Annotated in this window: 105 protein-coding genes and 5 pseudogenes (2 of these 110 cut by a window edge); 35 read left to right on the forward strand and 75 right to left on the reverse strand. The window is 60.5% G+C overall.

Annotated elements, in window-relative coordinates; translation table 11 throughout:
• The 15 genes from TZ53_RS24355 to TZ53_RS24415 all read right to left on the reverse strand — a co-directional run.
• Positions 1-526, reverse strand: the 5' portion of a protein-coding gene (locus tag TZ53_RS24355; protein ID WP_044663597.1) for a polysaccharide biosynthesis/export family protein. 185 nt of this gene lie to the left of the window's left edge; 526 of the gene's 711 nt are visible here — the first part of the coding sequence; the start codon lies at positions 524-526; its stop codon lies off the left edge, out of view.
• A gap of 50 nt (positions 527-576) precedes the next feature.
• Positions 577-1,818 carry an O-antigen ligase family protein gene (locus tag TZ53_RS24360; protein ID WP_044663462.1) on the reverse strand — a complete coding sequence of 414 codons (1,242 nt, stop codon included), beginning with the start codon at positions 1,816-1,818 and terminating at the stop codon, positions 577-579.
• A gap of 172 nt (positions 1,819-1,990) precedes the next feature.
• The gene (locus tag TZ53_RS24365; RefSeq protein WP_044663463.1) at positions 1,991-3,223 is read right to left on the reverse strand and encodes a DegT/DnrJ/EryC1/StrS family aminotransferase; all 1,233 of its coding nucleotides are present in this window, start codon (positions 3,221-3,223) and stop codon (positions 1,991-1,993) included.
• Positions 3,217-3,864 carry an acetyltransferase gene (locus TZ53_RS24370; protein ID WP_044663464.1) on the reverse strand — a complete coding sequence of 216 codons (648 nt, stop codon included), beginning with the start codon at positions 3,862-3,864 and terminating at the stop codon, positions 3,217-3,219. Before TZ53_RS24370 ends, TZ53_RS24365 begins: the two co-directional genes overlap by 7 nt.
• Positions 3,861-4,457 (reverse strand): sugar transferase, encoded by a 597-nt coding sequence (locus tag TZ53_RS24375; RefSeq protein WP_044663465.1) that lies wholly within the window; start codon positions 4,455-4,457, stop codon positions 3,861-3,863. Before TZ53_RS24375 ends, TZ53_RS24370 begins: the two co-directional genes overlap by 4 nt.
• On the reverse strand, positions 4,454-5,764 hold the full coding sequence (locus tag TZ53_RS24380; protein ID WP_044663466.1) for a glycosyltransferase family 4 protein: 1,311 nt from the start codon (positions 5,762-5,764) through the stop codon (positions 4,454-4,456). The genes TZ53_RS24375 and TZ53_RS24380 overlap by 4 nt, the downstream gene beginning before the upstream one ends.
• Before the next feature lie 355 nt (positions 5,765-6,119).
• Entirely contained in the window at positions 6,120-7,406 is a 1,287-nt protein-coding gene (locus tag TZ53_RS24385) for an O-antigen polymerase (RefSeq protein WP_044663467.1), read from the reverse strand.
• 956 nt (positions 7,407-8,362) lie between these two features.
• The gene (locus tag TZ53_RS26475) at positions 8,363-9,091 is read right to left on the reverse strand and encodes a lipid II flippase family protein (RefSeq protein WP_084694439.1); all 729 of its coding nucleotides are present in this window, start codon (positions 9,089-9,091) and stop codon (positions 8,363-8,365) included.
• 14 nt (positions 9,092-9,105) lie between these two features.
• Positions 9,106-10,188 carry a glycosyltransferase gene (locus TZ53_RS26480; RefSeq protein ID WP_172668349.1) on the reverse strand — a complete coding sequence of 361 codons (1,083 nt, stop codon included), beginning with the start codon at positions 10,186-10,188 and terminating at the stop codon, positions 9,106-9,108.
• Position 10,189: 1 nt separating this feature from the next.
• Positions 10,190-11,458 (reverse strand): UDP-N-acetyl-D-mannosamine dehydrogenase, encoded by a 1,269-nt coding sequence (gene wecC, locus TZ53_RS24390; RefSeq protein ID WP_044663468.1) that lies wholly within the window; start codon positions 11,456-11,458, stop codon positions 10,190-10,192.
• Positions 11,455-12,618, reverse strand: a complete 1,164-nt coding sequence (wecB, locus tag TZ53_RS24395; RefSeq protein ID WP_044663469.1) for a non-hydrolyzing UDP-N-acetylglucosamine 2-epimerase — start codon at positions 12,616-12,618, stop codon at positions 11,455-11,457. The genes wecC and wecB overlap by 4 nt, the downstream gene beginning before the upstream one ends.
• A 103-nt stretch (positions 12,619-12,721) precedes the next feature.
• On the reverse strand, positions 12,722-14,734 hold the full coding sequence (locus tag TZ53_RS24400) for a polysaccharide biosynthesis protein (protein ID WP_238320191.1): 2,013 nt from the start codon (positions 14,732-14,734) through the stop codon (positions 12,722-12,724).
• 12 nt (positions 14,735-14,746) lie between these two features.
• Positions 14,747-16,570, reverse strand: a complete 1,824-nt coding sequence (gene glmS, locus TZ53_RS24405) for a glutamine--fructose-6-phosphate transaminase (isomerizing) (protein WP_044663471.1) — start codon at positions 16,568-16,570, stop codon at positions 14,747-14,749.
• 1,081 nt (positions 16,571-17,651) lie between these two features.
• Positions 17,652-17,978 (reverse strand): hypothetical protein, encoded by a 327-nt coding sequence (locus TZ53_RS24410; protein WP_238320192.1) that lies wholly within the window; start codon positions 17,976-17,978, stop codon positions 17,652-17,654.
• 34 nt (positions 17,979-18,012) lie between these two features.
• Entirely contained in the window at positions 18,013-18,783 is a 771-nt protein-coding gene (locus TZ53_RS24415) for a metallophosphoesterase family protein (protein WP_044663473.1), read from the reverse strand.
• Positions 18,784-18,941: 158 nt separating this feature from the next.
• On the opposite strand from TZ53_RS24415, the gene TZ53_RS24420 reads away from it, so the two are divergent.
• Positions 18,942-19,880, forward strand: coding sequence for a M48 family metallopeptidase (locus TZ53_RS24420; RefSeq protein WP_157009881.1), 939 nt, complete (start codon positions 18,942-18,944; stop codon positions 19,878-19,880).
• 206 nt (positions 19,881-20,086) lie between these two features.
• Positions 20,087-20,170: pseudogene (locus TZ53_RS27030) on the forward strand (IS5/IS1182 family transposase); the annotation flags it as partial.
• A 202-nt stretch (positions 20,171-20,372) separates the two neighbouring features.
• Here the strand turns inward: TZ53_RS27030 and TZ53_RS24425 are convergent.
• The 5 genes and pseudogenes from TZ53_RS24425 to TZ53_RS27875 form a co-directional block, all read right to left on the reverse strand.
• Positions 20,373-20,669: a type II toxin-antitoxin system RelE/ParE family toxin gene (locus TZ53_RS24425; RefSeq protein WP_044663475.1), complete on the reverse strand. Its 297-nt coding sequence runs from the start codon at positions 20,667-20,669 to the stop codon at positions 20,373-20,375.
• On the reverse strand, positions 20,666-20,938 hold the full coding sequence (locus tag TZ53_RS24430; RefSeq protein WP_052628311.1) for a type II toxin-antitoxin system ParD family antitoxin: 273 nt from the start codon (positions 20,936-20,938) through the stop codon (positions 20,666-20,668). The genes TZ53_RS24425 and TZ53_RS24430 overlap by 4 nt, the downstream gene beginning before the upstream one ends.
• Positions 20,939-21,643: 705 nt before the next feature.
• Positions 21,644-21,984, reverse strand: a pseudogene (locus TZ53_RS24435) (type II toxin-antitoxin system HicB family antitoxin).
• A 74-nt stretch (positions 21,985-22,058) separates the two neighbouring features.
• A complete protein-coding gene (locus TZ53_RS26490) occupies positions 22,059-22,226 on the reverse strand; it encodes a type II toxin-antitoxin system HicA family toxin (RefSeq protein WP_084694462.1) in 168 nt (55 codons plus the stop codon).
• A 333-nt stretch (positions 22,227-22,559) separates the two neighbouring features.
• On the reverse strand, positions 22,560-23,045 hold the full coding sequence (locus tag TZ53_RS27875) for a type II toxin-antitoxin system CcdA family antitoxin (RefSeq protein WP_337589260.1): 486 nt from the start codon (positions 23,043-23,045) through the stop codon (positions 22,560-22,562).
• Positions 23,046-23,223: 178 nt separating this feature from the next.
• Here TZ53_RS27875 and TZ53_RS24440 point away from each other — a divergent pair, with 178 nt between their 5' ends.
• Positions 23,224-23,490: a hypothetical protein gene (locus TZ53_RS24440; protein WP_044663477.1), complete on the forward strand. Its 267-nt coding sequence runs from the start codon at positions 23,224-23,226 to the stop codon at positions 23,488-23,490.
• Between the two features lie 477 nt (positions 23,491-23,967).
• Positions 23,968-24,204, forward strand: a complete 237-nt coding sequence (locus tag TZ53_RS28000) for a hypothetical protein (protein WP_044663478.1) — start codon at positions 23,968-23,970, stop codon at positions 24,202-24,204.
• A 300-nt stretch (positions 24,205-24,504) separates the two neighbouring features.
• Here the strand turns inward: TZ53_RS28000 and TZ53_RS24450 are convergent, their stop codons facing one another.
• The 15 genes and pseudogenes from TZ53_RS24450 to TZ53_RS26510 all read right to left on the reverse strand — a co-directional run bounded on the left by TZ53_RS24450 (position 24,505) and on the right by TZ53_RS26510 (position 39,746).
• Positions 24,505-24,939 carry a DUF934 domain-containing protein gene (locus tag TZ53_RS24450; protein ID WP_044663479.1) on the reverse strand — a complete coding sequence of 145 codons (435 nt, stop codon included), beginning with the start codon at positions 24,937-24,939 and terminating at the stop codon, positions 24,505-24,507.
• The gene (locus tag TZ53_RS24455; RefSeq protein ID WP_044663480.1) at positions 24,932-26,566 is read right to left on the reverse strand and encodes a nitrite/sulfite reductase; all 1,635 of its coding nucleotides are present in this window, start codon (positions 26,564-26,566) and stop codon (positions 24,932-24,934) included. Before TZ53_RS24455 ends, TZ53_RS24450 begins: the two co-directional genes overlap by 8 nt.
• A 781-nt stretch (positions 26,567-27,347) precedes the next feature.
• A complete protein-coding gene (locus TZ53_RS24460) occupies positions 27,348-28,262 on the reverse strand; it encodes a DUF1311 domain-containing protein (RefSeq protein WP_157009882.1) in 915 nt (304 codons plus the stop codon).
• Positions 28,263-28,478: 216 nt separating this feature from the next.
• Positions 28,479-29,330, reverse strand: coding sequence for a metallophosphoesterase (locus TZ53_RS24465; protein WP_443020088.1), 852 nt, complete (start codon positions 29,328-29,330; stop codon positions 28,479-28,481).
• Positions 29,330-30,622, reverse strand: coding sequence for a bifunctional UDP-N-acetylglucosamine diphosphorylase/glucosamine-1-phosphate N-acetyltransferase GlmU (gene glmU / locus TZ53_RS24470; protein ID WP_044663599.1), 1,293 nt, complete (start codon positions 30,620-30,622; stop codon positions 29,330-29,332). The genes TZ53_RS24465 and glmU overlap by 1 nt, the downstream gene beginning before the upstream one ends.
• Before the next feature lie 738 nt (positions 30,623-31,360).
• The gene (locus TZ53_RS27040; protein WP_157009883.1) at positions 31,361-31,693 is read right to left on the reverse strand and encodes a hypothetical protein; all 333 of its coding nucleotides are present in this window, start codon (positions 31,691-31,693) and stop codon (positions 31,361-31,363) included.
• Positions 31,694-32,725: 1,032 nt separating this feature from the next.
• Positions 32,726-32,914 (reverse strand): DUF6961 family protein, encoded by a 189-nt coding sequence (locus TZ53_RS24475; RefSeq protein ID WP_044663482.1) that lies wholly within the window; start codon positions 32,912-32,914, stop codon positions 32,726-32,728.
• Complete coding sequence (locus tag TZ53_RS24480; protein ID WP_238320195.1) at positions 32,911-33,099, reverse strand: DUF5818 domain-containing protein; 189 nt, start codon at positions 33,097-33,099, stop codon at positions 32,911-32,913. The genes TZ53_RS24475 and TZ53_RS24480 overlap by 4 nt, the downstream gene beginning before the upstream one ends.
• Before the next feature lie 11 nt (positions 33,100-33,110).
• Entirely contained in the window at positions 33,111-33,398 is a 288-nt protein-coding gene (locus tag TZ53_RS26500; RefSeq protein ID WP_148564630.1) for an excalibur calcium-binding domain-containing protein, read from the reverse strand.
• Positions 33,399-33,403: 5 nt separating this feature from the next.
• Positions 33,404-33,715 carry a hypothetical protein gene (locus tag TZ53_RS24485; protein WP_157009884.1) on the reverse strand — a complete coding sequence of 104 codons (312 nt, stop codon included), beginning with the start codon at positions 33,713-33,715 and terminating at the stop codon, positions 33,404-33,406.
• Between the two features lie 375 nt (positions 33,716-34,090).
• Entirely contained in the window at positions 34,091-36,364 is a 2,274-nt protein-coding gene (locus TZ53_RS25805; RefSeq protein WP_052628297.1) for a putative bifunctional diguanylate cyclase/phosphodiesterase, read from the reverse strand.
• Between the two features lie 393 nt (positions 36,365-36,757).
• A pseudogene (locus TZ53_RS26505) lies at positions 36,758-37,050 on the reverse strand (type II toxin-antitoxin system RelE/ParE family toxin).
• A complete protein-coding gene (locus TZ53_RS24495; protein WP_044663484.1) occupies positions 37,047-37,334 on the reverse strand; it encodes a CopG family ribbon-helix-helix protein in 288 nt (95 codons plus the stop codon). The pseudogene TZ53_RS26505 and the gene TZ53_RS24495 overlap by 4 nt, the downstream one beginning before the upstream one ends.
• Before the next feature lie 272 nt (positions 37,335-37,606).
• Positions 37,607-38,932 carry an ATP-binding protein gene (locus TZ53_RS24500; RefSeq protein ID WP_084694443.1) on the reverse strand — a complete coding sequence of 442 codons (1,326 nt, stop codon included), beginning with the start codon at positions 38,930-38,932 and terminating at the stop codon, positions 37,607-37,609.
• Positions 38,933-38,979: 47 nt separating this feature from the next.
• Positions 38,980-39,746 (reverse strand): IS5 family transposase gene (locus TZ53_RS26510; protein WP_157009864.1). Its coding sequence is split into 2 segments (ribosomal slippage): positions 38,980-39,434 and positions 39,434-39,746, totalling 768 coding nucleotides; the frame shifts between segments, so codons are not numbered across the junction.
• A gap of 97 nt (positions 39,747-39,843) precedes the next feature.
• Here TZ53_RS26510 and TZ53_RS24515 point away from each other — a divergent pair.
• Positions 39,844-40,068 (forward strand): DUF6980 family protein, encoded by a 225-nt coding sequence (locus tag TZ53_RS24515; protein ID WP_238320196.1) that lies wholly within the window; start codon positions 39,844-39,846, stop codon positions 40,066-40,068.
• A gap of 1 nt (position 40,069) precedes the next feature.
• Here the strand turns inward: TZ53_RS24515 and TZ53_RS24520 are convergent, their stop codons facing one another.
• The 3 genes from TZ53_RS24520 to TZ53_RS25810 all read right to left on the reverse strand — a co-directional run bounded on the left by TZ53_RS24520 (position 40,070) and on the right by TZ53_RS25810 (position 44,228).
• Complete coding sequence (locus TZ53_RS24520) at positions 40,070-40,639, reverse strand: PAS domain-containing protein (protein ID WP_044663485.1); 570 nt, start codon at positions 40,637-40,639, stop codon at positions 40,070-40,072.
• 165 nt (positions 40,640-40,804) lie between these two features.
• The gene (locus TZ53_RS24525; RefSeq protein ID WP_238320197.1) at positions 40,805-42,478 is read right to left on the reverse strand and encodes an ATP-binding protein; all 1,674 of its coding nucleotides are present in this window, start codon (positions 42,476-42,478) and stop codon (positions 40,805-40,807) included.
• Positions 42,479-42,929: 451 nt separating this feature from the next.
• A complete protein-coding gene (locus TZ53_RS25810) occupies positions 42,930-44,228 on the reverse strand; it encodes an EAL domain-containing protein (protein WP_052628299.1) in 1,299 nt (432 codons plus the stop codon).
• A gap of 256 nt (positions 44,229-44,484) precedes the next feature.
• Here TZ53_RS25810 and TZ53_RS24535 point away from each other — a divergent pair, with 256 nt between their 5' ends.
• The gene (locus TZ53_RS24535) at positions 44,485-44,805 is read left to right on the forward strand and encodes a hypothetical protein (RefSeq protein ID WP_044663487.1); all 321 of its coding nucleotides are present in this window, start codon (positions 44,485-44,487) and stop codon (positions 44,803-44,805) included.
• Between the two features lie 520 nt (positions 44,806-45,325).
• Here the strand turns inward: TZ53_RS24535 and TZ53_RS24540 are convergent.
• The 4 genes from TZ53_RS24540 to TZ53_RS25815 all read right to left on the reverse strand — a co-directional run bounded on the left by TZ53_RS24540 (position 45,326) and on the right by TZ53_RS25815 (position 49,967).
• Complete coding sequence (locus tag TZ53_RS24540) at positions 45,326-46,003, reverse strand: Fe2+-dependent dioxygenase (RefSeq protein WP_044663488.1); 678 nt, start codon at positions 46,001-46,003, stop codon at positions 45,326-45,328.
• A 67-nt stretch (positions 46,004-46,070) separates the two neighbouring features.
• Positions 46,071-48,395 (reverse strand): catecholate siderophore receptor Fiu, encoded by a 2,325-nt coding sequence (locus tag TZ53_RS24545; RefSeq protein ID WP_443216151.1) that lies wholly within the window; start codon positions 48,393-48,395, stop codon positions 46,071-46,073.
• 266 nt (positions 48,396-48,661) lie between these two features.
• Positions 48,662-49,012 carry a thermonuclease family protein gene (locus TZ53_RS27300; protein WP_172668350.1) on the reverse strand — a complete coding sequence of 117 codons (351 nt, stop codon included), beginning with the start codon at positions 49,010-49,012 and terminating at the stop codon, positions 48,662-48,664.
• Positions 49,013-49,580: 568 nt separating this feature from the next.
• A complete protein-coding gene (locus TZ53_RS25815) occupies positions 49,581-49,967 on the reverse strand; it encodes a hypothetical protein (RefSeq protein WP_172668351.1) in 387 nt (128 codons plus the stop codon).
• Between the two features lie 727 nt (positions 49,968-50,694).
• Between TZ53_RS25815 and TZ53_RS24555 the strand changes: the two genes are divergently transcribed.
• On the forward strand, positions 50,695-51,231 hold the full coding sequence (locus TZ53_RS24555; RefSeq protein WP_443216152.1) for a MucR family transcriptional regulator: 537 nt from the start codon (positions 50,695-50,697) through the stop codon (positions 51,229-51,231).
• Between the two features lie 238 nt (positions 51,232-51,469).
• On the opposite strand, the gene TZ53_RS24560 is transcribed toward TZ53_RS24555, so the two are convergent.
• On the reverse strand, positions 51,470-52,105 hold the full coding sequence (locus TZ53_RS24560; protein WP_052628301.1) for an acyl-homoserine-lactone synthase: 636 nt from the start codon (positions 52,103-52,105) through the stop codon (positions 51,470-51,472).
• Between the two features lie 772 nt (positions 52,106-52,877).
• Between TZ53_RS24560 and TZ53_RS24565 the strand changes: the two genes are divergently transcribed.
• Both TZ53_RS24565 and TZ53_RS24570 read left to right on the forward strand, forming a co-directional pair.
• Positions 52,878-53,285: a response regulator gene (locus TZ53_RS24565; RefSeq protein ID WP_044663489.1), complete on the forward strand. Its 408-nt coding sequence runs from the start codon at positions 52,878-52,880 to the stop codon at positions 53,283-53,285.
• Positions 53,278-55,155, forward strand: a complete 1,878-nt coding sequence (locus TZ53_RS24570) for a sensor histidine kinase (protein ID WP_044663490.1) — start codon at positions 53,278-53,280, stop codon at positions 55,153-55,155. Before TZ53_RS24565 ends, TZ53_RS24570 begins: the two co-directional genes overlap by 8 nt.
• On the opposite strand, the gene TZ53_RS24575 is transcribed toward TZ53_RS24570, so the two are convergent.
• Together TZ53_RS24575 and TZ53_RS27305 are read right to left on the reverse strand one after the other, a co-directional pair.
• Positions 55,119-56,099, reverse strand: a complete 981-nt coding sequence (locus tag TZ53_RS24575; protein WP_157009886.1) for a hypothetical protein — start codon at positions 56,097-56,099, stop codon at positions 55,119-55,121. The two genes, TZ53_RS24570 and TZ53_RS24575, sit on opposite strands and share 37 nt — an antisense overlap.
• A 194-nt stretch (positions 56,100-56,293) precedes the next feature.
• Positions 56,294-56,764, reverse strand: a complete 471-nt coding sequence (locus TZ53_RS27305; protein WP_238320198.1) for an EAL domain-containing protein — start codon at positions 56,762-56,764, stop codon at positions 56,294-56,296.
• Positions 56,765-56,917: 153 nt separating this feature from the next.
• Between TZ53_RS27305 and TZ53_RS27310 the strand changes: the two genes are divergently transcribed.
• The 14 genes from TZ53_RS27310 to TZ53_RS24645 all read left to right on the forward strand — a co-directional run bounded on the left by TZ53_RS27310 (position 56,918) and on the right by TZ53_RS24645 (position 69,023).
• Complete coding sequence (locus TZ53_RS27310) at positions 56,918-57,385, forward strand: hypothetical protein (protein ID WP_172668353.1); 468 nt, start codon at positions 56,918-56,920, stop codon at positions 57,383-57,385.
• 334 nt (positions 57,386-57,719) lie between these two features.
• On the forward strand, positions 57,720-58,610 hold the full coding sequence (cpaB, locus tag TZ53_RS24585) for a Flp pilus assembly protein CpaB (RefSeq protein ID WP_337589261.1): 891 nt from the start codon (positions 57,720-57,722) through the stop codon (positions 58,608-58,610).
• On the forward strand, positions 58,607-59,824 hold the full coding sequence (locus TZ53_RS24590; protein WP_044663493.1) for a type II and III secretion system protein family protein: 1,218 nt from the start codon (positions 58,607-58,609) through the stop codon (positions 59,822-59,824). The genes cpaB and TZ53_RS24590 overlap by 4 nt, the downstream gene beginning before the upstream one ends.
• A 1-nt stretch (position 59,825) precedes the next feature.
• The gene (locus tag TZ53_RS24595; protein ID WP_044663494.1) at positions 59,826-60,995 is read left to right on the forward strand and encodes an AAA family ATPase; all 1,170 of its coding nucleotides are present in this window, start codon (positions 59,826-59,828) and stop codon (positions 60,993-60,995) included.
• Positions 60,992-62,338 (forward strand): CpaF family protein, encoded by a 1,347-nt coding sequence (locus TZ53_RS24600; RefSeq protein ID WP_044663495.1) that lies wholly within the window; start codon positions 60,992-60,994, stop codon positions 62,336-62,338. The genes TZ53_RS24595 and TZ53_RS24600 overlap by 4 nt, the downstream gene beginning before the upstream one ends.
• Complete coding sequence (locus tag TZ53_RS24605; RefSeq protein WP_044663496.1) at positions 62,332-63,234, forward strand: type II secretion system F family protein; 903 nt, start codon at positions 62,332-62,334, stop codon at positions 63,232-63,234. The genes TZ53_RS24600 and TZ53_RS24605 overlap by 7 nt, the downstream gene beginning before the upstream one ends.
• Positions 63,235-63,254: 20 nt before the next feature.
• Entirely contained in the window at positions 63,255-64,118 is an 864-nt protein-coding gene (locus tag TZ53_RS24610) for a type II secretion system F family protein (protein WP_238320199.1), read from the forward strand.
• Positions 64,115-64,786, forward strand: coding sequence for a tetratricopeptide repeat protein (locus tag TZ53_RS24615; protein WP_238320200.1), 672 nt, complete (start codon positions 64,115-64,117; stop codon positions 64,784-64,786). Before TZ53_RS24610 ends, TZ53_RS24615 begins: the two co-directional genes overlap by 4 nt.
• Positions 64,787-64,789: 3 nt before the next feature.
• Positions 64,790-65,029, forward strand: a complete 240-nt coding sequence (locus tag TZ53_RS24620; protein ID WP_044663498.1) for a hypothetical protein — start codon at positions 64,790-64,792, stop codon at positions 65,027-65,029.
• 53 nt (positions 65,030-65,082) lie between these two features.
• Positions 65,083-66,882 (forward strand): TadG family pilus assembly protein, encoded by a 1,800-nt coding sequence (locus tag TZ53_RS24625; RefSeq protein WP_172668354.1) that lies wholly within the window; start codon positions 65,083-65,085, stop codon positions 66,880-66,882.
• Between the two features lie 79 nt (positions 66,883-66,961).
• Positions 66,962-67,150 (forward strand): Flp family type IVb pilin, encoded by a 189-nt coding sequence (locus tag TZ53_RS24630; protein ID WP_044663500.1) that lies wholly within the window; start codon positions 66,962-66,964, stop codon positions 67,148-67,150.
• Positions 67,151-67,217: 67 nt separating this feature from the next.
• Complete coding sequence (locus TZ53_RS24635; RefSeq protein ID WP_238320201.1) at positions 67,218-67,613, forward strand: TadE/TadG family type IV pilus assembly protein; 396 nt, start codon at positions 67,218-67,220, stop codon at positions 67,611-67,613.
• Entirely contained in the window at positions 67,614-68,075 is a 462-nt protein-coding gene (locus TZ53_RS24640) for a prepilin peptidase (RefSeq protein ID WP_044663502.1), read from the forward strand.
• A 144-nt stretch (positions 68,076-68,219) separates the two neighbouring features.
• On the forward strand, positions 68,220-69,023 hold the full coding sequence (locus TZ53_RS24645) for a response regulator (RefSeq protein WP_044663610.1): 804 nt from the start codon (positions 68,220-68,222) through the stop codon (positions 69,021-69,023).
• Between the two features lie 124 nt (positions 69,024-69,147).
• On the opposite strand, the gene TZ53_RS24650 is transcribed toward TZ53_RS24645, so the two are convergent.
• The 8 genes and pseudogenes from TZ53_RS24650 to TZ53_RS27725 form a co-directional block, all read right to left on the reverse strand.
• Positions 69,148-70,185 (reverse strand): ParB/RepB/Spo0J family partition protein, encoded by a 1,038-nt coding sequence (locus TZ53_RS24650; protein WP_044663503.1) that lies wholly within the window; start codon positions 70,183-70,185, stop codon positions 69,148-69,150.
• Between the two features lie 102 nt (positions 70,186-70,287).
• A complete protein-coding gene (locus TZ53_RS24655) occupies positions 70,288-71,517 on the reverse strand; it encodes an autotransporter outer membrane beta-barrel domain-containing protein (RefSeq protein ID WP_044663504.1) in 1,230 nt (409 codons plus the stop codon).
• A gap of 112 nt (positions 71,518-71,629) precedes the next feature.
• Positions 71,630-72,934, reverse strand: coding sequence for an EAL domain-containing protein (locus TZ53_RS24660; RefSeq protein ID WP_084694449.1), 1,305 nt, complete (start codon positions 72,932-72,934; stop codon positions 71,630-71,632).
• Positions 72,935-73,115: 181 nt separating this feature from the next.
• Positions 73,116-75,364, reverse strand: a pseudogene (locus TZ53_RS27720) (beta strand repeat-containing protein).
• A 985-nt stretch (positions 75,365-76,349) separates the two neighbouring features.
• Positions 76,350-76,865 carry an A24 family peptidase gene (locus TZ53_RS24680; protein ID WP_044663507.1) on the reverse strand — a complete coding sequence of 172 codons (516 nt, stop codon included), beginning with the start codon at positions 76,863-76,865 and terminating at the stop codon, positions 76,350-76,352.
• A 157-nt stretch (positions 76,866-77,022) separates the two neighbouring features.
• Positions 77,023-77,583 (reverse strand): 2OG-Fe(II) oxygenase, encoded by a 561-nt coding sequence (locus TZ53_RS24685; protein ID WP_044663508.1) that lies wholly within the window; start codon positions 77,581-77,583, stop codon positions 77,023-77,025.
• An 88-nt stretch (positions 77,584-77,671) separates the two neighbouring features.
• Positions 77,672-79,318 (reverse strand): ShlB/FhaC/HecB family hemolysin secretion/activation protein, encoded by a 1,647-nt coding sequence (locus TZ53_RS24690; protein ID WP_044663509.1) that lies wholly within the window; start codon positions 79,316-79,318, stop codon positions 77,672-77,674.
• Between the two features lie 1,393 nt (positions 79,319-80,711).
• Positions 80,712-81,042: pseudogene (locus TZ53_RS27725) on the reverse strand (transposase); the annotation flags it as partial.
• A gap of 391 nt (positions 81,043-81,433) precedes the next feature.
• On the opposite strand from TZ53_RS27725, the gene TZ53_RS24695 reads away from it, so the two are divergent.
• Complete coding sequence (locus TZ53_RS24695; protein ID WP_238320202.1) at positions 81,434-82,456, forward strand: hypothetical protein; 1,023 nt, start codon at positions 81,434-81,436, stop codon at positions 82,454-82,456.
• Positions 82,457-84,093: 1,637 nt separating this feature from the next.
• On the opposite strand, the gene TZ53_RS24700 is transcribed toward TZ53_RS24695, so the two are convergent.
• The 8 genes from TZ53_RS24700 to TZ53_RS24730 all read right to left on the reverse strand — a co-directional run bounded on the left by TZ53_RS24700 (position 84,094) and on the right by TZ53_RS24730 (position 91,425).
• Positions 84,094-85,218: a replication initiator protein A gene (locus TZ53_RS24700; RefSeq protein WP_044663510.1), complete on the reverse strand. Its 1,125-nt coding sequence runs from the start codon at positions 85,216-85,218 to the stop codon at positions 84,094-84,096.
• Between the two features lie 72 nt (positions 85,219-85,290).
• On the reverse strand, positions 85,291-86,349 hold the full coding sequence (locus TZ53_RS24705; protein WP_044663511.1) for a ParB/RepB/Spo0J family partition protein: 1,059 nt from the start codon (positions 86,347-86,349) through the stop codon (positions 85,291-85,293).
• Positions 86,346-87,542 (reverse strand): AAA family ATPase, encoded by a 1,197-nt coding sequence (locus tag TZ53_RS24710; protein ID WP_044663512.1) that lies wholly within the window; start codon positions 87,540-87,542, stop codon positions 86,346-86,348. Before TZ53_RS24710 ends, TZ53_RS24705 begins: the two co-directional genes overlap by 4 nt.
• A 430-nt stretch (positions 87,543-87,972) precedes the next feature.
• Positions 87,973-88,665, reverse strand: coding sequence for a hypothetical protein (locus TZ53_RS24715; protein WP_044663513.1), 693 nt, complete (start codon positions 88,663-88,665; stop codon positions 87,973-87,975).
• A gap of 377 nt (positions 88,666-89,042) precedes the next feature.
• Positions 89,043-89,237 carry a hypothetical protein gene (locus TZ53_RS27315; protein ID WP_172668355.1) on the reverse strand — a complete coding sequence of 65 codons (195 nt, stop codon included), beginning with the start codon at positions 89,235-89,237 and terminating at the stop codon, positions 89,043-89,045.
• A 100-nt stretch (positions 89,238-89,337) separates the two neighbouring features.
• The gene (locus TZ53_RS24720) at positions 89,338-89,835 is read right to left on the reverse strand and encodes a hypothetical protein (RefSeq protein ID WP_157009887.1); all 498 of its coding nucleotides are present in this window, start codon (positions 89,833-89,835) and stop codon (positions 89,338-89,340) included.
• A 50-nt stretch (positions 89,836-89,885) separates the two neighbouring features.
• Positions 89,886-90,332, reverse strand: coding sequence for a hypothetical protein (locus tag TZ53_RS24725; RefSeq protein ID WP_044663515.1), 447 nt, complete (start codon positions 90,330-90,332; stop codon positions 89,886-89,888).
• A gap of 97 nt (positions 90,333-90,429) precedes the next feature.
• Positions 90,430-91,425 (reverse strand): helix-turn-helix domain-containing protein, encoded by a 996-nt coding sequence (locus tag TZ53_RS24730; protein WP_157009888.1) that lies wholly within the window; start codon positions 91,423-91,425, stop codon positions 90,430-90,432.
• A gap of 231 nt (positions 91,426-91,656) precedes the next feature.
• On the opposite strand from TZ53_RS24730, the gene TZ53_RS24735 reads away from it, so the two are divergent.
• Positions 91,657-93,120 (forward strand): catalase, encoded by a 1,464-nt coding sequence (locus TZ53_RS24735; protein WP_044663517.1) that lies wholly within the window; start codon positions 91,657-91,659, stop codon positions 93,118-93,120.
• Between the two features lie 132 nt (positions 93,121-93,252).
• Here TZ53_RS24735 and TZ53_RS24740 read toward each other — a convergent pair whose 3' ends face one another.
• On the reverse strand, positions 93,253-93,993 hold the full coding sequence (locus TZ53_RS24740; protein ID WP_044663518.1) for an SDR family oxidoreductase: 741 nt from the start codon (positions 93,991-93,993) through the stop codon (positions 93,253-93,255).
• Positions 93,994-94,115: 122 nt separating this feature from the next.
• On the opposite strand from TZ53_RS24740, the gene TZ53_RS24745 reads away from it, so the two are divergent.
• Both TZ53_RS24745 and TZ53_RS24750 read left to right on the forward strand, forming a co-directional pair.
• Complete coding sequence (locus TZ53_RS24745) at positions 94,116-95,015, forward strand: LysR family transcriptional regulator (RefSeq protein WP_044663519.1); 900 nt, start codon at positions 94,116-94,118, stop codon at positions 95,013-95,015.
• A gap of 112 nt (positions 95,016-95,127) precedes the next feature.
• Positions 95,128-96,081: a DMT family transporter gene (locus tag TZ53_RS24750; RefSeq protein WP_044663614.1), complete on the forward strand. Its 954-nt coding sequence runs from the start codon at positions 95,128-95,130 to the stop codon at positions 96,079-96,081.
• Between the two features lie 192 nt (positions 96,082-96,273).
• Here the strand turns inward: TZ53_RS24750 and TZ53_RS24755 are convergent, their stop codons facing one another.
• Complete coding sequence (locus tag TZ53_RS24755) at positions 96,274-96,858, reverse strand: response regulator transcription factor (RefSeq protein ID WP_044663520.1); 585 nt, start codon at positions 96,856-96,858, stop codon at positions 96,274-96,276.
• Positions 96,855-98,186 carry a sensor histidine kinase gene (locus TZ53_RS24760; protein WP_238320203.1) on the reverse strand — a complete coding sequence of 444 codons (1,332 nt, stop codon included), beginning with the start codon at positions 98,184-98,186 and terminating at the stop codon, positions 96,855-96,857. The genes TZ53_RS24755 and TZ53_RS24760 overlap by 4 nt, the downstream gene beginning before the upstream one ends.
• An 879-nt stretch (positions 98,187-99,065) precedes the next feature.
• Between TZ53_RS24760 and TZ53_RS24765 the strand changes: the two genes are divergently transcribed.
• On the forward strand, positions 99,066-99,257 hold the full coding sequence (locus TZ53_RS24765; RefSeq protein ID WP_157009890.1) for a hypothetical protein: 192 nt from the start codon (positions 99,066-99,068) through the stop codon (positions 99,255-99,257).
• 267 nt (positions 99,258-99,524) lie between these two features.
• On the opposite strand, the gene TZ53_RS24770 is transcribed toward TZ53_RS24765, so the two are convergent.
• Entirely contained in the window at positions 99,525-99,710 is a 186-nt protein-coding gene (locus tag TZ53_RS24770) for a hypothetical protein (RefSeq protein WP_044663522.1), read from the reverse strand.
• Positions 99,711-100,169: 459 nt separating this feature from the next.
• Here TZ53_RS24770 and TZ53_RS24775 point away from each other — a divergent pair, with 459 nt between their 5' ends.
• Entirely contained in the window at positions 100,170-100,532 is a 363-nt protein-coding gene (locus TZ53_RS24775) for a hypothetical protein (RefSeq protein ID WP_044663523.1), read from the forward strand.
• A gap of 40 nt (positions 100,533-100,572) precedes the next feature.
• Here the strand turns inward: TZ53_RS24775 and TZ53_RS24780 are convergent, their stop codons facing one another.
• Complete coding sequence (locus TZ53_RS24780; RefSeq protein WP_044663524.1) at positions 100,573-101,163, reverse strand: septal ring lytic transglycosylase RlpA family protein; 591 nt, start codon at positions 101,161-101,163, stop codon at positions 100,573-100,575.
• A gap of 312 nt (positions 101,164-101,475) precedes the next feature.
• Between TZ53_RS24780 and TZ53_RS24785 the strand changes: the two genes are divergently transcribed.
• The gene (locus TZ53_RS24785; protein ID WP_238320204.1) at positions 101,476-103,431 is read left to right on the forward strand and encodes a lytic transglycosylase domain-containing protein; all 1,956 of its coding nucleotides are present in this window, start codon (positions 101,476-101,478) and stop codon (positions 103,429-103,431) included.
• Between the two features lie 37 nt (positions 103,432-103,468).
• Here the strand turns inward: TZ53_RS24785 and TZ53_RS24790 are convergent, their stop codons facing one another.
• From TZ53_RS24790 to TZ53_RS24800, 3 genes are all read right to left on the reverse strand, one after another.
• Positions 103,469-103,927 carry a hypothetical protein gene (locus TZ53_RS24790; RefSeq protein WP_044663526.1) on the reverse strand — a complete coding sequence of 153 codons (459 nt, stop codon included), beginning with the start codon at positions 103,925-103,927 and terminating at the stop codon, positions 103,469-103,471.
• A gap of 75 nt (positions 103,928-104,002) precedes the next feature.
• Positions 104,003-104,380 (reverse strand): Rap1a/Tai family immunity protein, encoded by a 378-nt coding sequence (locus TZ53_RS24795; protein WP_044663527.1) that lies wholly within the window; start codon positions 104,378-104,380, stop codon positions 104,003-104,005.
• 159 nt (positions 104,381-104,539) lie between these two features.
• Entirely contained in the window at positions 104,540-104,920 is a 381-nt protein-coding gene (locus TZ53_RS24800; RefSeq protein WP_044663528.1) for a DUF4168 domain-containing protein, read from the reverse strand.
• Positions 104,921-105,246: 326 nt separating this feature from the next.
• Between TZ53_RS24800 and TZ53_RS24805 the strand changes: the two genes are divergently transcribed.
• Positions 105,247-106,197, forward strand: a complete 951-nt coding sequence (locus TZ53_RS24805; RefSeq protein WP_044663616.1) for a serine hydrolase — start codon at positions 105,247-105,249, stop codon at positions 106,195-106,197.
• 80 nt (positions 106,198-106,277) lie between these two features.
• Here TZ53_RS24805 and TZ53_RS24810 read toward each other — a convergent pair whose 3' ends face one another.
• Together TZ53_RS24810 and TZ53_RS24815 are read right to left on the reverse strand one after the other, a co-directional pair.
• Entirely contained in the window at positions 106,278-106,778 is a 501-nt protein-coding gene (locus TZ53_RS24810) for an RES family NAD+ phosphorylase (protein WP_044663529.1), read from the reverse strand.
• Between the two features lie 8 nt (positions 106,779-106,786).
• On the reverse strand, positions 106,787-107,137 hold the full coding sequence (locus TZ53_RS24815; RefSeq protein ID WP_044663530.1) for an MbcA/ParS/Xre antitoxin family protein: 351 nt from the start codon (positions 107,135-107,137) through the stop codon (positions 106,787-106,789).
• 250 nt (positions 107,138-107,387) lie between these two features.
• On the opposite strand from TZ53_RS24815, the gene TZ53_RS27045 reads away from it, so the two are divergent.
• Positions 107,388-107,636: a hypothetical protein gene (locus TZ53_RS27045; RefSeq protein WP_157009891.1), complete on the forward strand. Its 249-nt coding sequence runs from the start codon at positions 107,388-107,390 to the stop codon at positions 107,634-107,636.
• Between the two features lie 37 nt (positions 107,637-107,673).
• On the opposite strand, the gene TZ53_RS24820 is transcribed toward TZ53_RS27045, so the two are convergent.
• Both TZ53_RS24820 and TZ53_RS24825 read right to left on the reverse strand, forming a co-directional pair.
• Positions 107,674-108,360: a response regulator transcription factor gene (locus TZ53_RS24820; protein WP_044663531.1), complete on the reverse strand. Its 687-nt coding sequence runs from the start codon at positions 108,358-108,360 to the stop codon at positions 107,674-107,676.
• Positions 108,357-109,802, reverse strand: coding sequence for an ATP-binding protein (locus tag TZ53_RS24825; protein WP_044663532.1), 1,446 nt, complete (start codon positions 109,800-109,802; stop codon positions 108,357-108,359). Before TZ53_RS24825 ends, TZ53_RS24820 begins: the two co-directional genes overlap by 4 nt.
• Positions 109,803-110,136: 334 nt before the next feature.
• Between TZ53_RS24825 and TZ53_RS24830 the strand changes: the two genes are divergently transcribed.
• Positions 110,137-110,592 carry a response regulator gene (locus TZ53_RS24830; protein ID WP_230463522.1) on the forward strand — a complete coding sequence of 152 codons (456 nt, stop codon included), beginning with the start codon at positions 110,137-110,139 and terminating at the stop codon, positions 110,590-110,592.
• Between the two features lie 75 nt (positions 110,593-110,667).
• Entirely contained in the window at positions 110,668-111,414 is a 747-nt protein-coding gene (locus TZ53_RS24835) for a hypothetical protein (protein WP_044663533.1), read from the forward strand.
• 52 nt (positions 111,415-111,466) lie between these two features.
• On the opposite strand, the gene TZ53_RS24840 is transcribed toward TZ53_RS24835, so the two are convergent.
• A complete protein-coding gene (locus TZ53_RS24840; protein ID WP_044663534.1) occupies positions 111,467-112,324 on the reverse strand; it encodes a hypothetical protein in 858 nt (285 codons plus the stop codon).
• A 112-nt stretch (positions 112,325-112,436) separates the two neighbouring features.
• On the opposite strand from TZ53_RS24840, the gene TZ53_RS24845 reads away from it, so the two are divergent.
• Positions 112,437-113,756: an SLC13 family permease gene (locus TZ53_RS24845; RefSeq protein WP_044663535.1), complete on the forward strand. Its 1,320-nt coding sequence runs from the start codon at positions 112,437-112,439 to the stop codon at positions 113,754-113,756.
• Positions 113,757-114,259: 503 nt separating this feature from the next.
• On the opposite strand, the gene TZ53_RS24850 is transcribed toward TZ53_RS24845, so the two are convergent.
• A protein-coding gene (locus TZ53_RS24850; protein ID WP_238320205.1) for a membrane-bound PQQ-dependent dehydrogenase, glucose/quinate/shikimate family crosses the window boundary here: on the reverse strand, positions 114,260-115,343 show its end. The gene runs 1,247 nt beyond the window's last position; the window shows 1,084 of its 2,331 coding nt (coding positions 1,248-2,331); its start codon lies off the right edge, out of view; its stop codon occupies positions 114,260-114,262.

The following is a 115,343-nucleotide window of genomic DNA, read 5'->3' on the forward strand; positions in this document are numbered from 1 at the left end:
CCGTGCGCAGGATAACAACCTGTTCCTGCTTGGCGAACTCGTTGAGCCCTTTGGCCGAGGCTATGACCCGCATCAGCGTCATCTGGTTGGTGACAGGATAGAGACCCGGTTCGGTCACCTCACCATCGACCGTGACCACCTGGCTAACCGAACTCTTGATATTAACCGTCACCTGCGGATTGCGAACATAGCGCCCTTTGAGTGCATTCTCGATGGTCCGCGCCAGTTCGTCGGCGGTCTTGTTGCGGGCATCGACCGTGCCGATAAGCGGCATGGAAATGCGCCCGCTTGCATCGACCTGCATTTCCCGGCTGAGCTCGGGAACATTGAAAATGTCCACGCCAATCGTGTCGAGCGGACCGATGAGGGCCGGCCGGTCGGCCGCGCCCAGATCGCTGCGATGGGGGGCTGGAAGCCCCTGGCTGTCCGGCACGACCGTCAGTTGCGCGCTCGGCTGGGGCGGCGGCATTCCTGCACATCCAGCGACACTCGTCGCAATAATCAGTGAAACAAGAATTTTCCGCATGTATCTGAAATCCGCGACCAAAAGAATTGAATCTGCATTAGATGCTGATCCTATCGACGTAAAGCGATGCGTGACGCACCCTGACCTAGCCAAATCGCAGCAATCACAATAATCGCCATAAAAATGGGTGTTCGGGCCGGGTAATCGAAAACACTGGCGACAAGAATCAGGAGCAGTATCCCCGACCCAAGCCGGGCCAATCCATAATAGGCCGGATCAGCCCGCCATGCTCGCGTGCTCGCCCGGATATACCATCCCAGCGCAACGAGAAGCAGCACCAACGCGGGCAATCCGCCATCAAGCAGGATTTCCAGAAAATCATTATGCGCATGATTGAAATAGGTTCGCTTCAACAGCCCAAGCGGTTCATATATGCGAAACATCGGGTCGAAGCTGCCAAAGCCCGTTCCTGCCGGGAAATAGGCGCCGATCATGGCCAGTACGGTGGGAAGCCCGCGACGGCGCATGTCCTCCCCGGGATCCAGTTCGAAGGCGCGATTGATCGATTCAGCCCGGTCAGCAGCAATACTGATCAGGACAAGAAGCGCTATGATGCCGATGATCGCGGCGACCAGCACCGGGAATGCCCAACGTGGTGCACGGCGAAACGCATGCCGAATGTCGCGCCAGCTGAACATCAGCCCCATCCCGATGGCCAGCAGACCCGTCAGGATGCCGGATCGTGATCCCGTCGCAAGAATGGTCAGCGCAAATAGGGTGACGAGAGCGAATGCGACAGGTGCCCGCCAATGACGCCCCTGCAAGCCCGAAAAGGCCCAGACCGGTGCAACAAGGCATCCTATCGCCAGGAAAAGTGCAAAATGGTTGCGATTGGCAAAGATGCTGCTGACGCTTCCATCCGTGTCGTTGACCAAAGGATGGTTGAATGAAAATCCGCAAAATTGCCACAATCCGAGCAGCGTCGACAGAAAGACCATGCCGAGCAGAATACCCGGGAGACGCTCCCTTTCATCATCGTCAAGAACGCTCAGAAGATAGAGCGTGACCACAGGAACAATGAGCGAGGATGCCGCATTCATCGTGGCCCATGGCACGATCGCCCAGGGACGCCAGGGCGGAGCGCCAAGAGCACTTTCGAGAAACGGTCCGCGGCCCGGTAACAGCGTCCAGACAGCGGGTGGTAGCGGCACCAGCTGTAGCAGAACGAGCAGGAGCGCCGCCAGGAGCAGCCATGCCACCGCTCCGGTTTTAATAATGTCCGGCTTCAGGCCGCACAGAATCGCGATGACCAGCGTCAGCCATGCGGCCGAGCGAGTCACGACCTGACCCATGACGTCCGCATGAGACGCTCCTCCCGCCATCCACAAGACGCTCAGCAACAGCAGCAAAAGCGTCGGGGCAGCACTCCACCTGCGCGGAGAGGCTGGGCGAATGACCATATTCACGGCTTTACCTCGCCAAAGGCTATGGCAATCAAGCAGGGCAAGCGCCGGTTATCATCATTCATGCAAAAGCGTGCCTGTCCGCACCGGCCACTTCGTGCAGCACCTCCCCAATGACCCGTGTCATGCGCTGCATGTCATCAGGCGTCAGAGTCGGGTGGACGAGGAACATGAGGCTTTGTTCCCCCAGTTCCCGTGCGTTTGGCAGCGGATCACGCGGCCGCCATCCTGTGCCTTCGAACGCCTTCTCCAGATAGACCTCGGAACAGGATCCCTGGAAGCAGGGAATCCCGCGAGCGGTCATTTCATTGACGATCCGATCCCGGGACCAGTCGGCGGGCAGGTTGTCAGGCCGGATATAGGCATAATATTTATAATAGGCGTGGATCGATCCATCCGCCCAGCCGCCGTGATCCCTGGCGAGTGGTCCGCTCAACCTTACGATACCCTGATCGCCCGAAAAGGGCGCCAGCGCGTTATGAAGGAGCGTTGCATTCTTCGTGCGCGCCCCTGTCCACTCCGCCATCTGCCGCAGCTGAATACGACCGATGACCGCTTGCATCTCAAGCATCCGCCAATTGGTGCCGATGCTTTCATGCAGCCAACGAAAACCGGGAGGATGTGCCCGCTCATAGACGGCTTCCCAGCTCTTGCCATGGTCCTTGAAGGACCACATGCGTGACCAGAGGCCGCGATCGTTGCAGGTCACCATGCCCCCTTCGCCACCGGTGGTCATGATCTTGTCCTGGCAGAAAGACCAGGCTCCCACATGGCCGATCGAACCGACGCTGCGGCCCTTATACCGTGCACCATGCGCCTGCGCGCAATCCTCGATCACCTTAAGGCCATGGGTCTCAGCCAGTTCCATGATCGGGTCCATGTCGCAAGGCCAACCCGCCAGATGCACCGCGATGACCGCCTTCGTACGAGGACTCAAGACGGCGGCGATCGTCTTGGCGGACAGATTGCCGCTGATCGGATCAACATCCGCGAACACGGGCGTGGCGCCTGCGTTGGCGACACAGGAAATCGAGGCGATAAACGTGCGCGGCGTCACAATCACCTCATCCCCCGGCCCGATGCCCAGGCCGTGCAACGCAAGGTCGAGCGCCACGGTCCCGTTCGCTACGGCGATGGCATGGTCCGCTTCCGCCCAGCTTGCGAACTCGCGCTCGAAGGCACGGCATTCCTCGCCCGTCCAATAGTTGACGCGGCCGCTCGACAGCACCGTCGCGACCGCTTCTATCTCCTCGCGGGAAAAGGCGGGCCAAGGGGCGACGCCCTGATTCAGCATACAAGTTCCTTCTCAAGCTGTCGCGCAGGGACGCCAACGACAGTCGTGTTGGGGGGGACATCCTTGGTGACCACGGCGCCCGCACCGACTGTGGCCCCTCTTCCGATCGTCAAAGGATGACCTGGGCGACCCTGTTTGATGACGGCGCCCGAGCCGATATAGGCGTGGTCCTCGATCACGATATTGCCGTTGCATTTGACGCCCGGCGCGAAGGTGACAAAATCCCCTATGACGCAATCATGCTCGACATAGGAATAGAGATTTGCATGAAAGCATCGGCCGATGCGGATATTTGAAGTCAGCGTCACGAAGGGCGAAAGAATCGCTCCCTCACCTATGACGACATCATGCATCTCCACGACATTTTGCGCCCGTGCTTCGAACAGGGGAATCCCTGCATTCGCGCATTTATCGGCAAGTTTCGCGCGTATCTCGGAATCCGCAATCGCGAGGCAAACCCTCTTTTGTGCCGGATTCGCGCGGAAAGCATCCCACGACAGGATTGGATAACCGTTGGCCTCCTTCATTGGCGCGTCGTCAATGAACACGAGGTCCGCCTCATGACCATAGCGCGCGCGAACGATGGGCATCACGCCGCGTCCGCAGCCGCTCGCTCCATAAACGCCCAGCAAGGGTTTCATATCTCATTTCCCTGGAATTTCGGCATTGTTGCTTCACCCGCGGCACTGATGCCGTCGCGCGCGACCACCTTGAACACCGTCAGCATGAGGATCTTGAGATCGAGCCAGAAAGTCTGGTGATCGACATACCAGATATCCAGCGCCAGCTTCTCCGGCCAGCCAAGAGCGTTGCGGCCATTGACCTGGGCCCATCCGGTAATGCCTGGCCGCAATTCGTGCCGGCGCAGTTGCTCCATCGAATAGCGCGGGAGATACTCCATGAGCAGGGGGCGGGGTCCGACCAGGCTCATATCCCCCTTCAAGACATTCCACAGTTCCGGCAGTTCATCCAGGCTGGTCGCACGCAAAAAGCGGCCGAAACGCGTCAAGCGCTCTGCATCGCTCAGCGGCTGCCCCGAGGCATCCTGCGCGTCACGCATCGTGCGGAATTTGACCATGCGGAACGCCTTTGTGTCCCGGCCAGGACGGTGCTGGCAAAAGAGGATTGGAGAGCCGAGATCAAAACGCACCAGGACCCCAATCAAGATCATGAGCGGAGAAAGGAGAAGCAACGCCGCAGCCGCGACGATGATGTCCAGGAGACGCTTCCTCATTTCTGCTCTGCCGCCAAAACCGGGGGCCGTGCTGACATTATGGCGGCATAAGGCGCATCGCCATCCAGGCTGACGCGCCCGACACCGGCAGTCACCCAGTCAACCCACTGCTTTGAGAGATGATCGCGATTCATGGCGCCGCGTGCAAATGCCGCTGCATTATGCCCCATTTCCACAAGAGCGGCGCGATCTTCGGCCGCCTGCTCGAGCGCGTCGGCAAACGCCGTCGGGGAATCAGGCCTGACGGCAAAGCCCAGTTCATGTTCCCCGATCATATCCGCCAACCAGCCCGGATAATTGTTCAGCACGGGCAGGCCAACCGACAGATAGTCGAAGAATTTGTTAGGCGAGGTACCATAGGCAAATTCGGGAATATTCCGCAGAATCTGCAGGCCAATGTCAGCCTCACCGAGCAAGGAGGTGAGACGCCGCTTTGAGACAGGGTCAAAGAACCGGACGTTGGAGAGCTTTTCAGCCTTCACCCGTTCCTTTAGACGCGCCTTCTCCTGCCCCTTGCCCACAAGCGCGAGGACAATGTCAGTCCGGCCCCGATTGCGCAGCTCAATACCAGCATCAACGACTGCGTCCAGACCGTTAGCCAGGCCATGCGTTCCGCAATAAACAGCCAGGAGCTGCTTGTCCGAGATATTATTCGCCTTGCGGAAACTGGCGTCAGCAGCGGCCCGGCTGTCGGAAAACAGCTCCACATCGCAGCCATTCGGTATCATGCTGACGCGGGACCGCGGGACTCCGCGGCGCGCAATCCCATCAACGATTCCAGGCGACAAACCTATGCACCGCGTTGCCGAGCGGTATGAGACCCATTCCAGAACGGACATTGCGCCCAGGATAACCGGATTGGTGATCACACCCATGGCACGCGGCAATTCAGGCCAGAGATCCCTGACCTCGAACACGAAAGGCTTGCCCCGCAGCCATCGGGCAAAAATGCCCGGAATGCCCGCCGTCAAGGGCGTCGTTGTCGCAAAAGCGAGATCGTATTTCTCGCGCAACGCCAGCTTTATGGATGCCAGTGCGAACTTGACGAAAACGCCTGATCGCCGGATGAAACCATCCTCGTTGGCATAGCGCATGTCGAATTCCACGACATCGATGCCATCAATTGTGCCGCGTCTGCAGCCCTTGTGAAATGGGCCGGTAAGTCCGGTAGCCCCCTGGGAATAGGAGCCGCAGACCATCGTCACGCTATGCCCTTCACGCAGCAACCGACGCGCCATCTCATAGGAGCGCGTGCCCGCAGCCCCGTCAGGCGTGGAATAATGCTGGTGGAAATAGAGGATATGCACGTTTGAAGTCGCCCGCTGCCATCGCCATCCGAAAAGGCATAATCGCCCTTTCTACCGTCTCGTTCGAGGAATCATCATGCATTCGAAATCTTACGTAAATTATACAACACGATTCAACGAAGCGATTCCTTGTAGCATTGGATAGCATCAACTCCGCATCTGACAACCCGTTCCCTATGTCAGCGTTATGGAATGTATCGAAACACGTTGAGGGCCTGTCAGCCGATTTAGGGGGCTACTTCACCGATCGAAACGACGCCTCTCCAATGATGTCGAGCACACTATCTCTCCGGCAGAGAACCGCGTGCCATCATAGTGGCCCGACGCCCAGCAAGTACGAGCCTTGGAGGCTGGCTCATCGCGTAGCCAAAGAACGTTGTATTGGCATGACAACATCGAAAAGTTTGCAAACGATTGCGACCAAAGAAATTGGAATAACGGTAAACATGAATGCATTATATACCGCACCCCTCGCAAACACTAGAAGTGTCACTGACAGAGTTCCGTACGCGGTGAACATTACTGCAGGACTTTTTGTTGTCTTTACCAAATTCTCAATTGCGCCCACGATTAACGCCAGCAATATCGAATATATTGCCATACCCCAAAGTCCCGCATTGGCATATGCATCTCCAAATACAGTGGGATGCATCGAAAGACCATCATTTTTCATATAGCCGAAATAGGCGTCATGCATCGTATACGAGAATTCAGGCGGCTTAATCGGAGGATACCAGAAGAATAATATCCTTCTCAGCGTAGCATTCTCTTCAAATCCAGGAAAATAGTTATTTATCGAAATGAAGTGTAGAAATGCATCGAATAGGTCCTGCTCGGCTCCGTCAGTCGCCCCCTCGAACAGAAACCACATATCTCCGGCAAGGAACGCCTCCAAGCCACCAGAATGACGCACAGCCCGCGCCACAATAAAAAGAATGACGGAGAAAACGAGTATTATGATAGATATCGATTTAGTCTTTTTGCCATCGGACGTTAGAAGATATATCATTGCCGGCATGAGGAATATTAGCAAATAGCTTCTGGTCTGTAGAACAAAAACTGCAAATAATATCCATAAGAGAGATAGAATAAATGGAAATGCTTGCTGGACGCCGATCTTGCGTAGAGCTATTGCGAGCGGCAATATGCCAGCCGAAGCATACGCAATGTAGGTTGATACCAGGGGTAAAGGGCTATCAGACTGCACCAATTCCCACCAGTCGAGGTTAATAATTGCATCTAAACTATATAGTTTTAGGCCAATTACAAAACCAGCAATAGACAAACAAGCCAGCGCGATAGGTATTCTCTGCTCCCTAATCGAGCGATCTACAATAGATGACGTAGATCTCTGAATATGGAAATACGTTATATTATCCCAAACTCGCGACGTTCCGAGATAGGATCTTATAAAACCAATAGAAAGGCAGAATATCATTAAATATCCCGACGCAAAAACGTTAGCAACAAGATATACGTAATCAGGGTATTTCGGATTCATTGCATATTGCATCGTAACTGGAAGGTAGAACACCATCATCACACTGCAATAGAATATGATAAGTGGTGATTTCTTTCGATATTCGGCACAGACCAGGATAGCCAACATAATGTAGCTGAGAAAAATGATGGCGTTGACCATTTTTGCCGATTACCTCCGTTTATCCCTCCCTACCTGTCGAAGGAGCCAATGGAAAGGCCTGGAGGCTATAATCATTCAGCGGGCAATCGAGACGTTTCCGTTCCTGTCACCTAGGATCCGAAGGGCTTCTGAAAGATGTGACGTTCACCCCTTCTCTCATACAAGCTTTCTACGATCTCGTAGACCCAAATTCCGGCCGCCCGGGCTCTGCGATCATTAAGTGAGACGATGAGAACCGCGCCGATTGCTTAACGGCTGTGCCCTCGCTCTCCTGGGCAATCTGTAATTTGCAGAGCCAGGCAGTGTTCATCCCTTGAGAGTTAATCGATTTATCCGCACTGGCCGCGCCCGAGCCCGGTCGTGCTGTATCGGGCCTCACAGCGGCGAACGTGTGTTGACTCGATGGGCTCCTATTGGCGCATCTCGATACCTTTGCAGATCGTCCGTCCCTCCGCTCTCCCGCAGCACACCACCCCAGATCAATTGCCCGGCCACCCGGCTCTCGCAAGCAAACCTTTGCCCTGCGTCACGGCGCAAACGATGTGCCGTCGCGCAGCGTGGCGAGATAATGACGGGAAGTCCGTAAGTGAGCGTCACACCCGCATTTCCGAGGCCGCAACTCGTGGCGAGCTTATGCCGGGCGAAAGTCTCCTGACTTTCGGGAAATGATAAAGTGGCTGCGTCGTCGAGCAGTTTGCGGGTTGAACCATCACCTGGCTTCGTGATCCGCCTAGTCCAGTCGCGCTCGACCGATTGATATCGTCCGGAGGCAGAAACGGGCGCCAGCATTGTGCAATTGTCGAAGGCGGCCAGAAATGAGGCCTCAATCAAGGATGGAGGGAAGCAGCCACAATGCGCGATTGCTCATACGCGCGGAGCCACGGGGCACTGACGCGCGCCAGAGCAAACACCGTTCTACTCAGATGCAAATCACCGCGCGAAAATACGGGCAGGTATTATGAATATATGAATAGCTGCAATGAAAAAAAAGCGCTTGAGATCACCGATATCCCGAAAATTCTCCCCAGCAGAACTGCCTTGATTAATCGAGCACCATCTGCGCCACCGTCAACACCTTGATCAACGGCGTACGATATTTTTGGTTCAATCCAGAAGGTAAGCAATACAGCACCAAAAGCATTGATAAAGCCAGAGAGGTGACTCAAGCTCGTTCGGTATTCCGGGATTGCAAGGGCCAAGGAAAACATGAATAAAATTGAGGACGAATATATAAAATGTACAAATGCAGATACCCAGAAAATTTTCATCCTAATCGCTGAACTAGGATTTAATACCGGTATATTGGCGTCACTTACACCAAAGCTGAAAATAGAACCGATTATCTGGTAGATCAACCTGACTCCGCTGTATTGCGAATTCAGAATACGTGAAAATCTCGATGCATAGATATCTAGGCGAAGGTAAATGAAGCACGACGACGCGGTAGCGAGTGCAATCGATATAATGCATCCAATATAGTAGGATCTCAACGTCATACCTGTATCGACGATCATTCCCAGCGATGGCAACATCGTCATTGTGAAGAGACGTGTTAATATAAAGACCGTGTTATAAAGAGCGTATGCGGACGCGGGCCGTCCCACGCTGTAACCCGACATTCGCGCCACATAAGCCAGCACTTCAAAGAAATGGATCGCGGAGAATAATATCCCGACAAACATCATTATGTAAATGGGATTCAGAATGTTGGCCTCCCCGACAATCCAAAGCGCAGTTCCTTAGAGGATAGATTTTCTCCATCGAATAGGCCATTGTCTTTGATTTCAGGCCCAGGATAGAAGAAATGAGGTGAAATATCTATTAGGCCGAAATGGCGATTATCCACGAGCGTAACGTTATTAAAACTTGAAAACATCTCCCTACATATCGGAATATTGGATGTGACCACCGGCATTCCGAATGTCGCCATTTCGCACACAGAAACACCCTGGGCATCATAGCGCGTCGGCATTAAAGCCAATTTATATTGATTAAGAAGTTCGGGTAAGGAGGACTGCGGCACGAATCGATCAAACCATCGCAAATTTTTGGGAGACGCATTATGGTTGAAAAATACTCCCTTGCCATACACGTCGAAATTAATTTTTGGATTTGCCCGCGCACACTCAAGAACAAGGTCTATCGCATATTTAGACTGATCGAGAGGGCGAATTGTTATTACATCTTCCGATTTTTCCGATCTGGCGTAGGTTCTTTTTCGAAATATCGGATGGACGCTATTTGCGATAATTGCGCATTCGAAATCGTGAAGATCGATATTAATCCTGCGTTCAAATTGTTCCTTCATCCATGAACTGACAAACACAAATTTTATGGTGTTATTTTTCGCTAGTAATTTAATTATATAAGGAAATGTGACTAGTTTTACGTGATCGTACGTCGACGCCAATAGATCCTTCCAGCTCTTTCTCCATTCATATGGAGTTGGATAGTCGCTGTTATGGAGCACTTCATGTCCGTGGATAAACAGTACAATGGTTTTTCTGCATAACGACCTTAGCAATCGAAAATGGTTTTTGAGATTTGGGGCGTGGCAAAAAATGATATCGAATTGACTGGCAATTCGTCGTGAAGGGTAAACGACTTTGACACCGTCAATATCGTATGATTCTTTGCAGCGGAAGCTGCCAACAACGGGGGTAACTCCGGCGCCTAAATAGCTTACCGAGCGCGAATGTACATAAGCCATTGCGTATGGCTTCTCGCGGCTTGGATAGTCTTCCGTAAGAATAAGAATCCGGTCACGCCCGTCATATCGCATATCAGGCAACCCCTCGAGAAGGCCATGCGGCTTTAAAATCGAGGACGATCCCATGCGGCCTGTTACTTTTCTTGAACTCTCTATGATCCACGAGCAGGACGTGAATGTCGGCGCGGATGTCGGCACTTGACTTCGACAGTTCCCGCTTCTCCAGTCCGACCGGTAATTTAGAGATATTAGGCTCAGCTATGATAATGCGTCCTGCATGACTACGCGAGAGCTCCATCGCTATGCTCTCAGCAGGACTCTCTCGTAGATCGTCTATGTCAGGCTTAAAAGATAATCCATAACAAGCGATCGTGACATCAGTTTCTGTCTGCCTGGGATTAACTGAAAGATGATCTAAGACCGCTTCCTTCACCTTTTGCAGCACCCACTTGGGCTTCGCATCGTTTACCTCTCGCGCCGTGCGGATGAGCCGAGCTTCCTCTGGCGTCTTGGAAACGATGAACCAGGGATCCACCGCAATACAATGACCGCCAACACCAGGGCCTGGTTGCAAGATGTTCACCCTTGGATGGCGGTTAGCAAGCCTGATGAGTTCCCACACGTCGATTTCCAGCTTGTCGCAAATGATCGACAGTTCGTTGGCAAAGGCTATGTTCACGTCGCGGAAGCTGTTTTCGGTAAGCTTTGCCATCTCCGCCGTTCGCGCATTGGTGATCACGCACTCGCCATCGACGAAGATCTTGTAGAGCGCGACAGCTGCGTCGGAGCATTTATCCGTCATGCCACCGATTACCCGATCGTTATGGATGAGTTCCTGCATGACCTTGCCCGGCAAAACCCGTTCAGGGCAGTGCGCTACGCGGATGTCGGAGTTTTCGCCATCGGCCTGTGGGAAGGTCAAATCAGGCCGGGCCTCGGCCAGCCATGCCGCAAGTTGCTCCGTCGCCCCCACCGGCGAGGTAGATTCCAGAACAACGAGATTTCCCTTGCTCAGCACAGGAGCGATCGCCCGTGCGGCCGCCTGGATATAGCTTAGATCCGGAGTATGATCATCTCCCTTGAACGGGGTGGGTACCGCGATCAAAAAGGCGTCAGCAGGTTCGGGCTTGGCAGTTGCGCGGAGAAAGCCCTCCGTTACTGCGGAATGGACAGCGATATCAAGGTCCGGCTCCACAATGTGAATCTCACCCCGGTTGATCGTCTCAACCGTCTGCGCGTTGACGTCGACGCCAATCACCTTGACCTTGCGTGATGCGAACATCGCCGCGGTCGGCAAACCGATATAACCCAGGCCAATGACGGAGATGGTGGGACTGGTCATGCTGCTTCGCTGTCCTTGTTCTGAAAATGCTGTTCCGCCCAGTGGACCAGGGCATCTGCGATGCGCCGGCATGCAGCGCCGTCCCCGTAGGGATTGTGGGCAAAGCTCATCCGCGCATATTCCTCGTCATCGGAGAGAAGCCGCGTGACTTCCTTCACGATCAGCTGCGTATCGGTCCCGACCAGCTTTACGGTTCCGGCTTTCACGGCTTCGGGACGTTCCGTCGTATCGCGCATGACCAGCACCGGCTTGCCGAGAGACGGCGCCTCTTCCTGCACGCCTCCGGAGTCCGTCAGAACGAGGTGCGCCCTGTCCATCAGATAAACGAAGGGCAGATATTCCTGCGGTTCGATCAGATGAATATTCTGTATGGCAGCAAGCAATCGATTGACCGGTTCCTGCACCTGGGGGTTGAGATGGACCGGATAGACGATATCGACTTCCGGAAAATCGGAGGCGATCGTGGCCAGCGCCTTGCACATGCGCTCAAACCCGCCCCCGAAGCTCTCCCGTCGATGTCCAGTGACGAGGATCATTCTACGGTCGCCGGCAAGTTGCGGGAGTTGCCGCTGCACATCCTGCACGAGCGCGTCGTCTCCCTTCAGCCGCTCCACGACCTGCAGGAGCGCATCGATCACAGTGTTGCCGGTGACGAGAATGTCGCCCGCATCCACGCCTTCCCGACGGAGATTTTCCTGCGCAGACTGCGTGGGCGCAAAATGCAGTGCCGTCAGCGCCCCGGTAAGTTTGCGGTTGGCCTCCTCAGGCCATGGCGAGTAAAGATTATGTGTTCTCAGCCCGGCCTCGACATGGCCAATCGGTATCTGGTGATAATAAGCGGCAAGGCTGGCTGACAGCGTGGTCGCCGTATCGCCGTGGACGAGCACCATGTCAGGTCGGAACTGCTGAAAAACCTCGCGCATGCCGAGCAAAACCGCGCTGGTGACATCGCTCAGGTCCTGCCCGGGACGCATGATCTTGAGGTCATAGGCGGCCTCCAGACGAAAGATTTTCAGGACTTGATCCAGCATCTCCCGGTGCTGGCCGGTCACGCAGATGCGGCAGTCAAATCGGCTGTCCTTGCTCAGCATCAGCGCAAGAGGCGCCATTTTGATGGCTTCAGGCCGTGTCCCGAACACAAGCATCACTTTGATCGACATGGGTGGATTTCCCTTTGTTTCATGGCCCCCTTCACCAGGTGACCGAAGAGACTGGAATGAATGTGATCGGCCCGCAGGCCGGCCGTCGGCTAAGAGGTCACCATCAGGACGCGACATCCTTCATGACCGTTGGCGAGTGATATTCCGGGACAAGCTCACGGAGGACCGCCAGAGCGCCACTGGACCCCCCGTGGCTCAAAAAGCCGCCAAGCCGGTCGAGATCCGCAGACAAGCTGGTCCAGGCGAGCATATTCTCCCGCGCCTGCATGATCCGCGAATGAGCGGTGGGGGCGGGATCATCGCCGATCAGAAGCTCCTCATAGAGTTTCTCGCCGGGACGCAGGCCAACCTCGACAATCTCGATGTCGCCGTCGGGCGTCATCTTATCCCTCACGGACAGCCCGGAAAGCCTGACCATTGTCTCGGCAAGGTCCAGAATGCGGACAGGCTGCCCCATGTCGAGCACGAACACCTCGCCGCCCAGGGCCATGCCACCCGCCTGAATGACCAGCAAAGCCGCTTCGGGAATTGTCATGAAATAACGAGTGACATCCCGGTGCGTGATCGTCACCGGACCGCCCGAAGCAATCTGCGCCTTGAAAAGGGGCACGACCGACCCACTCGACCCCAACACATTGCCGAAGCGCACCATGGTGAAGAGCGTATTCTTCTGCTCTTGCGCCCGCGCCTGGAGAATGAGCTCGCAAACCCGCTTGGACGCGCCCATGACATTGGTCGGCCGCACTGCCTTGTCGGTGCTTACCAGGATGAAACGCTTGACCCCCACCGCTTCGGCGGCAAGCGCGCAATGCAGCGTGCTGAAGATATTGTTCCGCAGACCCGCGATCGGATTGCTCTCCACCAGCGGCACATGCTTATAGGCAGCAGCGTGATAGACGCTCTCGGGCTGCCAGCGGCGAAAGATGCGGAAAACAGAGTCCCGATCGGCGACATCGGCCAGCTCGGGTACGATTTCGACATCATGCCCCTCCTGCGAGGCCAATTGCCGCAGTTCGCGCTCGATCGCGTACAGAAAATATTCCGACTGCTCGACGAGGATCAGGCGCCGGGGATGCGAGCGGATGATCTGACGGCAAAGTTCGCTGCCGATGGATCCACCCGCCCCCGTCACCAGCACATTCTTACTCAGCAAGGAGCGCCCCATCAGCATCTCATTTGGCGCAACCGGATCGCGGCCCAGCAGATCCTCGACCTGCACATCGCGAAGATCGCTTACCGTCACATGGCCGTCGATCAGCTGACCGATGCCGGGTAGCATCCTGACGCGGATCTTGCGCATCTGCAGCGCCGTCACGATCTCACGGCGGCGGCCCCGCAAGGCGCTTGGAATCGCGAGCAGGACTTCATCCACCTGCCGCTCCTCCAGGATGCGGTCGAGCAACGAGGAGTGCCAGACGGTAAAACCATCAAGCTGCTGCTCGCTCAACCGGGGATCATCGTCGACATAGCCGACCAGCACCAGATGCGGCTCCTGCCGCAAGCTGTTGGCGAGCTGTTGGCCGCCTCGCCCTGCCCCGTAGATGAGCAGCCTTCGCCGCTCTTCTCCATTTCCGCGCGCCAGATGCAGAAGATCGCTGACGACAAAACGCATGCTCAAACGAAGGAACAGCATGAGCAGGAAGAAGATCATGGGATGGAGAAGCGATGTCGTGCGCGGAACGCCCGATACCTGCACCCATCCGAAAATGATCGTGAGCGGCGCCGACAATAGAGCGCAGGCATAGAATAACCTGCCTGATGCCCGTGCGCCGGAAAAGCGGATCAGATTACGATAGATACCCATCCGCCACGCCAGCGGCGCCCAGAAAAGCAGCGCCGTGCCCGCCAGGGTCAGCAGTGAGCTTATATCATCGGGCCATTCACCCAATCGCAGGGCGAGCGCGATCCAGGCCGCGCCGAAACAAAGCACCCCATCAAGACAGAAGACCAGCCATCGCCGAGCCGAGCGCGGCAGCGACGTAAACGCCTCCAGAGCGTCAAGGATTGGATTAGCGATTTCTTTCGTCATTGCTTGGGCACCTCTACCGATGTGCTTTCCCTGCGAAATGGATCGATGGTCAGCTGCAAGCCAGTGGCGCGGCTGAACGAAGGGCACAGATGACGCCCGTCATTCGACAGTGACCGATTTTGCGAGATTGCGCGGCTGATCCACGTCCGTGCCCTTGGTGACCGCCACATGGTAGGCAAGGAGCTGGATCGGTACGCTGTACACCAGCGGCGCGATCAGCGGGTGAACCTTGGGCATGGTGATCGTCGCCAGGCAGCCGGCGCCTGCAGCCTCAATCCCGTCATAGTCGCTGATCAGCACAACCTTGCCGCCGCGCGCCTGGACTTCCTGCATATTGCTGACGGTCTTCTCGAAGAGAGGACCCGAAGGCGCGATCACAATGACCGGCACCTTTTCATCGATGAGCGCGATCGGGCCGTGCTTCATCTCGCCGGCCGCATAGCCCTCGGCATGGATGTAGCTGATTTCCTTGAGTTTGAGCGCGCCTTCGAGGGCGAGCGGATAATCGGTCCCGCGTCCCAGATAGAGAATGTCCCGCGCCGCCGCGATATCGGCCGCAACGGTCTGGATGGTTTCCTCATAGGCGAGGGCAGCATTCAGTGCCGCCGGCGCTTCAGCAAGATGCCTGACGACCCCTTGCTCATCCTCCTGCGTCATGCGCCCCTTGGCGCGGGCCAGATTGGCCGCGAGCGCCGCCAGTACGGCAAGCTGGCAGGTGAAGGCCTTGGTCGAAGCAACGCCTATTTCAGGACCCGCATGGGTCGGCAGCACCAGATCCGCCTCGCGCGCCATACTGCTCGTAGGGACGTTGACGACGACGGCGATCTTCTGCCCTTCTTCCCGGGCATGGCGCAATGCCGCCAGCGTATCGGCGGTTTCGCCCGACTGGCTGATGAAAAGCGCCAGCCCGTCGGGCTCGATCACCGGCGCGCGGTAGCGGAATTCCGATGCTACATCGAGATCCACCGGAACATGCGCGAACTGCTCGAACCAGTATTTGGCGATCATTCCTGCGTAAAAGCTCGTGCCGCACGCCACGATCGTGACACGCTTGATCCCCGACAAATCAAAGTCAGGAATCGGCAATGTGAGCGTCTCGTCAATGCGGCGCAGATAGGATCGCAAGGTTTGCGCGACGACGATCGGCTGCTCGTAAATTTCCTTGATCATGAAATGGCGGTGGTTCCCCTTGGACACCAGTTCGCCATCGACACCCGACAGGGTTACCGCCCGTTCGACAGGCTCATTATCCTGGTCGAAGATCCGCACCTCTTCGCGCGTACAGACGACCCAGTCGCCCTCCTCCAGATAGACGACATGCTGCGTCAGTGAAGCGAGCGCGAGCGCGTCGGAGCCAAGATAAGTCTCTCCCTCGCCAATGCCCACCACCAGCGGAGAGCCCAGCCGGGCGCCGATCAGGAGATCGGGATGGCTGCGAAACAGGATCGCCAGCGCGAAAGCGCCCCGCAATTCGGGAAGAACTTCCCGGACCGCGTCGATGGGACTGAGGCCGGCCTCGACCTGTTCGCTGATCAGATGCGCGACGACTTCCGTATCCGTTTCGCTCGTGAACACCCGTCCGCGCGCGACAAGCATATCGCGAAGCGGCTTGAAATTCTCGATAATGCCATTGTGAACGACCGCGACCTCGGCGGTGGCATGCGGATGCGCGTTATTCGTCGTCGGACCGCCATGCGTGGCCCAGCGCGTATGCGCAATACCGATCGCGCCCTGGAGCGGAGCCACTTCAAGCTCCCCCGACAGATTGTTGAGCTTCCCCGATGCGCGGCGCCGCTCGATCCTGCCATTGCTCAAGGTGGCAATTCCTGCGGAATCATATCCCCGATATTCCAGCCGCTTGAGGCCGTCCAGCAGTCGGGGCGCCACATCATCATGGCCTATGATACCAACGATTCCACACATGAATATTCAGCCCCAATTTGCGAGTGCTTCTTATGCACAGCATCCAATGTGATGCAAGTTGCGATTCCTTTACGGTTACTTATGGAATCCAGGCCCAAACCGCCTGTACGCAGCTCGCGAGCGCAAGCGCCCGCTCCCTCGCCGAGGCAAGGCAGGCAAGCCAATCCCCAGAGCAGGTCCAGCGGCTCGAGTTTCGCCTAATTGTAGACCTCTCTCCCAAGGCCTCGGTCACAAAGGAAACGGGAATCTCAATGACCACCAGTCGAGTATCCGCACACGCAGAAACGCGGCAGCTCGGCATGACATGCAGAGCCGGATGGGGGTGTCCTGTTGCTTCAGCAGCTCAAATGCCGAACGACTAATGGGTCGTCGCAACATGTATTCGACCAGCGCCATTTCTGACTGTCAGGCCGAGCGAGATTTCCACAATTCCTTTCAGTTTCGGCCGTCCTCGTGACGGCTTATGCAGACCGATTGTTACAATGATAGGTAATCACGGAGGAATCGCAGCATTCATCCGATCCCTTTGGAACATATGTTGCGAATGCTTGTCAATTCTTTGGTTCCATGCCGAACCGCTTCATAGTAGGAGGGCTCCATCCAATGACAGGGAGGTTCTCATGATTTTTCGGGATGGAGAATTTCGCCGGGCCGCCAGCAACAAGCCGATGCTCTTCGACGGATGGGGATATATCCCTGTCGAATCGACCTCTGGCGACCGAGCATGTGCGGAGCGGGCAGCGCCATCGGGCTCGGACGACCCGACAAACGAGAAGCTCGTTGCGCCTGAACGAATAAAGCTCCACCAGGTCATGCGCTAGGAAAGCCCCGGCCGGTTCTGAGCAAGATCGGCCGGAACGGGACAGACCAGCACGGCCGATTTCTGCTTACTGGTCGCAATGAGATTGAGACACGAGTTGCTGTCTCGAAATCTTTCGCGGCCCGGGCATTTCCCTGCCCGGGTCGACCTGCTCGGATCTGCGCCACGAGCATGATTCGGAAAATTTGGCGGCAACCACCCGCAATGCAGGCAAAAAAATGGCGGCTCGCGGCCGCCACTCTTCTTACGATTGCTTAAAGGTCAGTTGCTGTCCGAGTCGTCATCATCGGCAACCACCACGACCGCGGCGACCGCCACGGCAGCAAGACCCGCCAGGGCAATCACAGGAACGCCCTGCAGCTTGCTCGCCTTCTTGGCGGGTGTCGCGGCCTTGATCTGCGCCGCCTTGGCGACAGAAAGCGCGGAAGCAGAGTTAGCCATGGCCGGTGCCGCCACCAGAGACGACGCCACCAGGCCAGCAAGAAGAATGCGGATACGCATGTCGGTTGTCCCTTTGGAAGTTGAAATTTGTGCTTTGGTATCACTGGATTCGGCATTGTGCAAGTGCGTTAGTCCGATGAATGCCATTCAATCGCGGCGAATGCTCGATCATTGCAAGCAATCACGAATGCTGTTGTAGGATCCATCGGTCTCCACCCTCAAACCCCATGGCGCTCAGCACGCCCGAGCGATAGGCGCCTGTGTCGAGCCCGATCCGGCCCGGCCGCTCGATAATTTCCTCAAAGATCGTGTGACCATGAACGATCACTATTCCCGGTATCAGAGGCCTGGCTTCGCGGAGAAAATCATCACGGATCCAGCGCAGGTCACCTGGTTGCTGCTCTTCAAGCGGCACCCCTGGGCGAACGCCGGCATGGACGAACACATAGTCGCCCTCGACAAACATATCCTCAAAACTCGCGAGGAAAGCGCGATGCGCGGGTGGAACCACCTCCTCGAGCAGTGCGGCCAGTTCGTCATAGTCCGCCGCCTCATAGGCATTCCTCCTTATGCCATAGCTCAGGATCGTTTGCGCGCCACCCATCCGATCGAAGAACCGCAGCGCACCGCGGTCGCCACTCAGGGCTTTGAGAAAGACCTCCTCATGGTTCCCCAGCAGGAATCGCGTCTCGGGCCGCTCTGCCTGTAACGCAATCAGATGATCGATAACGTGCGCTGACTGCGGTCCACGATTGATAAGATCGCCCAGGAAGATCAGTTCGCCCCTGGGACCGCCACGCGCCGCCTCGTCGGCACATATTCGTGCAAGCAGGCCTTCAAGCAGATCAAGATGGCCATGGATGTCGCCGATGGCGTAAAGCCTGCGTCCTTCCGGAGCGCGCACGGCAGCAGGCGGCGTCTTTGCAAATCGGGAAAGCAGTCTTTCGAGCATCAGCGGATGCTGTACCTTGATGGTTCTTAAAGGATGAGATCACAGCAATGGGTAAAGTTGGCGGGGTTGCAAGCGCAAAATGGTGGAGACGGGAAGCATTCCGCCCAATGGCCATGGCAATCGCGCTTGCCGTTCCTGCTCCACTTGCCTCGGCGGACGTGTCTCCACCATTCAAAGCCATTCGCGCGGTCGACGCGGAAATGGCGCGGCTTGGCCAACGGCTCGCCGTCGCCAACGCCAGCCTGTGCGACCGGCAGCAGCCCGGCCTGGGATTGATGCTCCATACGCCTGCACAATATGCCCGCGATGTCCGCGCAGCCGCCATCCGTCATTTCCGTTTCGATGGTCCCATCGGAATAGAGGCGGTCGTGGCGGGTTCGCCGGCGGCAGCGGCAGGCATTCGCGCTGATGACACGTTGATGGCCGTGGGACCGGTGCGGTTCCTGCCTGCCGATCCTCAAGCCAAGGCGAACACCGCCGCACTGGCCGACGCTACGCGTCGGATCATGGCGCTCCCTGTCGATCGCCCCCTCACGCTTCACTTGCGGCGCGGCGGGCACGATCAGGAGCGTGTCGTCGTGCCGGTGCCGGCTTGCCGAACGCGCTTCGAGGTGGTGCTCGGCCCCGATTTCCTCGCCCAGGCAGATGGCGAAGTCGTGCAAATCGGCAGCCGCTTCTTTGCAGATTATTCTGATTGGGTCGCTGCGCCGATCGCGCATGAACTTGCGCATAATATATTGCGGCACCGCGAACGGCTGGAGGCAAGAGGCGTGGATTATGGCCTGTTAGCGGGCGTGGGCCGCAATCTTGGCTATTTCCGGCAAACCGAGCTGGAGGCTGACATCCTCTCGGTCTCGCTCCTCGCGAATGCCGGATTCGATCCTGCCATCGCCGTCATCTTCTGGCGTGCATTTGGGCCCGCCCATGACGGGGGTATCCGCAGCCGCTCTCACCCGGCCTGGAAGGATCGCGTCAAGGTGATCGAACGCGCCATCGCAGATCTGGGGCCAGAGCGTCCGCATCGGCCCTCAATCCTGGCCGCGCGCAACGAGCCGCTCGACGGCAACTGGCAGACCCTGCTGGACCATGGTCATTGATCCTCGATCGCGCGTTCGTACAATCCCGGCTACCTCGCAGGCACGATCCCAACGCACTATAGGGTGGATTCACGAAGAATCCGGTAAAATCGGCCGAAGCCTCCCGAAGGCTGTCATGGGCTTGCGAGCCTTTTCGATTCAATGTCTTGCATGGATTTTCATCGCAAGCGTCGATCGTTGATCATACCGGATCTTACGCGCAGCATGAGAGTACGGGGCAACGGGAACACAGCCTTCGCGAAGTGTTTGACGGCCTGCGGTATATCGTGAAGACCGGCGCACCGTGGCGATGAATGCTGAACGATTTTCCGCCCTGAGCGGGCGGTCTACAGCACATGCAACGCTCACTGTGGCGGGTAGCTTCAAGGCACTGGTGGACGATCAGCGACGAGGCTTCGGCCCGCTGCCTCAGCGCGATCGACTCTTTATCCGCGCTCGCAAGCCCGCCGCGCCTTCCCATGCCCGATGAATATGGCCCCCGCCGGCCCGCCTTCAGTTCAGCCGCAAGGCCCGGTCATGATCCTGGCCGGGCCCGATGATGCGATGCACGAACAGACGATCAGGCTGCACAGAATAGAGGATGCCATAGCCGTTGTAGGAGCGTCGCCTGATGCCATGCTGTTCGTAGCGCGGGACCAGCGGAAAGGCGCGGGGCAGGTCGCCTAGGCGCCTTGCGGCATCGCGCAGTTCTTCAACGAACGAAATTGCGCGGGCGGGATTGTCCTTCTCGATATGCATTCGAATGCCTTCGAGGTCGCGCCTGGCCCGCGTGGACAGCGTGACCTTCATTGACGCGCTTCACCGCTCGCACTTTTCTGAATGTCGGCAACGATCGCATCGCAAACATCATCGAGATCATGGCCGCCCCCGGCTTCCATCTCTTTCAGGCTTTCCTCAATAGAGGCGTCGAGTTCCTTCAGCCAACGCTCTTCGTCCACGATCGCGCTTTGATCGCGTCGGATCAGATCGCGCACATAGTCGCTGACACTGGCATATTGGCCGCTGTCGATACGATTCTGCACATAATCCCGCAGGGGATCAGGCAGGGAAATATTCATGGTCGCCATCGGCTGACACCTCCAATCTCCCTATATGGCAAAATTTGCCAACGCATTCAACCGCGCCGCTTTGTCCGTTCGGATGACTATCAAAAGCACATCACAGAAGTATCGTTATCCCCATGGTCCAACATCGAAGAGAAAATGCGATGTGTCCGTTGGGTAGGCTCTATCTCCGCGTGGCAACTCCGACCGAGCCCGCAAATGGTCTTGGCGCATATGCGTAACAATCCTCGCGTGAGGCCGGGAACTAGTCCCCTGCCCTGTCGTGCCGGCATGCACCGGCGTGGATCTTTGCCCGATTGGGAAAGACAGTCCCGGCCGCCTCTCCCCTGCAACCGATAATCAGCGGTCCTGAGGCTTGGTCGCTTCGTTCCCTGAGCCCGCACCACGCCTGCAGATCCTCGCTGGCCTCTCCTGCCGGCATTCCTGGGTGTCCGTGTCGGCAGATGGCTTGACCATCGCCGGTCAAGCGACTCGAAGGGAGTAGAAGGCATGGAACAAGCCGGGGGCGGTCCCTGCCCGCGCGCAACGAACCTCTCAACGGACACTGGAAGAACCTGCCGGGCAATGGCCACGATCCTCTCGCGCGCGTTTGTCCAATCCCGGCTGCCCCGCAGGCGCAATCCCAACGCACCATGGGGTGAATTCACGAAAGCGACACGCCCGCAAAAGAGTTCGATGCGCTGATGCGTGCCGTCTGCCTTAATGGCGCCCTTCAATCTCGTTCCGGGCGGCCTCGGCGACGAACGCGCTGCGGGTCAGATTGCGCAACGCCGCGGCCTGATCGATCGCGTCAAGCATGCCACGGCCATGGACACATTGACGCGAGCCAGCCTGTTCGCCGCACTGATGCGAGGAACGGCCAGGATAAAGGCCCCCTGCGCCAGATCATCCTTGGCATCATCGCGGATCGTCTCGACCGAACGCGGCTCTGTCTCGTCAGCATCCTCGAACCACAGGTCCAATGCCTCTACCGCGTTGGGCAGAAGATCGTTCATTGTGTCCGCAGCGGAAAAGCAGCCGGGGAGATCGGGAAACGTCACACCGTAAGTGCTATCGCCGTCCTAGTGAACGATTGCATAAAAATATTTCATCGCCTTGCCTTCCTTGGGGAGTCTCAGAGCCACCCTGCCGCCCTCGCTATGTTCCGGGCCGTTCCTGTCGGAAGATCTTTCTTCGGATGAGAAACAATGATCGTTCGATCGCCCTTGCGGAACTTATGGTGGGATCCTGCCGCGACGCTCGACCACTTTTCACTGAACGCGTACTGCGACCGACGCCTGATCGGTTAAAGGAGCAACAGCTCTCGGTTGCAAGGGTACCGGCATTTTCATGCGATAAACAAGGCCGCATGGGCGTTGGTAGGACATCCTCGTCCCACGCGAAACAGTGAGGCCCCCGCAACAATCAGATCGATTTATCGCAGGACGTGTCTGCGCTTTCCAAGCATTGGAAGACTGAATGCTTGGACCAAGCGACAAATCCTTCGACATGTCCGGGACTCGCGTCTAGAATAGGTTGACCCGATCCGCCTACCCCATAGGTCCCCTTCGTGATTGGGTTCCGTGCCGGCTCCGGTCCCCCCCGACGGCACGGGGAATCCCGGCGCCGGCTGCTTTCAGCGGCACTTGGCGCCGGGATTGCGACCGGGTGCCGCGGCGAAACACGGCTCATAACAGGCACTGACCGACTTCAACCGCGGGTCGAGAGGGTCGCGGCGAACTGCGTAACCATCACAAGCCGCGCTCCACCGACCTCCAATATCGGGGCAACCGCGCTGCAAGCCCGGGGCTTGGTCCATCGGCAGCAAAGGGGTGACGAGACGACCGTTGAGAGCGCCGAGCAAATTCCCCTGACAATCGAGAACGAAAGGACCGGCGTTCATTCGACGGTACACGTCGAATTTCGCCGTCGGAATTGAGGGCTCCTGGCTTAGCTGCAGCCCATGCTGTTCGACGTAACTGTTGGAGCTTTCCAGCGCAGAGGCATTTTCCGTCTTCCATATGCGCCCCCGCTCCCTGGCTATCAGCACGGCCTCACACGAACGCGAGATATTGGCACCCAGCCGCTTCGCTTCGGCTACCAGCGATCTATCGAGCAACACATTGGATGGCTTGCGAGTCTGCCCTGCAGATTTACGTTCCTACCTACCCATCGCAGTCCCCTTCACGCGCATGTCTATGCCCGTGAAGGGCCATCAGCCTGCGGCCTGGCATCGAACATCCGGGATCGAATCTTTTCAGAACCTTGACGAATGGGACATGAAGTCCTGAAATAGCGCGATGGGCAAATATGACAGCTTGGGCGCTTTCCTCAAACGCTGGAATATCCGGTACGACGCGGAAGGCGTCGAACTGACCTTCGCGCAGATCGAAGGTATCATCAACGCGCTGCTGCCGAACGCTGCGGCAAAGCCGGGCTGGTGGCTGGTCGACGGCGCCTCCGGCCGTCTGGCTCCGCATCAGCGGGCGTGGGTCGATGCGGGGTTCGACGTCATCGCCGAACCGCATGCGGAGCGCGTCTATTTCAAGAAGCGACCAAGGTCTTGAGGGACTTTCGCTTGATACTGTATCATCCGTCGGCATCGCGGCGCGACGTTTCAAGGACAACAATGGTTCCAAGAAGGGTGCTGAATTGAAGAGATCGGGAATTGGCGATATCATGGGCGTGCCCGACGATCCCTCTTCTTTTCCAGCAGCGGCTATCGCACTCTCCTGTCAAATCCCTGGCGCGACGGACAACATGTTTTCAATAAGGCAGGCTAAATGATGTTTGCGTCTCTTCTTCTCATGGCCGCAGTAGCCTCATCTGAAGCGGTAGGCGCGTGGAAGGTCTCAGAGAATGCGGCCGTCATGACTGACAAACGCAAATCGGAAGGGACCGTCTATTCAAAGGACGGGAACGCGATCCTGTCTTTCGCTTGTTCAGATTCAAACCGTAGCAATGCGCCAGTCCGGTTCAGGCTTATAACCGACAAATTCCTCAGCGCTCCCAGCAGCCTTCAAGGACGGGGAAAGGGGGAGATCATGTTCCAGATCGATGGAGAGCCGGCGGAAACGCTTCGGTGGTATTATGGCAAGCATTCCGCCTTCACCTTGGGCATGTCCGCCGTCAACGAGTTTGAAACCCTCCTGACCGGTGGCAAGGACCTCGTTGCAACAGTCATGACCTATCGCGGTCAACCAGTTCATTCGGCATTTGACGTTTCCGGAGCGTCCGACATGATTGATCGCGTCAAGCTGCTGTGCCGACAGGATGCGTGATCGCGCCGATGACCCTCCTCAGCCTGCGGTGCCGTTACAGGCGGCGTCGGGAGCGGCTGTCCATCGGAGTGCCTGTGCAGCAGGTTCCGGATATGAGTCTTTGGTCGGAACACCCGCATCCAGCGCCATGACCGGCCCAAAACGAATGGCGCCTGCATATCGATCAGCCGTAGCAGTGGTCACTCGGTGATGTTTTTCCGTCCGCCACCTCTCTTATGATGCGAGCGCGCTGATGCCTCCTGGATCCGGGTACCGAAAACGGGCAAATGGCGATCGCCGCCGTTTCCTAGGGACCGCCGGCTAAGCGCTTGCAGACTGCCGCAATGCCCAAATCGGCGTCAGATCGTCGGTCGCGGACTGATAAGCCCCGGGATAGCGGCTCAGCGCCGCCTCGACAGCAACCGGATCGAAGGGAATGTCAGGCTCGAAACTGTCGAACCCGCAGCGACGCATGAAAAACAGCAGATCGACCAATACGTCGCCGACCGCCCTGATCTCGCCGGTATAGCCCGCCTCCCGCAGGATGCTTGCGCTCGAGAATCCGCGACCATCGCGGAAGCGTGGGAAATCGATCTCCACAAGACGCACCCGTTCCAGCACAGGCAACAGCGCCCGGACGTCGTCGCCTGCCTCGAGAAGAACCGAGGTCGCATCCTTCTGATCGAGAAACGCATCCAGGGTGACGCCGGGCTTGTCTGGAGCCGGATCGTCGCGAAAACGCAAGGGATCACCCATAGATCGCCTCCTTGAACGGATCCATTCCTACCCGGCGGTAGCAATCAAGGAAGCGTTCGCCCGGCTCCCGGATCTGACGGTAGCGCTCAATGGTACGCTCGACCGCATCGACAATGCCGGTCTCGTCGAAACCCGGACCTGTAATCCTGGCCTGCGAGGCGTCTTGCGCCCCCGACCCGCCCAGGAGCAGCTGATAATGTTCGGTCCCTTTGCGATCGACGCCCAATATGCCGATATGCGCCGCATGGTGATGGCCGCAGGCGTTGATGCAGCCTGAGATCTTGATCTTGAGCTCGCCCAGATCGAGCTGCCGGTCCAGCTCGGCAAAGCGTTCGGCGATCTGCTGCGCGACGGGGATCGATCGCGCATTGGCCAAAGTGCAATAATCAAGGCCAGGACAAGCGATGATGTCCGTGACTAGGTCGAGATTGATGCCCGCCAATCCTGCCGCGTCGAGCGCTCGCCAGACGGCGTGGAGATCCTGCCTGCGCACATGCGGCAGCACGAGATTCTGGACATGGGTCGAGCGCAGGTCATCGAAGCTGTAGCGCTCGGCAAGATCGGCCACCACCTCCATCTGCTCCGCCGAGATGTCGCCGGCGATCCCGCCGACAGGCTTCAGGCTGATATTGACGATTGCATAGCCGGGCGCCTTATGGGCCTCCACCTGCCGATCGACCCACAAAGCGAAATCCGGATCGGAGCGATCGATCGCTTCGGTGAGACCCGTCTCGAAGGGCGGCGGTTCGAAATGTGCAGCGATACGGTCATATTCGGCCTGCGGGAAATCCCGGCCCAGCGTCAGGAAATGTTCGAACTCGGCCTCAACCTGGCGGCGAAACTCATCCTCGCCGAGTTCATGCACGAGAATCTTCATGCGCTGCTTGTGGATATTGTCGCGCCGCGCATGGCGATTCCACACACGCAGGATCGACTGGATATAGGAAAAGATCTGGCCAGCCGGGCAAAAGGGGCGAATGAGAAAGGCAATAAAGGGTGTGCGGCCCATGCCGCCGCCGGCATAGACCTCGAAGCCTCGCTCGCCCTTCTCATTCTCGACGATGCGCAAGGCGCAGTCGTGCCAGCGCAAGGCGGCGCGATCCTCCTTCGCTGCGATCACCGCGATCTTGAACTTGCGCGGCAAATAGCTGAATTCCGGATGAAAGGTGGTCGCCTGGCGGATCAGTTCAGCCCATGGGCGCGGATCGCAGATTTCGTCGGGAGCAGCGCCAGCATAATGGTCGGCCGACAGGTTGCGAATGCTCTCGCCGCTGGTCTGGATCGCGTGCATTTCGACCGTCGCCAGTTCCGCGAGAATGTCGGGCGCCTCTGCGAGCTTTATCCAGTTATACTGGATGTTCTGCCGCGTTGTGAAATGCCCATATCCTCGGTCATAAGTACGCGCGATGTGCGCAAGCTTGCGCATCTGCCTGGAATTGAGCGTGCCGTACGGGACCGCGACCCGCAGCATGTAAGCGTGGAGCTGGAGGTACAGGCCGTTCTTGAGCCGGAGCGGTTTGAACTGGTCCTCGCTGAGCTGGCCTGCGATCCGGCGGCGGGTCTGGTCGCGAAACTCCTCGACACGAGCATCAACCATGGCCTGGTCATAGTCGTCATATTTGTACATCAGATCGGCCTTGCGTCTGTAGTAGACAGCAACATGACCTTATCAATGCCCAATAAGAAAATGAATATTAATGCGGTTACCCATAACTTTCTTTGTTGTGGCGGCATTTGCCGCCGACGGACCAACGATCAACGTGCTGCTGCAGCATGATGGGGCTACCCCAGCGGTGCGAGGCGATGGCGCAAGAAGCCCCAATAACGCAGAGCCAAGATCGATGAGGTGGGGAAGAAGGCAGGCGGGCGCCAACTTATACGCAGCCCAACCAGCGTTATGAAGTTGCCGACGCGAAGCACCCCAGGAATGCGACCGGGTCAGCAGCCGAGCGCCAGCCCGGCCCAACCGCGTCGCTCCCGAGCGACCGGCCAGTCCCGCACATCAAAATATCGGCAGGTTCACCTGCGTCTCGGAAAGAAGGCGGGCAGGGAATGCGAGCAGCTTCCCGGCGCAATTTTCCGCCCTGGCGTCGCAATCACGGTGCCTTCGTGGATCCTCCGCAGAGCTGCCGCAGGGTGCTCTGCATGTAACCCAGCGTTGAAGGCGCGGCGTGTCTACGCTCCAGCTTCGAACGACCCTGAGGGGCGCAACACCTGGAACCCCTCCGGCGATGGACGCCAGTCCTCGACCATTTGGGCGGACGCCTTTCCACTCAATGGATTAGATCCGACGACCGTTGGCCAGGCACTGCCTGGGCGGCGGCGCCTGGCCTCGAGGCGCCCTATTGTCTGCGGATTACCCGGTTCGTTGGCCTGGCTCGAGAAATCAAGGGCGCGGAGCCCCTTTCTTAATAGCCAGTGTCGTTACCGTAGGTGAAACGCCGAAGCTGGCCCGAACGTTCGTTGTTCATCCGCGCCTCGCAGCGGAGACGAGTGGACTCCCGCTCAGCTGGATCGAGTGATGCCTGCGCTGCCTCAACCTTGCAATCGGCCGTTTTCTTCTTGATCCACGCGCGCTGGAGAGAGAGGATCTGGTCACGCTGGTCGGACGGGATGGAGCCCCAGATGGCGTTGATCGTCTGGGTCGAGAGGTCGAACTCTGCCTTCGCCTCGCCCAAAGTGGCCTGCTTCTGCTCGGTAAGCGCCGCCTGTTCCTGCTGCTCGGCCAGTTGCGTCTGCTGTTGCTCTTGCTGGTGCGATTGCTGCACCATCTTGTAGCCAAGGTGGCCGCCCAGGATTGCGCTCACGAACGTCGGCGCCGCATCGGCATTCTCCAGTTCGGAATAGACTTTCTCGCCATCGTCCGTCGGCTGGACATTGAAATCGATGTCCATCGTGAATGCATTGGCCTCGCGCTCGGCGCCGCTGTTGTCCGCAAGCTCGGACACCTTGTTGACCCCCTGCAATTCGCGGGTTTTGTCGGCGTCCGTGATCATCGCGTCGGGGAAGACGATCTTCAGCTTCCCCGTGCAGAATTTCTTCGTGCTGTTCGGATCTTCCTTCGAGGTCCGTACATCCTCGATCAGGAATTTGATCTGGTCGAGCGCCGCGCGGATTTTCGACTTCGAGATAACCGCACCATAGGCTTCCTGGCTACCAGCAAAGATGGTCTTCTCGACCTCGTCCTTGATGATCGAGATGGTAGTGTCCTGCCCTGCTGCCGATGAACAGCTCAGTTTTTCGCCGAATGGGCTTCCCACATTACCGCAGCCGGCCAAGCATGCGCTGGCAAGCAAAAGCCCAACAACCGAACGAACCATCATTACCCCCGTTTTTTTGAAGACGCCCCTGCCTAATCTCGTGACGGTTATGAAATTATGTAGATCGGTTCGATGCTCAGTCCCGTGCTGGATTTGACGGTCCAGCGATAGCCGGCGCAGAAGGGATCCGTACCCCCCCCAGCGGCCTGTCCTCCGATGTGGCGTCTGAGGGGATCGATCAGCCTGTCGGGCATGGTGCGGGATGGCCCCGGCCAGCGCTCACTGCGGATGAATGGTGATCAGCCAAAGGTCCGGCGGCGCCAGCATCCTGATGGGCAAACGGCTGGTGCCAACCCCGCCCGACACCACCATGGTCCGGGCGCCCTCACGATAGATGCCGCAGGCATAGCGCGTACCGTACCGGGACGGCACGTTGACGATGCCGAGGAATGGGAAGGCGACCTGCCCGCAATGCGTGTGTCCAACCAGGGCAAGCATGGGCTGATCCGGCAGCTGGGGAAAAACATCTGGCCCGTGCGACAAAACGACGCGAACCCCGCCCAGGGCCTGCATCTGCTCGAGCGTGCCGGGGATATCCGGTCTGCCGGTATAAATATCGCGCAGCCCTCCTAGTGCGAGCGGACCGCGGCGCACGGCCTGATTGTCAAGCAGACGGATGCCGATCGCGGCGAACAGGTCATGCCATTGACGCCGGTCAATGCGCGAATGGCTCGGGCTGTCGTGATTGCCCAATACCGCCACCACCCCCAGCCTTGCCCGCAAACGGGCAAATGGCGCGATGCTTGCAGCGGGCCCATAGGCGCCGCCGCCCTTCGCGTCCGCTATATAATCACCACCAAGCACGACGAGATCGGGCTTGAGCGCATTCACCTGATCCACGATGCGCGCCATGCGCTCGGGACTGTTTTCAGGCCCCACATGCGTATCGGTCATGAGCGCGAGCGTTATCGGCTGACGATGCGCGTCCTTCGGAAAGGGCAGGGCGATCTCCAGATGACGGACGACCGGCATCGCCCGGGCGTTGCCGACCAGCCGAAGGATCACCCCTCCCATCATGGCGAAGAGCAGCAACAGCGCCCCCATCAAGCGCCAGCTGAAGGGCTGTGCCATTATCCGGCCGCTTTTCGCGCCTGCGACTTTTCCCGGAATTGTTCAGCCCAGCCCGGCTTTTCTTCCTGAAGTGGACGGACGAGGCAAAGGGCATCGGCGGCCACATCCTGCGTCACGACGCTCCCCGCCGCGACGATGGCTCCATTTCCGATACGCACCGGCGCCACCAGGGCGCTGTTAGACCCGATGAAGGCGCCCGCGCCAATTTCGGTCCGGTGTTTGCGGAAGCCATCATAATTGCAGGTTATGGTGCCTGCACCGACATTGGCGCCCTCGCCTATCTGCGTGTCCCCGATATAGGACAGGTGGTTTACCTTGGCGCCTTCGCCGAGCCCAGCCTGCTTGATCTCGACGAAATTGCCGACCTTGGCCTTGCTGCCGATCGCCGCGCCGGGTCTTAGCCGGGCATAGGGGCCGACCTGTGCGCCCTTGCCGATGGTGGCGCCTTCGATGTGCGAGAAAGCATGGATGGTCACGTCCTCCGCAATCGTGACCCCAGGTCCGAAAACCACGTTCGGTTCCACCACGACATCCCGGCCGAGCACTGTGTCGTAGCTGAAGAATATTGTTTCGGGCGCGATCAGCGTAGCCCCGTCCCGCATGGCTTCAGCACGGCGGCGGTCCTGCCACAAAGCCTCGACCCCGGCCAGTTCCACCCGGCTGTTAACGCCAGCGACTTCCCAGGCCTCCGCCTCGATCACGGCACTTGGCGCGCCAGGCAGCATGACGATGTCGGGGAGATAATATTCGCCCGCAGCATTATCATTACCGATCCTGTCGAGCAGCCCAAACAGGTCGGCCGACCGAACGGCCATCAACCCCGAATTGCAAAGCGTCACCGCGCGTTCGGCAGCATCGGCGTCCTTATATTCCACCATTTTTTCAATGACGCCATCACCATCGGCTATGATCCGTCCATAGGCCGCAGCATCCGCTGGCCGGAAACCGAGCACAACCGCTCGCGGCTGGTCCTCCCGGTTGAGGCGCTCGAGCATGGCCGCCAGCGTCTCCGGCCGAACCAGCGGAACATCACCATAGAGAATGAGAATGTCGCCCGCAAAGCCGCCAAGCGCATCCCGCGCCTGCGCTACCGCGTGACCGGTCCCAAACTGCTCTTCCTGAACCACGATTCTCGCGTCCGTCTCGGCTATCGCTCTTTGGACCTGCTCGCGTCCCGCGCCGACCACGACGATCCGCCGCTCAGGCTGGAGCTCCCCGACGCTGGCAAGCAGATGCAGCAGCATGGGACGGCCGGCGACAGGGTGCAGCACCTTGTGCCGGGCCGACTTCATGCGCGTGCCCTGCCCTGCGGCAAGAATGATGACGGCAAGTGGGCGAATGAGGGTCACGATTGATCGCATCCTTTTGGAAAGGGACCAGGAATCGGAGCGTCTGTGCCATGTTTGACTTGCCATTGCCACCGCAGACGCGGCGGAAATCTCCTACGGGGGTACGAGCTCAGGATTCCAATTTTGCGATGAAGCGCGATTGCCCAGCGAATGTTTGAACAGACTGCAGGCACGCAAGGTTCGGCAAAGCCGGAACTCACCGCATCGAACGCGCCTCCATGGTCACTCACCGTCAGGAGCGACCGCCACCGCTCCCCACTGGAGGGTAGGCCGTCACCATCAGGAGTCAGCATAGGCCATGGCGCATAGACCGATTGCCGGGGCGCGGGCATCGGCCCGGCAGATCTCCCCGCTGGCCCACGAGCCACAGGATCAGCAATGCACTCGCTCCCTCGGGGCAAGCCGGCCGCGAGCGATGAGAGAAGGCAATCACGTTCCGCAAATTTGCGGGGCGTCAGGCTCATTTCCAATGAGAAGGAAAGCAGCAGAAGATCAGAATGGCTTTTGGCCAGGCCATTTTTTTGCGCTCTCGGCGGACGAGCCGTCAATTGCCCAAATGGGCCGTTGTGCTTGGGACAGCCGCAACAAAGGGGGACAGTGATCGATTCACCAATGACGGCCGCAAGGTCCAACGACGGTCAAATCGACTGTTCAAAAAGCCTCAGCGCCGCAGCCCATCTCTCATTCAGCTGCAACCATATAATTTCGCCGCGGGCCCCTCATGCTTACACGATGACGGGAGGTCCAACCCAGCTTCAGGCGCGATGGGCGCCATCGGCGTTCCCAGCTGCGATACTGATCCACGGCATCGGCGGCCTTCATCAATCGGCGGCCGACCAACCTGGCCAGATCAGATGTCACGAAAAACTGATGCGCGCGGCCAGAGCCTCCTTCAGTATCTGAAATCTCGATCCTTATGGCGACCAGCGATGATGCGGGGGCGACAAATGAGCGGCTCACAGCCTCCGCCACAATCGATCCGCTTTCTGTGACTTCCCAATCGACGTCAGCCATCCGCGCCTCTTTTCCGATTCGTATATGAATGCTATGAAATAGAGGATAGGATCATCTTTCAATCCTTTACAACAGGATATGATTGCTCCGACTGCTTATGGTTCTTCACCATTTATCAGCCAAGGCGTCTCATGTTGAATGCACAAGAGCTGGTCAGACAATATGGAGCGCACGCTCCGCCCTATGTGGAGCAGCTGATCGCCCTCGCCTTGTCCCGGCACGATGACGTGGGAGCGCTTGAATTACTCTCGATTCTGGAGGAGGTGGAAGAGACGCTGAGACCTGGCTGGCACCCTGCTGCCCGCTGAAAATGGGAACCATCCCGCTATCCCTGGTCACAAGAACCACGGCTTGTCCTCATGAACCGCACAAGGCGGAAGCATGAAGTCAGCGCAAATATGCGCTCGCATCGCGGCTCAAGTTCAAGGCCGGCATCTTGCTGATCAAATCTGCCGGCTTTGCCCGCCCCTGGTGCCTGGAGCAGGGATGGGTTGCGATCCGATCGCGTCGGATTAGCTTTTGCCCCGGCGCATCGCGCGCAGAAGTGGGAACCCGCTTTTGCGCACGATGCGACAACCAAGAATTAGAGCGAGCGTCCTGCGCCTGATCCAACGCATGCTCTACGCGGTACCGCAGACGGATGTCCGATCAGGAATATATTTGCTTCATTTGAGCGCTTCCCTTGTCCGCCGTCCGAGACGAAAATTGCTTCGGGCCCGCTCCGATGAATGGAGAGGAAGATCTGCGCCGACAAATCCGGCGATGAAAGCCCTTCGCTGTCCATCATTATGCTCGATCACGCCTATAAGCGCACGAATTATCGCTTTTAGATCGCTGTTATTCATGACTGCCGCGTAGGAAAATTATCATATGATGACAAGGGAACGGACATTCTCTCTTCCCGGTCTTTATTCCTGCGCAATCGGCAGAGACTGAGATGATGGCGACCAATTGCCATGCCTGTTTCGGCCTGCGCATGAACGCAGCAGGACATGCATCATGCACAAGCCGGGCCAGCGCGACGAACGAGCCTCAAGCCTTGCCGGCCTCGCCTGTCAAGGCGAGCATCCGGCGGGCGACTTCGCGCCAAAGTTCCACGCCGCCCATCTCCCCCCGCATCGCCAGGGCGCCGATACGCTCAGCGACCCGCAATGGGGCCTTGTCGCCATGGTGACGAAGCAGCGTGGCCGCCATCCCCCAGAGCTCCTGATCGCGTGTCATGCCCGTTCGATACGGTCGACCGCCAGAATGTCGAATCCGTTTCTCGTGCCCGTCACTTTCACTCGCATACCCAGCAGATGCCTGTATCGCCTCAGGATTTCCAGCCGCCACTCGCCACCATCGGGCATGCGCAAAATGGGAAAGGTTCCATTTTCCAGCAAAATGCCAACAAGGTCATATCGCATGGGCCGATGCATCATTCACATCCTATGCCGTCACCGTCGCGGTCCAGGTGGCGTCCATAACCCGGTTCGCCAACCCTGACAGGGGCCGCGCCAGCAGCGCGCGCTGAGGCACAGTTGGGAAATGCCCCGCCACCACCGGCCACCTGGCGGCGGGTCGCTACGGATTCTCCGCGATGGCAGTGATAGCCGCCGCTTCTGCGGTCATTATGGCAACCCTGCGCGTTCAATCCACCCGGATGGGCCGAGACCAACGATGCAGGCAAGGCAATCAGGTTCGCGAGGATGAGGCTGGTCCGCATGACGATCAGAATGCCCGCTGGACCGTGGCGGGATCAAAAGGCTGGCAGATCCCTGCGTAATCGCCGGATTTTCCGCTGAGGCTGAGATGGCCGCGAATGCGGTCGATCCGCAGCTTGGGGGAGTTGAAAACATTGACCTGCACGGTGCCGGTTATTTCATCCTGGCCCTTGACGACATCCCTGATCTCGAACCAGCCGTCTTTTCCCCCGCGGATTTTCGGCAACATGGCGCGAGGCATCCTTATCTGACCTGTCCCGTCGTCCGCCAGCTCGATATTGACCTGATCGTCAAAGGGAACGTCGCGGGTGCCGATCACCTGCCCCCAGGCCGATGCGCCGTTGCTGGCCCAAGCGGAACCGGAGCTGCTGGTGATCCTGTTGGCCGAGCCATTGCCGAGGCAAACGAGATGGAGCGGAGCGGCAGCGGCGCCTGTCGCAACCGTCAACCCAAGCGTGAACGCGGCAAGCTTCAAAATCATCCTCCATGTCCCTCGCGAATGATATCGATGAATGAGGTAAATGCGAACCGTAACAAAATATTGAAGATGGGACCCCTGTTTGCGAAAGGAGCAGGATGGCTCAAGCGATCGGAGCGGAGCAGTCCGTCGACAGAGCAGCATTCCCCTGCCGCGCGCCGCCTTCCTGCCTGCTTTTGGATCCGGTCACGACAGGCCGTAAAGTGCCCCGCCCACCTATGCTCGCAGCGCCTGCCGCAGACCCTGGCCCTGATGCGCAAGGATGGCGGGCACGTCGTCAGCGGGGATGGCCGGCGAATAGAGAAACCCTTGTCCCAGGTCGCATCCTGCATTCATCAGATAGGCTTCCTGGGCAGCGGTTTCGATGCCTTCGGCAACGATTTCGAGGCCGAGCGAGCGGCCCATGCCGATGATCGCCGAGGCAATGACCTCCGCATCCCTCCCGCGACCGATCTGCCGGACGAACGAGCGATCGACCTTGAGGGCGTCGACAGGAAAGCGATTGAGGCAGGACAGCGAGCCATAGCCAGTCCCGAAGTCATCGAGCGCAATCCGTATCCCGCAGTCGCTCAGTCGCTGCAGCGCCTCTTGCACCCGGTCCGAACCACGGCCCAGAAAGACCTGCTCGGTGACCTCAATCTGCAGACATTGCGGCGGGAGGCTTCTAGACACCAAATGAGCGCGTATCGTCTCTGCAAAGGCCGGTCGGCGCAGGTCAATGCCGCTCACGTTGAACGCCACATGGCCAAAGGGCACACCTGCCCCCGCCCACCGTTCGATATCGTCGAGAATTCGCGCCAGCATGCGATCGCTCAACATGGCGCCCAGGGTCGGATCCTCAAATGCGGCCACAAGCGCCTCGGCGCTTCGTATCGTTCCTGCCTTGTCCCGCCAGCGGAGCAAGGCTTCAAAGCCCACGGTCCTGCCGTCGCACAGCGACACCTTGGGTTGATAATAGGGAAGGACCGCGTCGCGCTGCAGCGCGTCCCGGGCAGATGCGATCATCGCCTTGGGCTTTTCCGCTTCAATCAGCATCGCAGGCGAAAAGATCTTGATCTGGCCGCGGCCGTCCGTCTTGGCCGCGTACAGGGCGACGTCCGCAGCCTTCAATATGTCGGAACGTTTCCGTCCATCGCGCGGGACAAGGCTCGCCCCGATGCTTACACCGCATTCGACCAGCAGTCCTCGATGGCGCATCGGCGCCTCCAGCTGCCCGTAAATCCGCCGGGCAGTCTCCATCACATCCGCTTCGCAGGCGGCGGCAATGACAAGCGTGAATTCGTCGCCGCCCGTTCTTGCCACCAGATCGTCTGCGCGGAGGGTCGCGCGCAATCTCTGCGCTACCGTGCACAGCAACGCGTCGCCGCAATCATGTCCGAAGCTGTCGTTGATGGTCTTGAAATTATCGACATCGACGATCAGCAACGCTGCGCCGGCCGATGCCTCGCCGCGATCGAGAATTTTGTCCAGCCGGTCCTGCAATATGGTGCGATTTGGCAGTCCCGTCAGCGCGTCATGCCGGGCCATCCAGATCGCCCGTTCCTCCGACGCCTTCTGGTCGCTGATATCGCGCGCGACGACGACAAAGCCTTTCAATGCGACTGCGGTCCGGTTGATGACAATATCAAACCAGGCGCTCGAACCGGAAGGACGGGTCAACTCGACAACCAGATTGGCAGGATCGGACCGGGCCCGCTCAAGCACCGCCTCAGCCCGCGCCCGGTCGCCTGCGGGAAGCATGAACAACCATGGCTCGCCATAGGCCACGTCCTCTCCAAACAACTCCCGGCCCGGCGGGTTGGAAAAGATCAGTCGATGCGCCTCATCAAGGAGAAAGGTAGGATCGGGACTCGATTGCAGAATGGTGCGATTGAGCGACTGGCTGCGCTCGAGTTCGCTCAAGGCGACCATCCGGGACACGAGCATCTTGTGAAGGCCGAACGACGCGATAAAGATGGTCCATGTAAAGACCGGAAGCTGAAGGCTGATGACCGTCAGGACCGGTTCGGACACGAGCAACCCCGCGATCGCGCAGGGGGCTACCGTCGCGCAGACCATCAAGACAGCCAGCCTGGGCGTGCCGAAGTTCCTCAGGCATATCCCGCAGATCATCGCCGCCGCGGACAGGCACGCAATCGTTACAAGTATCCAGTCGCCATTCAGGAGGCAAAGGAAGGTGCCAACGCCCACGGATGCGGACCAGGCGCTGGAAAGCAGCGCCGCAGCATGACGCGGCGGCTTCCGTCCCGCCTGAATCGCCTTCCGGCCCCGCACCAGACAGGTCAGGCGCATCACGCCCAGAACGGCTTCGAAAAGAACCCAGCCCGTGAAGACCGGGGTGGGATGGCGCCAGGCTGCGATGGCCGCGACCAACAGCGTGTTGAATACCCCGCCCATGAATATGGGCACGGAGGTGAACAGGCCGTTCTTCAGCTCGGCGGCAAGCGGAGGGGGAGGATCGAGTGGCGAGCCAAGCAGCCAGCTGACCAATTGTCCAGAATTCCGACCCATTTTTAGCGCTTTTTTCCACCCCGACCCGTCCGCTCCGCCTCCTCCGCTAAGGGAAAATCATTAACGATTCGCTCGAGCCTTCCCACGAGCCTGACCCGGCCAAGTGTCGGACTCGGGACGCGGTTAATTGCGATTGCTTGAAAAGGGCCGCGTCGTAGCCGCAGAACACATCCTTCTGCTTGTAAGCATCTGGCCGATCTCGACACGCGCCCACCGGACCGCCTCGCTCGTCCGACCGTCATAGTCGGCGGCCGATTACGGCTCTTCGTTCATTACGGCTTCAAGATAGGCCGCAACATCTTTCTGTCTCCAGACAGTCGGCGCTGTCATAGCGGGTGAACGCCTGCCCGGTCATCTGGCAGGCTCCTTGACTTAATCCCCGGTTGCAACGCTGGGCGGCCATTGTCGCCGTGCATGAAGGACACGCAAGATTCGCACGGCTTCTCCGGCCACATCATAAACCAGTATGTAGTTATGATGGGCGATCAGTTCGCGAGTTCCCGGCATCCTCCCCGGCCTTCCTAAGCCGGGTAATCTACAAGGCGGCGCGCATTATCGGCAAACTGGTCATCCAGCGCGATTGCAGCGATGGGGTTGTCCTGTGCAATGTATTCGCGAATGTGTTTCCGGTCGAGGCTTGCCGGGACAGTCCAAACCAGTCTCACGCCTCGCCTGCCATCCTGCGCCGGGTTGCTTCACGCCATGCCGCTGCTTCGGCTTCGACTTCATTACCGGGGATCAGATGACCGGCATTTGCCGCGTTCAATCCGATTTGAACCTCTTGCCGGAACCATGCGTCATGTGCCGCCACTTCCTGCTGGCGTTCGACATACTGGCGCATGAAGTCGCGGAGAAGCTGCGCGCCGGTGCGATCCTTGGCCTTGGCGGCTTGGGCAAACTCGCTTTTTAATGCTTCATCAACCCGAAAGGTGAATGTCGCTTCTGTCATGGGCTTAGCTCCATGTGTTACATGATTAGTGCATAATAACACACGGACGCTAGCACAGCAACAAGGTTGGGAGCCTGTTGATTGCCGCTGAGAGGTGACCTAGGCAGGACACAATTTCCACTGAGAAATGACCCATGTTAAGCTCACCCCTGACTTTGGCGAGTGAGGGGTCATGGAGTGTTGGACATGGCATTATTGAGCGTGATCCGGCGCCGGCATCTACACCGCGTGCCTGCCGCCGCCCTGTCTCCTTTCCTTCCGCGTGGTCCGGTTCAAGCCCGCCCGGCCTGGCGTCGCGGCCCGCCCACCAGCTCGTTGATGCTGGCGGCGAGCGTCTCGAGCTTGTAGGGCTTGCGCAGGATGGGAAATTCGCGCTGATCTTTCGGAACGAACTGCTCGCTGCTGTAACCACTGGCAAGGAGTACGGGGAGCCCGTAAACGGCCTTGATGTCCTGCGCCAGCTCAAGACCCGTCCGGCCCGGCATCAATATGTCTGAAAACACCAGGTCAATCGCGTGCCCCTTGACCAATTCGAGCGCATCTTCCGCGCTGCTCGCCTCGAGCACCTCGCATCCCAGATCCTCGAGCAGTTGCCGTGCAAAACGGCGGACATGGTCGCTATCCTCGACCAGCAGGACGTGCAGTCCCTTCGCCAGCACAATATGATCCTGCTCCTGTTTCGCGGCCGGCGGCATCTTGCCTGTGCCAGGCAGACGAATTTCCAGCATCGCGCCCTCGCCGGGCGCTGACCGGAACGTCACAGAGCCGCCCGACTGCTCGGCAAAGCCATGGATCTGCGAGAGGCCAAGGCCCGTTCCCTTGCCCACCGGTTTCGTCGTGAAAAAAGGTTCAAAGACGCGCTCGGCCTGCTCGGGCGGGATGCCAGGCCCCGTATCGGCAATCGAGAGGCTCACCATCCCGGGTTCCACGGCACTGAGGTTCTTCGTCGCGATTCTGATTTCGCCTCCATCGGGCATCGCGTCCCGAGCATTCAGGACGGCGTTGAGCACCGCTGTCTCCAGGCCTGTCGGGTCGATCTCGACTGGCCATAGCGCGGGAGCAAGATCAAGCTCCAGCCTATATTGATTGCCAAGCGTGCGCTGGATCATCTCGGCAAGGGCGTCGAGACGAACGCTCAGGTCGATGACCTCAGGCTCGAGCGGCTGACGACGGGCAAAGGCCAGAAGTTGAGACGTCAGGCTGGTCGCGCGCTCGGACGTCTCCAGCACAGTGTGGAGATAACGGCTGCGCTTCTCCTCGGGCAGATCGGGCCGCCTCAGGAGGAGATCGGCGGTGCCCCGCACCACTGTCATGAGATTGTTGAAGTCGTGCGCGATGCCCCCCGCAAGCTCCCCGAGCGCCTGCAACTTCTGTGACTGCAACAGCGCCTCCTGGGCCTGCCGCAGTTCCTCCTCCTGCTTGCGCTTTTCGCTCGCGTCACGCGTGACCTTGGCAAACCCCCTATGCTCGCCAAGATCGTCGAAGACCGGGCTGATGACGACGTGCGCCCAGAAGAGAGAACCATCCTTGCGCACACGCCATCCCTCGGCCTCGAACTTCCCGCTTTCGAGGGCCTCCTCCAAAGCTGCGGCGGGCACTCCGCGCGAACGGTCCTCCTGCGTGTAGAAGCATGAAAAATGCCGGCCTAGGCCGTAGACTCATAAGCACGGAGCCAAAGGCGCACTGAGGCAAGTTGGACCATGGCGAGGAAGTTCTCCGCTAACTTATCGTAGCGGGTGGCGACGCGGCGGAAGTGCTTCAGCTTGGAGAAGAACCGTTCGATCAGGTTGCGCTCGCGGTAGAGGCGCTTGCTAAAGCAGGGCTTCCATTTCCGATTGGATTTGGCCGGGATGTTGGGCGTGGCTCCTTGCTCTTCGATCAGTTCACGGATGCGGTCAGCGTCATAGGCCTTGTCAGCGAGCACGATGGTATGCGAGCCGAGATGATCAAGCAGCGCGTCGGCGACCTGCCCATCATGCGCTTGTCCAGCAGTCAGGCCGAGCCGGATCGGGAGGCCTTGCGCATCGACGACCGCGTGGATTTTGGTCGTAAGTCCGCCGCGTGATCGACCGAGACAATGATCTCGATCCCCCTTTTTGCCGTCGCGGCCTGCTGGTGAGCGCGAACGGAAGTGCTGTCGATCATCTGGATGTCGCCATCGTGGGCGGCGGTGATGGCGTCCATCATCCGGTCCCAGACGCCCGCCTTCCGCCATCGCACGAAGCGGTTGTAGCAAGTTGTGCGCGGGCCATAGCGTTCAGGCAGATCGCGCCACGGCGCACCGGATCGCAGCACCCAGAAGATGCCGTTCAGCACGCGCCGGTCGTCGACACGCGGCACACCTCGCGGTTTGTTGGGCAGCAGCGGTTCGATCACGCGCCACTCGAAGTCGGTCAGGTCATATCGGCTCATGCTGCCGCTGAATCAGTATTCGCCTGCGAAGAAAAGCCTTTCTTCTTGCCCTTCGCTCACGCAGAATAGGTGTATGGCCGACCATTGTTGTAGCCGCATGGCTTTTGATCTGAACCAGTCTTGCGACCAGCACGCTGGTCGCGCTGATTGTCCGGACGCCCTCATCGACCAGGTTCGTGGCGGTTATGGCATCATCATTCACGATGGTAGTAGCGGCGGTGTGATTGAGATCGCCTTTTGTCCGTGGTGCGGCGCGAAACTGCCCCCGATCGGCGACCTCAACCTGTCGAACCTCCCCGGTGACGACGAAACGGGCGATTAGCTCACCCGTTTATGGGTTCACGACCTAGTATCTCCGGGGCGTCGTAACCCTTGATGGCTTTCGCGCCCGCATTCCAGTTGGTGACGGTTCCATCCGGACCGATCATGTAGATGGCAAATTCGCGGAGCCCTTCGACCAGCAGCCGGAACTGAAGCTCGCTCTCGACAAGCGCCTGTTCACGCCGTTGCCCGGCTGTCACATCGGCCGTGATCAGCGCGAAACCGGTGAGATGGCCATGCCTGTTCCAGACCGGATCCATCACGATGTGCGCAAGAAAGCCGGGGCCCGCTTTGCAAAGTTGCCAGCCCTGCGTTTCGAAGCGGCCACTGCGCGCAGCTTCAAGAGCATGCTGGGGAAGCCCGGCTTGACGCTCTTGCGGCGTAAACAGGACGCTTAAATGCTTTCCTATGATCTCGCTGGCGGCATATCCTCTCGACCGCTCCGCACCGGAGCTCCAGCTCACGACATATCCCTGCGGATCCAGCATGGCTGTCGCCAGTTCGGCGAAGGAACCAAGCGGGTTATCGAACTGTTCGTTCGCCTCGGACTGCTTGAAGGTGGGCTTGACCATCCTTGAACCTCGCAAAACCGACTCACCGAAACCCGCCCCTCCCCGTCAATGGAAGACTAAGGAGGATCGATCAAGCGCGGCGGCGTTGTGCGCGAGCCGCGGCGGCGGGTCTTGGCCAGCGAAATCCGATGTTTTTGCCAGGGCGCGCCGTGTTAAGACCATGCATCATCCAGTCCTGCTGACACCGGATGGAGCGCTCCCGCTCCGCATCTGGACCTGCCGCCGCGCGCGGGCAATCGCTGCCTGCAGTTCGTGCTGACGGAACGGTTTGGTCATGCGCACGATATCGGCAGGCGTCGCATCAAGCCCGTCATAGCCAGAGACGAGGAGAATGGGCACCTGCGGATAAAGATCCGCGACGCGGTGGACCAGATCAAGCCCTGTCATGCCAGGCATGACATGGTCGGTTATGAGAAGCGCCGGCCGCAGCCCCTCCTCTAGCCTGACAAGGCACGCTTCTGCGCTTTCAACCTCGACGACCTTATACCCCTCTTCCCGCAACATTGCAGCGGTGCCCCTTCGCACCAGATTATGATCGTCCACCACGACCGCAATGCCTTCGACCTCCATCACCGCGTTCGCGATCCTGGGAGCCGGCCGCTGGGTCTCCACATCATGGGTTATCGGCAACCAGAGGCTCACCTGGGTGCCTGCCCCGGGCTCGCTGGCGATGCCGATGACGCCCCCAAGCTCCTGCACGACCCCATGCACCATCGACAGGCCCAACCCCGTGCCCGAGCCGTCGCCCTTGGTCGTGAAGAAGGGCTCGAGCGCCATCGTCCTGGTCGCCTCGTCCATGCCCTCGCCCTGATCGGCTACCACCAGCCGGACAAAGCCGTCATCCTTGGCGAAATGGCCTTCCGGGGCCGATGGATAGCTTGCGGAGATGGCGAGAACGCCACCATCGGGCATGGCGTCGCGCGCGTTGACCACGAGGTTGAGGATCGCGATTTCCAGTTGCTGCCGGTCACCCGCGACGTGGGGCAGGCCGGGCGGTGCAGCAATATGGAGCTGGATCCGTCCGCCAACGGTGCTCTCGAGCAGCGACTGCATTCCCTTGAGGAGCGACCTGATGTCTATGACGGCATGCGCGAGCGGGCGCCGCCGGGCGAATGCCAGCAGCCTCTGGACAAGCGCACGGGCGCGTTCGACAGCTTCCATCGCCACCTGGGCCGGCGCGAGGGCAGCCTGTCCGGGAGACCCTGTCTGGAGGATAAGATCCAGGCTCGTCATGATCGGTGAAAGCAGGTTATTGAAATCGTGGGCGACATTCCCGGTCAATTGCCCCATCAGCTCGAGCTTCTGGGCCTGCATGAGGCTCTGATGCGCAGCTTCCAGTTCCTTGGTCCGCTCCTCGATGCGCGCTTCAAGATCGCGATTGAGCTCTGCCAGTTCAGCGACCAGGCGCCCATGCGCCAGCGCTGTCGAGGCTGCCTGCGCCAACGCCTCAAGAACGGCCATTTCATGGGCATCGGGATGGCCGATTGAGGCCCAATAAGCGCCCAGGGCCGCGACAGGGTCGCCATCCCCGATGGGAACCATCGCCATGCTCTTGACGAAGGTCGTCCGGTAGGCATCCTGCGGCACGCGCGGATCAAGGGTGATATCGGCGATGGCGGCGGAAGTCCTGTTCTGCATCGCCCAGCCCGAAACGCACGTATCTTGCGGAAAGCGCTGACCTTGCCACAGCGGCTCCATCGCATCTTCCGCAAGATAATGACATGCATCGCCCTCACGCAACACGATTGCAATGCCATCGGCGTTCGCCGCGGCGCGGGCCGATTGCCGCAGGATTGCCACGACATCCTCCAGATCCCGCGCGGCCGCCAGCCTGGCCATTGCGGCGGCGGCCTGTGACCATCGCTCCGCCAGCATTACAGCGTTTAATGAGTCTCCATCATCTCCAAGGTCGCCGCATTGCGTGTTGGTGTTCTGCATGATCTACCTATGTTTCTTATTGGCCCCAATTGCCGTTCGGTCATGCCACCCTCCGTTTTTCTTCTGTCATTTTCTGTTTTTCACACAAAGCGCTCCTGATGCTTTCCCAAGCAGTCCAGGCTCATCCCGTCGCAAAATCGCGAAGGGGGCCGGCCATGCCCGGGCCATCGAGGCTTATCCTTTCGTCATGAGCAAGGACCACGAACGCGTCCCATCTGGTGGGCGCGTGGCGAGGCTGGCCATTGGGCTTGCGGTCTTCATCCTTCGCCCGATCTTGCGGGGCACGCGGGCAATCCCTCAGCGCAGCCCCAGGCCCGCCATATCCGCCGCTTCTCCAGGATGACCCGGTGCATCATGCCAAGGCACCGCCGGCCTTCGAGAAGGCGCGAAACCGATCCTGGAAATTTCTCAGCGCCATGATGGCTCGCGCATCGGCCGAAACGCCGAGCGCGCGCGTCGGCGAGGGGCGCCCGAAATGATAGCCCTGGAACCAGTCGATCCCGATTCCGCGCGCCAATTCTGCCTGATCCGCCGTTTCAACGCCCTCCACCACGACCTGCGGCGCCAGCGCCCGCGCCAGTCCGACAAGATGCCGGAAGGTCGCATGGCCCTTCTCGTTTTGGCCCGCCTGCTGGACGAAGCTGCCATCGATCTTGATGATATCAGCGCATAGCGCTCCATATTGGATGATCGATCCCCGACCGGCGCCAAAGTCATCAATGGCCACCTGGCAGCCCAGATGTTGCATGAGCGACACGAATTCAGCGGCCTCATCAAGGGAGGCGAAGTCGGCCGTCTCGGTGATCTCGATCACCAGGCGGCGGGCCAGCTCGGGCTCGCGCTCGAGACGTGATCTAAGCTCACGCCACCCGGCATGCCTGCCATAACGGTGGAGTGAGGCGCTCCTCGCGGAAATGTTCACCCCCATGCGGACGTCGTCGTCCGTCTCGAGCTGGTCAAGAGCGCGAGATACCAGCCGGCGATCAAGCTCAGGGGCGAGACCCACGCGTTCGGCAGCCCTGATATTGCCCTCGCAGGAGAACAGCGCCCCATCGTCGCCCAAGACGCGCAGCAATCCCTCGAAATACAGCAAGGGCGCCCTGTCTGCAGGGGAAACGATCGCCTGCCAGACAAGCATCGCTTCGCCACGATCGATTTTCCGAAGCAGCTCCGCTGCCCGGCTCATATCTTCGCGATAGCGAAACAGGTGCCAGGGCTGTTGGATCTTGACAGAACTGCTCTCCAGCTGCCGATAGGCACCGGCCTTGGCGGAATCGATGTCGCCATGTTCCCGGTCCAGCGCCGCGCCGCCGATTTCCGGCACGACATAGAAGCATCCGCTCTCCGAGACGATCGGATGCGACAGGATATTGCAGGCAAGGCGATGGATCAGATGGTCGGGGCGTCCCTCCCCTGCCTCCCATTCGATGACGGCCTCGATGACGCCTGCCGACTCGAGTTCCGTGACGAAGGGTCGGCGTGCAATCCGGTGCATCTCCAACCGGAGACGCTCGAAAGCTTCCTTCCGCGCCGCAAGCCCGAAACTCAACTCAATTTCCTGCAGATTGGCTATCGATGCGACCAGGAGGAACGCTGACGGAAGCGGGCCGCTGTCATCAGGGCAGATCGGCGAAATATCCAGTGCTCCCACCTCAGATCCTTCCAGCACCCATCAACATTGATAAGGATTCGCATGTCTCTGATCTACGTTACACCTCAACCATTCCTTGTCTACTATTTGATAGTGTTTTGCATTGCCATGCATCCGATGGCAGGATATGCGACGAAAGGCCCGCTCATGGACCGCGTCGAGTATCCGCAGGCCTGCCACGCAGCACTCCCTGAGAGCTCCGCCGTGGATCGGCCGGCTGTCTCATCAGGACAGTGACAGACAAATGAGGACTTCTGTGGAACCCACACATTGGCAGCTGGAACTGGCGCAGGCCGACATGGAGATGGCGGCAGATGAACGGGAACGGGCTTTGAGCGACATTTGCTGCCTGGTTCGCAGACATGAGATCAGGCTGCGGGAATTGATCAGTCATCTCCTGCAGGATGGCGATGGCCCTCAAAGATCCTCGACTGTGGGAAAAAGCGACTCGATCAATACCAAGGCAAGTCCTGTAGAAGACATTCACTGCTCGTTACTGGCGCATGTCGCTTTTGCGTCAAAGATTTTACGGATCCCGGAAAACAGGACGATGGCTGAGGCAATCAATGACCATTGACGCGTCACCTGATGCTGGTGACGATTGGGACAGTTCCGGGGCAGCTCTCACCATGATGAATGGTCGTTCATGCGTATCGCCGACCTGCACGCCTCAAGCAGGGGGACCGGTCTCCGCCCGCCCTGGCTCAACATGATGCCGCTCCCATCCACACATACGGCCCAAGTCTTTTGCCAGGAGAACAGGGATCTTGATGCCCGACTACCGCGAACATGGATGGCCAATGCCCCCACATCTTCCTGCGGATGAAGAATGCTCAGGCTCGCACAGGCCCCAAAGCAGGCGCCATCCCGCCCATGCGTGGCTCCGGGCGGACGATTATGCCCCGGACCATTCGCCGGACCTCGCCGAGAGGTGTGAAAGACTGGTGCAGTGGGTTTCGCGCTGGAGTGGACCTGTGCTCCTTGGCCTTGCCTTCCTGGGCCTGGGATGGCTGGTGACGCGGGGCTGAGTTGGCGGCGCACGGCGCGTCAGCCATTCTTCCTGTCCGTTAATCGGAACGCGCCGCCGGACCGCAGGTTCAGGTTTCGGACCAGAGGCGCAGCAGATTGTGATAGACACCGGTAAGCTGCAGCACTGCATCCTCGTCGGCGCCATCGAGGGTCAGCTTCTGGATTGATGTGTCGAGTTCGAACAGCATGCGCCGCTGCCGATCATCGCGTATGAGACTCTGTATCCAGAGGAAGGAGGCGAGCCGTTCACCGCGGGTTACAGGCTCAACGCGATGAAGACTGCTCGAAGGATAGATGATCGCATCGCCCGCGGGAAGCGCCACGCTATGCTCGCCATAAGTGTCGCTGATGATCAGCCGGCCGCCATCATAGTCATCGGGATCGCTCAGAAACAGGGTGCAGGAGATATCCGAGCGCAATTGCTCTTCCTCGCCGAGGCTCATCACGGCGCCGTCGATGTGAAAACCATATTCCCCGCCACCGGCATAGCGGTTGAAGCGCGGCGGCAGGATCTTGCGCGGCAAGGCCGCGGCGAAGAAAAGCGGGGTCCGCCTGAACGCGGCAAGTACCGCCTGGCCAAGTTCAGCCCTCAGCGGCGATGCGTCAGGCAGCTGCTGGTTATGCTTGACCCTGGCCCCCTGCGGGCCAACCGTCTCGAGACCGTCTGTCCAATCGCTCGCATCCAGCCTGCGACGAAATTCCGCCACTTCCTCACCTGTCAGAACATGGGGAATGTGCAGCAACATGGAAGCGTCCGATACATCAAGAAATGGCGGAGGATATCCCCCGCCATTGTCTTTTGCCCTACAGGGATCAGAAACGGAAGTCGGCGCTGAACAGGAAGGTCTGCGCCTGACCTGGCGTGTAGCGGTACCCGCTCTTGTTGATTGCCACGACATACTCCTTGTCGAACAGGTTATAAGCGTTCACGCGCAGCTTGACGTTGTCCGTCAGCGCATAGGACAAGATCGCGTCCACAACCGTATATCCTTCGGTCCGCTCCGGGGTGCCCACCGCGCCATCGGTGCCGCGATGCAGGCCGCTGACATAACGGACGCCGCCGCCGACCTCCAGCCCGAAGGGCATGCGATAGGTGGTCCAGGACGTGAAGCTGTCGTCGGGCGCGTAGGTCAGATTATAGCTGCCGTCGACCGCGATTGCCGAGCCGTTCGTAACCTTGGTCTTTTGATGGCTGTAACCGGCCGATATCGTCCAGTCCTCGGTGATATTGCCGACCACCGAGAGTTCCACGCCCCTCACCCGCTTCGACCCGCTCTGCACGTCGGAAGGATCGGACCCGTTGATCTCGTTGAGGACCTTGGTCTGGAACACCGCGGCGTTGACAGCCAGCATGCCGTTCAGCGCGGACCATTTGACGCCGGCCTCGATGGTCTTGGCCTTTTGCGGATCGAGATTGGGATTGTTGGCGTTATCGCCCGTCGCGAGCGTGAAATTGTCGCCGCCCGGCGGCTGCTGCGAGAGGGCATAGTTCACGTAGAGGCTAAGCGGTTCTACCGGCTTGAAGACCGCGCCCAACTTCCAGTTGAAGAGCGTGTCGCTCGCGCTCAGATCGGCCGTCGTGACGATGGAATCGACCGGCTGACCGCCGCAGGGGACGGCTCCGCGGCCCGTGCCGTTGTTGCACAGCGCCGTGCTGGTGTAGCTGGTCTTGTAGTGATCGACGCGCACCCCGCCCGTCACCAACAGCTGGCCATCAAAGAATTTCGCGGTGTCGAACGCATAAAATGCCTGCGTGTTGGTCTTGCCCCGCGAAAGAGCGCCATTGCGCGCATAGCCAAATGCGCTCGTGTCGTTCCAGTTGGGATTGTAGAGATTGGCGACAGGCAGCGCGCCCGTCGTGCTGTTGCCGTAGATCACCTGCTTTTCACCCGTGATCTCCACGCCGACGCTCAGGCTGTGCTCCACAGAACCGGTCGCAAAATCCGCACGCAGATTGAGCTGGTCGGTCAGGATGCGGTTCCTTGCGTCCCTGATCGTGGGATTGCCGCGGGTCATCACATAGGTGGACAGGTCCGCAGGATCGCCAGCCGTGATATTGGCGCCCGTCGACATGAAGGCCGTGAGCAGATAATCCTGCTCCGTTTCGCCCCAGCGGGCGATATTCGTCAGTTTCACGCTATCGGAAAAATCATGTTCGAGGATCAGTGACGCCATTTTCGCCGTGACATTGTCATGGTCGCGCCGCGTGCCGTAAAAATTCGTCGAATCAACCGGATGTCCGACCAGCGGCTCCAGCCCCGCCTGCGGCTGCCAGCCTTTGAGGCCGATCGTGGGGACATTGCCGTCCGGGATATTGTCCTGGTCGACATAAAGGAAATTGAGGAAGGCGCGAGTCTCTGTTCCAAGCCCCAGCCCCAGCGACGACGCCAGCCCCAGTCGCTTGTTGTTCACATGATCACGGCCAGCAACATCGCTGTCCTGCCAGACCGCGTTCAGGCGAAAAGCCGCGTTGGGCAACGCCTCGAGCGGCTGGTTGATATCGGCGGTCGCTCGCGTCTGGCCGTCAACGCCAACGGAAACGGTGCCCGAGAGCAACGCCTCCTGGGAAGCCCGCTTGCTGACCATGTTGATGGCGCCGGTTGGCGCGGTACGGCCATTGTCGGTCCCGGCAGGACCTTTCGTCACCTCGACCTGCTCGGTGTTGAAGATATCGCGGGAGATCGAGCCCAGGTCACGCACACCGTCAACAAAGATGCTGTTCGAGGTGTCGAAGCCACGCATGCGGATCGCGTCCCCGGTCGTCGTGTTTCCATTTTCGCCGGCATAGAAAGTTCCCACGCCAGGGCTGTTGCGCAGGGCTTCCGTCAGCGTCGTCGCGCCCTGCTGGTTGAACAGCTCCTTGCTGATCACCTGAATGGTCTGCGGTGTATCCTGCAAAGGCTGGGTAAATTTGGGTGACGAGACGCGATCGACCTTGATGCCTTGCTCGTCGAGCGCCGTGTCAGTGACGGTGACGCCGCCAAGCCGGGCGGTGGGCGCCTCCTGGGCGCCGGACTCCTGGGCCATGGTTGGCGATGCCGCAAGGCCAAAACAGCTCAGCGCAAGATAGGTTGGAGCGGCGGACGCCAGCGATGCGCGGAGACGCGACAAGGACATGCAATAACCCCCTTCGCACATGGATTGGAAACAGATGCGCCGCTAATGCGAGCTATTTGCATCTAATGCAATCCCCTAATCTTCCGTCGCGAATGCTTGTCCGATCCTTGCCGATTGTTATTTCCAAGCGCGCTGAACGAACTTTTCAGGGCATACTGCTGCGGCAAGCATCGATGCGGCGCCGCATGAACCGCCCTTCTCATGGCAAGCCGTTTGCCGATCACTGCAATAAGATGGCAACAAGGCCGTGCCTGAGGCGGGCTCAACCATGCCTTCCCCGCTCAATGTCACGGCCCGCAAAGAAGGGCGCCATAGCGCTCGACAGCGAAACCGCCCTGCACCTGCGCACAGGACAAATCCCGCCCCTGCACGGCGCATCGTGCGACCGCCCGCCCATAATGGTCGGTGTCAATCTGGCGGCAGGAAACCGCTTGTCCCGCCACCAGCGATCGGAGATTGCCTGTGCTTGCATAGGGGTCCCCGGTCGTGCAAGCGCGGCCGGGCCGGCAATGGCCCGGCAGCTCCGGCGCATCGATCGAGGACAGGCGAATGCGCCTCGCGCCGCACCGTAACGTGTCGCCGTCCAGAACCTGTGGGCTGACGCACCCCACCTCTGACGTGGGGTCATGACCGGTCAAAGACCAGTCAGGCAGCCTGCCTTCGAGTTGAGTGACAACCAGGCCTATGGCAAGGCCCGCGATAATCGCTGGTGCGATTAAAGAAAGCACCCCGCGGCTCCTGGCGCCCTGCTTGATCCGGCGGCGACGAAAGGGCCTGACTTTGGCATGCCGCCGTCTGGGCGGAGCTCCCAGCATCCTGCGGAAATCGAAATCATTCTTCATGAGGGTCTTATCTACACGCTGCCGCCGTCTGTCATCCAGTCCGTGGCAAGACCCGATGATCGCTCATTGGCGCGTCCACATGAGGCTCAACTCGGCCCATCCTCTGACAGGGTCGCGTCCGTCAATGTGGTGTAAAATTGGGTGTGGCCAACAGGTCGACATCCAGTCGGCGTTTCCGGCTCGTAAGATGACAGCTCGTTCGCTTGCGACAAGCAGACGCCGCGATTTCCAGTCAGGGCGATGCTCCTTGGGCAAACCGCACCATGTCAAAGGCAGCAGGGGGAAGATGGCGCCTGAGGAGGCCTCATCCGGGTCAGGCTGCCTCCGCCGACGCCATAGTCTGACCCGGCAATTTGCACATCTTTCAGCGGCGGTGATTACGCACGTTCGAGGCCGGGGCGATGACCCGCGCCCGCATCTTCCAAGCCTTCATGTCGATAATCTCGCAGCCGGACGCGGAAATCGCCTTTCGAGGCGCAGACCCTTCCTCATCAATCGCTACCAATCCTAACCAGGCTTTGCGCGCCAGCCCTATCACAATCAGCACCGCAAGGATTGCGCTGCAATCGCGGCACCAATCCAACAGATCGCAGGTCCCAGGAACGATCGAAACCGATTGGCCCAACTCCAGAACCGCACGAAACAGGACGAGCCTCTCGCCAACGCGCAATAGTCCCGCGTCCCCATAGGCCACCCATGTGACAAGGGTCAGAAACGAAAATGCGAGAAGCTGCAAAAGCATGATGGACACGGCGGAAGACCCCGATACATCAAAAAGCCAGATGCCCGCCCCTGCCCCGGCTACGCCGGCCCAGCAAAAGGGCCTGGCAAAAGATGCAGCGATATTCCGTCTCACAAGCAATCCACGCCAACGAGGTTATGCCTATCCGAAACCGGCCCTTCGATCCTGCAAAGCATGTCTGCCACGATCTCCGCCAAGCCATGTCCGCTCGGCCGTCCCGCCGAAAACTCCTGCAGCATGATGGCGGATCAATGCATGCCAACTCTGATTCCGGCTGCCCCGAACCGCAAATCAACATGTATCCAGGTTCCGCCCCGACGCCCGCCAGAATCGCGCCTGTCTCGCATTTGAAGAGCTTTCTGACCTCAGACACACCGGCCATCGATCAATCGATTCTTTACCAGGACTTGCCATTGTCGCTTCCGCTTGTCCACCCGCAGCATAGGCGTTGCGGACAGCGATGGGGATGGAGCGAAAGCTGCAAGATGCAAGAATTCGATTCGAAGGAATTAACGGGCAGCCCCGCGATGCATCGTGCGGCTATCGAGACGGCGCAAACACCCTTTAGTTTACGCCCCTCTTGCAACCCATTAAAAAGTCTTCAAATATCTGTGCGGATCGCGGCAGCAAGCATGTCGTTAGATATATATCCCTGTGCTTAATTATATGTTAATAAATGGTTTGCAAGATGGGATGAGCATTGTTATCTTGCATTCGATGATTCTATATTTCGACTGTGAAGAAGCTGGGGCGCAAAATGGTAAGTATCGATGACGAAAAAGGCTCTCTCGTATCACTGACTGCTAATATCGTGTCGGCAAATGTTTCCAACAACCCCATGGCCGTTGGAGACCTGTGCGAAATGATCAAAAGTGTTCATTCAGCCTTGTCCAAGCTGGAATCTCCGGAAGAAGAGAAAACCGCGAAGCGTGATCCTGCCGTTCCTATCCGTTCCTCCATCAAGGAGGATTATATTGTTTGCCTCGAAGACGGCAAGAAGCTGAAGACGCTCAAGCGTTACCTCAGGGCCCGATATCAGATGACCCCGGAGGAATATCGCGCCAAATGGGGACTACCCGCCGACTATCCCATGGCTGCGCCGAGCTACACGAATCAACGACGGGAACTCGCCCACAAGATCGGCCTGGGCCTTCGGGCCGAGCCAAAGGGGAAGCGGACCGCAACCAAGCTGCCCTCGCCCGTGGAAAAGGATGCTCCCAAGCCCCCTGCTACGTCTTCCCGCCGTAAATCAGGGCGTGCGGCGAAAGTCTAAGCGCGCGGATTTTCGTTCCGATCCCAAGGGCCTCCCAGCGCCAGCGTTCTGAGAGGCCCACAGCCACCGCGCAATGGAGGCGCGCCTCCATTCCATGCGATGGCCCCGCAAGACCCAGGAAATTCGACGGCCCTTGCTGGGCGCCCGGCCTGTGGCGCTTTAGCCCAAAATCCTGCTCTTTTTCCTTTTGGTGCCGCTCATCGGATCCGATCCTATGAGCCACGCTGCCAGCCTTGATTCAGGCCGCCAGCGAATCAAACAGGCTCGCCTGATTGTCCCTTTCGACGATCTCCAATTTACCCGGGACATAACAGCCCGCCGCTCTCAAGCCGCCGACCGTGCTGGCGTCGATATGAACCTGGAACGCACCCAGCAATGTGTCCCCCACCGGGCGCCCCAATCCCAGCGGCTCACAATCCCAGCCCATGGACATGAGCTGCCGGGACCAGACCAATTCCATCACCGTCGTATAGGCCGTGATTCCTGTTAACAGCCCATATTCCACAAGCGCGCTCGCCAATTGACGGCTGACCATCCGCCGCTCGCGCAGGCGCAGGCCTGGCGAGATACACAGCTGCGTTACCTCCCGAATGGAAATTCCGCTGGGCGCAGGCGTGTCACACAGGTCTGGAAATACAGAACCCAATATGTGAGGCCGGTCCGTCCGCAGCAACCGCAAGGATCCCATGCGTCTATTCGTCAGGGGATCGCGCACCACCAGATATTCGGCGAATTTGTCGTCATACTCATCTGGGTCGAAGGGAAGCTCGGTTATCGCATCGACCGGAACGAGATCGCACGAAGCGCTGTCTCTTTGCCAGCAGTTGGCGCAGGCGGCAGGCAGAGCCTTTCTGTCGCAGACGATGTTGACCAATCGTGGCGCAGCAATTTCGGCACTGCTGCCACCGGAAGATAGCCCAATAGGGCGATTAGCACTTCCCATCCGCCTCACTCGCTAAAATTCATGAGAAAATCAGCGCTCCGCGGCCGGTCACGCCCATCATTGTCGTTCGTCTCGAAGGCAAAAGAACAGCGCACCGTCCGCTCGAATAGCCCGCCTTCCAATTGCTTCTTCATCCTTCAAACCGGGCCCGTTACGTCCATCCCGTGCGTGTCCGGCGCATGGTTATGAGGCCGTCCCGGTCACGATACAATTCCGACAGCCTTGATCTTCAACAGAAATTCTTTGCTCGAGATAGCCTCCCGCCCCCTATCGTCAACCAGCTCGAGAGGACAAGGCCAAAACGGTCCCAAGAGGAAATTAACCCAGGATAGCCATATTCTACCTTAACCTTGCATAAACGAGCCGCAGCTGATGGCCGGTCAACACCCCCGATTCACCCCAGCTCGCCCATTATTGCCAGCACTATGCCCGTTCCTTTCCGATCTTATGCACATCGTACCAGCCGCAGCTCCGGATCCGACTTCTCGCTCAGCATATCGAGATATCCCATAACTTTTAGAGCATGGAACCTTCTGCCAGGCTGTCCCTTTCTGGGCGCGGCAATCTGCGCGCGCGACCGCGCTCTTCCATTGCGTCCAGACGCTACGGCATCCCGCAATGTCGGGGAGATGTGATTGTAAACGCGCGTCACTTTGCCCTAGACGAGGGCACGGATGGTTCGGCCTTCGCAAAGGATCGGAAAATGAATGAGACCCTGCCGCACGAAGCATTGGTGCTCATCATCGATGACGTGCCGGAGATCGTCGATGAGCTTGTCACCATGCTTTCGCTTCTTGATATCCCTGCCATTGGGGCCGGATCCTTGGCGGCCGCCATGGCGGCGCTCGAAAGCGCGCCCTTACTCAAGGCGATTGCTTGCGATGTCAGGCTTGCAAGAGAATCGGGATTGGAAATCCTCGAGCTTATTGCCCGGCATCCGCACCTATCCACCCGTGCCTACGGTTTCGTGTTCATGACCGGAGATTCCATGCGGCCGGAGGTCACCCTCGCGCGCAAAGAATATCATCTGCTCTCAAAGCCGGTGCAACCACGCGCGTTCATCGAGATTTTGCAGCGAATGCTGGCTGCCCCGGACGCTTCGAATGCTTGAGCGGTTTCAGCATTTAACTGGTGGCAACCTCGCGGCTCTTCCTGGACGCCGCGCGTCCATATGTCTGGCAGTCATTCTCATTGCAACGCTGAGCCTGACACCCATATTCGGCCGGGCGCCCGCCGCTACGCTGGTGTTTTTCCTGGCCTGGCTCCTCAAACGCCACTGGGCGCTGCCGCGGATGCTGCTGATATTCGCGGCCTTTGCGCTCGCGCACATGCAATGGGCAGGCGGTCTCCAGGCCCTGGCCGCGGCCTGCGTTTTTCTCGTGGCCCACGGATTGCGTAAATGGGTTCGTCAATCCGCCGATGCGACCCTCCTGGCGTGCTGCCTGATTTTTCCAGTCATCCTCGTCGCAGGCTGGGCGCCACTCGAAGAGGCGCTGCGTTGGGCGGCTGGTTTCACACTGGGAGCTGCCGTAGCGGATCTGGCTGTCGCTACGGCATGGCAAGACAAGCGCGTTTCGCCTGACGGCGAGACGGCCAATCTCGCGCCGATCGCTGCTCTTGCCGCCATCATCAACATCCTCACCATTGTCATCCTCGACATAATGGTCGGCGCCCTGGCGAGATCGGTCGATGACAAGCTTGCTCTCACCTTCGCCTTCATCGGCGAGCGTCTGACCCTCCCGGCATTTTTGATCCTGGCCCTCCTGCTCCAGCTATACGGCCGCCAGTTGGCGCGCGCACTGGAAGCAAGAGCAGATTTTACGCCCGCCTGGCTCCTGCCCGGAGCGGATGCCGCAAGGAAAGCCGCCGCACAGGATAGCGGATCGGTGGCTTATGAGGAAAATCCCGGCGCCTTGGTCGACGCCTCAGGGACGCCCGCCTTCCGATCAATTTCGGGTATTTGCTTCGATGCGCACGCGGGAAGGCTCCTTTTTTGCGAAGACGCTGCCTCACACCCAGGCAGCCTGCAGATTCATCCCGCCGACGCGAGCCGAGTGATCGAAAGCGTGGGCCGTGGCGACACGATCCTCACATTCCGCGCCATGACAGGCTCGGTTTTTGAGCCAATGCTACTCGCCATGACCGGCCGGACAGGAAAATGGCGATGGGAGTCCGGCATCCTCCTCCACCGTGGCGATCAGCGCCCCTATTCCATCGCGCTGGCGCAGCGAGCGCGCCTCGCCGACCTGGGCGCTCGCATCATGGCCATCGCCCACGAACTGCGCCAGCCGCTGTTTACAATCTCGGTGGCGGCAGAGAGCCAGCGTCTCATGCTCGCCAGAGCGGACAGGTCCGACAGAAGCACGGGCCAGGTTGCGGTGCGCGCCGAGCGCATCGCCGAGCAGGTGAGCCGCGCCACGGCAATCATCGACCGGACCCTCAGTTATGGCCGCACCAGTGCAAACACGGCAGCCGAACTGGATGTGGCAGAAACATTGCGCCGATCCTGCGCGTTTCTGGCCCCCCTGCTGGAGGAGCGCGCGATCGAACTCGATTTCTCGATAGAAGATGGCAGGCACTGCACCATCATGTCGCCGGTCGAGCTGGAGCAGGTTTTCGTCAACGCTCTGCAAAACGCCGCCGACAGCATCGTCAGCCGGCGGCGCGAAGGATGGACCGGGACGGGACGCATCACATGTTCCGTGTCGACTTGCGACGGCCTTGTTTCCTGTATCATAGCGGACAATGGCGCGGGCGTAAGCCCCCGCCATGCCGAGGCCGCCTTCAACGCGTTCTTCTCCACCAAAGCGGATGAAGGGACAGGGCTCGGGCTCTTCATCACGCGCGAGATCATCCTTCGCGCGGGCGGCAATGTGAGCCTTCGCCCCTCCTTGCACGAAGGCGCGCTGCTCGCGATCGAGCTACCCGCAACGGCCCATGCCGCTCAGATGTCGTCGCGCGCCAGCCGGATCGTGAACTGAGCGAGGCCATGCTTTTCCGGCGCGCGGCGGAAATCGCCGTTGCCCGCGCGTGCAATCTGCTCGAGCAGCCATAACGTCGTCTCATCAATCGGACCGGCAGGACAGCGCCTCGCGGTCTCATCCTCGCACCAGATAGCAATCACGACGAATGACGGACTGAGTTCGGCATGGACATGGACGAGACCCTTGATCTTGCGTCCATCGGCCAGGACGAATGTTCCAAATGAACTCAAGAGCGCCGCGACCGTCATCATCTCCAACATGCCATGCCGCCCGGCAAGGGGATAATCGAGCGCGTCGCCACCCAGGCGCACTCCGACGCCGCCATGGCGAACATTCGAGCGCGTGGCGGCCACCGCCTGTTGCAGCGCGCTTTTGACGTTCAGCAGTCCCGTTTCCCGGTCGCGGTCTCGGCCAAACCAGCGGAACAGATTGAGAATGGAGGCCGCATGCTCTGTTTGCGCGGCAATCCGGTTCAGCCTTTCGTCGAATTGCGCTCGCTGCAGAGGCGGCATCTCCAGACGTCCCATGATATAGCCCAGATTGCCGTTGGCCATCGAGATGACATTGAGCGGTTGTGCCAGGTCATGCAGCATGCCGCTGGTCACCCGCCCCAGCAGAAGATCCCGCGAGACGTCAAGAATGCTCATGTCCCTGGCTACGGGGAGGCCGCCATCGGACAGTTCGAGCTGTCTCACCAATGCAGCGCCCAATGCTCCAGCAAGGACGCTACCCAGGACGATCAGGGCTGCGGCATGGTCCGCCCCCACGCTGACCGACAGGCAAATGGATGCGATGGCGCCCCCAAGGCAGATCGCCCATAGCGGTCCCGGCAGGAACATGGCCACAGGCATCCTCCTGTAGGGCAGGAGTGCGCCTAACAGGAGCATGGCGACAAGGAGCCAGTGATGGCCTGGCACGCGAGCCACCAGGCCCATGATCATGAGCAAACCAAGGCAAGCGATGCCGATCAGCGGCCAAAGCCGGCGGCGAAGCGCCATGAGGGCCCCCGCGCACGCAGCGCCGAGCGGCGTCAGGGCTGGGAGGAACTGCGCCGTGCCCGCAATGCCGACAATGGAAAAGGTCAGGACGGGCAGATAGAGGCCGCGCGGTGCGCTCCAGGTTCGCCGATCGTCCCTCACAAGATCACTTCGCGCAGCGGCGCGCCCCAATAGGCTCCCAATCCCTGATCGGCGCCCGTGTCGCGGGCATCCCGCAGGTCCGCCTCCGAACTGATCCGTCCGATTGTCGTCCTGATGCCCCGTTGGCGGCACAACGCCACGATTTCTCGCTGCAGCGCGCGCTCCTTCCCAGGCGGCATAGCGGGGCCGCAGCCATCCAGCCTGATTTCGCTCAGCGGAAGCCTGGTCCACGGCTCCCAACTCTCGGTGGCTTCATCGCGCCTGCCCAGCGCGACATGGAATCCAGCTGCCGCGCAGCGCTCCGCCGCCTCGCTCAGGTCCAAGGCACGAAGCGTGCTTGTGGCGAGCGCGACGTCCACAAGAAGGCCATCGGGATCCACCCGCGCATATCTCGTAAGCAGCTGCATTTCTCGAACAAATTGCGCGTCGGCGAAAATGTCCGCCGAGCAGGAAAAGGCAACCGGCACCTTCGCTCGCGCCCTGGCAAGGCGACCGGCAAGGCCAAGGGCCGCCTCTGCCGCCCAAATGGTCCCTGCAAAGCTGTCATGATCCGGCGAGACGCCTGCGCCCTCCTGCCATGCCACTGCTTCATAGCCGACAACAGCATCCCCGGTCAGCGCATGCTTCGTCCTGAATATGAACCGTCCGGGCATTCGAACCGGACCGTCCCCGGCCCGCTGGCCCACAGAACCATCGCTCCCATTCCCGTAATTCCGAAGAAAGGCAGCGACGCGAACCGGCGTCAACGGCTTCATCAGCGTTCCAATGACGTGAAGGCCGCCAACGTTCCTCACGGCAGGGATATCGATTCCGTCATCCACCAGAAGGATTGCCCAGGACACGCCTCTCGCAGCGGCGATCGCAAGATGCGTTTCCCAATCGCCCTGGTCAGCGATGTCCACCATGACCAGATCAAAGCACCGGTCTTCGCTCCACGCTTCCCAGCCTGTCGCGCTGTGGCCCAGAAGGCGCAGAAATTCCGCGAGTTCGACAGCCGCCGCCCCGTCATCGATCATCAGGAGGATATCAAGCCCGCTTTTCAGAAAAATGGCCTTCAATGCTCAGGTTGGAGGATGTCCCATCCGTGACCGTGAAAGCCCCGGCTTACAACAGGAACGGCATGAATGCTCCCCAATACCCATTTTCATGTCCCGAACGTCAAGGATTGGGAAACGGTCATATAGCATCCGGACGCAATCATGCTTTCTATATACGCAACGTCCATGGAATGACCGTCATTTTTGCGCAAATCCGGCGTTACAATCAAAATGGTTCCATCTCCATTCCCTGATTCTGCGCTGAACGGTTACTTAACCGTGCTGAACGGCGACCGTTCTGTTGATTCGTAATGTTCATGCCCGTCGGGCGTATTTTTGCGTATGCGCAAAGGGGGGCCGAATGCGCCTGGGAATGCGGGCTAGAGTGACGGTTTTCGTCGGGCTGGTGGTTGCGGCCTGTTTTCTGGTCCTCGGCATCAGGGAGCTGACGCGCACGCCGCCGTCTCCGGCACAGGCTGCCAGCCCGTCCCGCCAAGGTGCCGCAACCGCGCCGTCGCCTGTATTTCTCTCGGCCGTGCGGCCCATCAAGACCGGGGAGACAATCACCGCGGACATGGTCCGCAACAGGCCAGGCGATCCGCAGCGCTATCCCTATGCCGCGACAGCCGCCGAAGTGATCGGCAAGGTCGCCACGCGTGACATCGCAGCCAACATGCTTGTAGCGCGCGACGCAGTGGGCGCTGAGACGAAGCTGGCTATCCGGGTGCCCATCGGCATGCGCGCGGTCAGCATCGACACCACCGCCGAAATCGCGGTGGCTGGGCTGGTAAGACCAGGAGACCGCGTCGATGTCCAGGTGATCTACCCAGGCGCCGACGCCATCAGCGGCGCGCGCGGGATGGGCCGCAGCCGCGCCGAAACGCTCCTCCAGATGGTTCAGGTTCTCGCTGTCGGCGAGCTTGTGGTGGGCGCAAACCAGAAGACCGGCCCCGACGGCCAGCAGAGCACGCCGCAGCCTCCCGCCCGCACCGTTACCCTCGCCCTCACGCCCGAACAGGTCTCGACCCTGTCGCTCGCCAAGAGCACGGGCGGTCTCTATCTTTCGCTTCGCAACCCCATCGATGATCAGAAAGTCGCCGTGGCCGCGATGACCTCCCGGCCCTCGCTCGCCGCACCGGGCGAGCGCGACGCGACAGCACCGCCACCGCGCGCTGCCGCGCAGCCCAAGCGCGCTGCGCGGCAGCCGTCGCACGCCATCGAACTGCTCGTGGGAGACCGCCGCGAGGTCATCTATTCCGGGAGCACTGCGCGATGAACAACTGGCGTATCGCCGGGCTGATGGCCCTTACCGCCCCCCTGCTGGCCAGCAATTCCGCTTTGGCGCAGGACGGGGAAACGATCTCTGTCCGGCAACAGCGGACCTTCTCCTATCCATCGCCGATCGGCCGGATCGCGATCGAGAAGGAAGGCGTCGTGTCGGTCGCCGCCCCGTCCGCAAAGTCACTCCGCATCACGGGCATTGGTCCTGGCGAGGTGACGGTCAATGTCTATGGAACCAACGGCCGTCTCATCGCCCAAACGCCTGTAAGCGTGGTCGCAGCTGCCGGTTCGACTGGCGGAGATGCCAAGGCTCTTCCTGCCAGTTTCTCGACCCGCGGCGAGCAGGTGGTCGCGGTCGACGTCCAGTTTGCGGCCATTTCCGCGTCAACTCTCAAGGCCCTTGGTTTCAACTTCTCCAAGCTGAGCGGCGATCTGCAGGGCGCGATCGTCTCGCCCAGCACGTTGAACAGCTACTCCATGTCGCCCAATCTGTCGCTCGAATCCACAGCGCCCATCCAAAACGCGTTCAATCTTTTCCTTTCCGCGCCCAATCGAGGCATTGGCGCCGTATTGAGCGCGCTCTCCTCCAATGGCCTTTCCCAGCTTCTGGCGCAGCCCACGCTTCTCGTGCGCTCGGGCGAACAGGCAAGCTTCCTTGCAGGCGGCGAATTTCCGGTTCCCGTTCCGCAATCGTCGGGCGGAGCCGGCAGCACCATTTCCATCCAGTATAAGGAATTTGGCGTTCGTCTGTCGGTCGCCCCCTTTGTGCTTTCCAAGGATCGCATCGTCCTGAAGATCGCACCAGAGGTGAGCGAGCTCGACTATAATAACGGGGTCCAGCTTCAGGGCTATGTCGTTCCCGGCATCCGGCGGCGATCGGCCGAGACCACGGTGGAACTGGGCAGCGGCCAGAGCTTCGTCATTGCAGGCCTGAGCTACAGCAGCAGCAACGTCTCCAAGGAGAAAACACCACTGCTCGGCGACCTGCCGATACTCGGCGCCTTCTTCAAGCGCCAGCAGACCCAGAAGGAACGGCAGGAACTCATCATCGTCGCCACGCCGCGCCTGGTTGGGCCTGTCGATGCCAAGGATGCGCCGCCGCTGCCGGGAAGCGCCACGGCGTCGGTCGATCCGGGCCTCGCCGACATGGTCACTGGAGCAGATGGCGTTGAACAACATGCCGCCCCCTTCGGCGTGGTGAGGCGCTGACATGGCCGAAATCCTGCTGCTCTCCATCGATCGGATGCTGGCCCAGCGCATTGGCGATGCCATGGGGCAACGCGTTGATGTCAGGATGGTCCAGTCGCTCGACGCCGAGCCTCTCACCCGCCCCGGCGTCATCGTGATGGACCGCTCGGCGCTCCCGTCCGACCGGTCCCTCGCCGCATCGATCAGCGCCGTTGCGGATCAGGCGGCGGGCCGCTCGATCGTGCTTGCGACCGACGAACAGGACAGCGAACAGATACTGCACGCCGTCAGGGCGGGCGCCAAGGATGTGATCGCGCGCGACGCTGAAGGGGCGGAGATCGCCAATGTTCTGTCCCGCCTGCTCAACGCGACGATCGCCCAGCAAAGCACCGGGGGACGGCTCACGCTGGTCCTGGGGGTCGATCAGGAAGCAACCGCCATGGTGGCGAGCGACATGGCGCTCATCCGGAGCGCGGACCGCCAGCCCAGCCTGCTGATCGACTGCTCGCTCCCGACCAGCGCCGCTGCGGCCTATCTCGACCTCGACGTGACCTATGGCCTGGCTTCTGCCATCGCGGACATCGAGCGTCTCGATGCAAGCTTGCTTTCCAGCGCGCTCGCCCGCCACGCGGCCAGCGGTCTTGGACTGCTTACCTTCGATGGCGGCACCGGAGCGGAACCCGCGGGCATCGCCCCTACCGATATCGCGGCGCTCGTCCGGCTGCTGCGGGCCTGCTCGAGCGAAGTCGTCTTTTGCGCGGGGAGCCTTCGTCACGGCGGCCTGCTGCGCGAACTGGCGCTTCTTGCCGACCAGGTCGACATCGTCTGCGCCCAGTCGATCCGCGAACTCGAGGCCGCGCGTCGTCTCCTCGACCGCATCAGCCCCGATCACGCCACGCTCGAGCGGATGCGGCTGCTTGTCTGGGATCATCAGCCAACAGTGCTGCTCGACGGGCGCCGCATGGCCGATGCGCTGGGCACGGGATCCATGATGCCCCTGCCGGTCGATCGCGCGCAAAGCCGCAATGCCCTCAACGCGGGACAGCCGCTCGGGATCGCCCCGGACGGGGGCGCCTATCAGCAGGCCCTTCGCCGGGCCTGTGGCGCTCGGCCTCATCAGGCAAAGGGTGCGCTCGGCGCCATCCAGCAGTTGCGCCGCGGCGTCCTGCGGAAGCTGGAGCGCCGGCCATGAGCCTTCTCACCGAAGAAACCGCTCCCGTCGCGGGAACCCCGGGAACCGCGCGTCCCACGACCATCGCGCCCTCGGCCGCCCAGCGCATGAGCGACAGCTACCAGGCCGCCAAGGCCCAGACCTGCCAACAGGTCATCGAGCAGCTCGAAGCGCGCGGCAATACGGCCGAATCGCTCGAACGCCGCGCCCTGCGCGAAGAAATCGAACTCGTCATCACCAGCAGAAGCCGGCGCGGGCAGCTCGCGCTCAATTCAGCCGAGCGCCTGCTGCTGATCGAGGATGTCGAAGACGAGGTCGTGGGCCTTGGCCCGCTTGCGCCACTGCTGCGCGATCCGACCATCGATGACATTATCGTCAACGGACCCAACGCCATTTACGCCGAACGCGCAGGCCTTCTTGAAAAGGTGGAAACCCGCTTTCGCGATGACGCCCATGTCATGAACATCATCCAGCGAATCGTCGGGCCTATTGGCCGACGCGTCGATGAGGCATCGCCCTATGTCGATGCCCGGCTGCCCGATGGCTCGCGTGTCAACATCGTCATCCCCCCCATTGCGCTTGACGGCCCGCTCCTGTCGATCCGCAAGTTCCGCCTGCAGGCGCGCACGATCGAGGATTTCGTCGAACGGCAGGCCATGAGCGCCGACATGGCGGCCTATCTTGCAGCAGCGGTGCGGTCCCGGCTGAACATTCTCATCTGCGGCGGCACCGGCGCGGGCAAGTCGACGCTTCTCAACATGCTCTCGACCTTCATCGACGATCATGAGCGGCTGATCACGATCGAGGACGCAGCCGAGCTGCAGCTGCGGCAGGAGCATGTCGTCCGCCTGGAAACGCGGGCGCCCAATCATGACGGCAGCCGCGAGGTGAGCGCGCGCGAACTGGTCCGCAACGCGCTGCGCATGCGTCCTGATCGCATCATCCTGGGAGAGGTCCGGGGCGTCGAAGCGGTCGAGATGCTGCAGGCTATGTCGACGGGTCATGACGGCTCGATGGCGACCCTGCACGGCAATACGCCGCGCGATGCCTTCGCCCGGCTGGAGATGCTTCTGGGCTTTGCGGGCCTCCAGAACGACGTTCGCGCGATCCGCCGTTTCATCGCCAACAGCGTTCACATCATCGTCCAGATCCAGCGCCTCGCCAATGGGAGCCGGCGCATCGTCTCGATCGTGGAGGTAACCGGCCTGGAAGGCGAAGCCTATTCGCTCAACGAACTGTTCTGCTTCGACGAGCAGCCTCCCATGTCGGGCAAGGGGGAGTTCCGCACGCTCTCGCCCCGTCCCTTCTTCGCCCATCGCCTCAAGGACTATGTTCCTGGTTCCGTTGGGGAAAGCCTGTGCTGAGCGGCGTCGCCTTCCTGATCCTGGGGCTCCTGGTCCTGGCGGGCATAGGCTATCTCGTCCTGACCGAGCAGCGCCGGAACCAGGCGAGACTGGACCGGCGCCTCAACGGCATTGCCGCGCGGGCGCCGACGGCTTCGCCACTTTTGGCGCCCGTCACGGTGCCCGAGATGCTGGCGCCGTTGCTCGCCCAGGCGCAGGTCGAATTCACGATGCGCGCGCTCGGCATCGCCGCTGGCGTCCTCCTCCTCGTGGCCCTGTTCGCGCTTCTGCTCGCCGGTCCTGTCGTCGCGCTCCTGCTCCTCCTGGCCCCTCCCGCCGTCCTGCTCTTCTGGATCCGGCACAGAGCCTATCAGCGGACATCCGCGCTGATCGAGGCGCTCCCGCATTATATCGATGCCGTTCGCCAGATGCAGACGGTCGGAAGCTCCCTTAGCCAGGCGATCGAGCGCGCGCTTCACGAAGCGCCGGAGATTGTCCGGTCCTTCCTGGGCCCCGTTGCGCGCAAGCTTGAACTGGGCGCTCCGGTCAGCGATGCGATGCAACAACAGGCCGACCGGCTGCACATCCCGGAAATTTCCATGCTCGCCGCCGCGATCCGGACCAACAGCCGTTATGGCGGCTCGATCACGACAATATTGCTCAATCTCGCGGGCATCCTGCGCGAACGGATCCGCATCAAGCGGGATCTTCTGGCAGCGACGTCCGAAGCTCGCGTGAGTGGACGCGTGCTGATCGCCATGCCCTTCATCGCCGTTGCCATCCTGTTTTCCTTAAGCCCCAGCTACCCGGCCTTCTTTCTCCATGACCCGCGCGGCCATTCGATGGCGCTGACAGCCATCTTTCTCCAGGGACTGGGCGTCCTGGTGATGCGCCGCATGATGAGGCTCTCCTTTTGAGCGCGCTTGCTCTCCTCTGCATGGCCCTGGCGCTCGCCGGCCTCGTGGCGGCATTCCACGGCGGCAAGGCGCTGCTCGCCGAACAGCGTCTGGAAGCGCGCCTGTCCGCCCGTATCGGTGAGAACCGCGAGCCGCGGCGGGCCATCCGGCTGCCGGCTTTCTTCTCCGCGAAAGGCCGCGATCGCGCGGAGATTGAGGACAAGCTGCGGCTGGCAGGCTTCCAGGGGCTCCGCGCGGTCGAACATTTCGTATGGATTCGCCTCGGCGCGGCACTTGGCACGGGCCTTCTCCTTCTGCTCCTGAGCCTTCTCCTTTGGGGAAGCATGCTCGCCCACCCCATATTGCCGCTGATCGGCACAGGCCTTGCTTTCATCGCAACGAAGCAGCTGCTGCAAATCTTCGCGGCATCGCGCGCCCGGAAGATCACCGCTGAATTCCCCTTCCTTCTCGATCTCATGCTCATGATGCTCGAGAGCGGCGTGTCGCTCGATCAATGTTTCCGCTCGATCGCGCGGGATGAAGTCGTCGCGGTGCCCAACCACTCGGCCCTGATCGCCAATCTCGTCGCTGATCTCGACCGGGGCATGACCTATGAGGCGGCGCTCGATCGCTGGGCATCGCGCGTTGCTGTGAGCGGCGCGCGCGAGCTTGCCGCCCTCTTCCGGCAGGCCCTGTTCCAGGGCATCGAACTGGCTCCCGCCCTTCGCGAGTTCATCCGCGAATTTACCCAGCAGCGCGTCGCGCGGGCGCGCGAGGCCATGGGCAAGATCACGGTCAAGATGGTCGTGCTGATGATCGTCTTCTTCATGCCTGGGCTCTTCATCGTCCTCGCCGGACCTCCGTTGATGACCATTCTCGACACCTTGCGGGGGATCGGCCAGTGAACCGCAGCATCTTGCTTCCGCTCACTCTAGCCTTGAGCGTTCCTGCCCAGGCAGAGCATTCGCCGAACGACGCGCCGTCGACACGCCCACTCTATCTCCAGCTCATCCAGCAGGCGCGAATCGACGGGCGAGCGAGAGCCGCGCTCGCCTATCTCGACGATTTCGACCGGCGTTATCCCAACGATCTGGAGGCCCGGATCCTTCGCGTGAACAGCCTTCTGGACCTCGGCAAGGTCGAGGAAGCCGGAACGCTGGCGCAGGCCCTGCCCGACGATCCCCGGAACGGTGCGGTCAGCGCCGTCCGCGGTCATGTCGCGGCCGCGAGAAGTGACTGGAACGGCGCGATTGGCTACTATCAGGCCGCGCGCAGCGCGCGCCCGGCAGATCCCTTCATTCGCAATGCGCTTGGTTATGCGTTCCTGCGCGTCGGGCGATACAGCGAGTCCATCGACGCCCTGAAGGGTGCCGCCGATCTCGCCCCTGGCGACGAGGTCATCCGAAACAATCTCATCCTGGCCCTCATGGCCGCCGGCCAAGACGCAGAAGCCAACCGGACCCTTCGGGGTATCCGCGATGCCGACGCACGCGCCGACCTGCGCAAGACGCTCCTGGCCGAGGTCGGGCGCATCCACCTGTCTCTCTCGCGGCCACAAGGCAAAGGAAGCTGATCCATGCTGGCACTTTTCATTCTCGCTGCCGCTTCGGTCGCAACCCCCGCCCCGCCTGCACCTCTGCCGCTCGAGAGCGAGGCGCGGTCGGTCGTCGAATGGCAGCTGCGTGCATCGCCGCGATCCGAAGAGGATGTGCGACTTGAGGCTGCGGAAGCAGAAGCCGTCTACAAGCGCTATCTCGGATCGATCGGCAAGATGCTCGAGAAGCCGGATTCAACTGGCGGATCGAACGCGCGATGATAGCCTCGCGGCTCCTGGCATTCTGGCGCGACGAGCGGGCGGCTGTCACACCTATGGTGGCGGCGCTGGCCGTGACGCTCGTCGGCGCGACGGGACTCGTCCTCGACGCCGGCCTCTTTTATGTGGGCAATCAGGAGCTCAAGGCCGCGACCGAGGCCGCCGCGCTGACCGCGGCTATTGATACGAGTAGTAAGGAGACAGCAGAGGGTCGGGCTCGCCAGTATCTTAACGATAACGGCTTTCGGGACGTAGAGCTGCTTCCCGTCCAGACCGGACGCTACTGTGCTGATTCCGCCAAGAATGCCGATCGATTCATCGATGCGGATGCAAAGTGCCGGGATGAAGATGACAGCGTGGTTCGGCAAGCCAATGCTGTTCGCCTCACAACGAGGAAGAAAAGCAAACGCTTTCTGACCAGCATGTTCAGTTCTCTTGATCCGATGCTCGAACTGACAGCAACTGCGACGGCCGCTCGGATCGACGAAGCCGGAATTGCAACCACCGCGAATTTCCTGGGCGCTGATTCCACCAAACCCGTCGGCGCTCTACTGGATTCGGTCAATTCATATCTTCTCAATCCTCTGCTCGGCATAAATCTGACCAATGAGAGCGCCGTTCGCGCGATGATGACGCATAATGTGGATGCTGCGCTATTTTTCGACCATCTCGCCAAGCATGCTGCAAATGCCACATTTGAGCGCCGAGACAGTAATCCTACATACGGGGCGCTACTCGAGAGGGAAAACATTACGCTTGGTATGCTTCTGCTCTCAGCCTCGGAAGCCACCAACGACAAAGACACCGCAGACACTCTGAGATCCCTGTCAACTGCCCCAAAGTCCGGCAATGTGGTCAATTTGAAAGGCCTCTTCGGCCTTGGCGTTTGGCAGAACATGCCGGTGGGGGAAGGCAGTGCTCCCCAAGGGTTGCGCGCCGGACTGAACGCCTATCAACTCCTAGCTTATGCCGCTCAGGCAAGTCCAGCGACGCTGGATCTCAGCGCCCCCGTCAATCTCGTCATCCCGGGGAGTGTAGTCAAAATCGAATCCATCGGTACAACCTCTCCCAGCGACGCCAGCAAACCGCGATTCTCGTTTGGGCCTGAAGGCACAGAAGTGAGCACTTCGAGCATCCGGCTCAAATTGACGGTGGGACTAGGTAGTATTCCGCTCGTCGACAACCTTTTGCCGTCACTCCCACTTATGATCGACATTGGCACAGGCAGCGCAAAGATCCAGCGAATCCAATGTGGTCAAAACCAGATGGATGATACAACGGTGGATGTTCTCATGAAGGCTGGTCTGCTGGGAATCTATCTCGGCGACGCTCCAGCCAATGCCATGGATAAACCATTACCAGAGATTTTGCCTGAGAGAGACATCCGTCCCGCTAAAATCGTGAACGGAACCAAACTCTTAAATATTACGCTTACTCCAGCCATCACTGCTAGGGCACTCGTGGGTCCTGTAACGAGCTCGGAAACCCCCATCACTTTTTCTTCTCCCAGAGGAGAGGGTAAACCTCGGATCGGAATTCCCGGATCAACGATACAGGCCAACTATGATGGTGCCCCCGCAGAACTAACCAATAGCATCCGGCCTGGAGCAACCGTTTCTAACCTGCTCAGTGACCTCAAGCTATATGTCTGTGATGCTGACGGAAATAACTGCCTGCTGGAATTAGGAGCTCTCACTCGCCCGCTAGCCGTCGCTCTCGATCCTATTCTCCGGAACGTTTTAGACGGGCTTATAGGCTCCGTCCTCGACAATCTACTCGCAGCACTTGGCCTACAGCTAGGAAACTCGCGCGTCTGGGTGACAGGTGTCCGCTGCGGGGTGCCCGTTCTCGTCTGAATTTCGCTATTGGCGATCGGGATAAGCGCCCCGTCCGATCGACCATCCAATGAGGGGGCTTATTGGAAGGAAAAACAACATGATGCACAACATGCGTCAGTTCATCGCACGGCTCAGGAACGACGAACGCGGCCTCGCCGCCATCGAATACGCTGTCCTCGGCGCGATTCTTGTAGCAGCTATTGTGACAATGGGCGGAACACTGACAACGGCTCTCACCGGTGCCGCAACGGCAATTGGGCAAGCCGTAACTGACGCCACTACCTAAACCGAGACTTCTCGCTATGATCAGGAATCTTCTCTTAAAGAACCGCTTCGTTCATTGCGAGAAAGGCATGGCAGCGCTGGAATTCGTGCTCATCGCGCCAGCGCTGCTGCTCCTCATTTTTGCGGTTGTTTTCTATTCCTTCTATTTTTCTGCCTTTTTGGCGGTCCGCCAAGTTGCAAGTGACAGCGCACGAGCGGCAGTGGCGGGTTTGTCAATTGAAGAACGGGAAGATTTAGCAAGGAACCGTGCAAAAATTATAATCGATGCCTACGGCAACTTGCTATCGGGCATCGATCCTAACGCTGGCGTGACACCTGTCGCAAATACGGATGATGGGACACTCTCCGTAACAGTTGAATATGACTTCGCCAAGAACCCGATCTATCGCTACGGTGGCATTCTGCCCATACCGGACGACACGGTCATCAAGGGGAGATCCGTCGTCCCCAACGGGAGCTACTGAATGACGGGCGTGCAGCTTATCGCGATCTCCACACTCATTCTCATCCTGCTTCCCATCATCGTCCTGGAGTGGGAACAGCGTAATGTTCCGAACTGGCTTTACCTGCTGCTCGGCGCGGCGGGCATCGCCTTCACCTTGACCTCTCGGGGCTTGGGTGGTGCGATCGTCTCGCTTGCCGCAGGCATCGCCATTCTGCTCCTGCTTGCCGGCGCGATCGCCTATATGCGCAGGACCTGGAAGCTGCGCCTCCTTTCTGGCGGCCAAATCAAGCTTATGGCAGCCGGCGCTGCATGGCTTGGCCCTGTTGGAACAGCGCTCATGCTTTCGTTGGCCATTCTACTATTCGTAATCTCGGTCATTTTTTTGCGTATACGCAAAAAAGCAGTATTGCGCCCCGATTCTGAAGCAATCGCAGCTATTGCAATTCTGATTGTTCAGGTTCATCAAGGTTTGGCGACTTGATAACCTTTCTGTATGGGGCTTACAGAAATGAACATCCGGATGAATGGATGGGAGGCTAAAGAAAGGCCTGTGCCACGTGCGCGGCTGGAGGATCTGGGCCTGCCTGATAGCGCCAAGGCGCAGCTTCCGCATATCGGCACCGTGATGATCGTCGATGACGATCGTGAGTGGGCCTCCGAGTGCGCCTTCATGCTCGATATGCTTGGTTATCCATCGGTCAGCGCCTGCTCGGCCGAAGAGGCCCTCGTCCATATGCACGACGAACACATCTCACTTGTCATCGTCGACTACAGCATGCCTGACTGCGACGGCCTTGCCCTGGTTCAGGAACTGACTTCCCGGGCCGAGGAAGAGGATCGGAGCCTGCGCTTCATCATGGTCACCGGCCATGCGACAGTCGATGTCGCCGTCGGCGCGATGCGCGCCTCTATCGCGGATTTCCTGCAGAAACCGGTCAGCAGGGACGACCTCAGGCGATCCATCCTGCGCGTCAGCGGCCTTCACGACACCCCTGCCAGCCGCTCCACGCTCCTCAACAAGATCTCCTCACTGAGTTCCGAACTGCAACGCCTCGCGCAACAAATGGACGATCCCGTCCAGGCCCACGGCCGTGCGGTGCCCATTGACGCAGACTATATCCGCGCGCAATTGCGCGCGGAACTCAAAAGGCGGGAACTGATCGGCGGCGAGATTTTCGGCGACCCGGCCTGGCACATGCTGCTCGACCTTCTGCTCGCGAAGTTCGAAGGACGCACCGTCTCTGTTTCAAGCGCCTGCATCGCATCGGGCATGCCAACGACGACTGCCCTTCGGTTGATCAACCGAATGGTCAAGAATGAGGTCCTCTGCCGCATACCCGACGACAAGGATGGCCGGCGCGATTTTCTGCTCATCAGTCCCGATGTCGAGCAGGTCATCCTGGATCATCTCAGCGGGCAGACGAAATGATAGGGCCGCCATCGAGCGGAGGTAGAGCATCGTCCGATCAGACTGACTCGGACCATGCTCCATTTGCCTGCTGTTTCCCGCATTTTGCGAGCCAGCAGATGATGCCATCTGCCTGGAAAATGCTCTAGGCTGCCGCCTCTTCAGAGGCCACCTGCTCTCCCTCTCCTCCTCCACCAGCCCGTGCGGCAACGATCGTGGCCCGAAGGCGGGAAAGCAGTTCGTCCAGATCCGTCTCCTCGGTCACATTGAGATCGATCTGGACGCCCCCGCCCCTTGCCGGCTTGGCGCGTCCAACCCGTTCGCCTCCAGCAATGATCTCGATGTCGCGCGGCTCATCCTGCCCAGGGCTGGCGACCGATTCCCGCAGGCGCGCCAGAACCGTTGCCGGTGCAAGCAGCCGATCCCCCTGGACCGACCTTTCCTGCTGCTCCGCGGAGATCCGCCGGGCCTCCGCCAGCATGCGCATGCGCTGCTCCACCCTTTTGAGGAGCGGTGTCAGGACTTCCGAATGCCTGACCCGAAGTTCCGCGCGCGTACCGAACGCATCCACGATTTCCTCGGGCAACAGGGCAAGCGCGAGCAGACGGCTCAACTGACTGTTCGAAAGGTTAAGCGCATTGGCCATGCGGGACTGAACGCCCCCGTAGAAGCGATCCACCGCAGCCTGATAGCTGCGCGCGCGGTCGAGCTCGGTGATGTCTGCCCGCTCTCGATTCTCGATATCGGCGAGCCGGAACGCCTCCTCGTCGGACAGATCAACAACCAGCGCCGTCAGGCGCAGTTCGGGGCGGCCATTATGGTTGAGCCAGTCAATCGCGAAGCGGCGCCGGCTGCCTACGATCAGCTCATAAGGCCGATCCACGTCCGCCCCGTTCATGCGGACGAGCACGGGGATCCGGTTTCCCCCTTCCTGCGCTATGGACTCGATCAGCGACTGGCAGCTTTCCGCCGTCAGACCCGGCTGGTCCCGCGGATTTCCATCCCAGACGACACATTCGCCCGGCTGGATACGGATGGTAGTACGCCCATCGGATCCAGCCCCTGCGACATTGGCAAGCCGCTGGTCAAGACGGCTCAGCGCGTCCTCCCGTGCTGCCACCTGGCGCATGGGAGCCGGATCATAGGAGAGCGTTTCCAATATGTCCTTCATGAATCCAGCCATGGAACGCTCCCGCTATCGCCTTTCCCCGCCTCATAGCGCCACATTGCGCATACATCGCGCGCAATTGCGTTCGCTTCGGTTGTTTTTGCCCCGCTCACCCCATCAGAAGCGTCGGCTTACCGAAAGAACTGCCGCATGAACATTGCGATCCGAGCTCAATTCTCCCGTATAGCCCAGCCGGAAGGTCGTGCGGCTGTTATAGGTCGCCGACGCTCCTGCGCTCAGCAACGCCGCATTGCGCGCCAGCCGTGTCGGATTGAGCGTGAAGATGTCGAGGTCGCGGGCCACGAAGCGGGCTTCGATGCGGCTGTCGGGCTGGCTGCGAAGTTCCCGCTGATACTGAGCCTCTACTGACGGCCGGATCGCCCAGCGGCCCGTGTCGATCGTGGCCGACGCGCGCGCACCGACGCTCGCCCGCAGGGACTTGGTGCGATAGCTGGCAACTTCGAGCGATGCGGCCCCGCCACCTTCCATGAAGCCGCCAATGTCGGCATAGCGATATTGCAGGCCGACAAAGGGCTGCAGCTTGATATTGGCGGCGCGGAGCATGGCGCCCACTTCCGTTGTCGCATGCCAGCCATCGCCATCGACATTGGCGCGCATCCTGTCGGAAAAGCCCGTCCAGCCGACCTGGCGCCGCAGCTTGAACTCGGAGAAATTATAGCCCGCCGTCGCGTCGATGTAGAATTTGCCGTTATTGAAGCTCGCATAGGGTCCGATGTTCGTATTGAACGCCGTGATCCGGGGCTTCTGTCCTGAGTCCAGCTTCGCATCGATTCCGTCGATCCCCAGGGTCGCACCGACGATGAGATTCTCAATCGGGCTCACATCGATGGCGAAGCGGACCGAACGTGAATCACTCTTCGCTTCCGGCCGGTCGACCCGGCCCTTGTAGGTCGCCTGCTTCAGCCCCCCCACCAGCATCATGTTGATGGTGCGATCGCCGCGGACCGGCACATCCGCGCTCGCGCTCGAAGCGATATTGCGCCGCTCGACAAGATAGCTGCGGATTTCGCGATCAGCCGAGTCCATGGACTGGATCGAAAGGCGGGGTAAGAGGGAATAGCTACGCGCCGACAACTGCCCCAGCGCATCTGCACGCTCTGCAGCGGTGGGAAGAGCGTCGAGAGATTGCAGCATCGCCGCGCGATCGCCTACCGGAGCGGTAGTTGCTGAATCAAGCGAAGAGCCCAGCGAGGCCTCCCCTGGCGTGCTTGCATAAGGACCATAGGGCGCGGCATGGGCTGCCGTCATGCCCGCCGCACCCAGCAACGCGGCGGCCATCAGGCCCTTCTGCATGAACCGCCTGAATGTCGTCTCTGCCTTGAACATTGGGTCTGATCCCCTTTTCTTCTATTCTTTATGCTGATCGCCTTGCACATCGCGGGCGATCCTGCCGGTCGGAGGGGCATTTTTGCGTAAACGCAAAAATGCCCCTAAAAAACTAGTGTGTCGTGTGATGCCCGTTTCGCGGCCCGCTGCCATAATCGCCGAAGGCATGATTGAAGCTGCTCAGGCCTGCGACTGCATCCCCATAATCGGCCTTGACCCAGTCGCGGCCAATACTGGTTCCGCCGACATAGGATCCGGCCACCCATTCAGCAGCTTCATCGAGCGCCAACAACAGGTGCCAGGACGAGGCAACGCCATCAAGCACGACAATGCGCGCCACAGTCCGAGCGAGGTCAAGCAACGGGCCAACACGCGCACGGCTTCTGTCAGACTGATGGGCGGTATGGAGGAAGCCGCTGTCGATCTTGATGATGTCCGGCGCAATGCCGATAAGCTGCTCGATCGACGATGCAAGACCGCCGAAACGGCCGACGGCCAGGCGAACGCCCAAGGCTCGAATCCGATCGAGAAAAGGCTCCAGCTCGATATCGGAAGGCAAGTCACTCGTGTCGGCGACCTCCAGGATCAGTCGTGGACCGAGCGCTGCATCGCGATGCAACCGCGTGAAGATTTCATTCCATCCCGCTTCCCGGCCAAAGAGACTGGCGCTCAGACTCTTCGCGGACACCGGAATAGACAACCGCGCCAGAGGGTCGGCCTGTAGCTCGTCCAGCACGTCGGAAACAAGCTGGAGATCGATGATATGAGAGAGGCCAAGACGTTCAAATGCTGTGACCGCAGTGTCGCATTCCACCTGCTGACCGCTTCCGTTGGCCTGCCGCAATCTGCCGTCATAATAGAGAATGCGGCCACGGTCGTTGGGATCGGCGATCGGCCGCCATACTAAAAATGCTGTCCGGCGCCTGATGGCTTTCAGCAAAGCGACAGAGCGAGCCATGTCCGCACGGTAACGCGCCTCTTCCTTGGCCGACATACTACGCCAGGTAGCAATGGAACGCGGATGGGCAAATTCCAGTTCGGCAGTAGCCTCGGCCAGGAGGCGCTCGAAGTCCTCAGGGGTCGTCGAGGCATCGACAGGTCTGTAGGCCGCGCATATGTCAAGCAGGACGTCCACATCGGCGCAGCGAAAGGGCTCGGCGCTTGTGATGGAACAGAGTATTTCAACCAATTCGTCGGGGGAATAGCTCTCAAGGAGCCTGTTTTCCGCCAGAACTGTCAGCGCCTCACTCTCAACCGCTGCGATCAGAACCTTGCCGAGATGGCGCTCAAGACTTCTTCGAACATGCTTGAGAGCGTTGTTGGCCAACTCGTCGCCATAGGCTGCACAGAGTGCTGAATAATTATTCAGACGAACCGTGAGGAGATAATGCCTGCTCTCCTTTTCGACCGCTTTCATACTACGCACCTCATGCAAGACTGCGACATCATCATCGCCTTTCCAATTCAAGGCCGAGGGGACAGTGCGACCCGCCTGTCCCCTCGCCCCCCGGCCATCACCGCTGTGTCTGCGTGAAGCAGCGATGGCTCATGAGCATCGTCCGGCCCAAAATTGGGGCAGGGCCGGACGGCGCTCAATGTCAGTTTCCTCCCTTGAGGAGACCTCCGAGAAGGCCCGTGACCGGCGCAGCCGTGCCGCTGCCGCCCGTGACCGGTGCAAGCACCGAACTCACGACGCCCGTTACGGGAGCGAGAACCGAGCCTGAGCCCGTGCCTCCTCCCAGCACAGAGCCGACAACGCCGGTCACCGGAGCCAGAACGCCTCCGGCCGAACCATCAGTGGCGCCACCGACGACTGAATTGACGAGACCAGTGACCGGGGCGAGAATGGTGCCCGCTCCACCTGTCGCGCCACCGCCCAGCACCGAGTTCACAACTCCGGTGACCGGGGCGAGGACCGAGCCCGCACCGCCGGTGGCATCTCCACCAAGGACGGAGTTCACGACCCCCGTTACAGGTGCCAGGACCGAGCCCGCCCCGCCAGTGGCGTCACCGCCCAGGACCGAGTTTACAACTCCAGTGACGGAGCAAGCACCGAACCGGCGCCCGTTCCGCCCCCCAGGACAGAGTCAACAACGCCAGTCACGGGCGCAAGCACACCGCCAGTCGCGCCGCCGGACGTAACTCCTCCGAGGACTGAACTGACGACACCCGTCACAGGTGCAAGCACCGATCCCGTTCCAGCACCCTCGCCGCCAAGGACGGAGCCCACGATACCCGTCACGGGTGCAAGCGGCGATCCGCCGGTAGCGCCGTTCAGGACAGGAGCCAGGGTGTTGACGGCGTCAAGGACCGGCGAGACCACGCCGTCCACAGTCGATGTGACAGCGGCGGCGACCGGCGCGAGACCGGTTGTGACCTGACCGACCGTTGCTCCGACCTGGGAGCCGAGCAATGTTCCGGTCAGGTTGGCGACGGGCGCAAGGCCCGCCTCAACGCCTGCCGCGGTGGTTGGCAGCGCAACATCGACGATGGTTCCCTGCGAGAGCACGCCGACCGTGACGAGCTGACCCGTGGCCGCATTTTCGCCCGTCGGGTTCAGCAGGTTGACTCCTGCCAGCGTATCGGCGGTGCTTGCCCCGGTCAGCGAATTGCCGCCGGCATTGGCACCAATCAAGGGACCATTGAGCGTGCCCGCCGGATCGGTTGGGCTCCCCGGCAATGTGCCAGTCAGTCCGCCGACCAGGTTCTCGACGAGCCCCGTCACCGGTGCGAGAGCGCCGTTGTCGCCAATCAATTGCCCGGTCACCGGCGCCAGGACACCGTTCACGGTATCGAGGAGCGGCCCAGTCACCTGGTCGACGGTCGATGTGACGGCCGCCACGGTAGGTGAAAGACCATTGGTGAGCTGTGTTACAGCACCTCCCACCTGATCCCCCAGCAGTGCGCCCGTCAAGGAGCCAACCGGCGCGAGACCCTGCTGGACCTGCTCAGTGGTGGTAGGCAGTGTGACCTGCGCAACGGTGCCTTCGTCGGTCAGGACATCGACGGTCGCCAGAACGCCTGTCGATGAAGACGAACCCGGCAACACATTCACGCCGACCAGCGTGCTGGAGCCGCTGGGACCACCAACCGTGACATTTCCGACATTGCCACCAACGATCGGCCCGTTAAGCGCGGATGGACCAGTAGGTCCTCCCGGGCCGGTTGGACCACCAGGGCCAGTCGGGCCACCGGGGCCAGTCGGACCACCAGGGCCAGTCGGACCACCGGGGCCAGTCGGGCCACCAGGGCCAGTCGGGCCACCAGGACCGGTCGGGCCGCCAGGACCAGTCGGACCACCAGGACCGGTCGGGCCACCAGGACCGGTCGGGCCGCCAGGACCGGTCGGGCCACCAGGGCCGGTCGGGCCACCAGGGCCGGTCGGGCCACCAGGGCCGGTCGGGCCGCCAGGACCGGTCGGGCCACCAGGGCCGGTCGGGCCACCAGGGCCGGTCGGGCCACCAGGGCCGGTCGGGCCACCAGGGCCGGTCGGGCCACCAGGGCCGGTCGGGCCACCAGGGCCGGTCGGGCCACCAGGACCGGTCGGGCCCCCAGGGCCAGTCGGACCACCAGGACCAGTCGGACCACCAGGACCAGTCGGGCCCCCAGGGCCGCTCGGATCAGTGGGGCCGGACGGACCACCGGGACCAGTCGGACCGCCAGGACCACTCGGGTCAGTGGGGCCGGTTGGACCACCCGGGCCGGAGGGGCCGGAGGGATTTTGTCCGCCGCCCGCGCCTATGTCGAAACCGACGCCATCGGCACATGCCCCCAGGAGAAGAAGCGGAATGGCCGTGGCGCACAGGAGATAGCGCCGTCCTGAACGGAGCGATCCATGAAATGCCATTGGGGTACTCCCTGTTATTGCGAGACTCTCGCGACGAGGGACGAATAGCCCGAACCGGCGCACGGTCAGCGAGCAGAAGAAACCGAAGCGGTCATAACCCTTACAGGACGCCATTATCTCGTATCTGGACGGACAATATCATGCCTTGAATATCCGCAACAGACTAACCGATATTCCGAAATTCACCCATTCCTCAGCAAATCCAATCGCCTTCTCGCTCAATGCTACGCAAATGCAGCTTTCCGCTCAAGTCGCGATCTCAATTCTCCAAACAACCGGATCGGTTGTTTCTGTCCAAATACCGCCGCCGACGCCACGCCGCCGTGCTGAGGATCCTGAGCTCTGCGCATTGGGGGTGTGCGACAGGAACGAAGATCTGTCCGGGTATAGGCTGCATCGTCTGCTGACGAATCTGCGCCTTCATGACCAACCCGATATATGGTCATTGCCCAACGCCATGGCTCGTCTGGATGAATGCCACTCATGCCGCCCCTTCCCCATCGACTGCCGAGCGACACGCGCATCTGCCAAGACAGCGGCATAAGGCTTCGGTACTGGAGCCATCCTGAACGCTGGACATGGCCCCACCCGCACCGTCGGCGGCCAGGCATTTCCTGTCCCCGCGCCCACCACCGTCTCATTGCCGTTGCCTGACGAGCGGTTTGGAGGCGATCTGAGGAGCCCCTTTAGCGCATCTTCAGCTCGGCAAGCGGCACCGTCCACACCAGAATGCATGGTTGCTCCGGGCCGCCCCATTGAGGTCGCTGAAACGAGGTCCCCCACCCCTTCATCTCATCCGCGCGCAGGCCAGACCGTGGCGCCCATATGAGTATATGACCGGGTCAATGTTCAGCCGAACGTCGCCAGGTGCGAGGAAGCATTTGGGTCCGGTGTGCACCGGACTCTTGGAACCCGACCTGCAGAATGATCGCGGGGACCGGTCCAAGGGGGCGCTCCCGCGGCGAACCACCGCCAAGTCGCTGTTTCAGCCCAGAACCCCCGCGGCCTTTAACGTGAAGACGAGGTCATCGGCCAGAACCGGCATGGCGCCCGCGGCAATCGCAACGCCGAAGGGCACCGTCGCTTCGCGCCATTGCCTTCGCCTCCACAGCGCATGCGCCACTGCCCCTGCGGCAACCGCCCCTCCTGCAAGAATGATGACTGCGATCATTCCAACAACGTCTCCGGCACGGATCCACAATAGCAGCGCGCCGAGCAGTTTGATGTCTCCGCCCCCCACGGCGCCCACAGCAAAGAGCAGCAGCAACGGCCCTGTGGCGACCAGCAGAACGAGAAATTGTTGTCCGATCGAGGCTGGCATAGCGTCCCCCGACACCCCAATCCAATAGGGCACCGCGGCAATGGCGGCCAGCAGGGACAAACCATTGGGTATCCGCCGGAAACAGACGTCGAAATAGACTGCGGCGCCCAGCAGAATGAACAGGCACAATAAGCTGCCCCCGCTCAGCAAGGGGATCGACGGAAGAGCCGATGGTGACATTGGCTGCACTGCCTGCAAATTGGGGAAAGATAGGAGAATCCCGTCAGCCGATCAGAAGCGCGGGATCGCGGCGATCGGGCGCGAATTGTCCCTTACAGATCGGGCAACGATCCGCCAGGCAACCGCCATCCAAAATCGTTTTGGACCGCGTGATCACTCATCTCCATCGCGGCCCCTCGACCCAGCTTACAAGGCTACGCCGAATACCCTTCGTCACCGGGAGAACACGATGCTGCAGGAATGATGGAAAGATCAACATGCTGCCGCGCGGAGCGAAGGTAGCGCCGGGCTGCTGAAGGCCGAAAAACTCAAAAGCCCCACCCTCATAATCCTCCGGTTCGGAGAGCTGGACGACGAAGGACAGCTTACGTGCATAGGGCCGAGGGGATTCCAGCCAGACGTCATGATGCCAATCATATTTGCCGTGCGCCGCGCCGTGATATTCCGTGTATTGCAGGTCGAACGGCGCCACGATGTCCACGCCGAAATTGGTCCTGTTCGACGCATGAACATAGCGCATCAATGTCTTGACGAGTTCGGCCTCAATGTCGGGATCCAGCCAGCGGATCGTAGAGCTGCGGTAAGCATGGTCATCACGTTGCGCTTCGTCAAAGCCAACGGTCGCGGACTGCACAGGATATTGCTCCGCCTTCTCGATAACAGCGTCACAGTCCGCAGGTGACAATATCGCCGGCCACACTTCCCAGACATTCTTCATAGCCAAACTTCTTTCGTTGGAAGAGACCGCCCGCCGTTCCGGACCTTTGGATCTGGTGAATGGCCAATTTTGCGTATACGCAAAATCGCTAAAACGCTCGACCAAGCCCGAAGAAGAAGCGCGCCTTCCTGCTATAGGCGTCGTTAGGGCGCTTGACCGGGAGTGCAATTTCGGCGCTCGCGCGCCAGCCCTTCCCTACGCCCACGCGCACGCCGCCGCCGGCCGATGCAAGTGAATAATCCTGCGCAGCAATCCCATAATATGGTCGCGCAACAGCGTGGGCTACTGCACCATCCACATAAGCGAACAAGGATGTCGCCTTCAAAACCGGAGACTTCGCCGGAAGCGACCAGCTCAATTCCAGGTTGGATGCAAGTGCCTGATCGGATGTTATGGTACCGATCCGATAAGCCATGCCGGCACCCCTTCCCCCCAAGGAAAATCTCTCGGTTACCGGAAGCTTATCCTTGGAATATTGCCCTTTAACAGTCACTTTTGCTGTCAAGTTATTCAATAGCGTTTTAACCGCTATTGCCTGTATATTCACCTTGGAAAATTTAATCTCCGAAAATCCGGTAAAGGCTTTGGCGCCAATGGCGTTGATCCCCTGGCTCACCACGGCAGATGCAGCATAGCCATTCTTGGGCCCCACATCGGACCATGACAGCCCCGCTCGGACCGCTCGGGACCGATAATCACCAAACTCGGTATCGAGATAATAATTGGTGCTGTTGATTCCATCGAGCGACAGGCTTGCGGACAGATTTTTCTTGTACGATCGGATGATCGGATATGTAAGGGAAACCCCCGCGAGCGTCGCCTCACCTTTTATGTGCGTTCCCCGAGACTTGGTATTAACCTGCGCGAAGTTCGCGGACAAAGTCAGACCATTGCTTCCCAATGGCGTGCTGTGGCTCAGCGAATAATATGTATATCGATCCGGATAGAAGGGAAGATAAGCGGAAACCCTTGTACTATCGCCTTCGCGAACAAGTCCATGCGCCGCTACCGAAAGTTGCGCCTGGACGCCCTCCACGACATTGCTTACCCCGCTATTGTCTATCGTAAGTCCAATATCGAGTTGCTTACGCTTGACGATCACATCGAGGATCAGATCACCGGCCGTTGGCATCTGGCGAACAGCTACATTGACCGTCTGCCCCGGGATATCGCGCAGCAGTGACAAAGTGCGTTCCAGCGTGGATTTACGCAGTGGATCCTCGCGCATCAGACGCTGCATATGGGCCCCGATCAACTTCACCGGGGCGCTAGGCGAGATGCCGCTCAACGTATAATTTTTTATTCGCCCTTCAACGACCCTGACTTTGATCTCGCCGCCCACGGGCGCCTGGGCGGGGATCGAGACAGCATAAAAAGCAATATCGCTTCGACCGTAGGCGGCGGTCACTGCGTTGGCGACCCCCTGCAAGGTGGCGTTAGTCAGGGGGTGACCGATAAACGGCGCGACTGCTTCATCCAGGACGGACTGGCGGAGCGAGGAGCCTTCATAACGCACACGGGCGAGCTGGACGCTGGCAGCAGAAGGCGACGCAGGCGCCACTTGAGGCGATGGCGCGGATGCCGCGGGAGTGGCGGGCCCCTGCTCCAGACGCGGCGCGACCCGGTCGGTTCGGTCGCGGTCGATAACGGGCGCGCTGCCCAAATCATTGACGCCGGCCTGTGCACCCTGGGCGCGGGCGATGGTGGGCAACAGCAAGACGATCGCAAGGATCATCACCAAGACGAGTTTTACTACGCCTTCCGGCCTCTGTTGCCCGGATAAGCGGCCAGTTGCCCGTGAGATGCCGGGGAGCACCGAAATTGCCCTGTTTCTTTCCATTGGAAAAGACGGTTACTTGATTTACCAAAGCTTTCATCAGTAACAAGAACCGAATCGGTTGCTTTGGCATGATTCAATGACGCTGGTTGCTTGAATGGCGATCTTGATCCCATGGGTGCGGCCAGAGCATGGTCCGATCAGATTGAATGGGATCATGCTCTCCTTATCTCTTGTCTTCCGCATGGTCCACGCCGGCAGGCGACAACCCCATGTTTCGAAAATGCTCCCGTGCGACAGCTATGGCGCATGCCGTTCGCTTGCGTCGGAGGCACCCTCCCCTTCCTGGTTGATATTGCATCGGGTCCGCATGCGCAGCTTACCCCCGCGTCTGGCTGGTGACCGTCACGCGGATGTCCTGCCGCGCGGGACGCCATGTTCGCGCCGGCATTCCATCGTCCCTGCCAATATGTGCAGTAGACCCCAAAATTGGGCCAATGGCGATTCGTGTCAGGCCGATGAGATTGGAACGACCTTGTGAGTCAATCTTGTCGGCTGGCAATTGGGCAAAAATGCGGTGAGGGGCGGAAAAATTCGAGGCGCTCAGAAGCTCTCTCAGAAGGACTTTTGGTGGTTGTCGATACTTTCCCTATCTAACCCCTTCATTGCGCTCCACGGGCTTCTGAGGGGATTTTAGAGATAATTCATGATTTGTTCCCTTCTCCCCCTCGCGCGTGAACTGGGCCAACCAATCCGAGGAAAGGTAGCATGCGGATCGGCGTTACCTCGACAGGATGTAAAAATGGGGGACACCGTCCCTGGCTGCGTGGGCATCTGGCAGGAAGGCGTCGGTCAAGGCTGGCGGTCATGAAACGCTGCTGAGCTGGCGACATGACTGAAGCTCACCGCCGTCTCCGACCAGCATGGTACATTGCTCGACTACGCGGCACGCCGGGGAGCTCGACAGTTCGGCTTTGACGCCCGGGGGATTGTGTAGCCAGTGAAGTCAGCCGCCGATCAACCACGAACATCCGTGCTGCTGGACCCGCGTGAGATTGCCAATGTTCGAGCGAGATGGGGAGGCATGTTGCTTCGGCAACATTGGCCTTGAACCAGGGATCATAGAAAGCCAATTGTTCTGCGCTGGTGCGTCCCTCACCGCGGGGACACGATATAGAAAGATGGAACGGAGAATAACGCGGAGGGAAAGGGCAGGTCGTGGCCGCGATCCGGGCGGGAACGTGAACTGCAGACATCAGGCCGCGCGATTGGGAAAACTCCTGTGTTCCAGCGCCCCACCAGCGTGGATCTTGCATGGGCGACGTTCCCAAGTCCGGGGAAAGGCGGGACGGATGCTCGCGATGGAAGATGTCCGTTCAGTCCGGAAACGTCCCTTGAGGTAAGTGACATCGATCCAGAGATAGGGTCAGCCGCCTTCGATCGGGCGATCAAGGAAGACCTTCACAATCTCCTGGCGCCACCGGCGCCCGCTCATGCCGAGCGCTTTGACCAGATCATCGACTGCCCGCGTTTAGATGCTCCATATGGATCGCCGCGGCCAGCGCCTTCTCCGCCAGATGGTGCAGGTCCCGCAAGCAAGGAAAATAGCTGCCGGTGCGCAGTTTGGGGATGCGCAGCCCGACGCTCCCGTTGTGCCGGGCCTGTCGCGCCGCGCTCTTCTCGCGTAACCAGCGCGCGTCCGGCCAGCTTCGCTACAGTGACGCCGCACCACGTCCAGGGGGCACATCCCTGCCTCCTCCGCTGCGCCTACCCGCGCCGACTATGGACGGCCGAGCGCCCTTAGTACCACGAAGCCGACAGACCCCAGCTCGTTGGCACCACGGAAATAATCGCGACGGCGGTCGTCGATCGTCCGAGCAAAGCGCCAGCGGGACTGACTCCAGCCGCATCGTGACGGACTTTCTAAAGGCCGCTTTCAGTTGAATTTCAGCCTTCCGCGGTTCAAAAATGCTCATCTTCTTGCTGCCCTGAAAAATGATCACATTGGCGCCGACCGAACGCCTGTTAGCGAGGTTCATGACGATCCCCCCTCCCCTCCCCAGCCCATCGCTCATGGTCTGCTATGCGGAAGCACAGGCCGCATTGGCGCGGCTCGAGGAGCATCTTCGCCTCAGTCCTGTCCGCCAGCCCCTGAGAGCGCGCATCGCGCTATCCGAACGACAGGCTCTCGCCGCCATCGACATGGCCGACTTGCCCGAGGAAGCCGTGGTCATAGACGGCCGAGGCCGACTGACGACCAGCGTGTATGACCTGACGCACTGGAAACATGCGATCGGGATGCCGATCACCCTCAATGCCCTCGTCACCGATGCTTCTGCCCTTCTGCAGTGGTTCGGCATGGACATGACGCAGCCGCGCCAGAACGCCCTGGGTCACCGTGAGGCATGGGAGCTGACGTCGGCGGTCGAAGCCTGGAGCAAGGCCTGCAAGGCCTTACCCCCCTCCCCTGCCCTCGTCCATTCCGGTCGGATCGCCGCTTTGTGGCGGCAACACTCTCCGCTCGGCCGAGGCGATGTGGTGGCCAGCCTTCTGGTAGGCGATCGATGGGGTCCCGGGCGATGGAAAGGCTCGCAGGGAGGGTTGACCGCACTGGGTCTCAAACTGGCTGGAGGACGGTGGAAAGTCGCCAGAGACACCGAACTGGATCGGCTTTGGCTCGACGCGATCGCGGCGGGCGCCAACGCCCATCTTCAGATCGAGGTTCAGCTGCGGGGCTTTGCCCGCCGCGCGAGAATGCATCTCGCCGTTCGCCGGCGTCCAGGACGGCTGAAGGACCTGCTCTCCTTTGCCATGGCACGGCCCGCCATTACGAGCGGTGAGGTTGCCCGGCATCTGGGCCTGACGTCAGCTGGCGCCATCAAGCTTCTGCTGACTGCGGAGCTGGAAGGCTTGCTCGTCGAAAGGACGGGTCAGGCGAGTTACCGCAGTTACATGGTGCCTTTGTCCGGACCGAAGGCTGTGCCTAGAACGCATCGTCCGGCATCTGCTGACATCTTTGAGCTCACAATTTGGGACGATGAGAGCGATGATACGGGCGCACCAGCCCCTGTGAGCGGCAAAAGAGGTGAGGAGTGAGGCGAGTTACCCCCGGGACCTCACGCCTTCTCAGCAGGGCTTGAACGGCGATTTAGGGGCATTGCGCCGTTAGTTCTCGCTCCATCGCGAAGAATCGCTCCCCTTCCCAGCCCTGCCCTTCTTCCGCGCCGATCAGCTGCAAATAGTTCGAAGGCCGATGGCCGCTCGGTTGCGGCCATGATCGTCAGGCCATCTGCCTGAATCCCTTTTCTGACACCTGGCGAGAACTGCGTTTGCGGCGTGCAGAGCTTGCTGCTTTCCCGATTCTCATGCAGGTGGGGCGGGTTGTGGCGCCACATAGTGCGTTCCGTCGGGTGCCGGGTCCTTCCTCCCTCTCATTCCCTCACGTTCCGTTCAATCACTCAAAAAAGAGGATGCGCCAGAGGCGCGGTTTAGATCCGTTAAAAGAATCCATAAAGAGTTACGCCTGCCCACTCCTAGCGCGAATCGTTGACTCTCCACGAGTCGCGGATTTGGCCCGTTCCCAAAATCCCGTCGCTTCGTTCCCAATGTCCCGAAGTCCGCGTTCCCAATGCACCGTGATTCGGTTCCTGAAGTCCCGTGGCCTGTTCCCGAAATCCCGTGCGGGACCGAGGCGTCCACAATGAGTAAAACATGTTTTACTCTGCCGGAAAGGCCCGGAAAACCGGGGTTTAGAGCATATGCGATCATGGCATGTCGCGGTATATCCGTGTCTTGCGCCGGACACAAAAGGGGTTCGTCCAAGAATCGCACTAGTGTCGCTTTGCTCTTTCCACGGGATATCGGGAACACGTCGGTGCCAAGCATATTCGGTGGTCATTCGATAGGCAGCGCGCGGCAGCCCCCCTGCGAAGCTCACGCTTGAGCACGGGATTTCAGGAACGCGGGCCAGGGTAACCGTATCCCGCGTTGATCGGCCAGGTTGCAGAGCTCAGGAGGATGCTGTGCGGCAATGCGCCTTAAGCCGGAGCACTCGTGCAGGCGCTCCCATGGTCTGGCGGTAGCTAGCCCTGGACTGCGTCGGGCGATGGGCAGTATTCTCGCCTTGCCTGCGGCCATCGACGGTACTTCAGGAACGTCCCGCTCTGTCAGGAGCATTTCCGATCATAGCCTGTCGGGTCGGCTTGTGAGTTGGGCGGACTGCATTCCCGCTGATCGAGTGATCGCAGACAGGAGCAAGCACGCTGATGTGCGCATTTCTGAGGGTCGCCTTGGCTGTTCCTGAAATACCGGGCCTGGCAGCCAACGGCCCCGCCTCCAGGCGTGGGGGGACGCCGTGAAGCCGGTCGCAGGCCCATGTGGGTGACTGGCCTTCGGATTCTGAACCGCGTGAGCACCGGGGATCGACCCATGATCGCCTTTTCCATGAATCAACTGTCGCAGCCTTAGCCGCAGCGTGCCGTTCGAATAGGGAAGGGAGGAGAGCGTGCGGCCGTAGGCGGGGACGCGGGTCCGCGAGAGACCATGCCACGCTGAACAGATGTTCCAGCATAGCGGGACTTGGTTTCATGAGATCGGTGGACAGATCGCGGTATTTCAGGAACGCACCGTGCGCCGCCATCCTGGGAGCTTGCCCGGGAATAGGATGGCCAAGCGGCTATCGAATGAAGGAGAGTCGGAAGGGCAGGGCAGGGGGCCTGCCCGGAACGGACAGGTCAGATCGCGGAACGTTGTTTGGTGCAGAAGGTCGCGAAAATCTGGGTGATGTTACTGGCGTCGAAAGCGATGTCGCGCGATCTCAGGAAGTTCCTGAAATCATTTGCAACAGCCTCGTGATCGCGCTGCGGCGAGGGAAGATTAGCCCGGGCAATCGCTCCAAAAGCACCAAAGGCGATCGATCCCTGCAAGGGGAAACTCACGGGCTCTTCCTCGGCAGCGGCGGTCCCGGGCTTCGAGGCGTCAACGGCGGGCGCGAAGCCGCTTGAAGGGGAGGGGGAGGGGACTTCATCCAGAGCACGTTTGGCCATCCGAAGGAACGGCTCGCCGCCATCGCGCTGAAGAAGTTCCAGCGAATATCCAGGAAGACTGTTCTCTCGTGCGATTTTCGTCATCTCGAATTTGAAGCGACGATAATCCCCCTCCGCGCCCGATTTCTCGTACAATGTCGGCATGGAAATCGAGAATCCGTCAGGGCCGGCTCCGCCCGCATGTTTGCGCGCTACGCGATAAAGCCAGCGCTCTCGCCCACCCGTCAGCGAGAAATAGGCCGGATCGATGGCAAGTACGCCGCCTTCCATGAGAACGCCATCATAGAACCATTTGGCCAGCGTAATCCGCATCCCGCGCACTTGCCCATTGCGGTCCTTGAGCTGGCTGTGGCTGTCGATCCAGGAAAAGGTGGTTTCCACCGCATCGCCCGAGCGGATGTTGGTTTTGACGGTCGTCGACTGCAGGCGGTCCAGTGCATTGCCGAGCAATTCATAGGCCCTGCCGCCCACATCACGCTTGAGCGTTGAAAGCATGTCATAGGGGACGACGTGAAGGGTTTGGGGGATGTCGTTCACACCCCGCCTCTTGTGTTCGATCAGGACCGAGGCGCAATAAATCAGGACGTCCAGATCATAGATGGTCGCAAGGCCATATTCCGAGTTGGCGCTGACGTGAACCGTCACCTTTCCGTCGGGACTTACATAATCGATCGGCTTGAGGCGCTTGCGTTTTGAAAGCGAGAAAAAGGGACGCTCCATCGTCTCGCGCTGATCGCGCAAGGGCAGGGCGGTGAGCTGCGGGAGGAACAGGTCTACCTGACTGTCGTCTCGACCGACCTTCTTGGAAACCATTGCCATTCCCCGGATAGCGTCTGGTAAAACATGTTTTACCGATTAGTAAGGTATTGTTTTAGCGCGAAAAAACTATTTTTTGCTGAACTTCGCGGCCTCGATGACCGGGCGCAGGGCCGAGAGAATTTCGTCTACGTTGATCGGCCTTCGCGGATTGATGTTGATCGTAATTCCGCGCGCCCGTGTGTCAGAGACAATCATGCCGATCTGATCGCCGTCCAGGGCATTGACCGCGGCTTTCACGCGGCGCGCGGGCTCCCGCCTTACCGGACTGGCCGAAGCAAGGCGCTGGAAGACTTGCGGGCCTTCGATTGGAGTCTCTCCCGCCGTTCGCCGTTCACCTTGCTCGCGCGTAATCTCTCTTGCGACCTCCAGGATCGCTTCACGCAAACCTGGTTGCTTGAGGAGGGGAGACAGCTTCATGCCGTGACGAACCTTGATATCGGCCGGATCTGCGAATGCCCGCACCACATCGTCGGGCAATTCGGCGAGCTGCAGCAGATTGTGCAGGTTCTGCTTCCCGATCGCGAGGCGATCGGCCATATGGCTGCGGATGCCGTTATAATAGGCGTCGACCGCGTGAAGATAATTGCGCGCTCGCTCAAGGTCGGTGACGTCCTCGCGCTCTCTGTTCTCTATATCGGCGAGCCGGAAGGCGCCTTCATCGTCAAGCGTTTCAATGCGCGCGATGAGATCAATCTCGGCGTGGTTATTCTCGCGCAGCCATGACACCGAAAAATGGCGCCTGGTCCCGACGATCAGTTCATAGGGCTTTTCACCGTCCGGCGTCCGGCGGACGACCACGGGTTCCCGGTTGCCATTCTCCTCCTTGATGGAGTCGATAAGGGAAGCGCAACGCTCATAGCTAAGCCCGGCATAATCACGCGCATTGCCCGGCCACACGCTGCATTCGTCCGGCCGTACACGGATGGTCAGCCGCTTTACGGTGCGCGCGATCTCGTCAAAGGCCACCCCGCGCCTCTCCAGGAAGGAGGGGGCGGCAGGCTCGCGACGAGATGGTTCAGCCGGTGCCGCATGCGGCGCCTCTGGTTCGGAAACCGCCGGCGGCGAGCCGAGGCTGTCGATGGCAGTTGTCAAAAGACTGCGGCGTCGTCCCGCTCCGCTGCTCATGCTGCCTCCGTCAGGCGATCAGTGCCGAGCTGCACGATACGCGACGGCCACTGCTTGCAGATATCCTTTTCCAGTTCGCGGAAGACTGAATTGAGATTGTTGCGGCACCGCGTATAAGTCTGATGCGAACCATAGGGCTTGTTGATTTCGTAGACCGACGACATTGCAATGCCGGCGTTCTTTATTTCCTCCGAGAGCAGGATCGGAGTGGATAGCATCTGGCCCGCATAGGTCTTTTCCATGACCTGGAGCATCTGCGCTTCGTTCGTGCGGTTCGGCTGAAACATGGTGCAAACCACGCGGATGAATCCATAGTCGATCGACGCATCGAACTTGGATACCAGACTCATCGCTTCCCGGCAGGTCTGCATGAAATGAATGGTGGAGAGATAATCAAGCTGGCGGGCAGGAACGGGGATCAGGAGGCCGTCCGCCGCGCTCAGGGTATTGACGCCTAGAAAGCCCATCGCGGGCGGCGGATCGAGAATGATCACGTCATAATCGCGGCGGACTTCCTCCAATCCGATACGCAGCATCCGGAAGGCCCCGGCGATCGCTTGAGGGCCTTCCTCGATCGTCGCCGTCAGTTCCCATTCCGTGTCCTGCAATCCCAGATTCGCCGGGCAAATATCGATATTGGGCCAGGCCGTGGGCCTGATGGTCTTGCGGAACGACTCCGCCTCATCGATACGGGGAGACAGGAAATTGGAGAGTGTATGCGTCTCGTCCACCAGTCCCTCCAGATCGACGTCGAACATGACGCTCATGGAGGCTTGGGGATCGCAGTCGACGACGAGGACGCGATAACCGCGTAACGCCAGATAATCGGCGAGATGTTTCGAAGTGGTGGACTTGCTCACGCCGCCCTTGAAGTTCTGAACCGCGATAACCACCGCCCGTTCGTCGGGCAGCTTGCCCATCTTGATGCCGAGCGTCTCGCGAATGGCGATCAGATCTTCTACGGTGTAGAAGCGGCGGCCATTATTGGAAACCTTTGGAGCGGGAAGGCGCCCGCGAGCTTCAGCCTTGGCGAGAGCCTCCGGAGTTCGCCCGAGAAACTCCGCAGCGACCGTGGCGCCCATGGTGATGTTGAGGGTCTTGCGGTCTGATGGGTCGATGGCGGCGCGGCGCAGAACGGTTTTCGCGTTCTCGCAGGAGCTGATCATCGTATCCAGTATCTGGCCTGACAACATGGCCCGCCCCCCAAGCTCTCGTTTACCATAGTCGGTTCGTCAAAAAAGGCCGAATTTCGCCTGCAAGCCCGGACATATAAGGCGATTCAGGAGGGTTAGTCAAATTCTCCCGCAATGCGCCAAGAAATCAGGACAGCGCACGATTCTCGACATCTGTCGCAGACAAACAGCGGCATGGTCCTCGCCCATCGTCTGGTACCGATCGCAGCGTTTCCGTCCTGCCGCTTACCAGGCGAAAGAGGTGAGCGGCAAGCGAGCGACGCGCTTGCTGCCGGTTGGTCTCGAAGCCGCACACGCACCCATCAACAGCGGTGTGCGAGGGACGGCACGAGATTATGGTGAGCGCAAGCCGTATCCTGGCTGGGTCTGGTCTTCCTTCCGTCTGTCAAGCTCTCCGCTCACTCAGCAATTTTTGAGCTGTTCAACGGTCTTATCGACGTCCACCCGCGAGTTTGGCAGCATCCGCCGCTGCGCGACCTGCGTTCGTCGCCCCGCTCAGACCCTTGCGCCGATTGAGCTCGGCCGTCTCCGTGTTGTGGCGAATGGAGGCAGCGAGGGCATGCCGTTCCGCAATCGACAGCCGCGACGCCTCATCCTTGCGCACGGCTGCTTCCTGTGCATTTGCAGCGCGGACCTGGGCCTGCATCGCCTGTCCTTCGAGGACGGCGTTCCTGGCCTCCTGCGCTGCGGCTGCAGCGCGCGAATGAGCGATCGCGACAGCCCCGGCTCGCTCAACGCACGCCAGATATTCGTCGTGCAGGTCGGCATCGCGTGCCAGGCGCGCTTTTGCCGAGCGGATGATTTCGAGCTTGGCTTTCAGAAAATGGTGATGCCAGAAGATGCTGATCCAGCAGAAGAGAAAGAATAGCGCGACGACCAGCCCCATGACCTGGTCCCTGCCGAGTTCGTCGGACATCGAGTGGATCGGCGTGGAAAAGATCATGAAAAATCCTATGAGAATGAACCCCGCGCATGCGGCGGTTGCGCCGTAGAAGGCACCCTGTCCGGCGATCCAATGCCGTTCGGAATTTTGCCGTGGCCACAGGTCGGTGATTTCATAGATGTTCATTAACGCCGAACGCTTGTGGGCGATGTTCGCGATATAATTCTGCAAGAACGTCATGATTGCCAGCCCTTCCGTGTTGTCATTCCTCCTATGAACGGATGAGGTTGTGAACGTCTTAAGGCGCCGCGGCAGCGTCATCGAGCCTTCTTTACGGACAGGACGCTGCGAAGGTGTCCGGCGCCGGTTCGAGGATCTCGGCGTTCTGCGCCGTGTGGCCAAAGAGCAGCTGTGCTCTTGTCGGGCAGATGGATGTCAGCGCCCATATTATCTGGAAGGCGAAATGGTCCGAATTGGACATTGGAACTATCGTTCCTGGAGTTTTGGCATGCTTTTCGGCGCGCTGCTGCGCACCGATCCGTCGGCGGGCGTGAGGACGCGTAGATCGCCCGGGAAGTTGCGCTTGCATGCGACCTCCTGTTGGCGGGCATCAGCCGTTATGATCCTGTCGCCGCACGCGGGTGGATGCGACCATTGATCCTTTGTCGAACCATGGCCATCGCAACGCCCTTATGCGCCGCTGGCATTTTCATGGGCAGGCTGACATTCTCATCGGACAGGTGCGAGGCTTGTTGAGCCCGTTGGGATGGAAAGCCCTGGAAGATGACTGAGGGCGGCGAATTGATGGCCATCCAGCCAGGTGGCCCCATCATGAGTTCGCGCAGCCAGCCCTGAACGGCAGCCGGGATCCGCCTGACTTTGCCGCAAATCCGCCCCACAAAGCCCCTTTGCTCACCGGTCGGTGTCAGCCGGATCGACGCGGGAGAAGCTCAGGCTTTCCTGTCCCACGCTGCCATCCCGTCGTTCGTAATAAACGCCATCCGATAAGGGAGACAGGTGAAACAATGGCTGCCGGGCGCCATCGATCAGAACGATCTGGCCATCTGGCGCGACGAACCACGCAAAGACGTCCTCCGTCGGCCTGGGTGCGCAATTTTTATCCATGTCGGTCGCGTCGCCATGGCCACAATACCAGGGCAGGGCGAACTTGGCGACGCAGGCTTGATTGGCCTGGGCCGCATAGCCTCCGATGGTGCGCTCATCGGTCAGAATGATCCTGCAGGCGCGGCCGCCCTCACGATCTTCGGCCAGTTGGTAGATGCCTTTTATCCGGCGCGCGTTGGCGTCTGGCGCTTCGGGCAAGCCATCGCCGTTCCGCGCAGCAGACGATGGATGGTTCCCTGCGTTCATGTCGTCGGCCGAGTATGCAGGGACGGTGGCTGACGCCATGGTCAGGAACAGGGCTCCGAGGGAGGCGACAGGGCAGGGACGATAGCCCCTCATTGCGCCGTCACCGTCGCGGAGTAGCGACGTGCCGGTTCATCTCTGAAACGGGTTGTCCCATTTCCCAGCAACGTCTTGCCAACAGGCACGAGACCGAATTCGAGCGTCGCCGTGCCGGGCTTGTCGGCTTTGTAGGTGAACACCGCCAGATCCGTGCCCTGAGGGCCGGCACGGGGTTGAATGTCCAGATCCTGGAACATGAAGGGAGCTGCTTCCATGACGCCCGTGGCTGACGCCCAGAGCAGATTGTCGGCGGCGCGATAGGGCAAGCGGACGGTAACGATCCGGCCTTCCAACCTATGCGTGCCGCGCGGAAGGGGAGCGATTGCACCCGAAATATCCTGGGGCTGGGCTGCCCGGTTCTCGCCGGCGATTGGCGAGGAGCCGCAACCAGGCGACAGAATTATCAAACCGCCTGCAATCGCCAGGAACGCGCTTCTCATCCAACAGCCCCCTGCTATCGGGAAAGAGAATGATGCCCCCTCCCGGAAGGGCACGCCATACCGCTCATCATCGCTCCGGTATTGAACGAACCGGACATCAACTGAGCAGCGACAGGGGCCGCACGGCGCCAGCTCGGCTTCGCCCTTCCAGCGTGGCATAGGCGATGTTCCGCCGGTCGCGCGCGAAGGCGGTCGGCGTCCAGCCGACAAACCGCCGAAAATCGCGGATCAGATGCGACTGATCCGCAAATGGCTCCAAGGCCCGTTCCAGTCCCGCCTCGCCATGGGCGGTCATGATCGCGGCGGCGCGCAAGGCGCGATATTTCATCGCCAGCGTTTTTGGCGAGACCCCATAAAGATCAAGCGTCAACCGGCCGGCTTGACGGTTGCTGACGCCCAGTTCCGCACGCAGCAGATCGAGCGAGAGTGCGGCGCTTCGCTCCAGCCATTGATCGATCGTCGCGGTTCTGGCCAGAGTGACGTCGGACAGATCGCGTGTTTCCTGGAGCAGGAATGATTCGAGTACCGCGACCCTGGCCGTGTCGCTGGCCGCACACATCAAACGGTCACACAGCTGATCGATCTTGCAGTCACCCCAGATCGAGGTGGCATCGATGATGCGATCGCTGAATTGCGCAGCGGGCGCTCCGACGAAAGTGAGCCAGCCCTGGGGTAGCAGACCCGTTGTCACGATCTCGGTCCCTGGCGCCAGGTGCATCCCATAAGCCGCGCTCGTTGGCCCAAGCAGGGTCACTCTGGGCGCAGGCATGACCGGGCCGCCAAAGGCATAGCTGCTGGCTCCAGCCAGCCGGATATGGAGATTTGGGAGCATCGCCGGCAGAATTTCGAGGGTCGGCGCGATCACCTCGGCCACAATGGCATGGGCGGTCAATCGATGCTGCAGCTTGAGAGAAGGAATATAATAGTCCAGTCGCATGCCCCGCTCCTCGGGCCGCACGATATGCGGTGCCCCCTCTTGCATCATTCTCTGGCTGGAACAGTAACCAGATGCCCGTCCGGGACAATCGGGCCTTAGACAAATTTCGCAAAGTGACCGGAATGCAGCAGTCGATTTCGAGGCCGGGCGGTTCATGATCCTGAGGTGGCGCGTTGACGTTCATGACACCGGCCTTGTTGGCCACCCCGCCAATCGCAAGCCGCCTGGATCGCGCGCAATATGGAAGCGACCAGCTGGTTGCCCGTCTCTGCCGGCAAGCGGAAATAGATTGACCGATCCGATTACAATGACGCGCTATTTGATGGGGACACAAGGATTGCGCTGCCGTAATAATCGGCCTCAACCTGCAAAAGGAGGACGAGCAGAGTGGCCAAAACACATCCGAGCGCCGGCCAATGCCCCGTGACGCAACTGACCACGGCATTTGGCGCACCTGTGCCTGACAATCAGGACAGCCTGACCGCTGGTCCGCGCGGCCCTCTGCTGGCGCAGGACGTGTGGCTGAACGAGAAGCTTGCCAATTTCGTGCGCGAAGTCATCCCTGAACGGCGCATGCATGCCAAGGGATCGGGCGCTTTCGGCACCTTCACTGTGACCAAGGACATCACCCGCTACACGCGCGCGAAAATCTTCAGCGAAATCGGCAAGAAGACCGAGATGTTCGCCCGCTTCACCACTGTTGCCGGTGAACGTGGCGCAGCCGATGCCGAGCGCGACATTCGTGGCTTTGCCCTGAAATTTTACACCGAGGAGGGCAATTGGGACATGGTGGGCAACAATACGCCCGTCTTCTTCCTGCGCGATCCCCGCAAGTTTTCCGATCTCAACAAGGCGGTGAAGCGCGATCCCCGCACCAATCTGCGCAGCGCCACCAACAATTGGGATTTCTGGACTCTCTTGCCCGAAGCGTTTCATCAGGTGACGATCGTGATGTCAGAGCGCGGCATCCCGAGAAGCTATCGGCACATGCATGGCTTTGGCAGCCACACCTACAGCTTCTGGAACGAAGCGGGCGAGCGCTTCTGGGTGAAGTTCCACTTCAAGAGCCAGCAGGGCATAGAAAATCTCACTGACGCCGAGGCGGCGGTTCTGGTGGGCGGTGATCGCGAATCACATCAGCGTGATCTTTATGAAGCGATCGAGCGTCGCGAGTTCCCCAGATGGAAGATGTTCGTCCAGATCATGACCGAGGCGGAGGCCGAGACCTACCGCTTCCACCCGTTTGACCTGACGAAGGTATGGTACAAGGCGGATTATCCCCTGATCGAGGTCGGAGAGTTCGAACTGAACCGGAACCCGGAGAATTTCTTCGCCGATGTCGAGCAGTCGGCTTTCGCGCCGTCAAATCTGGTGCCCGGGATCGGTGTTTCGCCCGACAGGATGCTTCAGGCGCGCCTGTTCAACTATGCCGATGCGCAGCGCTACCGGCTGGGGGTTAATTATCATCAGATCCCGGTCAATGCCGCGCGCTGTCCGGTGTTCAGCAACCATCGCGATGGCGCAGGGCGGATGGACGGCAATTATGGCGGCCGGCCGCACTATGAGCCGAACAGCTTCGGCCAGTGGCAGCAGCAGCCCGATTACGCCGAGCCGCCGCTCCGTATCTCCGGCGATGCCGCTCACTGGAATTATCGCGAGGATGACGATGATTATTTCACCCAACCTCGCAAGCTGTTCCGGCAGATGACGCCAGCGCAGCAACAGCACCTGTTCGACAATACCGCGCGAGCGCTGGGCGATGCGCCCGGGTTCATCAAACAGCGCCATGTCGACAACTGCATGCGTTGCGATCCCGCTTATGGCGCGGGTGTGGCCGCAGCGCTGGGATGAACCGACCTCCATGCCGGCAGCGGCATGGAGGCTAAGCAGCAGGGCCACGGTGCGAAAGGCGCCATCCTGTCCAAAAGCCGTGCGCGGCATCTGCCGTGCACGGCCTTCCTGCCGCCGCCCGCATGACCGCGTTCAGACGATGCCGCCGTTCGCCCGCAACACCTGACCATTGATCCAGCCGCCATCGGGTCCGGCAAGGAACGCCACCGAGGCCGCAATATCCTCAGGCTGGCCCAGCCGTTCAAGCGGGGAGAGACTGGCCAGGGCGTCGATCGCATCCTGGGGCTTCCCATCGAGAAACAGGTCGGTTGCCGTAGGGCCGGGGGCGACCGCATTGACCGTGATGTTCCGACCGCGAAGCTCCTTCGCCATCACATGGGTCATCGCCTCGACCCCGGCCTTGGTGGCGGCGTAGACCGCATAGCGCGCTTGATAGAGACCTACCACGCTCGAGGAGAGATTGATGATCCGTCCCCCCTGGCGCAGGCGCCTTGCCGCTTCGCGCATCATGTTGAAGCTGCCTTTGAGGTTGATCGCGACCTGCGCGTCGAACAGCGCGTCATCACTCTGCGCGACGCTCGCGAGGCGCATGATGCCGGCATTGTTGACCACTATATCGACGCCGCCGAATGCGGCCTGCGTCGAATCGAACATGCGCGCCACTGCGGCTGCGTCGCTTATGTCCGCCTGAGCGGGCGTGGCCTTGCCGCCAGCCGCCTCGATTGCCCCCACCAGCTGCTCTGCGTCCTGGGCGCCGCTTGCATAATTGACGATCACCCTGAGGCCGTCGGCCGCCAATCTGCGCGCGATCGCAGCTCCTATGCCGCGCGAGGCGCCGGTCACGATGGCGATCCTCGTTTGATCTTCACTCATCTGTTTTCTCCGGAAATTGTCAGGTCTGCCAGGGGCGAATCTGCATATAGGCGCTGGAGCAGAGGGGATAATGTCGCTAGAAATGGCATCACTGTACGAAAAATCGGAACAATGGACGCGCCATGGACCGGATTGATGCGATGCGCCTTTTCGTGCGGATTGTGGATCGGCGCAGCTTCACCCGGGCGGCCCAGGATCTCGACTTGCCGCGATCGACAGCCAGCCAAATCGTTCGGCAGCTGGAATCGCGGCTCGGCGTGCGCCTGCTCCAGCGCACCACGCGAACAGTTCGCCCAACGCTCGATGGTGAGGCCTATTATCGCCGTTGCCTTGCCATCCTGGACGATATCGAGGATGCTGAGGGGGCCTTTCTCGGCGCGTCTCCTCAGGGCATGCTGCGCGTGGAGGTGCAAGGCACGATTGCACGGCATTTCCTGATGCCAGGCCTGCCGGACTTTTTAGACAGGCATCCGCAGATCGAACTCTCCTTGAGCGAGGGCGACCGCTGGGTTGATATGGTGCGTGAAGGCGTCGATTGCGTGCTGCGCTATGGCGTGTCGCCCGACAGTGAGCTTGTCGCCCGAACGGTGACGACATTGGAACGCGTCACATGCGCAGCGCCAGCCTATCTTGACCGCCACGGTCGGCCGCACGTCCTTCGGGACCTCGTGCATCATCAGGGCGTGGGCATTCGGGCGATGAGCAGCGGTCGCCAAACGCCATTCGAATTTGTGCAGTCCGGCGCACGAACCCAGATCGACGTTCCAACCCGCCTTGTCGTAACAGGCACGGAAACCTTCCGCAGCGCGGTCCTGCTCGGATTGGGACTGGGCCAGCTTCCCCTGTTCCACATTCAGCGCGATCTTGATGCAGGACGCCTTGTGCGGCTGCTCGCCGATTACACCGTTCCACCGGCGCCCGTGTCCTTGCTCTATCCGCCCAACAGGCAGCTTTCGCCGCGCGTGCGGCTGTTCCTCGACTGGGCTGCGGCACGCTTCAGGACCGATCCTGGTTCCCTGTGAGGCAGCCGGGAGGGCCCGCTGGACCGAACAAGGACATGGATGTCCTTTGTTGCTGGATCGTCCGCTTATGAAAATCTATCCCGGCGGCAATTATCCGGCCGAGGAGCAAACCGTGGGAAGAAAGAGTGAGGCGGCCGCCTATGGCGCACTGATGATCGTGATGTTGCTTTGGGCCGGCAATTCCATTGTCGGCCGGGCTGTTCACGAGCAGATCCCGCCCTTCACGCTGGCTTTTGTCCGCTGGAGCGGCGCCGCGCTCATCCTGTTTCCTTTCGCTGGCCGGCCCATGGTCGCCGATCGGGCGCGGCTCAGGCAGAGTCTCCCCGTCATCCTGCTGCTGGGCGTCGTGGGCATAGGCGCCTTTAACGCCTTCCTGTACGCCGGACTCCGTTACACGAGCGCAACCAATGGCCTGCTGATCCAGGCCGCTATACCCGCGATGGTGTTGCTCGGCGACCGGCTGATCTTCATGCAACGGGCGCGGGCATGGCAGGTGGCGGGGGTAGGCCTGTCGACCCTTGGGGTCGCGCTTGTCATCCTCAAGGCCGATGTGCGGACGCTCATCGAGATGCGTTTTGGCCTGGGGGACGCCCTGGTGCTGGGAGGCGTGATCGCCTGGGCGCTCTATACCAGTCTCTTGCGCCTGCGACCGCCAATTCATCCGCTGAGTTTTCTCCAGGCCACCTTCCTCATCGGCGTCATCTGCATGCTCCCGCTGGCCGCGGCGGAATGGCTTGGCCAGGGCTTTCCCGAGCTGGCGTGGCCGGTGATCGGCGCCTTCGTCTATGTCGCGACGCTGCCCTCGCTCCTTGCCTATATGCTGTTCAATGCGGCCGTGGCGTCGATAGGGGCTGCAAAAGCGGGCCAGACCATTGCCTTGATGCCCTTGTTCGGGGCTGGCCTGGCCAGCATTCTCCTTGCTGAACCCCTGCATGGCTATCATCTGGCGGGAATGGCCTTGATCCTTGGAGGCATCATTCTGGGTGCTCGATCGGGCCAGGGGAGGGGCGTTCGTCCCGGAGACATGCCGGCAGACCCGCCCTCAATCGAGGGGCAGCGAAAATGACCCGACCGTTCAGGCCGGGTCAGGTAAAAGAAAGCTGAAATAGCTTCCTTCGGGTCGCGTTTCATCCTGTGGCCGACAAATATGTCCGCGCCTATCCGGGTTTTTCCCGGAGCCTTCAGGTCCGCTCATCATCGGAGGGCCAGCGCTTGCCGATCAACGGTCCGAGAAGGTTCGGCAGGGCAAGTCTGCGCCTTACCGGGCCAATGCAATCAGTTGCGCCAGACCATTGGCGCCCGTCTTGGCCATGATTGACGCCCGGTGATCCTCGACTGTCTTGGGGCTGAGACCGAGCAACGCTGCGATCGCCTTGTTGCTGTGTCCCTGGACGAGCAGTTCGAAAATCTGTCGTTCGCGGGGCGTAAGCGCGCCGGTGCGCGCGAGAGTCCGCCGCCTTTCCCTCGCCCAGCCAGCCCCCTCGTGGACGGCGGCGAGCAGCCGTTCCTCGTCGAGTGGCTTTTCGAGATAGTCGAGCCCTCCGTATCGCCGCACCGAATCCACTGCATTGGCTGTCGTTGGCCAGGCGGTCATGAAAATGATCGAAACCGCTGCATCACGCTCCCTGACCCGGTCGGCGAAGGTGAAGCCGTCAAGATCGCCCATCATGACGTCTGTCACGATGCAATGGGCCGGGGCGCGGGCATGAACGTCAAGCAACGGCGCCGGATCGAGAAAAGAGGTGGCATCAAAGCCGTGGCGCCGCAGCAGCCGGGCGACGCTGGCCCCCAGATCGAGGTCGTCGTCGACCACATAGACCCTGGCTGCGTCGTCGGGCCTCATGCCGTTTCTCCGATTGCGGGGAGAGAAATGGTGGCGATCACATCGCCATAGGGGGTCAGGCTCCGCGACACGGCGCCACCATGCGCCTCGACAATGGCGCGGGCAACCAGCGTGCCCACGCCCATGCCGCCATGGGGCGCTATGTCCGCGCCATGGCGGTTGGTCACGATAATCTGTATGCGGGGGCCTTCCCGGGCCGCCGCGAGATGCACCGTTCCATCGCTCGCCGCCTGGATGGCGTTGTGAAGCAGATTAACCACAGCTTGCGCCAGTTCGACTTCCTGAGCGAGCACGACAAGGTCGGGATCTACAGGGGCGACCTTGAGCGTAATGCCTCGGCTCTTCGCTTCCGGCGCGACGAGCGCAGCGACGCTCTCGATCAAGGCCGACACGGGAAGCGGCGTGGGTTCGTCGACCACACGGCCGCCATATCCACGCAGCCGGCGCACGAGATGCGACAGGGTTGCGGCCTTGCGGTCTATCAGCGCGGCGCTTTGCGCGATTTCAGGGTCGGAAACGCCCGTGATGGCATGCAGATGCTTCGCCTCGATCGCCAGCGTCGACAAGGGCTGGCTGACTTCATGGATCACAGCGACCGACATGGCGCGCAATGTCTTGAGCCGTTCGGCCTGAAAGAGCAGGCGATCCCGTCGTTCGACATCGACGCGCGCCTGTCGCTGGGCGTCGGCAAAGCTACCGGCGAGATAGCCGACGACGACAACCGTCGCGAGGCTGAGATGCAGTTCCAGACGCGCTGCGGTCGTCATGCCCTGTGCCGTGTGCGGCAGCATCAACAGGGTGACAACCAGCAACGCAAGCCATACAGGCGCCCGGCCGAAGCGCAGGCCGATCCATGCGACGGCCAGGATGACGGGCATGGGCTGCATGCCCAGGCCTACGCGCCGGAGGATTTCGGTAAGGCCAATAGCGCCCAGCAGCAGCGCAGTGCTCTCGGCCAGCGCCGGCCACCAGCCAGTGTCGATCCGCAGCCGGGGACGGCGCCGACGGGCGAACATCTGCGTGATCCACAGCAAAGGCGGGGCGAGCATCAACACGCCCAACAGATCGCCGACGGCAAAGGCTGCCAGCGACGTGATCATGTCCCGCACGCCCTGCACACCGGTCAGGTCGGGACGCCACAGCGCCTCGGGCAAGGCAGAGAGCGCGGCCACGTTGGGCGCTGCCACCGCTGCAAGGCCGAGCGGCATGGGTGGGACGAGCACATTTGCCCGCGACCCGCTCGCCAGCCAGCGGATCGCCGCGACGGTCGCGCCATAAGCGAAAACCGGCCGAACGATACCCCATAAGGTTAGCGGCCAGTCGGGCACGCCAAGTGAAAAAAGGCCCTTTGCCGTGCCGACGAGGATCTCAACGATCGCAATGAAAGGCGTAAGGCGAGCTCCGGCATGCCACAAAAAGGCGAGGCGCAGTCCGGCGGCAGGGTACCAGAGTGAATAAAAGCCCGTCCCGCCCCATGCTGCCGCGATCCAGTGCGTAAACGCGAATCCCGCCGCGTAGGGACCAAGAAGCAACAGGACCTGCCGGTCGGGCAGCCATGACCACGCGCGTTGCTGTGCGGCAGGAGCAGGAAAAGATCGATGCATCATCCCGCTTGTCTGACAGCGGAGATTTCTCGATAAAAGCCGGAAAATACCCGGGACCGCAGCGTTCGACGATCTTCTCAAGTATCTTGCCAAGACCATTTCCAGTTTCCCCTGACCTGCGCACAATGGGCAAGCCTTTTGTACCTTCACCGCCCCCAGGCTGGACGATGCGGCATATTCATTTGCGTCCTTGATGATTGTGCGGTCAAGCAATCGCAATATCAGGGTGATACTCGATATTCACCTTTCTATTCGGTTTCTTTCGACTCCCGGACGAAACAAGGATAGAGCGGCCGGATCCGGCATGGTTCAGGCCCTTTTCCTTGCCGGAATTCCCGAGGCCATTCGGGTCGCAAGCCGGCGTCGGGGTCCCGGCGTCATCGCGTTTGCGTGGCGCCGGGACGATTTGCCGTCCGGCCTGTCGCCGGCAGGCTGTTTCGGCCATTTCTGTCCATGATTGGGACGAGCGCAAGCGCGGCGTTGACCATGTCCGCGACTTGATATTACGGCACCGGCTTTATCCGGGAGAGGCAGGGAGCACCAGAAATGGGGGAAAGGATCAAGTCGAGCCTTGGACAGGCAAGCGGGTCGCAGACGTCAAGTATGGACTGGGGGCTCACAGCTGGTATGGCGTTGCTGACGGTACTGGAGCGCCGCGCGCCGGGTATCAAGGACGAGGTCCGCGACGAGCTTGCAAGCTGGGCGAGGAAACTTGAAATGCAGTCCGACCCTGCCAAGCTAGCTCAGGCGCGCAGCATCAGGCAACTTCTTACAAGCTCCATATTCAATCGCTGATGATTGATCGCTGCAATGACGTGGTCCTGTCCTAAGCTTGAGGCGAACGGCGCGGGCCATCTGGCGCGGCTTGGCGGCTCGCTCTTCCCGGGGACGGACGGCGTCGGCGATTCGGGACCACGGCGTCGAAGATGAGCATTGAAGCATCTGACGAGCATTCGAGAAAGGAACGGCGGTCAGATCAAAAAGATCATCTCCATTGCGCCTTTACTCCGATTTCGAGGAAAGGCGGATCATTCCTGCTATATGATCCGGGTTGGAGCTCGGCTATTTGCCGAGCATTTCCTTGCTCATCGCCTCTGGCGCGGATTGTTCCAGAGCGATCACGAGCATCGCTGCAAATGTTTCTTCCGCCCGCTGTCTAATCGCTGGGTCCTTGCGCGCGAAATCATCGCGGACCCATTGGGGGATGCGCTCCAGGATCGAGCAGAAGGCGGTGGCGGTCCCAGTCATGAGACCGCTATGGAGCCTGACGGCCTTTCATGCAATGCCGGGAGGATCGGCAAGGATTCACGTCCAGCCATTTTTTTGCGAATACGCAAAGTCGTTGCACGGATGCTTTGCGAATATTTATGGATCCCTTTGCGGAGAAAAGGAGGGCAAAGGGGGCCGATGGGCGGAGGCAAATCGGCTTTTGCGTAAAAATCCGGCTCGCGGGGCGGTGGATCGGGGCGGGCATTGACGGCGCGAGCGCCTCTATATCCTCGCCGCAGGTGAGAAGCAGCTGTGTCCTTCCGGCGTTTTGCCCAGGCGCATAGGAAAGCCATAGTAACTCACGTCCGGCAGTCGCGATATCGCTTCCATGCAATCAAGCCCCATGCGACCTGTTGTAGAGCTCCGGACCAAGGCTATCATGCACCCTTCTGGTCTTCTCGCCCGCCATGCCCCACCGCCCCTGCGAATGGCCAGGACATGAAGTGGAGCGCGCCGCCTGTGGCGCGGAAATTTTCGCTTGGAGCGCGTTTCGACCGTCAGGGCCGCAGGTCAGGACTGGCAGATGCCAGCGCGTGGATGAAGGCGACCGCACTGTTCTGTCTGGCGCTCTGCGCGTGCCGGCCAAGTGAAGCCGAGCTCCTGGAACAGAAATACCGGCGGTCGGTGGACATTTATGGCCAGCGCAGGAGTTGCGCCGATGAGCATCTGATTACCAAAGCCTGGGCGCGCGAGGGCAATCAACGAAAATATATGCAGGCCAAGGTTCGTGAGAAGCGGCAATGCATGCGCGAACAGGCGCGGATGTACGAGCTCTATCCGGACTCCAGGTCCGTTACTTGAGGCGCAGCTGGGCATTTATGGCCCGACACGACGCGACGTTTCAATCCGTGGACAAGCTGGCCTCGCGCCGGGCACTCAATTGCGCCCGTAAGCTGGCGAGGGTCCGCTCATCCACCTGTGGGCGTTCGGGCGCTCGTTTTCCCTTACGCAGCGCCCTGCGATCCCTCTCGGGCGGATCGACCAGGCGAACGCGCACAGCCGCGTAGCCCTGCCTTCTGATCCCCAGCTGTTCGGCCGCGCCACGCGACAGGTCAATGATGCGTCCCCGCCCTGCGAACGGCCCCCGATCATTCACCCGCACGAGGATGGTCCGGCCCGTGTCGAGCGCGGTTACCTCGACATAGCTTGGCAGCGGCAACGTCGTGTGGGCTGCCGTTACTGCCTTGGGAATGAAGCGTTCACCATTGGCTGTCTGGTTCCCGCTCTCGCTGCCATACCAGCTGGCATAGCCCAGATAATCATATGTGGGGTCAGCAGCCGGCACATAGGTCGCCCCGCGCACGACATAGGGTTTGCCGATACGCACCGGCACGTCGCTCACGGGACGATATCGGGTTCCACCGCCGCAGCCCGCAAGCATTCCCATCGCCGCCAGAACACAGCCGCACCTGATCGAAAGTCCGCGATTCATGCGTCGGCTTTAGCCTGACCCCCGCGGCAGGAAAACCCGCCTTCCATGTCTTTGCGGGCATTCGTCGTGCGATGTGACCCGCCACGGCCAGGCCCATTGATGGAATATTTGTCTGGTTGAACGGCAATCGGTCCTCGAGCGACGCGGATCCTTCCGCGCGCATAGGAAAGCTATAGTAACGCTATGCGGATGGCGAGGATATCGTACCTGTCACCTGCCCCATTCCTCAGACAACCTGCCCTCGAAGATCCCGTCATGGCTGTCACGCTCCCCTTTTTGCTCCTGGCCCTTACCGCCAGCGCGGACCGCGAAATGGCGGCACTTGCTGCCAAGACGCCCGCCGCATCGTCCCAGCAACCGAGCCCCTGGCGCCAGGCGCAGGGGCGCATCGGCGTGGCGCGAGATGCCGCAATCGTCGCCACGATCGATCAGTGGCGCGCGCTTCAACGCAACAACGACCTGGGGTTTGCCGCCTATGCGCGTTTCATCATGGCCAATCCGGGTTGGCCCGACGAAAGCCGGATGCGCCGGTTGGCGGAAGCCGGCATCGATCCTGACAGAGACGATCCAGAGCAGGTCATCGCATTCTTCTCCCGATATCCTGCGCGCACGGCGACCGGCCATGCCCGCCATGCCATGGCGCTCATGCGCGCGGGGCGAAGGAATGACGCCAGGATCGCGGCGCGGAGCGCCTGGGTGGGAGGCGCGCTTGCTCCTCATGACGAAGCGCGGCTTTTGTCGCTGTTCGGATCCGGCTGGACAAAGGCCGATCACGACCAGCGCGCTGACATGCTGCTGTGGGGCAATGACCTGGCGGGAGCAGAGCGCATGCTGGCCTATGTCACGGCGACCCGGCGGCCGGTCTACGAAGCGCGGATCGCTTTTCGCAGGAAGGGAAAAGATGCGGCCGCGCGCATGCAGCGAGCCGAAAGGCTGGGGGTCGCGGACGCCGGTTACATCGCCGACAAGGTGAACTGGTTGCTTGGCAGCGGCAACGCGATCGCCGCGCGGCAATATCTCGCCAATCGGCCAGTGCTGATCAGTCGGCCTGGGAACGCCGAGAAATGGTACGAGACATTGCTGGCGCACGCGCGAGGCGCTGCCAGGGACGCCCAGTGGAGTTTCGCCTATGCGATCGCCAGCAAGCTCGACGACGCCTATATGACCGGCACAGATGTCAGCGGCCGGCCGATTGGCGAGCGTGACGATTATACCAGCCTTGCCTGGCTCGCGGGCATGACCGCCTTTTACAATCTCGGCAAGCCGAAGGACGCGATGAGGATGTTTCATCGCTATGCGGCGGCGGCCAAGTCTCCCCAGACCAGATCCAAGGGCTTTTATTGGGCCGGCCGCGCTGCGCTCCAGGCCGGCAAGAGCGCGCGCGCGAACGGCTTTTTCGAGCAAGCCTCTGCCTTTCCGAGGCAGTTTTACGGTCAGCTCGCCCTCGAACGGCGGGGACGAGCGATCCCGGCTCCTTCTGCGGCCGGCCATGCCATCAAGATCTCCACCGCCCAGCGCACCGCATTTGCGAACCGATCAGTGGTACGCGCCGTCAAGGCGCTGGGAGAGATGGGCTATTGGGCGGATCAGAGCAAATTCGCCCGCGCCATCGCCAATGATGCAGATAGTGCGGCGGACTATTATCTTGCCGTTGAACTGGCGAAAACAATCGGCCGGCCCGACATGGGCGTGATGGCCAGCCGTCGTGCGGCCTCGAATGGTCTTTCGGGCTATGCGGGCAGCGCTTTCCCGCGCATCACGGTGCCCCCTCGGGCAAAGCAGAGCTGGACCATGATACATGCCATCGCTCGCCAGGAGAGCCAGTTCGACCGGAAGATCGTCAGTCGCGCAGGGGCGCGGGGGCTCATGCAGTTGATGCCTGGTACGGCCCGTGAACAGGCTGGGAAGCTGGGCATGCGCTACGCGGCCAGTTCACTCGATGAGCCTGATTACAATATCGTTCTGGGTTCGTCCTATTTCCAGCGGATGCTGAGCTATTTCAAAGGCAGCTACCCGCTTGCCGTGGCGGCGTATAATGCGGGCCCGGGCAATGTTAACCGCTGGATCAGGGCCAATGGCGATCCCCGCAAGCCCGGATCCGACATCTTGCGATGGATCGAACAGATCCCGCTCTTCGAGACGAGAAATTATGTACAGCGCGTGCTGGAAAATGCAGTGGTCTATGAGGCGATGAACCCGGCCCATGCACGGTTTGACGGCTCAAAGGCGCCGCTGTCGGAATATCTGGGTAAGTCATCATCGGGATGAGGCGGCCGCGCGGCCCCGTCTGCGGCCCGGCTTCTCGTCAGTCCCCGGAATAGGTGACGATCACCCGATTCATCGTACCGCTCGTCGTTATCGCGATCGCGGCCTTTCTGTCCTTGGCGGCCGCCGACAGGACGCCAGTGCCGCCGGACTGGAAATCCGAGGTCTTCTTGAGGCCGCCGGCCATAAATTTGTCCCGATAGAACGCCATGATGCTCGAGGCGTCATCCCGGGTTTCTAATGTCACTTCATGCACGTTTCGTCCCGAAGCGGAGCTGTTCACCGCTGTTATAACCGACGCTGGATATTGCGGCGCGAACGCAGGCATGGTGATGGTGGGAGGCGCCGTTGCCGCGGGCAAAGCGGGAACCGCCCGCTCGCGCGCAGCCTGGGCTGAAGGCTCTTCGTTCCCCGCGGCATTGTTCGCCACGGACGGCTTGACGTCATCAGGATTGCAGGCCGCCAGCATGGCCAGTCCAGACAACATGAAAAAGCGCATTTGCAGCTCCTCCTCTTGTTGATTGTGCGTGAATGCCGTTTCTCTCCAGAAATTGCAGGTGACGAGCGCTTGCGCTCAGGACTGTTCGGCAAGGGCAGGGGAGGCCTGACAGGACAACCGGTCGGCGATCGCCGCGCGTACAGCGGCTGCGGCCGATAAGGCCCGCAATGCTTCATCGTCCGACAGCCTGTGCAGGACCAGTTCCGCCGCGGCCTGATTGGTGATCTCGCCCCGGCAAAGCGATTGTCGGCCACCTTCCCCATCGGCAAAGAAAATGCCGTCGATGACGCCGGCCACATACATGGAGCATTGGCCGTAATTGGGGTTCGAACATATCTCGAACAACTGGTTGCCCGAGAAAAATGCCGGTATGTCTCTCGTGCCCTGCGCGGCATTGCCGGGCGTAGCCCGAAACGCCAGCGCCAGAACCAGGAGAAGGACTGCGCGGTTCATGACTTTCTCCTTGGATAAAAGGCAACGGCTCGCCCTCTGACGGCCTTCCAGCGGGTGACGAGTAGCCGGTCGCGGGAAATCGCTGGAAAAGGGCCTGTGTTTCGCCGGCAGCGATCGAAACCTTCCGATTGCTTGGCGGCAAGACGCCGGACGCACATATCAGGTGGACAGAAGTTGTTCCATCATGAGCTGCCTCACCTCATGCCGGAGGCGCCGTTGGCGTTCGACCTCTGTCGTGATCGCATTGAAGCCGGGCAGATCCAGTCCATGCCGCTCCACAATGGCGATCATTTCGGACTGCGCCTTGTTCTTGAGGATCGCCGCCTGCTCAGGTGCAAGCTTTGCGGCCTGGGCGGACAGGCTTTGCCTCATCTTTTGAATGTCCAGGAGGGCTGCGGCATAGGCATGAATTTGCCGAGCTGAGAATTGTGTGGGCCCGACGGCTGGATCTTCTTGCGCGCTATGCCCGCGGTTCGAGGCAGAGACCGGGGCAGCTACCAGAAAAGCCAGGGGTGCGGCTGCGAAGAATATGGCGTGCATAAGCTATCCTTGAACAAAGAATGGAATTTCGGCGGATATGACCGGACGCAGGCCTCGTCGCAAATATCCTACCCCAAGGCATTGAAAAACGCCAGCGTCCCGGTTTATCAGGTCTCCCGCGTCGCTGCGGCCAGATGAAGCATCATCGGCGGCGATCCGTTCGAACCGTTCGGCTTTCCTGGCCTTGCTCCTTCCACTGTACCGCAAAGGGGTTCACATTGCCGGTCGCCCGTTCACGCCGCTTTCTAGCGGCTTCCTTGCTATGGTCGTTGTCCATCGGCTGCGCGCCGGCGGGCCTGCTTGCAGCTCCCGCCCATGCCGCTTCTGTGAAACATGCCACGAAGGCGGCTCGCTCCCAGCCTCCCGCCGATCTTCTCAACGCGGTTGAAGGCCTGGGGCAATCGTTCAAGGGAGAGGTCGGCATTTCGGTGCGCGACCTGGATGAGGGCTGGACCGTTTCCTTCAACGCCGAGCGGATGCTGCCCCAGCAGAGCGTCAGCAAATTATGGGTTGCCATCGCCGTCATGGATGCGGTCGATCGTGGCACATTGTCCTTGTCCGATCCTGTGATGGTGAAGAAGTCCGATTTGACTGTCTTTCACCAGCCCATTCGCTCCCTGGTGACCAAGGCGGGCTATCGGACCACGATCGGCAAGCTGCTGGAGTTGGCGATGACGCGTAGCGCCAACAGTTGCAATGATGTTCTGCTCTGGAAGGTCGGCGGACCTCAGGCGATCCGCGCGATGCTCAAGCGCAAGGGGCTGGACGATGTCGGCTTTGGCCCCGGCGAGCGCAAGCTGCAGGCAAAGACGGCCGGGCTTACGTGGCGGCCCGAATGGGCAGGGGGATGGGGCTTTCTCAAAGCGCGCGCGGCGATGCCCTTTGCCGCGCGCAACCGCGCGCTCAAGCGCTATCTGGCGGATCCCTACGACGGGGCTTCGGCCAATGGCGTGACATTTGGTCTCATGCGGTTGAAACAGGGGAAGTTGCTCAGCGGGCGCTCTACCCGGCATCTCCTGGGTCTGATGCGCGCCAGCAGAACCGGTCCGCAGCGATTGCGCTCGGGCCTTCGCAAGGGATGGACGCTGGCGCACAAGACAGGGACGGGCCAGGAACTTGGCAATCTGGCGACCGGCTACAATGATGTCGGCATTCTCGTCTCGCCCGACGGAAATCGTTATGCTGTGGCGGTGATGATCGCGAGCACGCGCTTGCCGATCCCGGCGCGCATGCGGCTCATGGGCAATGTCACGCGCGCCATCGTCAGGACGGACTGATGCGACCCTTCGCCTTGATCGGTTGCCTGAGCGCGCGGCGCACTGATAAAGCTCGGACAAGGGCGCGTTCGGTCGAAAGTTCAGCTTTTGCCCAAACGTCCGTCATCGTCGATGAGCGTGATTCTTGAGGGCGGGGTGTCGCCCCACCTCCAAAGCACGAGGTTGATATCGTCATCGGTAGCCCCGCGAGCAAAGCTGCGCACGAGCAAGCCATTGAAACCCTCGTCGATGAGGGTTTCGGCGAAGATTTGGCTTTGGGCTTTTCCGGCCTTCTTCATTTGATCGCGCCAGGTCGGATCGCATAGACCGGCCGGGCTCATGCCAAATCTGCTGAGTTCGGCGGGATCGCGCCCGTCGAAGATCTTCTCGAGGTCGGCATGATAGGAGACAATCGTCGTCGGTTGAAGATCGCCGACCTGGTTTGCTTCTCTAATGGCCGTCTGTAATGAGGTTGCGCCGTAGAGAGCGGGAGTTCCCTTGGGATTGAAACGGCCGCCATATAGCTCGGCGCCCCGGCCTGACAGTGGCTCGCGCGCATATACCGGGTTCAGCGCCCGGTAGAGCTTGCCCTGGTAGCGCATGGAAACACTCAGGCGAACACGCCAGCATCGACAGCGTCGACATATTCCAGCACCTCGCTTGCCCTGCCATCCTGCACAAGCTGCATGGCAGTCTGCCCCGAAAATCCGGGCAAGGGTTCAGACCTGTACCAGGCGTAAGCGATGAGCGGGGATCCGAAGCGAGGGCTGGTCTTGCTAATCACCTCGATCATCTCCCTCAAGCGGCGCTGAGTCTTATCTGAGCGCAAGCGTTCTTTGCGCTGGACAGCGTCGCGCCCCAAGCCGGCCGAACGAGCGACCTCTTCGCTTGTTGTGCGGAATGCCGCCGCGATCTTGCTCGGCGCAAACATTCCGTGATCGGCATATTCGAGCAGGCCCATTTCACCGTCCTGACGCAACTATAATGACGCTATATAGCGTCAGTTTGTGCGCCAATCAAGAGGCTGCCCAAGCGTCTCATCCATTCTGAACCAGACAGTCCATCCCTTCCCGACAATAAAAATCGCATAAAAACGCTCCCGGGACGTTTGTGCTATCCACTCTTCTGGAATGGCTGACCGACGAGGAAATGAGCACAGATGTGGAAAAACTCCGGTCCGCTACACCCTGGCAAGGGCGAAAAATCATTTCATGAATAGCTGGCGTGAAACACGCGCTGTACGCGCTGCCCAAACACTGGTTGAAAATCAGTTGCGTGAAGGATTTGCTGAACTCGATTGTCAAACCGCCGACGTCAGGGTCCGGCAACAACTCTATGCGATGCTCGTGGACAAGGCGATCTGCATGGCGCGGCAGCGGCTGCCTGACAATCCGTTTCTCGATGAACTTGTCGAGGCCGGCAAGCCAGAGGTTCTCCCACCGACGCCCGTCCTCATCTGACAGGATCGGACGGCGCACCTGCCATGGGCTCCCCGGCTCAGCTGGCCGCGATCAAGCGATACCCAACGCCCGGTTCGGTCAGCAAAAGGCAGGGGTCTGAAGGATCCTGTTCGATCTTCTGGCGCAGAAGCCCGATATAGACACGCAGATATTGGGTGTCGGTGGTCTCGGCGCCCCAGCCTGCCGCCAGCAACCGCTTGTGGGTGACGACCTGTCCTGCCTTGCGCGCCAAGGTCTGCAGCAGATCATATTCCTTGGGCGACAGCTTGACGGGCTCACCTGACAGCATCACCCGGCGTGTCGGAAAGTCGATCGTCAGGCCGCCCGCGCAATAGGTCGATGCGTCCGCCCTGGATAGCGAATGGCGCCGAACCGCCGCGCGGATGCGGGCCATCAATTCCCCGATCTCGAAAGGCTTGTTCACATAATCGTCGGCGCCCTCATCAAGGGCGGCGATCTTTTCGGTCTCCTGATGGCGGGCCGAGACTACGATGATGGGAACCTCCTGATCAAGGCGGACGCGCTGAAGCAGCGACTTGCCGTCGATGTCGGGCAAGCCCAGGTCGAGCAATATGAGGTCGAACTCGACAGCCTCGATAGCGGCCATGGCGCTGCGTCCGTCCGGCGCGGCGGTGATGCGGTAGCCGGCGGCTTCGAGAACGGGCTGAAGCACGTCGATGAGCGAAGGTTCGTCGTCGACGACGAGGATGTGCAGGGCGGTCATGGGGACGAGGCTTCTGTGACTAGGGGGAGCATGATGGTGATCGTTGTGCCGCGGCCGTCCAGGCCCGGCGAGGCTGCGCCGATCCGGCCGCCGAGCGCTTCTACGAAACCCTTCGCGATGGCAAGGCCAAGGCCGCTCCCGCGCGCCGACGATCGGGGACGGGAAACCCGGTAGAAACGGGTGAATATCTTGCGCAGGTCTTCCTGCGGGATGCCGTGCCCCTCATCGGTCACGGCAATGGCGCAATAGTCGCTGTCGCGGCGGACATGAATGCGGATGCGCGTCCCGTCCTGGCTGTAGGTGATCGCATTGTCGAGCACATTGACGAGCACGAGCTCGAACATGGCCGCATCGACCGTCACGAGCAGATCCTCCTCGCACAAGTGACGTTCGATCCGGCGCTGACCGGCGCGGAGCCGCATTCTCTGGACAATGGCGCTGACCGTATCCGCCACGCTCAATGTCTGCCTGTGCGCGAGCGACTGGCCCGCCTCGAGACGGCTCATTTCCAGAAGATTGGAGGTGTAGCGGTTGAGGCGATCGCATTCGCTGACGATGCCGCGCAGCAGGCGGGCGGCCGCGGCAGGCTCAAGCTGTTCGCGAAACTCGATCAGGCTGGACGCGGACGCGCTGATCGCGGTCAGGGGCGTTCGGAAATCATGACTGACCGACGAGAGCAAGGCCGTCTTGAGTTCCTCGGTTCGGGCCTGCGCCTGGCGTTCGCTGTTGCTCTCCGAGAGCGCGGCGCGTTCAACGGCCAGCGCAATCAGATTGGCAAGGGCGGACATGAAGGCGCTGTCGAGCCGCCGGGCGGACCCATGTTCGAACAGAATGGCTCCTTCAAATCCTGCGGTACTGTCCAGTCGATATAGGGTGTAGGGACCGGTCTCGCGGGGACTCCTCAGCGTCTCCCTCGCCTCGCCGACCAGCCGCAGCCGGCTGTCGGCGTCGCGCGCGTGCTCGGCCTCTTCGAAAGATCCGTCGCGGATGAGGAATAGCGTCGCTGTCGTGCCGGCGCCGCCGGACAGGTGCTCGTCGAGCGCCTTGGCGATGTCGGAGACGCGGAGCGCCGATTGCAGCGATTGGCTGATTTCGAGCAAGCTGCGCAATTGCCGGTTACTGTGGTCTGCGGCGTTCGCCCGGTCCTTGAGCCGGGCTGCCAGGACACCGGCCACGACAGCGCACAGGGTAAACAGCAGCAGTGGGATCACGTCCCTTCCGGTCGAGATCCGGAAGCTGAAAACTGGCTCGACCAGATAGAAATTGTACAGCAGAAATGCGGCGGTCGCCGCCGCGAGGGCTGCGCCCAGTCCACCCAGTGCACCGCAGATCACCACGCCCAGGACAAAGAACAAGGCCGCCGCCACGCGGCCCAGCGCCGGTTGCCCGTAAATGGCGAGGAACCAGGACGGCAGGACAACGAGCGCGGCGAGAAGGATCATTCTCCAGCCTGGCGTGCGGGCTTCTACTCCCATATGCGCCAGGCCGCTACGTGGTTCGCCCGCCATCACGCAATTGCCGCCGTCAACAGACTGCAAAAAGGAGGCATTTCCCAGCTTAGCCGGCAGGGGCTGAATGGTCCATGCATATAAAAGTCATAATAACGCCGTTTCATCATGCCTGTCTAAATATGTCCCGCGAAACGCCCGGCTCAAGGAGGATCGGGCGATCATGAGTGGAAAACATGCACGGCGAATTATCTGCGGAGTTGAGCGTCCGCACCTCATCCATGCGCGATCCGGGTGATATGGCCCGCCCCTGCTGCACAAGGGTGGCATGAACGCGAACATGCCGATCACCGTGGCAGAAAGGACAGGGCGCCCCCGTTTCCCGCGGCCCGTCATCATCCTCGTGGTGGAGGATGAAGCGCTGGTCAGCATGAATGTGTGCGAGTTTCTGGTAGAACAGGAATTCACCGTTTTTGCCGCACAGGACGCTGGAGAGGCGCTCGGCCTTCTTGAGCAGCTGGACGGGAAGGTCGACCTGATGTTTACCGACGTGAACATGCCGGGCGAACTGAACGGCTTTGATCTTGTTCGGCAGGTCTCCATTCGTTGGCCCGCTATGCGGATAGTGATCACGTCGGGCGGCTGCGATCCGGGCGACCTGCCAGCCGATCTGCGCCGATACGGACCCATGCTGATGAAGCCTTATAGTCTGGGCGCCTTGGACGTGCAGATGGTCAACGCCATATTTCCGCCTTCGGAACCGATGACGCTGTTGGCCACCTGAGTTTCAGTTGCAAAGCAACCCTCGCCGCATCCTGGCAATTCCAACCGGGGTCCGGCCTTTATCTGGAGAGAATCAATGTATCGTGCCCTGCCCACCCTGTTTGCGCTTTGCCTGGCTGTTCCCGCCGCGGCGCAGGACAATGCTGCGGCTCCGGCAACCGCGCAGCCGCCTGCTTCTGCGCCGGCTTCTTCTCCCGCGCCGGCGCTCAGCCAGGAGCAGATCATGGCCTTCAACAAGGCGGTCACGGATTTCACCGCTGGCCAGCAGGCGCAGCAAAAAGGCGACAATGCTACCGCCCTTGCCAAATATGATGCTGCTCTCCCGGCGATCCGCGACGCGGTCAAGACCCAGCCGGACAAGATCGACAACGTGAATTTCCTGGCCAACGCGCTCTATGCGACCGCAGCTGCCAACGCTGCTCTGCAAAAGCTGGACGCGGTGGCGCCGCTCTATGAAGAGAGTCTGCCCCACTGGCGCAAGGTCGTGGTCGCCAGGCCCACTGACGCGCAGAGCAGGGGCGTGCTGACGGGCATTCTCATCCAGGTGGGCAATTTCAAGCTTGGCAAGCAGGACAAGGCGGGTGCCGCGCCGCTCTATGCCGAGGCCATTCCGCTCGCCCGCAAGGCTGTCGCCGAACAGGCCAATCCGGTGAACCGGAACCTGCTTCTCGCCGCCTTGATCGGGGCCAGCCAGACAAGTGGGGATACCGCGGTCAAGGCCGAAGCTGCGTCCATGTCGAAGGCGATGATCGCGGACGGCAGCGTGGACGCAGCCAACAAGCCATCCGCGCAGGTCCTTGCCCAGTCCGCGAGCGCGGGTTGACGTCAGCCAGTCAAAGCGTCGTGGCCGGGAGGCTGCGGCGCTTTTGCTCTGGCTAGCGCCACTCGACGATCGGATCGTCCACGCCCGGCTGCACGAACGCCACGCGTTCAAACTCGACCGCGATCAGGCAGCGCGGATCGAACGCAGGGTTCTGCTGAAGACAATGAACCGGCTGCCCATCGGGAAAGCCGGCCAGCCTGCCTTCGAGCTGAAGCTGATAGCCTTGGGGGGAGGGGAGGCGCCCTTCTTCCAGCCTGACAGTGGAGGAATAGGGGCGCCCACCCCGCCGTAATGTCCGGGATCCCTCGGGCGAGTAGAATTGCGCGATCGCCAGTCGTTGCGCGGGGCCATTCGGCACGGCGAGAGGCAGCCCTCCGTCCTCAGCTCTGCACTGGTCCGCGCGGGTCCAGGGGCGCTGTATCCAGAAGCCTTCCACCGCATCGAAGGCTATTCCGGCCGCAAGCGGCTTTACCCACTGCGCGTCGGCAAGATCAGTCGACCGCGCCGTCAACCGCAGCGCGCGGCTCTTCGGATTGAAGGTCCAGCCGGCCCAGGATTGCGGTTCTGTCTCATCCTGCCCTTCTTCCCCGCAGCCAAAGGCGATGCGCAGGACGAAGGAGCGCCCGATGAGCGCAGCGTTGGACGGCGGCAGGGGGGCGCCGCTCGCTACCGCGTCCGCCGCGCGGGCCGCAGCGGCGAGCAGGGCGGCCCGGTCCAGCGGTGGCGGCGGCGTCGGAATGACCGGGATTTTTGGTGCTTGGGCGACCGGCTTGCTTTCCTTGACGTCGGCCTTGTTTTCGACGGGCTCGCGCACCGGTTCCTTCGCGACAAGGAGGAAGGTGAGCGCGGAACCCGCTGCGGCGGCGATCAGCCAGCCCAGGACGGACGACCGGAAATTCTGTTCTGCCATGAGATCAGGCGTAGCAGATCGCGCCGGGCAAATTGACCCCTATGCTTCCGGATTTTCGAGATTTTTTCGCATTTTTCCTGTGTTGACCGCCTCATTATGCTAGCCGATGGGGATGACCCTTGCGCAAATTGTTACCCTGGTCGTGCTCGGCGGCGTGATCGCCGCGTTGATCTGGGACAAGGTACGGGCCGATGTGGTCGCGCTTGCCGGGGCAGCGCTGCTGCTGCTCACCGGCGCGGTGCGCCCGAGCGAAGTCCAGGGCGCATTCGGCAGCCCCGCGATCATAGCGCTCGCCTCGCTCTTCGTCATTGCCCATGCGATGGAACTCTCGGGGTTGCTCGACCTGCTGATCGCCAGGGCGGTTGCGTTATGCAGACGCATCGGCGCGCTGGGCATCTGGCTCCTCATCCTGCTATGTGGCGCCGCGTCGGGATTTCTCAATAACACGCCCATCGTCGTGCTGTCGGCGCCGGTCGTTCGGGACGTGGCGAAATCATTGAGGCTGGATCCCAAGCGATTTTTGATGCCGCTCTCCTATGTCGCGGTGCTGGGCGGCTGCTGCACGCTGATCGGCACCTCGACCAATCTCCTTGTCGACGACATGGCCCGGTCTTCGGGGCAGCCGCCCTTTTCCATCTTCGAGATCACCCCGGTGGGGCTGATCGTCGCCGCAACCGGAGGTCTTTACCTCTTCCTCTTTTCCGGGCGGTTGCTTGCACGGCCTTTACCCGCTCCGCTTGAACGGGTGGAAGCCGTACTCCCGCACCATGTCAGCCATCTGGACATTGCCGGAGATGCGGTCGGCGATATTGAGGATTTTGCCGTGCAAAGGCCGCTGTCACCCACCAGGGCGCTGGTATCGACAGCGATCTTCATCGGTGTCATTGCGCTCGCCGCCTTCAACATCGCGCCCATTGCGGCCTCCGCCTTCGCGGGTGCGGTGCTGCTGATCCTCTTGCGCGTGATCGGCCCGGAGGAAGCCTATGGCGGCCTGCGGCCCGAGATCCTGATGCTGATCGTGGGCATGGTCGTCATCGGCATCGCGCTTGAACAGACCGGACTTGCCGCCTCGGCCACCGATGCGCTCGTCAGCCGGGTAGGCCTGTTCGGTCCGCTGGCCGCTCTCATCCTGCTCTATGGCGCGACGCTCATACTCACCGAACTGCTGTCCAATGCGACGGTCGCAGTCCTGGTGACGCCGATTGCGGTGGCGCTGGCGGAGAGCCTGAGCGTCAGCCCGCGCCCGTTCCTCGTGGCGGTGATGATCGCTGGCAGTGCGGCATTCGCCACCCCTTTTGGCTATCAGACCAATGTGCTGGTCTATCAGATGGCGGGGTACAGCTATCTCGACTTCACCAAGGTCGGCCTGCCGCTCAACCTCATCACCTGGATAGCCGCAGTTGCCGCGATCCACTGGTTCTTCCCCTTTTAGGGCGGGCATTGCGCACTTCATTGTAGTGAGGCGGAAAAGTACAAATGACGGCTTGGGCCTCGACCATATAGGAAGGTACGACTGTTCCTGCATGTTACGAGCTGCTTCCGACTTTTCGCCTCATCGATCATCGCCGCGTGGCCCGCGTCGGAGCAAGGGTCGAAGAGGGCGCCATATCGTCCCGGAGGCAAAGGTCCGTGCTCGTTATGAACGCGGCGCGCCCTTGATCCGAGAGGCTGTCGTTCAAGCCGATTGCGGCATGGTGTTTGACAATCCCGGCCTTAACCAGCCGCCGCGCCATTGCTGACATTCGAGAAAGGGCGATTGGCTTTTGCCCTGACTCGCCTGCCGGCGTGGATCCGGTCCACCGATGAAGCAGACCTAATCGTCCAGGACTCTATGAAGTTCGGCGTCAGCAGACCCCTGTATTGCCGACATGGCATCGATCCGGCCTTTGGAGCCTACTGAAAATTCGCGTATTCGCACTCGGGCATCCGTGCTCTTTACCTGCCCGGCTGGGGGAGAGAATAGGCGATCACCTCATCACCCACTGGCGTCTCCATGAAATGGTGGCCGCCCGCGTAGATGACGACATATTCACGCCCCGCCGCTTCATAGATCATCGGCGTTGCCTGCCCGCCCGCTGGCAGTTTGCGTTGCCACAGCGTCTTGCCGGTCGAAAGGTCGATGGCGCGGATCAGATTATCGGTGGCCGCCGCGATGAAGATGAGACCACTCGCGGTGACGACGGCGCCGCCATTGTTAGGCGTGCCGATAGTCATCGGCAGCATCGATGGGATGCCGAACGGGCCGTTGGTGCGGGCCGTGCCGAAAGGACGATCCCAGATGGTGCGGCCGCTCGCCATGTCGATCGCGCGGATGCCGCCATAAGGGGGCTGCTTGCACAGCATGCCGGTGAGTTTCATGCGCCATCCGGCATTCACGTCAATCGCATAGGGGGTATGCGCCTGCGGATCGCCCGCGCCTTCCGCCCCGCCGATATCGCCCCGCGCCTGTTGACGGGGCGCCCATCCCCTGCGGTTGGCTTCTGCACGCGGGACTAGGCGGACATAGTTGGGCATGTCGTTATAATTTGCCACGATCACGCCGCGCCGCGGATCCACCGCGATCCCGCCCCAGTCTGTGCCGCCATTATAGCCAGGATATTCTATCGAACGCCGCCTGCTTTCCGGTGGCGTGAAAAAGCCCTTGTAGCTTGCCTGCCGGAATTGGATCCGGCAGATCAACTGGTCGACAGGCGACATGCCCCACATGTCGCGTTCGGTCAGGTCGGGTTTGCGCAGCGTGTGCCAACGCGAATAGATTTGGAAAGGCGACCTTTGGGCGGGCTCCACGCCGCCGCCCGGCGCGCGCATCACGCCGACCGGCGTCAGCGGCTTGCCCGTGCGCCGGTCGAGAATATAGATGTCTCCCTGCTTGCTCGGCAGTACCAGCGCGGGTGTACCGCGATAGTCGACCAGCGTCGCCTGTGCGCCAAAGTCATAATCCCACACGTCCTTGCGCACCGCCTGGAAGCGCCAGCGCGGCTTGCCCGTGTTCACGTCCAGCGCCACCAGCGAGGTGGCA

The sequence above is a fragment of the Sphingobium sp. YBL2 genome, from assembly GCF_000943805.1.
Classification (GTDB): Bacteria; Pseudomonadota; Alphaproteobacteria; order Sphingomonadales; family Sphingomonadaceae; genus Sphingobium; species Sphingobium fuliginis.

What these genes read in the sequence shown, in the direction of transcription:
- TZ53_RS24630 (WP_044663500.1), top strand. Translation starts at nt 66,962, where the DNA reads ATGATGCACAACATGCGTCAGTTCATCGCACGGCTCAGGAACGACGAA.
- TZ53_RS27310 (WP_172668353.1), top strand. Translation starts at nt 56,918, where the DNA reads ATGCTTCGTCCTGAATATGAACCGTCCGGGCATTCGAACCGGACCGTC.
- TZ53_RS24785 (WP_238320204.1), top strand. Translation starts at nt 101,476, where the DNA reads ATGGCGGCACTTGCTGCCAAGACGCCCGCCGCATCGTCCCAGCAACCG.
- glmS (WP_044663471.1), bottom strand. Translation starts at nt 16,570, where the DNA reads ATGTGTGGAATCGTTGGTATCATAGGCCATGATGATGTGGCGCCCCGA.
- TZ53_RS24755 (WP_044663520.1), bottom strand. Translation starts at nt 96,858, where the DNA reads ATGAGGCCCGACGACGCAGCCAGGGTCTATGTGGTCGACGACGACCTC.
- TZ53_RS24475 (WP_044663482.1), bottom strand. Translation starts at nt 32,914, where the DNA reads ATGACACGCGATCAGGAGCTCTGGGGGATGGCGGCCACGCTGCTTCGT.
- TZ53_RS24740 (WP_044663518.1), bottom strand. Translation starts at nt 93,993, where the DNA reads ATGAGTGAAGATCAAACGAGGATCGCCATCGTGACCGGCGCCTCGCGC.
- TZ53_RS24815 (WP_044663530.1), bottom strand. Translation starts at nt 107,137, where the DNA reads ATGGGCCTGCTCGAATATGCCGATCACGGAATGTTTGCGCCGAGCAAG.
- TZ53_RS24645 (WP_044663610.1), top strand. Translation starts at nt 68,220, where the DNA reads ATGATCGTCGATGACGATCGTGAGTGGGCCTCCGAGTGCGCCTTCATG.
- TZ53_RS26480 (WP_172668349.1), bottom strand. Translation starts at nt 10,188, where the DNA reads ATGCGATATGACGGGCGTGACCGGATTCTTATTCTTACGGAAGACTAT.
- TZ53_RS24825 (WP_044663532.1), bottom strand. Translation starts at nt 109,802, where the DNA reads ATGATCCTTCTCGCCGCGCTCGTTGTCCTGCCGTCCTGGTTCCTCGCC.
- TZ53_RS24525 (WP_238320197.1), bottom strand. Translation starts at nt 42,478, where the DNA reads ATGGCCAGGCTGGCGGCCGCGCGGGATCTGGAGGATGTCGTGGCAATC.
- TZ53_RS24635 (WP_238320201.1), top strand. Translation starts at nt 67,218, where the DNA reads ATGGCAGCGCTGGAATTCGTGCTCATCGCGCCAGCGCTGCTGCTCCTC.
- TZ53_RS24795 (WP_044663527.1), bottom strand. Translation starts at nt 104,380, where the DNA reads ATGAACCGCGCAGTCCTTCTCCTGGTTCTGGCGCTGGCGTTTCGGGCT.
- TZ53_RS24830 (WP_230463522.1), top strand. Translation starts at nt 110,137, where the DNA reads ATGAACGCGAACATGCCGATCACCGTGGCAGAAAGGACAGGGCGCCCC.
- TZ53_RS24690 (WP_044663509.1), bottom strand. Translation starts at nt 79,318, where the DNA reads ATGATCCTTGCGATCGTCTTGCTGTTGCCCACCATCGCCCGCGCCCAG.
- TZ53_RS24820 (WP_044663531.1), bottom strand. Translation starts at nt 108,360, where the DNA reads ATGACCGCCCTGCACATCCTCGTCGTCGACGACGAACCTTCGCTCATC.
- TZ53_RS24835 (WP_044663533.1), top strand. Translation starts at nt 110,668, where the DNA reads ATGTATCGTGCCCTGCCCACCCTGTTTGCGCTTTGCCTGGCTGTTCCC.
- TZ53_RS24565 (WP_044663489.1), top strand. Translation starts at nt 52,878, where the DNA reads ATGAATGAGACCCTGCCGCACGAAGCATTGGTGCTCATCATCGATGAC.
- TZ53_RS24780 (WP_044663524.1), bottom strand. Translation starts at nt 101,163, where the DNA reads ATGAATCGCGGACTTTCGATCAGGTGCGGCTGTGTTCTGGCGGCGATG.
- TZ53_RS24620 (WP_044663498.1), top strand. Translation starts at nt 64,790, where the DNA reads ATGCTGGCACTTTTCATTCTCGCTGCCGCTTCGGTCGCAACCCCCGCC.
- TZ53_RS24725 (WP_044663515.1), bottom strand. Translation starts at nt 90,332, where the DNA reads ATGAGAAGCGCGTTCCTGGCGATTGCAGGCGGTTTGATAATTCTGTCG.
- TZ53_RS24370 (WP_044663464.1), bottom strand. Translation starts at nt 3,864, where the DNA reads ATGAAACCCTTGCTGGGCGTTTATGGAGCGAGCGGCTGCGGACGCGGC.
- TZ53_RS24430 (WP_052628311.1), bottom strand. Translation starts at nt 20,938, where the DNA reads ATGAATATTTCCCTGCCTGATCCCCTGCGGGATTATGTGCAGAATCGT.
- TZ53_RS24745 (WP_044663519.1), top strand. Translation starts at nt 94,116, where the DNA reads ATGGACCGGATTGATGCGATGCGCCTTTTCGTGCGGATTGTGGATCGG.
- TZ53_RS24595 (WP_044663494.1), top strand. Translation starts at nt 59,826, where the DNA reads ATGGCCGAAATCCTGCTGCTCTCCATCGATCGGATGCTGGCCCAGCGC.
- TZ53_RS24545 (WP_443216151.1), bottom strand. Translation starts at nt 48,395, where the DNA reads ATGTGCGAAGGGGGTTATTGCATGTCCTTGTCGCGTCTCCGCGCATCG.
- TZ53_RS24425 (WP_044663475.1), bottom strand. Translation starts at nt 20,669, where the DNA reads ATGAAGGTCACGCTGTCCACGCGGGCCAGGCGCGACCTCGAAGGCATT.
- TZ53_RS24515 (WP_238320196.1), top strand. Translation starts at nt 39,844, where the DNA reads ATGGCTTTTGATCTGAACCAGTCTTGCGACCAGCACGCTGGTCGCGCT.
- TZ53_RS24680 (WP_044663507.1), bottom strand. Translation starts at nt 76,865, where the DNA reads ATGTCACCATCGGCTCTTCCGTCGATCCCCTTGCTGAGCGGGGGCAGC.
- TZ53_RS24600 (WP_044663495.1), top strand. Translation starts at nt 60,992, where the DNA reads ATGAGCCTTCTCACCGAAGAAACCGCTCCCGTCGCGGGAACCCCGGGA.
- TZ53_RS24450 (WP_044663479.1), bottom strand. Translation starts at nt 24,939, where the DNA reads ATGGGTGATCCCTTGCGTTTTCGCGACGATCCGGCTCCAGACAAGCCC.
- TZ53_RS24460 (WP_157009882.1), bottom strand. Translation starts at nt 28,262, where the DNA reads ATGATGGTTCGTTCGGTTGTTGGGCTTTTGCTTGCCAGCGCATGCTTG.
- TZ53_RS24700 (WP_044663510.1), bottom strand. Translation starts at nt 85,218, where the DNA reads ATGGTTTCCAAGAAGGTCGGTCGAGACGACAGTCAGGTAGACCTGTTC.
- glmU (WP_044663599.1), bottom strand. Translation starts at nt 30,622, where the DNA reads ATGAAGTCGGCCCGGCACAAGGTGCTGCACCCTGTCGCCGGCCGTCCC.
- TZ53_RS24775 (WP_044663523.1), top strand. Translation starts at nt 100,170, where the DNA reads ATGAAGTGGAGCGCGCCGCCTGTGGCGCGGAAATTTTCGCTTGGAGCG.
- TZ53_RS24790 (WP_044663526.1), bottom strand. Translation starts at nt 103,927, where the DNA reads ATGCGCTTTTTCATGTTGTCTGGACTGGCCATGCTGGCGGCCTGCAAT.
- TZ53_RS24765 (WP_157009890.1), top strand. Translation starts at nt 99,066, where the DNA reads ATGGACTGGGGGCTCACAGCTGGTATGGCGTTGCTGACGGTACTGGAG.
- TZ53_RS24650 (WP_044663503.1), bottom strand. Translation starts at nt 70,185, where the DNA reads ATGGCTGGATTCATGAAGGACATATTGGAAACGCTCTCCTATGATCCG.
- TZ53_RS24730 (WP_157009888.1), bottom strand. Translation starts at nt 91,425, where the DNA reads ATGAACCGCCCGGCCTCGAAATCGACTGCTGCATTCCGGTCACTTTGC.
- wecC (WP_044663468.1), bottom strand. Translation starts at nt 11,458, where the DNA reads ATGACCAGTCCCACCATCTCCGTCATTGGCCTGGGTTATATCGGTTTG.
- TZ53_RS24810 (WP_044663529.1), bottom strand. Translation starts at nt 106,778, where the DNA reads ATGCGCTACCAGGGCAAGCTCTACCGGGCGCTGAACCCGGTATATGCG.
- TZ53_RS24625 (WP_172668354.1), top strand. Translation starts at nt 65,083, where the DNA reads ATGGTGGCGGCGCTGGCCGTGACGCTCGTCGGCGCGACGGGACTCGTC.
- TZ53_RS24465 (WP_443020088.1), bottom strand. Translation starts at nt 29,330, where the DNA reads ATGGCACAGCCCTTCAGCTGGCGCTTGATGGGGGCGCTGTTGCTGCTC.
- TZ53_RS24520 (WP_044663485.1), bottom strand. Translation starts at nt 40,639, where the DNA reads ATGGTCAAGCCCACCTTCAAGCAGTCCGAGGCGAACGAACAGTTCGAT.
- TZ53_RS24610 (WP_238320199.1), top strand. Translation starts at nt 63,255, where the DNA reads ATGGCCCTGGCGCTCGCCGGCCTCGTGGCGGCATTCCACGGCGGCAAG.
- wecB (WP_044663469.1), bottom strand. Translation starts at nt 12,618, where the DNA reads ATGTCGATCAAAGTGATGCTTGTGTTCGGGACACGGCCTGAAGCCATC.
- TZ53_RS24720 (WP_157009887.1), bottom strand. Translation starts at nt 89,835, where the DNA reads ATGGCGTCAGCCACCGTCCCTGCATACTCGGCCGACGACATGAACGCA.
- TZ53_RS24360 (WP_044663462.1), bottom strand. Translation starts at nt 1,818, where the DNA reads ATGGGTCAGGTCGTGACTCGCTCGGCCGCATGGCTGACGCTGGTCATC.
- TZ53_RS24590 (WP_044663493.1), top strand. Translation starts at nt 58,607, where the DNA reads ATGAACAACTGGCGTATCGCCGGGCTGATGGCCCTTACCGCCCCCCTG.
- TZ53_RS26500 (WP_148564630.1), bottom strand. Translation starts at nt 33,398, where the DNA reads ATGCGGACCAGCCTCATCCTCGCGAACCTGATTGCCTTGCCTGCATCG.
- TZ53_RS27040 (WP_157009883.1), bottom strand. Translation starts at nt 31,693, where the DNA reads ATGGCTGACGTCGATTGGGAAGTCACAGAAAGCGGATCGATTGTGGCG.
- TZ53_RS24385 (WP_044663467.1), bottom strand. Translation starts at nt 7,406, where the DNA reads ATGGTCAACGCCATCATTTTTCTCAGCTACATTATGTTGGCTATCCTG.
- TZ53_RS24845 (WP_044663535.1), top strand. Translation starts at nt 112,437, where the DNA reads ATGACCCTTGCGCAAATTGTTACCCTGGTCGTGCTCGGCGGCGTGATC.
- TZ53_RS27315 (WP_172668355.1), bottom strand. Translation starts at nt 89,237, where the DNA reads ATGGCCATCAATTCGCCGCCCTCAGTCATCTTCCAGGGCTTTCCATCC.
- TZ53_RS24375 (WP_044663465.1), bottom strand. Translation starts at nt 4,457, where the DNA reads ATGAGGAAGCGTCTCCTGGACATCATCGTCGCGGCTGCGGCGTTGCTT.
- TZ53_RS24495 (WP_044663484.1), bottom strand. Translation starts at nt 37,334, where the DNA reads ATGACAGAAGCGACATTCACCTTTCGGGTTGATGAAGCATTAAAAAGC.
- TZ53_RS24655 (WP_044663504.1), bottom strand. Translation starts at nt 71,517, where the DNA reads ATGTTCAAGGCAGAGACGACATTCAGGCGGTTCATGCAGAAGGGCCTG.
- TZ53_RS24640 (WP_044663502.1), top strand. Translation starts at nt 67,614, where the DNA reads ATGACGGGCGTGCAGCTTATCGCGATCTCCACACTCATTCTCATCCTG.
- TZ53_RS24710 (WP_044663512.1), bottom strand. Translation starts at nt 87,542, where the DNA reads ATGTTGTCAGGCCAGATACTGGATACGATGATCAGCTCCTGCGAGAAC.
- TZ53_RS27045 (WP_157009891.1), top strand. Translation starts at nt 107,388, where the DNA reads ATGAATAGCTGGCGTGAAACACGCGCTGTACGCGCTGCCCAAACACTG.
- TZ53_RS24440 (WP_044663477.1), top strand. Translation starts at nt 23,224, where the DNA reads ATGGGCAAATATGACAGCTTGGGCGCTTTCCTCAAACGCTGGAATATC.
- TZ53_RS24540 (WP_044663488.1), bottom strand. Translation starts at nt 46,003, where the DNA reads ATGTTGCTGCACATTCCCCATGTTCTGACAGGTGAGGAAGTGGCGGAA.
- TZ53_RS24685 (WP_044663508.1), bottom strand. Translation starts at nt 77,583, where the DNA reads ATGAAGAATGTCTGGGAAGTGTGGCCGGCGATATTGTCACCTGCGGAC.
- TZ53_RS26475 (WP_084694439.1), bottom strand. Translation starts at nt 9,091, where the DNA reads ATGATGTTTGTCGGGATATTATTCTCCGCGATCCATTTCTTTGAAGTG.
- TZ53_RS24660 (WP_084694449.1), bottom strand. Translation starts at nt 72,934, where the DNA reads ATGAAAGCGGTCGAAAAGGAGAGCAGGCATTATCTCCTCACGGTTCGT.
- TZ53_RS24695 (WP_238320202.1), top strand. Translation starts at nt 81,434, where the DNA reads ATGGTCTGCTATGCGGAAGCACAGGCCGCATTGGCGCGGCTCGAGGAG.
- TZ53_RS24455 (WP_044663480.1), bottom strand. Translation starts at nt 26,566, where the DNA reads ATGTACAAATATGACGACTATGACCAGGCCATGGTTGATGCTCGTGTC.
- TZ53_RS24770 (WP_044663522.1), bottom strand. Translation starts at nt 99,710, where the DNA reads ATGACTGGGACCGCCACCGCCTTCTGCTCGATCCTGGAGCGCATCCCC.
- TZ53_RS24705 (WP_044663511.1), bottom strand. Translation starts at nt 86,349, where the DNA reads ATGAGCAGCGGAGCGGGACGACGCCGCAGTCTTTTGACAACTGCCATC.
- TZ53_RS24575 (WP_157009886.1), bottom strand. Translation starts at nt 56,099, where the DNA reads ATGATCATGGGCCTGGTGGCTCGCGTGCCAGGCCATCACTGGCTCCTT.
- TZ53_RS24840 (WP_044663534.1), bottom strand. Translation starts at nt 112,324, where the DNA reads ATGGCAGAACAGAATTTCCGGTCGTCCGTCCTGGGCTGGCTGATCGCC.
- TZ53_RS24410 (WP_238320192.1), bottom strand. Translation starts at nt 17,978, where the DNA reads ATGGCATTCATCGGACTAACGCACTTGCACAATGCCGAATCCAGTGAT.
- TZ53_RS24715 (WP_044663513.1), bottom strand. Translation starts at nt 88,665, where the DNA reads ATGACGTTCTTGCAGAATTATATCGCGAACATCGCCCACAAGCGTTCG.
- TZ53_RS24480 (WP_238320195.1), bottom strand. Translation starts at nt 33,099, where the DNA reads ATGCGATATGACCTTGTTGGCATTTTGCTGGAAAATGGAACCTTTCCC.
- TZ53_RS24415 (WP_044663473.1), bottom strand. Translation starts at nt 18,783, where the DNA reads ATGCTCGAAAGACTGCTTTCCCGATTTGCAAAGACGCCGCCTGCTGCC.
- TZ53_RS24800 (WP_044663528.1), bottom strand. Translation starts at nt 104,920, where the DNA reads ATGCACGCCATATTCTTCGCAGCCGCACCCCTGGCTTTTCTGGTAGCT.
- TZ53_RS28000 (WP_044663478.1), top strand. Translation starts at nt 23,968, where the DNA reads ATGTTCCAGATCGATGGAGAGCCGGCGGAAACGCTTCGGTGGTATTAT.
- TZ53_RS24570 (WP_044663490.1), top strand. Translation starts at nt 53,278, where the DNA reads ATGCTTGAGCGGTTTCAGCATTTAACTGGTGGCAACCTCGCGGCTCTT.
- TZ53_RS24365 (WP_044663463.1), bottom strand. Translation starts at nt 3,223, where the DNA reads ATGCTGAATCAGGGCGTCGCCCCTTGGCCCGCCTTTTCCCGCGAGGAG.